Origin of the sequence: Pseudomonas sp. JAI111, assembly GCF_024809425.1 — a bacterium.
In the GTDB taxonomy this organism is placed as follows: domain Bacteria; phylum Pseudomonadota; class Gammaproteobacteria; order Pseudomonadales; family Pseudomonadaceae; genus Aquipseudomonas.
Window position 1 is genome coordinate 1 of sequence record NZ_JANUCB010000008.1, and the last position, 115,343, is coordinate 115,343.

The 115,343-nt window shown below is 58.7% G+C and carries 101 protein-coding genes and 4 tRNA genes (1 of these 105 running past the window's edge); 51 read left to right on the forward strand and 54 right to left on the reverse strand.

Features of this window, described 5'->3' with window-relative positions; genetic code table 11:
- Window positions 1-214: 214 nt before the first annotated feature.
- From msrQ to HNR03_RS22310, 6 genes are all read right to left on the reverse strand, one after another.
- The gene (gene msrQ / locus HNR03_RS22285) at window positions 215-835 is read right to left on the reverse strand and encodes a protein-methionine-sulfoxide reductase heme-binding subunit MsrQ (protein ID WP_259155770.1); all 621 of its coding nucleotides are present in this window, start codon (window positions 833-835) and stop codon (window positions 215-217) included.
- The gene (msrP, locus tag HNR03_RS22290) at window positions 835-1,848 is read right to left on the reverse strand and encodes a protein-methionine-sulfoxide reductase catalytic subunit MsrP (protein WP_259155772.1); all 1,014 of its coding nucleotides are present in this window, start codon (window positions 1,846-1,848) and stop codon (window positions 835-837) included. Before msrP ends, msrQ begins: the two co-directional genes overlap by 1 nt.
- Window positions 1,849-1,911: 63 nt before the next feature.
- Window positions 1,912-2,769 carry a CDP-diacylglycerol--serine O-phosphatidyltransferase gene (gene pssA / locus HNR03_RS22295; RefSeq protein ID WP_222588460.1) on the reverse strand — a complete coding sequence of 286 codons (858 nt, stop codon included), beginning with the start codon at window positions 2,767-2,769 and terminating at the stop codon, window positions 1,912-1,914.
- 144 nt (window positions 2,770-2,913) lie between these two features.
- Window positions 2,914-3,930, reverse strand: a complete 1,017-nt coding sequence (gene ilvC / locus HNR03_RS22300; protein ID WP_003212125.1) for a ketol-acid reductoisomerase — start codon at window positions 3,928-3,930, stop codon at window positions 2,914-2,916.
- 48 nt (window positions 3,931-3,978) lie between these two features.
- Window positions 3,979-4,470, reverse strand: coding sequence for an acetolactate synthase small subunit (ilvN, locus tag HNR03_RS22305; protein WP_003176102.1), 492 nt, complete (start codon window positions 4,468-4,470; stop codon window positions 3,979-3,981).
- A gap of 2 nt (window positions 4,471-4,472) precedes the next feature.
- Entirely contained in the window at window positions 4,473-6,197 is a 1,725-nt protein-coding gene (locus HNR03_RS22310) for an acetolactate synthase 3 large subunit (RefSeq protein ID WP_222588461.1), read from the reverse strand.
- Window positions 6,198-6,595: 398 nt separating this feature from the next.
- Between HNR03_RS22310 and HNR03_RS22315 the strand changes: the two genes are divergently transcribed.
- Window positions 6,596-7,009 carry a DUF4124 domain-containing protein gene (locus HNR03_RS22315; protein WP_222588462.1) on the forward strand — a complete coding sequence of 138 codons (414 nt, stop codon included), beginning with the start codon at window positions 6,596-6,598 and terminating at the stop codon, window positions 7,007-7,009.
- A 119-nt stretch (window positions 7,010-7,128) separates the two neighbouring features.
- Here HNR03_RS22315 and HNR03_RS22320 read toward each other — a convergent pair whose 3' ends face one another.
- Genes HNR03_RS22320 through mrcB form a run of 3 tightly spaced genes read right to left on the reverse strand, consistent with a single transcriptional unit; the run spans window position 7,129 to window position 10,542 of the window.
- Window positions 7,129-7,464 carry a YqcC family protein gene (locus HNR03_RS22320; RefSeq protein WP_149418325.1) on the reverse strand — a complete coding sequence of 112 codons (336 nt, stop codon included), beginning with the start codon at window positions 7,462-7,464 and terminating at the stop codon, window positions 7,129-7,131.
- Complete coding sequence (locus tag HNR03_RS22325; RefSeq protein ID WP_259155790.1) at window positions 7,464-8,201, reverse strand: M48 family metallopeptidase; 738 nt, start codon at window positions 8,199-8,201, stop codon at window positions 7,464-7,466. Before HNR03_RS22325 ends, HNR03_RS22320 begins: the two co-directional genes overlap by 1 nt.
- Before the next feature lie 16 nt (window positions 8,202-8,217).
- On the reverse strand, window positions 8,218-10,542 hold the full coding sequence (gene mrcB / locus HNR03_RS22330) for a penicillin-binding protein 1B (RefSeq protein ID WP_222588464.1): 2,325 nt from the start codon (window positions 10,540-10,542) through the stop codon (window positions 8,218-8,220).
- Window positions 10,543-10,660: 118 nt separating this feature from the next.
- Here mrcB and HNR03_RS22335 point away from each other — a divergent pair, with 118 nt between their 5' ends.
- The 3 genes from HNR03_RS22335 to HNR03_RS22345 all read left to right on the forward strand — a co-directional run bounded on the left by HNR03_RS22335 (window position 10,661) and on the right by HNR03_RS22345 (window position 13,168).
- On the forward strand, window positions 10,661-12,217 hold the full coding sequence (locus tag HNR03_RS22335) for a bifunctional aminoglycoside phosphotransferase/ATP-binding protein (protein WP_259155791.1): 1,557 nt from the start codon (window positions 10,661-10,663) through the stop codon (window positions 12,215-12,217).
- A 90-nt stretch (window positions 12,218-12,307) separates the two neighbouring features.
- The gene (locus HNR03_RS22340) at window positions 12,308-12,652 is read left to right on the forward strand and encodes a pentapeptide repeat-containing protein (RefSeq protein WP_222588466.1); all 345 of its coding nucleotides are present in this window, start codon (window positions 12,308-12,310) and stop codon (window positions 12,650-12,652) included.
- 243 nt (window positions 12,653-12,895) lie between these two features.
- Window positions 12,896-13,168: a TfoX/Sxy family protein gene (locus tag HNR03_RS22345; RefSeq protein WP_003228231.1), complete on the forward strand. Its 273-nt coding sequence runs from the start codon at window positions 12,896-12,898 to the stop codon at window positions 13,166-13,168.
- Between the two features lie 259 nt (window positions 13,169-13,427).
- Here HNR03_RS22345 and HNR03_RS22350 read toward each other — a convergent pair whose 3' ends face one another.
- The 3 genes from HNR03_RS22350 to HNR03_RS22360 are packed head-to-tail and all read right to left on the reverse strand — an operon-like array spanning window position 13,428 to window position 16,051.
- On the reverse strand, window positions 13,428-14,279 hold the full coding sequence (locus tag HNR03_RS22350; protein ID WP_259155792.1) for a ChaN family lipoprotein: 852 nt from the start codon (window positions 14,277-14,279) through the stop codon (window positions 13,428-13,430).
- 21 nt (window positions 14,280-14,300) lie between these two features.
- Window positions 14,301-15,068, reverse strand: a complete 768-nt coding sequence (locus HNR03_RS22355; protein WP_259155793.1) for a heme ABC transporter ATP-binding protein — start codon at window positions 15,066-15,068, stop codon at window positions 14,301-14,303.
- Window positions 15,068-16,051, reverse strand: coding sequence for an iron ABC transporter permease (locus HNR03_RS22360; RefSeq protein WP_259156204.1), 984 nt, complete (start codon window positions 16,049-16,051; stop codon window positions 15,068-15,070). The genes HNR03_RS22355 and HNR03_RS22360 overlap by 1 nt, the downstream gene beginning before the upstream one ends.
- A gap of 304 nt (window positions 16,052-16,355) precedes the next feature.
- On the opposite strand from HNR03_RS22360, the gene HNR03_RS22365 reads away from it, so the two are divergent.
- Window positions 16,356-16,673, forward strand: coding sequence for a Rieske (2Fe-2S) protein (locus tag HNR03_RS22365; RefSeq protein ID WP_259155794.1), 318 nt, complete (start codon window positions 16,356-16,358; stop codon window positions 16,671-16,673).
- Here the strand turns inward: HNR03_RS22365 and sfsA are convergent.
- Window positions 16,670-17,383, reverse strand: coding sequence for a DNA/RNA nuclease SfsA (gene sfsA / locus HNR03_RS22370; protein ID WP_259155795.1), 714 nt, complete (start codon window positions 17,381-17,383; stop codon window positions 16,670-16,672). The genes HNR03_RS22365 and sfsA overlap by 4 nt on opposite strands.
- Window positions 17,383-18,555, reverse strand: a complete 1,173-nt coding sequence (locus HNR03_RS22375; RefSeq protein WP_208671421.1) for a pyridoxal phosphate-dependent aminotransferase — start codon at window positions 18,553-18,555, stop codon at window positions 17,383-17,385. Before HNR03_RS22375 ends, sfsA begins: the two co-directional genes overlap by 1 nt.
- Before the next feature lie 332 nt (window positions 18,556-18,887).
- Between HNR03_RS22375 and dksA the strand changes: the two genes are divergently transcribed.
- The 16 genes from dksA to HNR03_RS22455 all read left to right on the forward strand — a co-directional run bounded on the left by dksA (window position 18,888) and on the right by HNR03_RS22455 (window position 39,725).
- Entirely contained in the window at window positions 18,888-19,328 is a 441-nt protein-coding gene (dksA, locus tag HNR03_RS22380; RefSeq protein ID WP_090179905.1) for an RNA polymerase-binding protein DksA, read from the forward strand.
- 201 nt (window positions 19,329-19,529) lie between these two features.
- Window positions 19,530-20,423, forward strand: a complete 894-nt coding sequence (gene gluQRS / locus HNR03_RS22385) for a tRNA glutamyl-Q(34) synthetase GluQRS (protein ID WP_259155796.1) — start codon at window positions 19,530-19,532, stop codon at window positions 20,421-20,423.
- A 77-nt stretch (window positions 20,424-20,500) separates the two neighbouring features.
- Window positions 20,501-20,677 (forward strand): hypothetical protein, encoded by a 177-nt coding sequence (locus HNR03_RS22390; RefSeq protein ID WP_003176118.1) that lies wholly within the window; start codon window positions 20,501-20,503, stop codon window positions 20,675-20,677.
- Window positions 20,661-23,615: a sensor histidine kinase gene (locus HNR03_RS22395; protein WP_167360475.1), complete on the forward strand. Its 2,955-nt coding sequence runs from the start codon at window positions 20,661-20,663 to the stop codon at window positions 23,613-23,615. The genes HNR03_RS22390 and HNR03_RS22395 overlap by 17 nt, the downstream gene beginning before the upstream one ends.
- A 22-nt stretch (window positions 23,616-23,637) precedes the next feature.
- Window positions 23,638-25,074, forward strand: coding sequence for a sigma-54 dependent transcriptional regulator (locus HNR03_RS22400; RefSeq protein ID WP_259155821.1), 1,437 nt, complete (start codon window positions 23,638-23,640; stop codon window positions 25,072-25,074).
- Between the two features lie 709 nt (window positions 25,075-25,783).
- Window positions 25,784-27,184, forward strand: coding sequence for a polynucleotide adenylyltransferase PcnB (locus HNR03_RS22405; protein ID WP_222588474.1), 1,401 nt, complete (start codon window positions 25,784-25,786; stop codon window positions 27,182-27,184).
- A gap of 3 nt (window positions 27,185-27,187) precedes the next feature.
- Window positions 27,188-27,673 carry a 2-amino-4-hydroxy-6-hydroxymethyldihydropteridine diphosphokinase gene (gene folK, locus HNR03_RS22410; RefSeq protein WP_259155825.1) on the forward strand — a complete coding sequence of 162 codons (486 nt, stop codon included), beginning with the start codon at window positions 27,188-27,190 and terminating at the stop codon, window positions 27,671-27,673.
- Window positions 27,674-28,039: 366 nt separating this feature from the next.
- Complete coding sequence (gene panB, locus HNR03_RS22415) at window positions 28,040-28,840, forward strand: 3-methyl-2-oxobutanoate hydroxymethyltransferase (RefSeq protein ID WP_208671416.1); 801 nt, start codon at window positions 28,040-28,042, stop codon at window positions 28,838-28,840.
- Window positions 28,837-29,697 (forward strand): pantoate--beta-alanine ligase, encoded by an 861-nt coding sequence (gene panC / locus HNR03_RS22420; RefSeq protein ID WP_222588476.1) that lies wholly within the window; start codon window positions 28,837-28,839, stop codon window positions 29,695-29,697. Before panB ends, panC begins: the two co-directional genes overlap by 4 nt.
- Before the next feature lie 194 nt (window positions 29,698-29,891).
- Window positions 29,892-30,272: an aspartate 1-decarboxylase gene (gene panD / locus HNR03_RS22425; protein ID WP_259155827.1), complete on the forward strand. Its 381-nt coding sequence runs from the start codon at window positions 29,892-29,894 to the stop codon at window positions 30,270-30,272.
- A gap of 231 nt (window positions 30,273-30,503) precedes the next feature.
- Window positions 30,504-32,168: a glucose-6-phosphate isomerase gene (gene pgi / locus HNR03_RS22430; RefSeq protein WP_222588478.1), complete on the forward strand. Its 1,665-nt coding sequence runs from the start codon at window positions 30,504-30,506 to the stop codon at window positions 32,166-32,168.
- A 246-nt stretch (window positions 32,169-32,414) separates the two neighbouring features.
- On the forward strand, window positions 32,415-34,352 hold the full coding sequence (gene acs, locus HNR03_RS22435; RefSeq protein ID WP_259155830.1) for an acetate--CoA ligase: 1,938 nt from the start codon (window positions 32,415-32,417) through the stop codon (window positions 34,350-34,352).
- 50 nt (window positions 34,353-34,402) lie between these two features.
- Window positions 34,403-35,275: an oxygenase MpaB family protein gene (locus HNR03_RS22440; protein ID WP_222588480.1), complete on the forward strand. Its 873-nt coding sequence runs from the start codon at window positions 34,403-34,405 to the stop codon at window positions 35,273-35,275.
- Between the two features lie 75 nt (window positions 35,276-35,350).
- Window positions 35,351-36,367 (forward strand): class I SAM-dependent rRNA methyltransferase, encoded by a 1,017-nt coding sequence (locus HNR03_RS22445; RefSeq protein ID WP_259155831.1) that lies wholly within the window; start codon window positions 35,351-35,353, stop codon window positions 36,365-36,367.
- A gap of 104 nt (window positions 36,368-36,471) precedes the next feature.
- Entirely contained in the window at window positions 36,472-39,423 is a 2,952-nt protein-coding gene (locus HNR03_RS22450) for a DUF748 domain-containing protein (RefSeq protein WP_259155832.1), read from the forward strand.
- A complete protein-coding gene (locus tag HNR03_RS22455) occupies window positions 39,423-39,725 on the forward strand; it encodes a DUF2845 domain-containing protein (protein ID WP_405046082.1) in 303 nt (100 codons plus the stop codon). Before HNR03_RS22450 ends, HNR03_RS22455 begins: the two co-directional genes overlap by 1 nt.
- A gap of 267 nt (window positions 39,726-39,992) precedes the next feature.
- Here the strand turns inward: HNR03_RS22455 and HNR03_RS22460 are convergent, their stop codons facing one another.
- On the reverse strand, window positions 39,993-40,346 hold the full coding sequence (locus HNR03_RS22460) for a BON domain-containing protein (RefSeq protein ID WP_090179867.1): 354 nt from the start codon (window positions 40,344-40,346) through the stop codon (window positions 39,993-39,995).
- A 1,266-nt stretch (window positions 40,347-41,612) separates the two neighbouring features.
- On the reverse strand, window positions 41,613-42,035 hold the full coding sequence (locus tag HNR03_RS22465; protein WP_259155833.1) for a pilin: 423 nt from the start codon (window positions 42,033-42,035) through the stop codon (window positions 41,613-41,615).
- Window positions 42,036-42,259: 224 nt separating this feature from the next.
- Here HNR03_RS22465 and pilB point away from each other — a divergent pair, with 224 nt between their 5' ends.
- Genes pilB through yacG form a run of 5 tightly spaced genes read left to right on the forward strand, consistent with a single transcriptional unit; the run spans window position 42,260 to window position 46,871 of the window.
- Entirely contained in the window at window positions 42,260-43,960 is a 1,701-nt protein-coding gene (pilB, locus tag HNR03_RS22470) for a type IV-A pilus assembly ATPase PilB (RefSeq protein WP_222588485.1), read from the forward strand.
- Between the two features lie 2 nt (window positions 43,961-43,962).
- Window positions 43,963-45,180 (forward strand): type II secretion system F family protein, encoded by a 1,218-nt coding sequence (locus tag HNR03_RS22475; RefSeq protein ID WP_259155834.1) that lies wholly within the window; start codon window positions 43,963-43,965, stop codon window positions 45,178-45,180.
- Window position 45,181: 1 nt separating this feature from the next.
- On the forward strand, window positions 45,182-46,054 hold the full coding sequence (locus HNR03_RS22480) for an A24 family peptidase (RefSeq protein ID WP_259155835.1): 873 nt from the start codon (window positions 45,182-45,184) through the stop codon (window positions 46,052-46,054).
- Complete coding sequence (coaE, locus tag HNR03_RS22485) at window positions 46,051-46,674, forward strand: dephospho-CoA kinase (RefSeq protein WP_259155836.1); 624 nt, start codon at window positions 46,051-46,053, stop codon at window positions 46,672-46,674. Before HNR03_RS22480 ends, coaE begins: the two co-directional genes overlap by 4 nt.
- Window positions 46,671-46,871, forward strand: a complete 201-nt coding sequence (gene yacG / locus HNR03_RS22490; protein WP_222588489.1) for a DNA gyrase inhibitor YacG — start codon at window positions 46,671-46,673, stop codon at window positions 46,869-46,871. Before coaE ends, yacG begins: the two co-directional genes overlap by 4 nt.
- 4 nt (window positions 46,872-46,875) lie before the next feature.
- Here the strand turns inward: yacG and HNR03_RS22495 are convergent, their stop codons facing one another.
- The 4 genes from HNR03_RS22495 to HNR03_RS22510 form a co-directional block, all read right to left on the reverse strand.
- Window positions 46,876-47,091 (reverse strand): hypothetical protein, encoded by a 216-nt coding sequence (locus HNR03_RS22495; protein WP_222588490.1) that lies wholly within the window; start codon window positions 47,089-47,091, stop codon window positions 46,876-46,878.
- Between the two features lie 63 nt (window positions 47,092-47,154).
- On the reverse strand, window positions 47,155-47,844 hold the full coding sequence (locus HNR03_RS22500; protein ID WP_259155838.1) for an energy-coupling factor ABC transporter permease: 690 nt from the start codon (window positions 47,842-47,844) through the stop codon (window positions 47,155-47,157).
- A 188-nt stretch (window positions 47,845-48,032) separates the two neighbouring features.
- Window positions 48,033-48,695, reverse strand: coding sequence for a VIT1/CCC1 transporter family protein (locus HNR03_RS22505; protein ID WP_222588492.1), 663 nt, complete (start codon window positions 48,693-48,695; stop codon window positions 48,033-48,035).
- Between the two features lie 65 nt (window positions 48,696-48,760).
- Window positions 48,761-50,395, reverse strand: coding sequence for a SulP family inorganic anion transporter (locus HNR03_RS22510; RefSeq protein WP_405046083.1), 1,635 nt, complete (start codon window positions 50,393-50,395; stop codon window positions 48,761-48,763).
- A gap of 647 nt (window positions 50,396-51,042) precedes the next feature.
- Between HNR03_RS22510 and HNR03_RS22515 the strand changes: the two genes are divergently transcribed.
- From HNR03_RS22515 to HNR03_RS22530, 4 genes are all read left to right on the forward strand, one after another.
- A complete protein-coding gene (locus HNR03_RS22515) occupies window positions 51,043-52,119 on the forward strand; it encodes an efflux RND transporter periplasmic adaptor subunit (RefSeq protein WP_405046084.1) in 1,077 nt (358 codons plus the stop codon).
- Window positions 52,116-55,325, forward strand: coding sequence for an efflux RND transporter permease subunit (locus HNR03_RS22520; protein ID WP_259155843.1), 3,210 nt, complete (start codon window positions 52,116-52,118; stop codon window positions 55,323-55,325). The genes HNR03_RS22515 and HNR03_RS22520 overlap by 4 nt, the downstream gene beginning before the upstream one ends.
- A 1-nt stretch (window position 55,326) precedes the next feature.
- Complete coding sequence (locus HNR03_RS22525) at window positions 55,327-56,751, forward strand: efflux transporter outer membrane subunit (RefSeq protein WP_259155844.1); 1,425 nt, start codon at window positions 55,327-55,329, stop codon at window positions 56,749-56,751.
- A 342-nt stretch (window positions 56,752-57,093) separates the two neighbouring features.
- A complete protein-coding gene (locus HNR03_RS22530) occupies window positions 57,094-58,266 on the forward strand; it encodes a DUF2252 domain-containing protein (RefSeq protein ID WP_310504652.1) in 1,173 nt (390 codons plus the stop codon).
- Window positions 58,267-58,304: 38 nt separating this feature from the next.
- Here the strand turns inward: HNR03_RS22530 and HNR03_RS22535 are convergent, their stop codons facing one another.
- Together HNR03_RS22535 and potE are read right to left on the reverse strand one after the other, a co-directional pair.
- Window positions 58,305-59,210: an amino acid ABC transporter substrate-binding protein gene (locus HNR03_RS22535; RefSeq protein WP_405046078.1), complete on the reverse strand. Its 906-nt coding sequence runs from the start codon at window positions 59,208-59,210 to the stop codon at window positions 58,305-58,307.
- Window positions 59,211-59,258: 48 nt separating this feature from the next.
- A complete protein-coding gene (gene potE / locus HNR03_RS22540; RefSeq protein WP_259155848.1) occupies window positions 59,259-60,599 on the reverse strand; it encodes a putrescine-ornithine antiporter in 1,341 nt (446 codons plus the stop codon).
- Window positions 60,600-61,308: 709 nt separating this feature from the next.
- Here potE and HNR03_RS22545 point away from each other — a divergent pair.
- The 5 genes from HNR03_RS22545 (at window position 61,309) to HNR03_RS22565 (ending at window position 64,761) form a co-directional block, all read left to right on the forward strand.
- Window positions 61,309-61,935 carry a DUF1780 domain-containing protein gene (locus tag HNR03_RS22545; RefSeq protein ID WP_003228301.1) on the forward strand — a complete coding sequence of 209 codons (627 nt, stop codon included), beginning with the start codon at window positions 61,309-61,311 and terminating at the stop codon, window positions 61,933-61,935.
- Window positions 61,932-62,459: an MOSC domain-containing protein gene (locus HNR03_RS22550; protein ID WP_259155849.1), complete on the forward strand. Its 528-nt coding sequence runs from the start codon at window positions 61,932-61,934 to the stop codon at window positions 62,457-62,459. Before HNR03_RS22545 ends, HNR03_RS22550 begins: the two co-directional genes overlap by 4 nt.
- Window positions 62,460-62,510: 51 nt before the next feature.
- A complete protein-coding gene (locus tag HNR03_RS22555) occupies window positions 62,511-62,684 on the forward strand; it encodes a DUF3094 family protein (RefSeq protein ID WP_090179818.1) in 174 nt (57 codons plus the stop codon).
- Between the two features lie 60 nt (window positions 62,685-62,744).
- On the forward strand, window positions 62,745-64,043 hold the full coding sequence (locus HNR03_RS22560; protein WP_222588500.1) for an NAD(P)/FAD-dependent oxidoreductase: 1,299 nt from the start codon (window positions 62,745-62,747) through the stop codon (window positions 64,041-64,043).
- 319 nt (window positions 64,044-64,362) lie between these two features.
- Window positions 64,363-64,761 carry an EF-hand domain-containing protein gene (locus HNR03_RS22565; RefSeq protein ID WP_259155850.1) on the forward strand — a complete coding sequence of 133 codons (399 nt, stop codon included), beginning with the start codon at window positions 64,363-64,365 and terminating at the stop codon, window positions 64,759-64,761.
- A gap of 60 nt (window positions 64,762-64,821) precedes the next feature.
- Here HNR03_RS22565 and HNR03_RS22570 read toward each other — a convergent pair whose 3' ends face one another.
- The 8 genes from HNR03_RS22570 to rluD all read right to left on the reverse strand — a co-directional run bounded on the left by HNR03_RS22570 (window position 64,822) and on the right by rluD (window position 71,694).
- Window positions 64,822-66,447: a methyl-accepting chemotaxis protein gene (locus HNR03_RS22570; RefSeq protein ID WP_259155851.1), complete on the reverse strand. Its 1,626-nt coding sequence runs from the start codon at window positions 66,445-66,447 to the stop codon at window positions 64,822-64,824.
- A 153-nt stretch (window positions 66,448-66,600) separates the two neighbouring features.
- Window positions 66,601-66,677, reverse strand: a tRNA-Pro gene (locus tag HNR03_RS22575).
- A 95-nt stretch (window positions 66,678-66,772) separates the two neighbouring features.
- A tRNA-Lys gene (locus HNR03_RS22580) sits at window positions 66,773-66,848 on the reverse strand.
- Window positions 66,849-66,853: 5 nt separating this feature from the next.
- Window positions 66,854-66,930 (reverse strand) — tRNA-Pro (locus tag HNR03_RS22585).
- Between the two features lie 9 nt (window positions 66,931-66,939).
- A tRNA-Asn gene (locus tag HNR03_RS22590) sits at window positions 66,940-67,015 on the reverse strand.
- A gap of 298 nt (window positions 67,016-67,313) precedes the next feature.
- Window positions 67,314-69,878 carry an ATP-dependent chaperone ClpB gene (gene clpB, locus HNR03_RS22595; RefSeq protein ID WP_222588503.1) on the reverse strand — a complete coding sequence of 855 codons (2,565 nt, stop codon included), beginning with the start codon at window positions 69,876-69,878 and terminating at the stop codon, window positions 67,314-67,316.
- A 131-nt stretch (window positions 69,879-70,009) separates the two neighbouring features.
- Entirely contained in the window at window positions 70,010-70,735 is a 726-nt protein-coding gene (gene pgeF, locus HNR03_RS22600; RefSeq protein WP_222588504.1) for a peptidoglycan editing factor PgeF, read from the reverse strand.
- The gene (gene rluD, locus HNR03_RS22605) at window positions 70,732-71,694 is read right to left on the reverse strand and encodes a 23S rRNA pseudouridine(1911/1915/1917) synthase RluD (RefSeq protein WP_007942311.1); all 963 of its coding nucleotides are present in this window, start codon (window positions 71,692-71,694) and stop codon (window positions 70,732-70,734) included. Before rluD ends, pgeF begins: the two co-directional genes overlap by 4 nt.
- 151 nt (window positions 71,695-71,845) lie before the next feature.
- Between rluD and HNR03_RS22610 the strand changes: the two genes are divergently transcribed.
- From HNR03_RS22610 to HNR03_RS22625, 4 genes are all read left to right on the forward strand, one after another.
- Window positions 71,846-72,868: an outer membrane protein assembly factor BamD gene (locus HNR03_RS22610; protein WP_222588505.1), complete on the forward strand. Its 1,023-nt coding sequence runs from the start codon at window positions 71,846-71,848 to the stop codon at window positions 72,866-72,868.
- Between the two features lie 112 nt (window positions 72,869-72,980).
- Window positions 72,981-73,214, forward strand: a complete 234-nt coding sequence (locus HNR03_RS22615; protein WP_208671394.1) for a PP0621 family protein — start codon at window positions 72,981-72,983, stop codon at window positions 73,212-73,214.
- Window positions 73,204-74,793, forward strand: coding sequence for a PAS domain-containing sensor histidine kinase (locus HNR03_RS22620; RefSeq protein WP_222588506.1), 1,590 nt, complete (start codon window positions 73,204-73,206; stop codon window positions 74,791-74,793). The genes HNR03_RS22615 and HNR03_RS22620 overlap by 11 nt, the downstream gene beginning before the upstream one ends.
- On the forward strand, window positions 74,790-76,136 hold the full coding sequence (locus HNR03_RS22625) for a sigma-54 dependent transcriptional regulator (RefSeq protein WP_259155861.1): 1,347 nt from the start codon (window positions 74,790-74,792) through the stop codon (window positions 76,134-76,136). The genes HNR03_RS22620 and HNR03_RS22625 overlap by 4 nt, the downstream gene beginning before the upstream one ends.
- A 58-nt stretch (window positions 76,137-76,194) precedes the next feature.
- Here the strand turns inward: HNR03_RS22625 and thiO are convergent, their stop codons facing one another.
- Genes thiO through HNR03_RS22660 form a run of 7 tightly spaced genes read right to left on the reverse strand, consistent with a single transcriptional unit; the run spans window position 76,195 to window position 82,952 of the window.
- Window positions 76,195-77,295 carry a glycine oxidase ThiO gene (thiO, locus tag HNR03_RS22630; RefSeq protein ID WP_259155862.1) on the reverse strand — a complete coding sequence of 367 codons (1,101 nt, stop codon included), beginning with the start codon at window positions 77,293-77,295 and terminating at the stop codon, window positions 76,195-76,197.
- A 53-nt stretch (window positions 77,296-77,348) separates the two neighbouring features.
- Complete coding sequence (locus HNR03_RS22635) at window positions 77,349-77,750, reverse strand: type IV pilin protein (RefSeq protein ID WP_259155864.1); 402 nt, start codon at window positions 77,748-77,750, stop codon at window positions 77,349-77,351.
- Between the two features lie 14 nt (window positions 77,751-77,764).
- Complete coding sequence (locus tag HNR03_RS22640) at window positions 77,765-80,857, reverse strand: pilus assembly protein (protein ID WP_259155865.1); 3,093 nt, start codon at window positions 80,855-80,857, stop codon at window positions 77,765-77,767.
- Window positions 80,844-81,308, reverse strand: coding sequence for a PilX N-terminal domain-containing pilus assembly protein (locus HNR03_RS22645; protein ID WP_259155866.1), 465 nt, complete (start codon window positions 81,306-81,308; stop codon window positions 80,844-80,846). Before HNR03_RS22645 ends, HNR03_RS22640 begins: the two co-directional genes overlap by 14 nt.
- Window positions 81,309-81,322: 14 nt before the next feature.
- Window positions 81,323-82,036 (reverse strand): PilW family protein, encoded by a 714-nt coding sequence (locus tag HNR03_RS22650; RefSeq protein WP_222588512.1) that lies wholly within the window; start codon window positions 82,034-82,036, stop codon window positions 81,323-81,325.
- Entirely contained in the window at window positions 82,033-82,482 is a 450-nt protein-coding gene (gene pilV / locus HNR03_RS22655) for a type IV pilus modification protein PilV (protein ID WP_259155867.1), read from the reverse strand. The genes HNR03_RS22650 and pilV overlap by 4 nt, the downstream gene beginning before the upstream one ends.
- Complete coding sequence (locus tag HNR03_RS22660; protein ID WP_222588514.1) at window positions 82,479-82,952, reverse strand: GspH/FimT family pseudopilin; 474 nt, start codon at window positions 82,950-82,952, stop codon at window positions 82,479-82,481. The genes pilV and HNR03_RS22660 overlap by 4 nt, the downstream gene beginning before the upstream one ends.
- Window positions 82,953-83,083: 131 nt before the next feature.
- On the opposite strand from HNR03_RS22660, the gene HNR03_RS22665 reads away from it, so the two are divergent.
- Window positions 83,084-83,599, forward strand: a complete 516-nt coding sequence (locus tag HNR03_RS22665; RefSeq protein WP_259156206.1) for a GspH/FimT family pseudopilin — start codon at window positions 83,084-83,086, stop codon at window positions 83,597-83,599.
- Window positions 83,600-83,602: 3 nt separating this feature from the next.
- Here HNR03_RS22665 and ispH read toward each other — a convergent pair whose 3' ends face one another.
- From ispH to murJ, 6 genes are all read right to left on the reverse strand, one after another.
- Window positions 83,603-84,550: a 4-hydroxy-3-methylbut-2-enyl diphosphate reductase gene (ispH, locus tag HNR03_RS22670; RefSeq protein WP_090179764.1), complete on the reverse strand. Its 948-nt coding sequence runs from the start codon at window positions 84,548-84,550 to the stop codon at window positions 83,603-83,605.
- 192 nt (window positions 84,551-84,742) lie between these two features.
- On the reverse strand, window positions 84,743-85,180 hold the full coding sequence (gene fkpB, locus HNR03_RS22675) for an FKBP-type peptidyl-prolyl cis-trans isomerase (RefSeq protein ID WP_259156207.1): 438 nt from the start codon (window positions 85,178-85,180) through the stop codon (window positions 84,743-84,745).
- A gap of 7 nt (window positions 85,181-85,187) precedes the next feature.
- Window positions 85,188-85,700 carry a signal peptidase II gene (gene lspA, locus HNR03_RS22680; protein ID WP_090179761.1) on the reverse strand — a complete coding sequence of 171 codons (513 nt, stop codon included), beginning with the start codon at window positions 85,698-85,700 and terminating at the stop codon, window positions 85,188-85,190.
- The gene (gene ileS / locus HNR03_RS22685) at window positions 85,693-88,524 is read right to left on the reverse strand and encodes an isoleucine--tRNA ligase (RefSeq protein WP_259155871.1); all 2,832 of its coding nucleotides are present in this window, start codon (window positions 88,522-88,524) and stop codon (window positions 85,693-85,695) included. The genes lspA and ileS overlap by 8 nt, the downstream gene beginning before the upstream one ends.
- Window positions 88,525-89,475 carry a bifunctional riboflavin kinase/FAD synthetase gene (gene ribF, locus HNR03_RS22690; RefSeq protein ID WP_222588517.1) on the reverse strand — a complete coding sequence of 317 codons (951 nt, stop codon included), beginning with the start codon at window positions 89,473-89,475 and terminating at the stop codon, window positions 88,525-88,527.
- Between the two features lie 129 nt (window positions 89,476-89,604).
- On the reverse strand, window positions 89,605-91,143 hold the full coding sequence (murJ, locus tag HNR03_RS22695; protein ID WP_259155872.1) for a murein biosynthesis integral membrane protein MurJ: 1,539 nt from the start codon (window positions 91,141-91,143) through the stop codon (window positions 89,605-89,607).
- Between the two features lie 252 nt (window positions 91,144-91,395).
- Here murJ and rpsT point away from each other — a divergent pair, with 252 nt between their 5' ends.
- Window positions 91,396-91,674 carry a 30S ribosomal protein S20 gene (gene rpsT, locus HNR03_RS22700; RefSeq protein WP_008154937.1) on the forward strand — a complete coding sequence of 93 codons (279 nt, stop codon included), beginning with the start codon at window positions 91,396-91,398 and terminating at the stop codon, window positions 91,672-91,674.
- Between the two features lie 185 nt (window positions 91,675-91,859).
- On the opposite strand, the gene HNR03_RS22705 is transcribed toward rpsT, so the two are convergent.
- The 5 genes from HNR03_RS22705 to rplU all read right to left on the reverse strand — a co-directional run bounded on the left by HNR03_RS22705 (window position 91,860) and on the right by rplU (window position 95,634).
- A complete protein-coding gene (locus HNR03_RS22705; protein WP_090179747.1) occupies window positions 91,860-92,324 on the reverse strand; it encodes a CreA family protein in 465 nt (154 codons plus the stop codon).
- Between the two features lie 12 nt (window positions 92,325-92,336).
- On the reverse strand, window positions 92,337-93,455 hold the full coding sequence (gene proB / locus HNR03_RS22710) for a glutamate 5-kinase (RefSeq protein WP_259156208.1): 1,119 nt from the start codon (window positions 93,453-93,455) through the stop codon (window positions 92,337-92,339).
- A gap of 137 nt (window positions 93,456-93,592) precedes the next feature.
- A complete protein-coding gene (gene cgtA, locus HNR03_RS22715) occupies window positions 93,593-94,816 on the reverse strand; it encodes an Obg family GTPase CgtA (protein ID WP_008037904.1) in 1,224 nt (407 codons plus the stop codon).
- Window positions 94,817-95,009: 193 nt separating this feature from the next.
- On the reverse strand, window positions 95,010-95,285 hold the full coding sequence (gene rpmA / locus HNR03_RS22720) for a 50S ribosomal protein L27 (RefSeq protein WP_017340859.1): 276 nt from the start codon (window positions 95,283-95,285) through the stop codon (window positions 95,010-95,012).
- A 34-nt stretch (window positions 95,286-95,319) separates the two neighbouring features.
- Window positions 95,320-95,634 carry a 50S ribosomal protein L21 gene (gene rplU / locus HNR03_RS22725; RefSeq protein ID WP_003176051.1) on the reverse strand — a complete coding sequence of 105 codons (315 nt, stop codon included), beginning with the start codon at window positions 95,632-95,634 and terminating at the stop codon, window positions 95,320-95,322.
- A gap of 240 nt (window positions 95,635-95,874) precedes the next feature.
- Between rplU and HNR03_RS22730 the strand changes: the two genes are divergently transcribed.
- The 3 genes from HNR03_RS22730 (at window position 95,875) to HNR03_RS22740 (ending at window position 97,837) form a co-directional block, all read left to right on the forward strand.
- Window positions 95,875-96,843 carry a polyprenyl synthetase family protein gene (locus HNR03_RS22730; protein WP_259155884.1) on the forward strand — a complete coding sequence of 323 codons (969 nt, stop codon included), beginning with the start codon at window positions 95,875-95,877 and terminating at the stop codon, window positions 96,841-96,843.
- A 188-nt stretch (window positions 96,844-97,031) separates the two neighbouring features.
- Window positions 97,032-97,373, forward strand: a complete 342-nt coding sequence (locus HNR03_RS22735; protein WP_222588519.1) for a zinc ribbon domain-containing protein YjdM — start codon at window positions 97,032-97,034, stop codon at window positions 97,371-97,373.
- A 206-nt stretch (window positions 97,374-97,579) separates the two neighbouring features.
- A complete protein-coding gene (locus tag HNR03_RS22740) occupies window positions 97,580-97,837 on the forward strand; it encodes a hypothetical protein (protein ID WP_222588520.1) in 258 nt (85 codons plus the stop codon).
- A 72-nt stretch (window positions 97,838-97,909) separates the two neighbouring features.
- On the opposite strand, the gene HNR03_RS22745 is transcribed toward HNR03_RS22740, so the two are convergent.
- From HNR03_RS22745 to HNR03_RS22755, 3 genes are all read right to left on the reverse strand, one after another.
- The gene (locus HNR03_RS22745; protein WP_259155885.1) at window positions 97,910-98,527 is read right to left on the reverse strand and encodes an FKBP-type peptidyl-prolyl cis-trans isomerase; all 618 of its coding nucleotides are present in this window, start codon (window positions 98,525-98,527) and stop codon (window positions 97,910-97,912) included.
- Window positions 98,528-98,647: 120 nt separating this feature from the next.
- A complete protein-coding gene (locus HNR03_RS22750; protein ID WP_259155886.1) occupies window positions 98,648-98,956 on the reverse strand; it encodes a DUF6482 family protein in 309 nt (102 codons plus the stop codon).
- Between the two features lie 134 nt (window positions 98,957-99,090).
- On the reverse strand, window positions 99,091-99,579 hold the full coding sequence (locus HNR03_RS22755) for a TIGR00645 family protein (protein WP_149418392.1): 489 nt from the start codon (window positions 99,577-99,579) through the stop codon (window positions 99,091-99,093).
- Window positions 99,580-99,749: 170 nt separating this feature from the next.
- Between HNR03_RS22755 and HNR03_RS22760 the strand changes: the two genes are divergently transcribed.
- A complete protein-coding gene (locus HNR03_RS22760) occupies window positions 99,750-101,579 on the forward strand; it encodes a hypothetical protein (RefSeq protein WP_259155890.1) in 1,830 nt (609 codons plus the stop codon).
- Window positions 101,580-101,584: 5 nt separating this feature from the next.
- On the opposite strand, the gene HNR03_RS22765 is transcribed toward HNR03_RS22760, so the two are convergent.
- Both HNR03_RS22765 and HNR03_RS22770 read right to left on the reverse strand, forming a co-directional pair.
- Window positions 101,585-101,926 carry a hypothetical protein gene (locus HNR03_RS22765; protein ID WP_259155894.1) on the reverse strand — a complete coding sequence of 114 codons (342 nt, stop codon included), beginning with the start codon at window positions 101,924-101,926 and terminating at the stop codon, window positions 101,585-101,587.
- Window positions 101,927-102,243: 317 nt separating this feature from the next.
- A complete protein-coding gene (locus HNR03_RS22770; RefSeq protein ID WP_259155896.1) occupies window positions 102,244-104,682 on the reverse strand; it encodes a Lon protease family protein in 2,439 nt (812 codons plus the stop codon).
- 277 nt (window positions 104,683-104,959) lie between these two features.
- Here HNR03_RS22770 and HNR03_RS22775 point away from each other — a divergent pair, with 277 nt between their 5' ends.
- The 4 genes from HNR03_RS22775 (at window position 104,960) to HNR03_RS22790 (ending at window position 108,538) form a co-directional block, all read left to right on the forward strand.
- Window positions 104,960-105,448 carry a DUF3015 domain-containing protein gene (locus tag HNR03_RS22775; RefSeq protein WP_222588525.1) on the forward strand — a complete coding sequence of 163 codons (489 nt, stop codon included), beginning with the start codon at window positions 104,960-104,962 and terminating at the stop codon, window positions 105,446-105,448.
- 95 nt (window positions 105,449-105,543) lie between these two features.
- Window positions 105,544-107,397 carry a DUF4105 domain-containing protein gene (locus HNR03_RS22780; RefSeq protein ID WP_259155909.1) on the forward strand — a complete coding sequence of 618 codons (1,854 nt, stop codon included), beginning with the start codon at window positions 105,544-105,546 and terminating at the stop codon, window positions 107,395-107,397.
- 219 nt (window positions 107,398-107,616) lie between these two features.
- Window positions 107,617-107,973: a hypothetical protein gene (locus HNR03_RS22785; protein WP_259155911.1), complete on the forward strand. Its 357-nt coding sequence runs from the start codon at window positions 107,617-107,619 to the stop codon at window positions 107,971-107,973.
- A 70-nt stretch (window positions 107,974-108,043) separates the two neighbouring features.
- Window positions 108,044-108,538 (forward strand): GreA/GreB family elongation factor, encoded by a 495-nt coding sequence (locus tag HNR03_RS22790; RefSeq protein WP_259155913.1) that lies wholly within the window; start codon window positions 108,044-108,046, stop codon window positions 108,536-108,538.
- A gap of 187 nt (window positions 108,539-108,725) precedes the next feature.
- Here HNR03_RS22790 and ettA read toward each other — a convergent pair whose 3' ends face one another.
- Complete coding sequence (gene ettA, locus HNR03_RS22795; RefSeq protein WP_222588529.1) at window positions 108,726-110,390, reverse strand: energy-dependent translational throttle protein EttA; 1,665 nt, start codon at window positions 110,388-110,390, stop codon at window positions 108,726-108,728.
- A gap of 282 nt (window positions 110,391-110,672) precedes the next feature.
- On the opposite strand from ettA, the gene HNR03_RS22800 reads away from it, so the two are divergent.
- Window positions 110,673-114,521 carry a bifunctional diguanylate cyclase/phosphodiesterase gene (locus tag HNR03_RS22800; protein WP_259155927.1) on the forward strand — a complete coding sequence of 1,283 codons (3,849 nt, stop codon included), beginning with the start codon at window positions 110,673-110,675 and terminating at the stop codon, window positions 114,519-114,521.
- A gap of 217 nt (window positions 114,522-114,738) precedes the next feature.
- Window positions 114,739-115,343: the start of a serine hydroxymethyltransferase gene (gene glyA / locus HNR03_RS22805; RefSeq protein WP_059402023.1), read on the forward strand. The gene runs 649 nt beyond the window's last position; 605 of the gene's 1,254 nt are visible here — the first part of the coding sequence; it begins with the start codon at window positions 114,739-114,741; its stop codon lies off the right edge, out of view.

Here is a 115,343-nt window from a genome sequence, read left to right on the forward strand (position 1 = left end):
TCAACACCTCTTTTTCTCCGCTTTCGACCGAGAAGATCGAAACGTCCATAAGGCCAAACCCACCTGCCTTACCGACTCCTTCTGGGCTTCGATGACCTGAAGCAACTCGCTGTCGAAAACTGCGTAACTCTTTGTTTACCAAGGAGTTTTCCGTTTCGACTGCGCCGGAAGTGGGGCGAATTATAGACTTCTGGAATCTGCCGTCAACACCTATTTATGCTTTTCTTGCAGAAGAGGTCTTTTTAGCTATTAAACGTGGAATTCGACGTGTCACAGCGGGGATGCGCAGCACCAATAGCGCTCCCCCTATAGCTGCATAGATGGACCACTCCTTCAGATCGGCACGCACGATCCACAACATATGCAACAGCCCAAGCCCGAGAACCACATAAACAAGCCGATGCAGTTTCTTCCAGCGCATCCCCAGTCGCCGCTGACTATAACGATTGGAAGTCACCGCCAACGCCAATAAACACAAAAAGCCCAGCGTCCCGACAATAATATACGGTCGCTTGCGCAACTCGGCGCCCAGCTGCGACCAGTCAAATCCAAGAATGAACGCCGTATAGCCGCTCAGATGCAGAACCACATAGGCGAAGCACCACAACCCGAGCTGCCTGCGGACGGCAATCCAGCCTGACCATCCGGTGAGCTTCTGTAATGGCGTCATGCTTAAAGTAATAAGAAGCAGGATAAGCGTCCCCAGCCCCAGCCGATCCACCAGCACTTTGCCAGGATCAGGCCCCAATACGTCTTCCCAGGCCTGATACAACCAAAGCAGCGGCCATACCGCAGCAGCTATAAAGACGCCAATTCGCCAAAAGGGAAAACGCATCAGTAATTCTTCCGCAGATCGAGCCCTGCGTAGAGAGAAGCGACTTCATCGGAGTAGCCATTGAACATCTGGGTATCCCGCACATTTGGCTTGAACAAGCCGCTCGGCAAACGACGCTCGCGAGCTTGCGTCCAGCGTGGGTGATCGACCGTGGGATTCACGTTCGCGTAGAAACCATATTCATCGGCGGCAATGCTCTGCCAGGTAGTTTTTGGCTGCTCGCTGACCAGACTGATCCGCACAATGGACTTGATGCTCTTGAAGCCGTACTTCCAGGGCACGACCAAACGCAGCGGCGCTCCGTTCTGATTCGGCAGTTCACGCCCATACATACCTACCGCCAGAATCGCCAGCGGGTTCATTGCCTCATCCAGTCGCAGCCCTTCTATATAGGGCCAGTCGATCAAGGCAAAGCCAGAACGCTGTCCAGGCATGCTTTTCGGATCCTGCAGCGTTTCGAATCGGATGAATTTCGCCTTCGACGTTGGCTCGACTTCCTTGAGCAATGCAGAGATGGGGAAACCAATCCAGGGAATGACCATCGACCAGGCTTCAACACAACGCAGACGATAGATCCGTTCCTCCAATTGATAAGGCTTCATAAAGTCTTCCAGCGCATACCGACCCGGCTTACCCACCTCCCCGTCCACCACCACACTCCACGGCTCGGTCTTCAGCGCGCCCGCATTGGCCGCCGGATCACCTTTATCGGTACCGAACTCATAGAAGTTGTTGTAGTGGGTTGCGTCCTTGAAGGGCGTGATCGCCTCATCCTTGACGTTGACCGCCCCCCACTTGGTAGAAGGAAGCTTTTCGGCAAACCAGGAAGGCGCCTTGCCAGGTTCGACATCGGCATAACGAGCAGCATCGTCGGCACTGGCCCAACGCGGCAGACTGCTCACAGCCAAACCGGCAACGGTTGCGCCCAGCAGGCTACGTCGGGAGAGATAGAACGATTCAGGCGTGACGTCCGACTCATGGCAGTCAGACGCTTTGGGGACTTTGATCAGCATGGCAACTCCGCAGCATTGGAGGACAGATGCACCAATAGACTGCGGAGTATGAGCGAAATTACATCACTCGGCGTTTTTGTGGCGACGAAGATGCAACAGGTACTGCACCGGGCCAGAAGCCGCGTAAGCAAGGAAAACCAGCAGCAAAATACGCGGAGGATCACTGAACACCACGGCAAACACCAGAACCACCGCCAGGATCGCGACAAAGGGAACACGCCCCTTCAAGTCCAGCTCCTTGAAGCTGTTGTACTTGATGTTGCTGACCATCAACATGCCCGCAGCCGCGACCATCAACGCAACCAGGAATGACATCTTGGAGCCCTGGATCCCGTAATCGCTGAATGCCCAGACAATCCCGGCAACGACACCTGCAGCAGCCGGACTGGCCAGACCGATGAAGTAGCGTTTATCAGCCGTGCCAACTTGCGTGTTGAACCGCGCCAGTCGTAGCGCGGCGCCAGCCACATAGATGAAGGCAACCATCCAGCCGACCTTGCCCATGTCACCCAGGGCCCAGCCAAATGCCAGCAACGCCGGCGCGACACCAAAGGCGACCATATCCGACAGCGAATCGTACTCGGCGCCGAATGCACTTTGGGTGTTGGTCATGCGGGCGACTCGACCGTCCAGGCCGTCGAGCACCATGGCGACAAAAATCGCGATCGCGGCAAAAGCGAAATACTTGCTTGCGCCTATTGAATCACCTGCACTCAGGGCGCTCTGGGCGCTCATTGAGTTGATGATGGAATAAAACCCTGCGAACAGGTTCGCAGTGGTGAACAGATTCGGCAGAAGATAGATACCACGATGCCGGACTTTACGACCTTCAGCGTCATGCCCTTCCTCGATGTGCTCATCGATGGGCAGCAGGCTTTCGGCGTCAGAAGCCTGGTTTGGCTCTTCGGGACGTTCGCTCATGGACATTACCTTGCAACGGGGTGGAAAGTTTCGACAGGTGTCTGGGACGACGGTTCGGCCGCAAACGATGCAGCTTTATACCAGAACCGACCGCCCAAACGAAAAAACGCGGCCTAAGCCGCGTTTTTTGTACAAGTGCGCGACTTAGTTTTTAGCTTTGTCGACGATCTTGTTGGCACCGATCCACGGCATCATGGAGCGCAGTTGCTCGCCGATGATCTCGATACCGTGAGCGGCGTTGTTACGACGCTTGGCGGTCATCGAAGGATAGCCGGTTGCGCCTTCGCTGATGAACATCTTGGCGTATTCGCCGTCCTGAATACGTTTCAGGGCGTTGCGCATGGCCTGACGGGACTCGGCGTTGATCACTTCCGGACCGGTCACGTACTCGCCGTATTCAGCGTTGTTGGAGATCGAGTAGTTCATGTTGGCGATACCGCCTTCGTACATGAGGTCAACGATCAACTTCAGTTCGTGCAGGCATTCGAAGTAGGCCATTTCCGGCGCGTAGCCAGCTTCAACCAGGGTTTCGAAACCGGCCTTGACCAGTTCAACGGTACCGCCGCACAGAACGGCTTGTTCGCCGAACAGGTCGGTTTCAGTCTCGTCCTTGAAGGTGGTTTCGATGATGCCGGTACGACCGCCACCGACGCCAGCGGCGTAGGACAGTGCAACGTTTTTGGCGTTGCCGGAAGCATCCTGGTAGATAGCGATCAGGTCAGGAATACCGCCGCCTTTGACGAACTCGGAACGCACGGTGTGGCCCGGGGCTTTCGGCGCGATCATGATCACGTCGAGGTCGGCGCGCGGAACAACCTGGTTGTAGTGGATCGCGAAGCCGTGGGAGAAGGCCAGAGTGGCGCCTTTCTTGATGTTCGGCTCGATTTCGTTCTTGTACAGGGCCGACTGGAATTCGTCCGGGGTCAGGATCATGACCAGGTCGGCAGCAGCAACGGCGGAAGCAACGTCGGTCACTTTCAGGCCGTGAGCTTCGGCCTTGGCAACAGTGGCCGAACCTTTACGCAGACCAACAGTAACGTCAACGCCGGAATCTTTCAGGTTGCACGCTTGAGCGTGGCCCTGGGAACCGTAACCGATGATGGCAACTTTCTTGCCCTGGATGATCGACAGGTCACAGTCTTTGTCGTAATAAACTTTCATGAAATTCCCCTATATATCCAGGCCGTTCAGGCCATTCGCTAATTTGGTTTAGATGCTGAGTACTTTGTCGCCGCGGGCAATACCGGTTACGCCGCTGCGGACGGTTTCCAGAATCGAGGCGGTACCAATGGACTGAATGAAGCTGTCGAGCTTGTCGCTGGTACCGGTCAATTGAACGGTATACACGCTAGCGCTGACATCAACGATCTGCCCACGATAAATATCGGTGGTGCGCTTGATCTCGGCGCGCTGGGCGCCGGTGGCCTTGACCTTGACCAGCATCAGTTCGCGCTCGATGTGAGCACTCTCCGACAGGTCGACCAGTTTGACCACTTCGATCAACTTGTTCAGGTTCTTGGTGATCTGCTCGATGACTTCATCGTGACCCACCGTGGTTAACGTCAGACGCGACAGGGTCGGGTCTTCGGTGGGTGCCACGGTCAGGCTTTCGATGTTGTAGTTGCGCTGCGAGAACAGGCCGACTACACGAGACAGAGCGCCAGGTTCGTTTTCCAGAAGCAAGGAAATAATGTGCCGCATGATTAAGTACGCTCCGTCTTGCTCAGCCACATATCGCGCATGGAGCCGTCTTTGATCTGCATCGGGTAGACGTGCTCGCCAGCGTCGACCTTGATGTCGATGAACACCAGGCGATCCTTCATGGCGAACGCTTGCTCCATCATCGGCTTCAGATCTTTCAAATCCGTGATGCGCATGCCGACGTGACCGTAGGCTTCAGCCAGCTTGACGAAGTCGGGCAACGATTCCATGTAGGAGTGCGAGTGACGCGCGCCGTAGCTCATGTCCTGCCACTGACGAACCATGCCGAGTACGCCGTTGTTAAGCAGAACGATCTTCACCGGCAGGTCATGCTGCAAGCAGGTCGACAGCTCCTGGATGTTCATCTGGATGCTGCCTTCACCGGTCACACACGCCACATCAGCGTCCGGGAAGTTCAGTTTCACGCCCATCGCGGCCGGAAAACCGAAGCCCATCGTGCCCAGGCCACCCGAGTTGATCCAGCGGTTTGGCTTGTTGAAGCGGTAGTACTGCGCCGCGAACATTTGATGTTGACCCACGTCCGAAGTGATATAGGCATCGCCCTTGGTCACTTCGTGGAGGGTTTCAATCACGGTCTGCGGCTTGATGATGCTGCCGTCACCCTTGTTGTAAGGGAACATGTCGCGATCACCGCGCCACTCTTCAACTTGCTTCCACCACGCAGCAACCGACTCCTTGTTAGGTGTCTCGCCGATTTCCTTGAAGGTAGCGACCATTTCAGTCAGCACACTTTCCACAGGGCCTACGATCGGAACGTCGGCCTTGATAGTCTTGGAGATCGAAGCCGGGTCGATGTCGATGTGGATGATCTTGGCGCTCGGGCAGAACTTCGACGCACCGTTGATAACACGGTCATCGAAACGCGCGCCGACAGCCAGGATCACGTCCGCATGGTGCATCGCCAGGTTGGCGGTATAGCTGCCGTGCATGCCGAGCATGCCGAGGAACTGACGGTCGCTGCCCGGATAGGCGCCGAGGCCCATCAAGGTATTGGTAACCGGTGCGTTCAGCAGCTGCGCCAACTCGGTCAACGGCGCGGAGCCGTTACCCAGGATGACGCCGCCGCCGGCATAGATGATCGGCCGCTTGGCCGCCAACAGCATTTCCACGGCTTTGCGGATCTGGCCCGAATGGCCACGAACCGCCGGGCTGTAGGAACGCAGCTTGGCTTTTTTCGGGAAAATGTATTCGAACTTCTCGGCCGGGTTGGTCATGTCTTTCGGAATGTCGACAACGACAGGACCAGGACGACCGGATTGCGCCAGGTAGAAGGCCTTCTTCATGACTTCAGGGATTTCCGAAGCATGCTTGATCATGAAACTGTGTTTCACGATTGGCCGGGAGATACCGATCATGTCGGTTTCCTGGAACGCATCGGTACCGACCATCATGCTAGGTACCTGGGCGGTCAGGATCACCATCGGGATGGAGTCCATGTACGCCGTGGCAATACCGGTAATGACGTTGGTCGCGCCAGGACCCGAAGTCACCAGAACGACGCCAGCCTTGCCGGTAGCACGCGCATAGCCGTCGGCCATGTGAGTGGCAGCCTGCTCATGACGAACGAGAATATGTTGAACAGCTGGTTCTTTGAACAGCGCATCATAGATATGCAATGCGGCACCACCCGGGTACCCATAGATATACTTGACGCCTTCGTCACGCAAAAAGCGGACGATCATCTCACCGCCAGATAAAAGCTCCACGTTGTCCACCTCTAAAACGCCAGAATACCGCCCACATAAGAAGGGACGGGTCTAATAGGTTTACTTCTCAGCAGAGCATGAGCGACGGTGGTCGCCGACTACGTCAGCACTGACTGAGCAAGTATTGGGATCGTCCCAAGTGTTGCGGGCCGTTCCCACCCAGCGCGAGGTAACGCGTTGCGGGTGTAACAGGTCGGCGCGGATGTGCGCCTCATGATCTGCTGAGTGGGTCTGCTTCTGGCAGTCCCTCTACAGCGGACTTTGGATTCTTCTGTTTCGTCCCCTGCAAGTCAAGTCGTCTATGTGCTTTATTGAAGTAAGCACATGAGAAAGCAAGAAAAAACCGCTAAACAGCAACTGTGTTAGCTTCAATTGCGCAACTCTGGCAAGGAAATGGCATGCGAACGTTCATTATGGTCAGTCTGCTGATCAGCCCTTTGTGTATGGCAGGACAGATCTACAAATGGGTCGACGCCCAGGGCGTTACTCACTTTGATGCACAACCGCCCCAAGGACAGGAGGCCACCACCGTGGTGACGCCCTCCTCGCCTGCCGGCAAATCGGTCACGCCGTCGCGCAGCACCGCAATCGGCGATCAACAGGCCATCGACAAGACAGTAAAAAAACAAGTCGCCGAGCAGCAAGCCCAGCTAAAGGTATTCTGCAATCAGGCGCGAACGAACCTGGCTCAATTGCAGAACAACCCGCGGGTGCGTGAAGAAGTTGACGGCGAGATGCGTCGCCTCAATGACGAGCAGCGTCAGGAACGAATTTCCGAGGCACAAAAACAGATCGAGAAAAACTGCCAGTAAATCCCTGTAGGAGCTGTCGAGTGAAACGAGGCTGCGATCTTTTGATCTTGTCTTTTAAAAAACAAAGTCAAAAGATCGCAGCCTCGTTTCTCTCGCCAGTTCCTACAAAGGATCGGGCATCAGCGGGAGGCGGTAATCAGCAGATCGAACTCTTTGAGCAAGACCTGCAACTGCCGATCCTTGCCTTGGACATTGCGTGCGGCGAAGACCATTTCAGCCATCTCCTGAATCCCCGATGCGTTGGGCAACGGCAGATCCTGCTCAAGGATGGCCTTCATGCGCGGCAGGAAGATCCATTGCAGCCACTGCTCGAAATCCAGCGTATCGACCGAAAACGGCTCGACACTGGACAACGCTTCAGCGGAGGGCGAAACCTCGTCCCACCATCCCTGAATTCGCAGTTCACGCTCGATCAGCAATAGCTGCTCGGCAATCTTCGGGAAGCGTGCATCCATCACGACGTAACCTTGGCCTTCTGACGGGCCTGTGCCGCACCTGCGGAATCACCCTGCTTCTCACGCGCCTGGGCGATCAATTCCCACAGGCTAGCCTGAAGCGCAGGACGACCATTGGCGAACGTCAGACCACGACGGGCGAATTGTTCAGCCTGCGGCGCATCGCCTTGAGCCATGCGCACCTGAGCCAGGCGATAAAGCACTTGCGGCTCGCGCGGCGCGACACGCTGGGCGCGCTCAAGGCTGGACGAAGCACCGTTGAGGTCACCGCTGGCCTGTTGCTGTTGAGCGGTGGTCAACAATGCCAGTACTGGACCGTCCAGTTGTTCATCGGCAGACAAGCCACCGCCGGTACTGGCCGAAGGAATTCCGCTCGGCGTCGACGGCATGCTGTAGCTGCCCTGATTGATTGGCGCCGACTGCACCGGCGAGGTATCAATCGGGCCGGGAGTAATCGGACCCGGCGTGATCGGCGCTGTGCTGATCGGTGCCGACGTCACCGCGCCACCTCCAGGAACCATCACCACCACACCGGTATCGCCTTGCGGAATTGCCTGAGGCTGGGCTTGCACAGGACGCTTCACTGTCGTTTGGCGGAAGCCGCCATTCGCCTGAATCCGCTCGCTATTCGAAACAGCGCTGCCGGAATCCACAACCGGAATCGAACCGCGCTGTACGGTGGAGCAACCGCTGAGCAAAGCCACGGCGGTAACCGCTGGAATCAACCACTTGTTCACTTGAAATCCTCTTTGCTTAGTTCATCCAGCCCTTGACCCAATCCATCACCGTCTCGCCGGAAGCAGGGCTTTCGCCACCGCAAGCGGCGCCGGGAGGCGGTTCACTGCCGCGAATATACGGCATCTGCACCGCACCTGGGCAGTTGGCATCGGAGCCTTGCCCTGTACGCGAATCGACCCAGGCCTGAACAACGTTGTCCGGTTGCGGCATGTCCAGCGGCAATGGATCGGCCTTGCGCATGAAACTGGTCCAGACCTGCAAAGCACCGGTGGCACCGGTGAACGGCGTCTTGCCATTGTCATCGCGACCCAGCCAGACCACCGCCAGCAAGTCCTGACTGAAACCTGCAAACCAGCTGTCTCGCGAGTCATTACTGGTACCGGTCTTGCCGGCCAGGGTCAGGGTTTTCGGCAAGACGTTATAAACCGAGCTGCCAGTGCCTTCACGCATGACCCGTTGCATGGCGTTCTGAATCAGGAAGATGGAGCCCGGATCGAAACGCTGTTCAATCTGGAACGGATAGCGCTTGAGCGGTTCGCCTTCGGCAGTCAGAACGCTACGAATCCCGCGCATCGGTGTATTGAAGCCACCGTTGGCCAGCGTCTGGTACATGGTTGCCACTTCCATCGGCGTCAGACCGCCAGCCCCCAGCAACATCGAAGGGAACGCCGGGAACTCGCGACTCACCCCAAGACGCGCCAGGGTCTTGAGGACATTCGGTACGCCCATCGCCAACCCGAGACGCGCGGTCGACAGGTTGTAGGAATGCGCCAGACCTTGATAGAGGAACACAGTCCCGTGGGAGCGGCGATCGTAGTTCTGGGGTTTCCAGACCTGGCCGTCCGCGCCTTTGACCGAGAAGGAGTCGTCCGACAGCCAACTGGTCAACGTGTACTGGCTCGGCTTTTCCAGGGCAGTCAGATAAACCGCAGGCTTGATCAAGGAACCGATCGGCCGCACCGCATCCAGCGCTCGGTTGAAGCCGGCAAAACTGGCCTGACGACTGCCGATCATGGCCTGGACTTCACCGGTTTCCGGGTTGGTCACGACCATCGCCGCTTCGACGTCATCCGAGCCTTTGCGCCCAGCCAGGCGCTTAAAAGTGTCATTGACCGAGGCTTCGGCTTTCATCTGCAGGATCGGATCGAAACTGGTGAAAATCCGCATGCCTTCTCCGGTCAAGTCTTCGTCGCGATAGTCTTCGCGCAGCTGACGCTTGACCAGATCGAGGAAACCCGGGAAAGAGCTGTCCGCCAGTTTGCCGCGAGTCGTCACGCCCAGTGGCATGTTCTTCGCAGCGGCGACTTGCTCGGCAGTGGCGACGCCTTGTTGCTCAAGGACATCAAGCACCAGATTGCGCCGCTCCAGCGCCCGCTCCGGATTGCGACGCGGGTTGTAATAGGACGGCCCCTTGACCATCCCCACCAGCAATGCGACTTGATGCAGTTTCAGCTCGGACAATGGCTGGCCGAAGAAGAACTGGCTGGCCAAACCAAAACCGTGCACCGCACGCTGACCGTCTTGACCGACGAACACTTCGTTGAGGTACGCCTCGAGAATTTCCTTTTTGTCGTAATGTAACTCAAGCAGCATCGCCATCATGGCTTCGGTGAGTTTACGGGTCAGGCTGCGCTCGCTGGTGAGGTAGAAGTTCTTCACCAACTGTTGCGTCAGGGTACTGCCGCCCTGGGTCATCTTGCCGCCAGAGGTATTGACCCAGACTGCCCGGGCAATCGACTTCGGCGACACGCCCCAGTGGCTATAGAAATCCCGGTCTTCCACGGCCACCAGGGTTTCCAGCAGATACGGCGGGACCTGATCGATTTTGATCAGAATGCGATCTTCGAGGTTTTTTGGGTAAATCCCACCGATCAGCAGCGGCTCCAGGCGCACCACGGACAGCTTCGAACCGTTGGTCGCCGAAAGTTCGGCTACATAATCGCCGGAGAACCGCACACGCACCGGCTGAGGCTTCTCAAGGCCTTCATAAAACTGGAAACCACGGGTATTCAAGTCGACGGTATTGCCGTTGACCGCCGCAGCGCCGGGGCCATTGCTGACGCTTTCACGTCGATAGCCCAATGCATCGAGCTCGGTGAGAAAGTCATCCTTGCTCAGCTTTTGGCCGGTGAACAGTTCAAGCGGGCGCGCATACACCTTGGCCGGAATGGTCCACCGTTTGCCGGAGAACTTCTCCTGGACCACGGCATCGAGGTAAACCGCGAACCCGGCGAGCACAACGAGGCCGACCAGGCTGAGTTTAAGGGCCCAGCCCAGCCAGGGGCTCAAGCCCTTGGAAGGTGGTTTTTTTGGGGTGCGGGGGGATCGAGTACGAGTCATGGCGGCGGATTATACGCACTTTATTCATACTCAACAGGAGCCCGCCGAGGTTTGCGTCAGGCGGACTTGTGGCCATAATGGCGGCCGTGAATTTTTCCCAGACTCTGAAGGATCGCCTGTGAGCCAGTCCCTGATCGCCGCCCTGCAAAACCCGGCCCTCTACCCGCATCCGGTAGACGGGTTCCAGGTCATCGAGACCCATATCTCCTGGGTCATTTTGACAGGCCCTTTTGCTTATAAAGTGAAGAAGCCGGTGAATTTCGGCTTCCTTGACTTCACCAGCCTTGATGCTCGCAAGCATTTCTGCGGTGAAGAGTTGCGCCTTAACCAGCGCCTGACCAAGGATTTGTATCTGGAAGTGTTGCCGATCACCGGCACCGCCGAAGCACCGCAACTGGGTGGTGAGGGTCCGGTTGTCGATTACGCGCTGAAAATGCGCCAGTTCCCACAAAGCCAGTTGCTCAGCACCCTGCAAGCCAACGGCGAACTGACCACTGCGCACATTGACGAGATGGCTGAGCAGATTGCCCAGTTTCACCTCAGCGCACCGAAAGTCCCGGCCGAACACGAAGCCGGCACCCCGGACAGCGTCATGGCGCCGGTGCGTCAGAACTTCGACCAGATCCGCCCGTTCCTCAGCGACAAGGCTGACCTGCAGCAACTTGACGCGCTGCAAGCCTGGGCCGAAAGCAGCTTCGAACGCCTCAAGCCGCTGTTCGCTCAGCGCAAGGCCGGCGGATTCATCCGCGAATGCCATGGCGACATCCATTTGGGTAATGCCACCGTGATCGATGGCAAGGTCGTGATCTTCGACTGCATCGAGTTCAACGAACCGTTCCGCTTCACCGATGTTTATGCCGACACCGGTTTCCTGGCAATGGACCTGGAAGACCGTGGCCTCAAGAGCCTGGCGCGTCGTTTCATCAGTCAGTACCTGGAATTGACCGGCGACTATCAGGGCCTTGAGCTGCTGAACTTCTATAAAGCCTATCGCGCGCTGGTTCGCGCCAAGGTCAGCCTGTTCAGCATGCCGGCCGAGGCCGACCCGGTGCAGCGCGCCACCACCCTGCGCCAATACCGCAACTACGCCAACCTGGCAGAAAGCTACAGCACCATTCCTTCGCGCTTCCTGGCCATTACTCACGGTGTGTCGGCCGTTGGCAAAAGCCGCGTAGCCATGCGACTGGTAGAAGCGCTTGGCGCCATTCGCCTGCGTTCGGATGTCGAGCGCAAACGTCTGTTCGGCGAGCAAACCGTACCGAACGATCCACAGGCCGGCATTTATAGTGCCGACGCCAGCGTCGCGACTTACAACCGTTTGCATGAGATTGCCGCCGTTATCCTGCGTGCCGGCTTTCCGGTCGTTATCGATGCAACGTACCTCAAGCGCGACCAGCGCGACGGCGCGGCGAAAATTGCCGAGGCTACCGGTGCTCCGTTCCTGATCCTCGACTGCAATGCGCCACAAGCGGTCATCGAGGGCTGGCTGGCGTTGCGTCAGGCCGACAACAAGGACCCGTCCGACGCCAACCTGGCCGTCATCGAAGCCCAGCAGGCGAATCGTGAGCCACTGACGCCAGCAGAAATCCTGTGCAGCAAACGCATCCAGACCAATGAAAGCGGGACCTTGGACACCGTCGTTGCGCAAATCCGTCAGCGCATGCCAGGGCTGTAAAAACTATTTCAGCCGTGAAGCCTTTGCCGGCTTCACGGCTGTCAAATAGTGGCACTATACTGGCGTCATAAAACCATCAGGTGATGCGACATGAGCCAGCCAAAACTTCTCGACACCCCGCTTTATGCCTTGCTGCACAAAGACGACATCACCGGCTTCAATGCCGAACGTGCCAGCCACGCCTCTGTCGACATGGTCGGCGGTGATTTTCGCGGTCTGGACCTGCGCGAGCTGAATGCCGACGGCGTCGATTTTACCGATGCCTATTTCCGCTCAGCCGATCTGCGCGGCATCGACTTCCGCAACTCTTGCCTGGAAGGCGCCAGCCTGGCCCACGCACAGATCTCCGGGGCTTATTTCCCGGCAGAACTGAGTGCTGACGAGATCCTGATGTCGATGAATTTCGGTACACGCCTGCGTTACCGCACCCGCTAAAAACGACGTTCCCGCCCGAAAGTCCAGCGCCCCCGCTTTGCGCTGGACGCTGTGTATTTTGCCGTAACAGACAACTCCCGCGCCCCTTCTCCTACTGCAACCGCAGACATTCCCCCAACGCATCGCGCCTTTCTCTTAGAAGCTTTTGCGTCGAAACCGACCAAACAATCACGCTTTTCCTACTGATGGCTACACTCCTGAGAAGCTCGCCCACGCACCGTTCGGCCGTCGCAAGGAGGCTTGATGAATGATGAACTGCAACACCTGAAGAATCTTGGCAAGACGTCGGCGCAGTGGCTGCATGCCGTGGGCATCCACAGTGCATCGGACTTGCGTCGCCTGGGGGCGGTGGATGCTTATCGGGCCGTGCGCACGCGCGGGTTTCGAGCGTCCAAGGTGTTGTTGTATGCGATCGAAGGCGCATTGATGGACGTGCACTGGAACGACATTCCAGCCGAACGCAAAGACGCCTTGAACAAACAACTGGAAGCCATCTCGTCACGTCACAAGAATTGAACCGGTAAATTTCTGACGAGGGAAAACCCTCGTCATTACAGGCCTTTAGTAGTGAGAAAAACGACAGACTGATAGAAATCAAAAAACAGCGATTGACACGCAAATGAGAATCGCTATGATTATCACAACTGGTCGCGAGACTGGTCGATATTTGAAAAGCCCTTGGTTCGGACTCTCAGATATCTCCTCATCAGGCTAATCACGGTTATTTGACCCGGCGCTTGCCGGGTCTTTTTTTGCCTGCAGAAAAGTCGCCGGACTACTGGCTGAACTGCTTACGCATTTGTGCACAGTAATCCTGGGCCGGTGTGGCGGGTGTGTACCACACGTAATCGGCCATGGCCGATGTCACCTCGGCGCCCTGCTCTGCCAGCAACAAAACCGTCGGCATTTGCGCCTCTCCCAGATCCTGCACATGAATCGGCACGCCGACATCCTTGCGCGCGTGATAGGCGCCGGCCAACAGCATTGAAGGCGTCGCAGCCGCAAGCAAGCGCTCGGCCATTCGCCGGTCACGTTGTTGCTGGACCGCCAGCATCGCCGGCATTTGCGAGGCAGGCAGCAGTCCGCAATGGGAATCGCTGATCTGTGCCAGCAACTCGGTCTTGACCGACGCTGCATTGGAGCGCGCACCGTTAAGAATCGGCGGGTTGGCGTAGACGGCGCGGACGTCGAGATTGTCCAGATTTGCCGCCAACAATGGGTAGGGCTGAGTCAGCGCAAAACGCACAATGGGCCCATACAGATTCCAGTCCCATCCCGGCTGCCAGGCTAGCGCACCGGGCAGATCCGCCGGCAACGTCGAAGCGTGGTGCACATCATCGACACGCAACTGTTGATCCGGCGTGAGCATTTCCAGCAGCAGACTGCCTTGCGGACGCCGCTCGCCCAGGGCATGCAACAACCACAATTGCAGTTGATGATGATCACGATTGTCATGCTGCTCGCCAACGATCAGCCGCGAAGATCCGGCCAGCCGTGCAATCAGTTCAGGGGCCGTCAGGACCTGGCCACTGTTCAGGTCGCGAATCTCACCGGCGACCGGTGGTGGGTTCGTCAGATGCTGGCACCCACTCAAGGCCAGCAACGCCAGTAGCAAAATCACACGCATGTGCTCACCTTGATGAAATGTTCAGCGGGCGATGATCAGCGGATGCCCACGCTCCGGGTGTTGCTGCACCAAGACCTCCAGACCGAATACGGCTTTAAGCGGTTCGGGTCGCAACACCTGCTGCGGCGTATCGAGCGCCACCGGCCGCCCGCCTTCGAGCAGTAACAAGCGATCACAATAACGCGCCGCCAGGTTCAGATCATGCAGGATCACCAGCACCGCAGCGCCGTGATCGGCAAACTCACGTACCGCTTGCAACGTGGTGTGCTGATGCAGCGGGTCGAGCATCGAGGTCGGCTCATCGAGCAGCAGCGTCTGCCCGGCTTCACCTGGCCACAACTGCGCCAGCACCCGAGCCAGATGCACCCGCTGACGCTCGCCGCCGGACAAGGCCAGATAACTTCGACCCCTCAGGTGCGCCGCATCGGCAGCCTGCAGCGCGGCGGCGACGATTTCGTCATCCCGGACTTGCCCGCTTTGATGAGGCAAACGCCCCATGCCGACCACTTCTTCGACACGAAAGGCAAAGTCCAGGGTCGACACCTGCGGCAACACGGCCAATCGCCGGGCACGCTGCGCCCCGCCCCAGTGACTCAACTCCCGCTCATCGAGCCAGACGCTGCCGAGGTCGGCCTTCAACTCGCCACACAAGGCACCGAGCAAGGTGCTTTTGCCGGCGCCGTTTGGCCCGAGCACGCCAAGGACCTCGCCCGGCATGAGCTCAAGCGTAATGTCTGTCAGAACGATTTTGCCGCCCCGACGGATTTGCAGACTCTGCGTTCGCAACATCAGGCGCGTCCCCTCAGCAGTAAATACAGAAAGAACGGCGCACCGATAAAGGCCGTGACAATTCCGATCGGCAGTTCCGCCGGCGCCAGTGCAAGTCGTGCGACCAGATCGGCAAACAAGAGAAGACTGGCACCCGCCAGCACTGAGGCCGGCAACAACACGCGATGATCAGGACCGGCCAGCAGGCGCACCAGATGCGGAACCACCAGACCGACGAACCCGACCATGCCCGCAGCCGCCACCGCCGCGCCGACGCCCAGCGCGGTGCAGAACACCAACTCGCGCTTGAGCCCTTCGACGTCGATGCCCAGGTGACCAGCCTCCGACTCGCCCAACAGCAAAGCATTTAATGCGCTGGCCCGCCGCGGCAGCCAAAGTGCCACCCCGACAGTCACCAACAGCAATGGCCAAAGCCGCGAATAACTGGCGCCGTTGAGGCTGCCCAGATTCCAGAACGTCAACGTACGCAAGGTCGCGTCGTCGGCCAGATAGGTAAACAGTCCGACCGCCGAGCCGGCCAGGGCAGTCAACGCGATACCCGCCAACAGCATGGTGGCGACATTCGTCTGGCCATTGCGGCGACCCAGTCGATACACCAGCGCCGTCACACCCAACCCGCCGAGAAACGCAGACACCGACAGCACATAAGGACCGAAGGACTCCGGCAGGCCGCCGAACATCGAACCACCGACAATCGCGATGGCCGCGCCCAATGCTGCGCCACTGGACACACCGACCAGCCCCGGATCGGCCAGAGGATTTCGAAACAATCCCTGCATCGCTACGCCGGACAGCGCCAGCACGCCCCCCACCACCAGTCCCAGCAAGGTCCGCGGCAGGCGAATTTGCCCAAGAATCAATTCGGCCTGTTCCAGGCCGTCCGGCGCGATCGGCAGGCCGATTATGCGCAACGCCGCGCGCAAGGTGTCGAACAACGGCAGGCTCACCGGGCCCAGCGCCAGCGACAACCAGATCGCCAGCAAACACAGCAGGCTCAAACCAACGAACAAGGCACGGGGTTTAACCAGAAGGGTCATTGGGCCGCCACACACGTCGGGGCAAGTTCAAGAACGTTCCCCACGTTGGCCGTGCAGGTCGCAGACAGGACCGGGTTCAGGTGCATAGACAGCTTCCTTTAAAGTTTTCCCAGGCACCGGGATGACAGGCCAAGTATCCTCGACATCCGGCGCCTGCACCCGAGGGGCGAAGCGCAATTTTGATTACTGAATGCAATTGAACATCAAGCCCGGACATTCCTGCTCACGGGCCGGCGATTTGAGGATAGACATGAAGTTTCTTTGTACCGGCGCGCAATTGCCCGACAACAGCAGTCGCGGTTTCGACATCGATAGCCAGAAGCTGTTTGCCGTGCGCCGGGGCGGACAAGTGTATGTCTACATCAATCGCTGTCCACACCGGGGCGTCGGGCTGGAATGGAAAGCCGACCAGTTCCTGGACCCCAGCAACAGCCTGATCCAGTGCGCGACCCACGGCGCACTGTTTCTGATCGAAGACGGCGAATGCGTCGCCGGCCCGTGCGCCGGACAATCCCTGACCTCCGTTGCCTGCCGCGAAGACGCGCAAGGGATCTGGATCAGCCTTTAGTCGCCGAGCAATACGTCCAGCCGGCGATCGACCACCATCTCTTCGTGAGTCAAACGCACGCCGTAAGCGAGCACCTCGACACCGCAGGCCACCGCCTCGCGCAATGCCGCCGAGTAGGCAGAGTCGATCTCCTCTGCCGGACGCACGGCGTCGATTCCCGTCAGGTTCACACAATACAACTGCACCGCACGAATCCCGTCCCGAGCCAGATGCGCGAGTTCGCGCAAATGTTTCGCACCACGCTGTGTAACCGCATCGGGAAACGCCGCCACCAATGAACCGTCGAAGCCCAACGTGACACTTTTGACTTCCACGTACGCCGGGCCGCTCGGGTACTCGAGGCGGAAATCAATGCGGCTGCTTTCCTGTCCGTAGGCCACTTCGCGCTTGAGCCCGGTAAAACCGTTCAACTCGGTAATGACGCCCGCGCGCAACGCCTCTTCGATCAAACCGTTGGCGCGCCCGGTGTTCACACAAAACAGCCGGCCTTGCGGAGTTTCGCCAACTTCCCAGGTACCGGGCAGTTTGCGCTTCGGGTCATTGGAACGACTGAACCAGACCTGCCCGCCTTCGACCTGACAATTGAGCATCGAGCCGGTATTTGGGCAATGAATGGTCAACAACTCGCCTTCAATGGTTTCGATATCGGCGAGGAAGCGCTTGTAACGGCGGATCAGGCGACCTTCTTCAAGGGGAGGATGAAAACGCATCAGCCTTGCCAGCTCTTCAAGCCGCGCGCGATCCGTTCAACCGCTTCCTGCAGGCGTGGCAAGCTTTGGGTATAGGCAAATCGCACATGATGCCCTGCCTGGTAACGTCCGAAATCCAGACCCGGGGTAAATGCCACGTGCTCGGTTTCTAGGAAATGCCGGCAGAACGCGAAGGCATCGCCGCCGAACTTGCTGATATCAGCATACAAATAGAACGCACCTTCCGGTTCCACGGCGATCCCAAAACCCAGCTCTCGCAGGGCGGGCAGCAGGAAATCGCGACGACGACCGAATTCGGCGCGACGCTCTTCCAGAATACTTATGGTCGCCGGTTCAAAGCACGCCAGTGCCGCGTGCTGGGCCATGCTCGGGGCACTGATGTAGAGATTCTGCGCCAGTTTTTCCAGCTCGCCGACTGCTGCTTCCGGCGCAACCAGCCATCCCAGGCGCCATCCGGTCATGCCGAAGTATTTAGAAAAACTATTGAGAACGAAGGCGCTGTCATCGACTTCCAGCACGCTGGCGGCATCGGTGCCATAAGTCAGGCCGTGGTATATCTCGTCCACCACCAGATGGCCGTGACGCTCCTTGATCGCCGTCGACAATCGCGCCAACTCATCGCGGGTCAGGATCGTCCCCGTTGGGTTGGCCGGCGATGCCACCAGGGCGCCGACGCTGTCCTGGTCCCAGTGGCGGGCCACCAGGTCCGGCGTCAACTGATAGCGCACGTCCGGTCCTACCGGCACCAGTTGCGCAGCGCCTTCGACCAATCGCAGGAAATGCCGGTTGCAGGGATAACCCGGATCCGCCAGCAACCAGTGTTTGCCCGGATCCACCAACAAAGCGCTGGCCAGCAGCAAGGCGCCAGAACCGCCCGGAGTAATGAGGATTCGCTGCGGATCGATGTTCAGCCCGTAACGTTGCTGATAAAAGCCCGAAATGGCTTCACGCAACTCGGGGATGCCGCGCGCGGCGGTGTAACGGGTCTTGCCCGCCGTCAACGCGGCCTGGCCGGCCTGGATGATCGGCTCGGCGGTGGTGAAGTCCGGCTCGCCGATTTCCAGGTGGATAACATCGCGACCAGCAGCTTGCAGTTCATTGGCCCGCGCCAGCAGCGCCATGACATGGAAAGGTTCGATTGCGCGACTGCGGGCACTGTAGGACTGAGCCATTAGCCTTCCTCAACGGGGAAAAGAATCGATTCTACCCAAGCGCAGGAACGAGCGAGAACCTAAAGCGGTCTGAGCGCTTATACCCCTGGCCGTAAACGACTCAAGCGTGTACCCCAGGTTTGACTAAAATCAATAATTGATCAGGCCTCCAACGCCGCCAGACAAGGCTTTGCAATCATTTGCAAGCCCCTGGGGCCATTACCTCGACATCCGGGAGTAGCGCGCCCCGATTTGATCTGGTAAGTTCGCCCGCTTGCAGCCGCAGGGCCGGCAGGTGTCGGTGATGGAGCAATCCTGCGCAATGGATTACAAGAGTAGAGGCGGTCTATTTCATGTCCACCCAAGCAAAGCAACAAAATCAGTCGATCAGCGGCTTCGAACCCTACAAAGAAGTGAAGGGCGAGGAGTATATGGGCAAGCCCATGCGCGCTCACTTCACCAAGATCCTGAACAAGTGGAAACAGGACTTGATGCAGGAAGTCGACCGCACGGTTGATCACATGAAAGACGAAGCGGCCAACTTCCCGGACCCGGCAGACCGTGCCAGCCAGGAAGAAGAGTTCAGCCTTGAGCTGCGCGCCCGCGACCGTGAGCGCAAGCTGATCAAGAAGATCGACAAGACGCTTCAGTTGATCGAAGACGAAGAATATGGCTGGTGCGAGTCCTGTGGCGTCGAAATCGGCGTCAAGCGACTGGAAGCCCGCCCTACCGCCGACATGTGCGTTGACTGCAAGACCCTGGCGGAAATCAAGGAAAAGCAGGTCGGCAAGTAACATCGACTTGAACGAAAAACGGAGCGTGCGAACGCTCCGTTTTTGTTTCTGATATTTGCCCCGACAGCTCCCCCCTGTGGGAGCGGGCTTGCTCGCGAATGCGATCTGACATTCAACATGGTTGTTGACGGACCCCCCGCTTTCGCGAGCAAGCCCGCTCCCACAGGGGGTTCGTGCTAGCCCCAACAAGTAGCATCTCCCATGACTGCCACCGACTCTACTTACATCGGCCGCTTCGCCCCCACGCCCAGTGGACACCTGCATTTCGGTTCGCTGGTCGCAGCGCTGGCTTCGTACCTCGACGCTCGCTCGGTCGGAGGTCGCTGGCTGATGCGCATGGAAGACCTCGATCCACCACGGGAAGAACCCGGTGCTCAGGCCGCTATCCTCAAAGCCCTGGAAAGCTACGGGTTCGAGTGGGATGGCGAGATGGTCCGCCAGAGTGACCGGCACGAGGCCTATGCCGACGTCCTCAATCGCCTGTTCAATCAGGGCCTGGCGTACGCCTGCACGTGCTCGCGCAAACAATTGGAGCCGTATCACGGCATTTATCCGGGGTTTTGTCGCAATGCCGGGCATGGCACCGAAGACGCCGCGATTCGCTTGCGCGTACCTGAACTGGAATACCACTTCATCGATCGGGTGCAAGGCGAATTCCGCCAGCACCTGGGCCGGGACGTCGGCGATTTCGTGATCCGTCGCCGCGACGGCCTCTACGCCTATCAACTGGCGGTGGTGCTCGACGACGCCTGGCAAGGCATTACCGACATCGTGCGTGGTGCCGACTTGCTCGACTCGACCCCGCGCCAGCTTTACCTGCAAGAACTGCTCGGCCTGCCGCAACCGCGTTACCTGCATATCCCGTTGATCACTCAACCCGACGGCAACAAACTCGGCAAGTCCTACCGCTCGCCGCCATTGACCGAGGATCAGGCCACGCCGCTGCTCCTGCGGGCACTGCGGGCGCTGGGCCAGAAGCCGGGCACTGAACTGGAATATGCCACGCCACGGGAAGTGCTGAATTGGGGCATCGCCCACTGGGATGCGCGGTCAATCCCGCGCACACTGGCGCTGCCCGAGGCGCAATTGCAGTGATCGCGCTTGCAGTGGCGCACCCATCCGTTACCATCGCCGCACGTTTTCGGGCACGCGCCTAAAAAAGAGAGGCCGGGATGTACATCTATCGCTTGGTCCTGCTCCTGGTAGTGGGGATTTATCTGTTCTCCCCGGCCATCATGGATTGGTGGATCGACGCCACTGGCGCCTGGTATCGCCCCTATCTGCTCTGGCTGATTCTGATCGTCGTGACCTTCATCCTGCAGAGCCAAAAAGATGCCGATGAGCTTTAGCCTGACCCAGATGATCCTGATCAGCGCCGCGTACCTGGCGGTGCTGTTCGGCGTCGCCTGGATCAGCGAACGGGGCATGATCCCCCGGGCGATCATTCGCCACCCGCTGACGTACACCTTGTCGCTGGGCGTTTACGCAAGCGCCTGGGCATTTTATGGCACGGTGGGCCTGGCCTATCAGTACGGCTACGGCTTTCTGTCCAGCTACCTGGGTGTCTCCGGTGCATTTTTGCTCGCGCCAGTGTTGCTGTACCCGATTCTGAAAATCACCCGCACCTATCAACTGTCGTCGCTGGCCGACCTGTTCGCGTTCCGCTTCCGCAGCACGTGGGCCGGGGCGCTGACCACGATCTTCATGCTGATCGGGGTACTGCCGTTGCTGGCATTGCAGATTCAGGCAGTGGCCGACTCGATTGGCATCCTGACTCGGGAACCGGTGCAGCATCGCGTGGCTCTGAGCTTTTGCGCACTGATTACGCTGTTCACGATTTTCTTCGGCTCCCGCCACATTGCCACGCGCGAGAAGCATGAAGGCCTGGTGTTCGCGATCGCTTTCGAGTCGGTGATCAAGCTGATCGCCATTGGTGGTGTCGGTCTGTATGCCCTTTATGGGGTGTTCGATGGCCCGCAACAGCTTGAGTTGTGGCTGCTGCAAAACCAGACCGCCCTCGCTGCGTTGCACACACCCTTGCAAGAAGGTCCGTGGCGCACGCTGCTGCTGGTGTTCTTCGCTTCGGCGATCGTAATGCCGCACATGTACCACATGACGTTTACTGAAAACCTCAATCCGCGCTCGCTGGTCAGTGCGAGCTGGGGCTTGCCGCTGTTCCTGCTGCTGATGAGCCTGGCGGTGCCGCTGATCCTATGGGCCGGCCTGAAACTCGGCGCCACCACCAATCCCGAATACTTCACGCTGGGCATCGGCATCGCCGCCAACAGCAAAGCCCTGGCGCTATTGGCTTATGTCGGCGGGTTGTCGGCGGCCAGTGGTTTGATCATCGTCACTACACTGGCGCTGTCCGGGATGGCACTGAACCACCTGGTGCTGCCGCTCTATCAGCCGCCGGCGGAAGGCAACATCTATCGCTGGCTGAAGTGGACCCGCCGGGCGTTGATCGTCGCGATCATCATGGCCGGTTACGGGTTCTACCTGCTGCTGGGCGCCGAACAGGATCTGGCGAACCTGGGCATCGTCGCGTTTGTGGCGACGTTGCAGTTCTTGCCCGGCGTGCTGTCCGTCCTCTACTGGCCGACCGCCAATCGCCGCGGCTTCATTGCCGGTTTGCTGGCGGGGATTCTGGTGTGGGTGGTGACCATGCTGTTGCCGCTGGTCGGCAACCTGCAGGGCTTCTACATTCCGCTGCTGAACATGATCTACGTGCTGGACGATACCAGTTGGCACATGGCGGCGATCGCATCGCTGGCTGCCAACGTGCTGATGTTCACCCTGATCTCGCTGTTCACCAATGCCAGCCCCGAAGAGGCCAGTGCCGCCGAAGCCTGCGCCGTGGACAACGTACGTCGCCCGCAACGCCGCGAACTGCACGCCGCATCGCCTCAGGAATTCGCGACGCAACTGGCCAAACCACTGGGCGCTAAAGCCGCACAGAAAGAAGTCGAACAGGCGCTGCGCGACCTTTATCTACCGTTCGACGAGCGTCGGCCGTACGCCTTGCGCCGTTTGCGTGACCGTATCGAAGCCAACCTTTCCGGCCTGATGGGCCCAAGTGTCGCGCAAGACATGGTCGAAACCTTCCTGCCCTATAAGGCCGGCGGCGAAAACTACGTCACCGAAGACATTCACTTCATCGAAAGCCGCCTCGAGGATTACCACTCGCGCCTGACGGGACTTGCCGCCGAACTTGACGCCCTGCGCCGCTATCACCGCCAGACCTTGCAGGAATTGCCGATGGGCGTCTGCTCGCTGGCCAAGGATCAGGAAATCCTCATGTGGAACAAAGCCATGGAGGAGCTGACCGGGATTGCCGCGCAGCGTGTGGTCGGTTCGCGCTTGAGCACCATCGCCGATCCGTGGAAGGAGCTGTTGCAAGGCTTCATCAATCTGCCGGACGAGCACTTGCACAAACAGCACCTGGCTCTCGATGGCCAGACGCGCTGGCTGAACCTGCACAAAGCGGCGATCGATGAACCACTCGCTCCGGGCAACAGTGGCCTGGTGCTGCTGGTGGAAGACCTGACCGAAACCCAGATGCTCGAAGATAAACTGGTGCATTCCGAGCGTCTGGCCAGCATCGGTCGACTCGCCGCCGGCGTAGCCCATGAAATCGGTAACCCGATCACCGGCATTGCGTGCCTGGCGCAGAACCTGCGCGAAGAACGCGAAGACGATAGCGAGCTGAAGGAAATCAGCGGGCAGATTCTCGAGCAGACCAAACGTGTCTCGCGCATCGTCCAGTCATTGATGAGCTTCGCTCACGCAGGCAGTCATCAGCACAGCGACGAGCCCGTCTGTCTGGCCGAAGTGGCGCAGGATGCCATCGGTTTGCTGGCCCTGAACCGGCGCAATTTCGAAGTGCAGTTCTATAATCTCTGCGACCCGGATCACTGGGTCGAGGGTGATCCGCAGCGACTTGCCCAGGTCCTGATCAATCTGCTCTCAAACGCCCGTGACGCCTCGCCTCCCGGCAGTGCGGTGCGGGTCAAGAGTGAAGCCGGCGAACACACGGTCGACTTGATCGTGGAAGACGAAGGCAGCGGTATTCCGAAGAACATCATGGACCGATTGTTCGAACCTTTCTTCACCACCAAGGATCCTGGCGAAGGCACCGGTCTGGGCCTTGCACTGGTCTATTCCATCGTTGAAGAGCATTATGGACAAATCACCATCGACAGCCCGGCTGATGTTCAAAGCCAACGCGGCACCCGTATCCGGGTGACCTTGCCGCGTCATGTCGAAGCGACGTCCGCTGTGAACTGAGACCGTCGAGAGAATCGAATCAATGCCGCACATTTTGATCGTCGAAGACGAAACAATTATCCGCTCCGCCTTGCGCCGCCTGCTGGAACGTAACCAGTACCAGGTCAGCGAAGCCGGTTCAGTGCAGGAAGCACAAGAACGCTTCACCATTCCCACGTTCGACCTGATCGTCAGTGACCTGCGCCTGCCTGGCGCCCCGGGCACCGAGTTGATCAAACTTGGCCAGGGCACTCCGGTGCTGATCATGACCAGCTACGCCAGCCTGCGTTCGGCTGTTGACTCGATGAAGATGGGCGCGGTGGATTACATCGCCAAGCCTTTCGATCACGACGAAATGCTCCAGGCCGTCGCCCGGATCCTGCGCGACCGTCAATCGGTGCAAGCCAGCGTTGAACCTGCCACCGGCAAAGCCGGCAATGGCGCCGCGAAACCGGGTATCGATAACAGCAACGGCGAAATCGGCATCATCGGCTCCTGCCCGCCGATGCAAGACCTGTACAGCAAAATTCGCAAAGTCGCGCCGACCGATTCCAATGTCCTGATCCAGGGCGAATCCGGCACCGGTAAAGAACTGGTGGCGCGCGCGCTGCACAACCTGTCCAAGCGCGCCAAGGCACCGATGATTTCGGTGAACTGCGCAGCCATCCCGGAAAGCCTGATCGAGTCCGAACTGTTCGGCCACGAAAAAGGCGCGTTCACCGGTGCCAGCGCCGGGCGTGCCGGCTTGGTCGAAGCTGCGGATGGCGGCACCCTGTTCCTCGATGAAATCGGCGAACTGCCGCTGGAAGCCCAGGCCCGCCTGTTGCGCGTGTTGCAGGAAGGCGAGATTCGCCGGGTCGGCTCGGTCCAGTCGCAGAAGGTCGATGTGCGCCTGATCGCAGCAACTCACCGCGACCTCAAGAGCCTGGCGAAAATCGGCCAGTTCCGTGAGGACTTGTACTACCGCCTCCACGTGATCGCCCTGAAATTGCCGGCCCTGCGCGAGCGCGGTGCCGACGTCAACGAAATCGCCAACGCCTTCCTGGCCAGACAGAGCGCACGGGTCAACCGCACCGATCTGAAGTTTGCTCCGGATGCTGAACAAGCGATTCGTCATTACACTTGGCCGGGCAACGTTCGCGAGCTGGAAAATGCGGTCGAGCGTGCTGTCATCCTGTGTGAAAGCCCGGAAATTTCCGCCGAGCTGCTGGGCATCGATATCGAGCTGAGCGATCTGGAAGACGACGACTTCATGGGCCTGGCGCCGCAACAGGGCAACAATGCCAGCAACAACAGCCATGAGCCGACCGAAGACCTGTCACTGGAAGACTACTTCCAGCACTTCGTCCTCGAGCATCAGGATCACATGACCGAAACCGAGCTGGCCCGCAAACTCGGGGTCAGTCGCAAGTGTCTGTGGGAACGCCGTCAGCGCCTGGGTATCCCGCGGCGCAAGACAGGGGTCGCCAGCGAGAGCTGAACCACAGCTGTCTGATGTGCGGGTAACACGTGACTTTGCGAAGAAACTGTTACCCCACCAATTGCGCGTAACAGAAGCCGGGGCTTACGGTAACGAAGCCCCGGTTTTTTTGGGCCTTGAAAAAGCCCGCCAGCCGGCCTAACCCCTTGTTTTACTGGCCCTCGCAAAAGTTGGCACGCCCCCTGCTATATGTTTGGTACAAGAACAATAACAAGCAATGCACAAGACAATAAAAATAAGACGAATCGACTCACGCACAATAAAAACAAGACGGCGAGAGGCGCAGCTAACTGATTCTTTTGGAGAGGCGTTGTATTTGGGGCTTGCCCCACGACCAGGCCGAGAATAATAAAAAACTGTCCTAAGACAGTGCCTGAACTGGTTGGATCGCGAGATCACTGCAGCACAGCGACCAAAGCAATCCGTTTGCTCTTGGCTCCCGATTGGGAGGGTCATGAAGGAAAACTTCATGGCGAGGGCACTTAACAAAAACAAAAAGCCCGAAACCAATAATAAAAATAGAGCATGCAACTACTTCTTGGGGAGCTTCGGCTCCCCTTGTGGTTTCTGGCGTTTGGCCCCGTACGCGACATCCCCTGCACACGCTTGCGCAGCTTCCTACACCATCCCCCGACTAAATGCTAGAATCCCCGCCCATCATGCGGTCATTCCTCGTTATGGCCGAACATTCCTTCAAACAGTGCATCCCATGCTGAAGAAGTTGTTCCAGTCATTCCGTTCTCCCAAGCGTCATACGCAACACATTCGCACCACGCCTGAAGTCCTCAACAGCGGCCAACACTCGCTGCAAAAGGCCCAATTCAGCCGTTATGCGGTGAATATCGTCGAACGCCTGCAGAACGCCGGTTACCAAGCCTACCTGGTCGGCGGCTGTGTGCGTGACATGCTGCTCGGCATCACGCCTAAAGATTTTGACGTCGCCACCAGCGCCACGCCTGAACAGGTGCGTGCCGAATTCCGCAACGCGCGGATCATCGGTCGCCGTTTCAAACTCGTGCATATCCACTTTGGTCGCGAAATCATTGAAGTCGCGACCTTCCGCGCCAATCACCCGCAAAATGACGAGGAAGAAGACAGCAACCAGTCTTCCCGTAACGAAAGCGGGCGCATCTTGCGCGATAACGTCTACGGCACGCTGGAAGAAGACGCGCAACGCCGCGACTTCACCATCAACGCCCTGTATTACGATCCGGTCAGTGAGCGCATTCTCGACTACGCCAACGGCGTACACGACATCCGCAATCACCTGATCCGTTTGATCGGCGACCCCAAGCAGCGCTATCAGGAAGACCCGGTGCGGATGCTGCGGGCCGTACGGTTCGCCGCCAAGCTGAATTTCGGTATCGAAAAACACAGCGCCCTGCCGATTCGCGAGCTGGCGCCGATGCTGCGCGAGATTCCCTCCGCCCGCCTGTTCGAAGAAGTGCTCAAGCTGTTCCTCTCCGGCCATGCCGCAGACACCTTCGAGATGCTCGTCGACTTGCAGCTGTTCGATCCGCTGTTCCCGGCCAGTGCCGAAGCGCTCGAATACAACCCGACCTACACCCATACCCTGATCAGCGAAGCGTTGATCAACACGGACCTGCGGATCAAGCAGAACAAACCGGTCACCCCGGCGTTCCTGTTTGCGGCCCTGCTGTGGCCTGCCCTGCCGGCACGCGTATTGCGCCTGCAAGAACGCGGCATGCCGCCGATTCCGGCGATGCAGGAAGCGGCGCACGAGCTGATTGCCGAACAGTGTCAGCGAATCGCGATTCCAAAACGCTTCACCATGCCGATCCGCGAGATCTGGGACATGCAGGAGCGCCTGCCACGGCGCAGCGGCAAACGTGCCGACCTGCTGCTGGACAACCCGCGGTTCCGCGCCGGCTACGACTTCCTGCTGCTGCGCGAAAGCGCTGGCGAGCAAACCGATGGCCTGGGCGAATGGTGGACGGACTATCAGGACGCCAACGACAGCGAACGTCGCGAAATGATTCGCGACCTCAGCGGCAAGGATGAAGGCACCGGCGCTCCACGCAAACGTCGTCGCAGCGGTGGCGCCAAGCGCAAACGCACAGCCGGCGCACCGAGTGCCACGGGCGAGTAATCCATGGAACGCATCTACATCGGCATGGGCAGCAATCTGGCTGACCCCGCTGAACAGTTGCGCAGCGCCGTCAACGCGCTCGCGCATTTGCCCCAGACCGAACTGGTCGGGGTATCCGCGTTTTATCAAAGCGACTCGCTGCTGCCCGGCCAACCGCGTTACACCAACGCGGTGGCGGCGCTGCATAGCACTCTCGCGCCGCTGGACCTGCTCGATGCACTGCAAGCCATCGAGAACGAACAGGGCCGCGAGCGCCTTGAACGCTGGGGGCCGCGCACGCTGGATCTCGACATCGTGCTGTTTGGCGATCGGCTGATCGATGAACCGCGCCTCAAGGTGCCGCACTACCATTTGCAGGAGCGAGCGTTCGTGCTGTATCCGCTGGCTGAGCTTGCGCCCGCAGATTTGCGCCTCGCCGATGGCCGCACGCTGAGCGACTTGCTCACTGCCTGCCCGTTCGTCGGTCTGGAACGCCTCCCTCAAAATTGACAAAAATCCCTGTGGGAGCGGGCTCGCTCGCTAATGCGGTGTGACAGTAAACATTGATGCTGAATGACACACCGCATTCGCGAGCAAGCCCGCTCCCACACTGGTTTTTGTGTCGAACGCGAGATTGCAGTTGCTGAAACGCATCAGTTACAGCGGTAACACCCGCCTCGTAACAACGCGGTAACACATCCAATTGACTTCCCGAGTTCTCCTCACGACTATAGGCGTCCCGCTGCCGCCAACACGGCGTTAAAGGGCGCAATCCAGGCCTTAAAAGCACGACAACAGACCGTGCGCCTGTATTTAACGAAGAATCACGCGCGTTACTCGCAGTAGTTTCCACAGCGCCTGAATGAGGAACTTTTCATGCCAGCCATCACCCTGACCACGCTGCAAGGTCTCAAGCAAAAAGGTGAGAAAATCACCATGCTGACCTGCTATGACGCAACCTTCGCCCACGCCTGTAATGAGGCTGGCGTCGAAGTGCTGCTGGTGGGCGACTCCCTCGGCATGGTTTTGCAAGGTCATGACAGCACCCTGCCCGTGACCACCGCTGAAATGGCTTACCACGTGGCGGCCGTCAAACGCGGCAACACTGATGCGCTGATTCTCGCCGACCTGCCCTTCATGGCTTACGCCACCACCGAACAAGCCATGACCAACAGCGCGCTGTTGATGCAGGCCGGTGCGCACATGGTCAAGGTTGAAGGGGCCTTGTGGCTCGCCGATTCGATCCGCCTGCTCGCCGAACGCGGCATCCCGGTTTGCGCACACATGGGCCTGACACCGCAATCGGTGAACATTCTGGGCGGCTACAAAGTCCAGGGCCGCAACGAGAACCAGGCGCGGCAGATGCGCGCCGATGCGATTTCCCTTGAGCAGGCTGGCGCGGCGATGTTGCTGCTCGAATGCGTGCCGAGCGAATTGGCCGAAGAAATCACCCAGGCTGTGAAGATCCCGGTGATCGGCATCGGCGCTGGCAGTGGCACCGACGGCCAGGTATTGGTGCTGCACGACATGCTGGGTCTGTCCATCACCGGTCGTGTGCCAAAATTCGTCAAGAACTTCATGAATGGCCAAGCCAGTATCCACGCGGCACTGAGCGCCTACGTCACTGAAGTCAAAGAAGCGACTTTCCCTGGGATCGAACACGGATTCTCTGCATGAACACCGTCAAAACCGTACGCGAACTGCGGGCCGCCGTGGCCCGCGCCCGCAATGAAGGCAAGCGCATCGGCTTCGTGCCAACCATGGGCAACCTGCACAGCGGCCATGTGGCGCTCATCACCAAAGCCTCCCAACGGGCGGATTTCGTAGTCGCGAGCATTTTCGTCAACCCGCTGCAATTCGGCGCTGGCGAAGACCTCGACAAGTACCCGCGCACCCTTGCCGCCGACCAGGAAAAACTGCTCCAGGCCGGTTGCCATTTGCTGTTCGCGCCATCCGTTGAAGAAATGTACCCGGATGGCATGACCGGCCAGACCCGCGTCAGCGTGCCGCAACTCTCCGAAGGCCTGTGTGGCGCCAGCCGTCCCGGGCATTTCGAAGGTGTGGCGACGGTGGTCAGCAAGCTGTTCAACATGGTCCAGCCGGATCTGGCGATTTTCGGCCAGAAAGACTTCCAGCAACTGGCGGTCATTCGCGCGCTGGTGCACGACTTGAACATGCCGATCCAGATCATTGGCGAACCGACCGTTCGGGCGGCCGATGGCCTGGCGCTGTCGTCGCGCAATGGTTTCCTCAGCGAAGAACAGCGCGCTGTGGCACCGGTGGTATATCGCGGTTTGTGTCAGATCGCAGAGTCGATCAAACAGGGTGAGCGCGATTTCCCGGCATTGATCGACGCGCAGATCAAGCAGCTTGAAGCGGCAGGATTGCGTCCTGATTACCTGGAAATTCGCCATGCCCTGACCCTGCGTCCGGCCACCGCTCAGGATCGCGACCTGGTGATTCTGGTCGCAGCGTTCCTGGGGACCACGCGGTTGATCGACAACCTGCACCTGAACCTCGACGCGCTCGCATAAACACCACCAAACCCTGTGGGAGCGAGCTTGCTCGCGATAGCGGATCGTCATTCAACATCGATGTTGGCTGATCCACCGCAATCGCGAGCAAGCTCGCTCCCACAAGGGTTAAGCAGTGGCCACACATCGTATTGCCGCCCCTCAAGCCTTCGGGCAAACTGCCCGCCGTTCGATTCCGACCTGGGGAAACACTCATGCACGCCATCATGCTCAAAGCCAAGCTGCATCGCGCCGAAGTCACCCACGCTGTCCTCGATTACGAAGGCTCCTGCGCCATCGACGGTGAGTGGTTGGACTTGTCAGGTATCCGTGAATACGAACAGATCCAGATTTATAACGTCGACAATGGCGAACGCTTCACCACTTACGCGATTCGTGGCGAAGCAGGCTCGCGCATGATTTCCGTCAACGGTGCTGCCGCGCACAAGGCCAAGGTCGGTGATCGTGTGATCATCTGCGCCTACGCTTATTACAGCGACGCCGAACTGCTCAACTTCAAGCCGCGGATGCTCTACATGGCGCCGGGCAACGAACTGAGCCACACCAGCAACGCTATCCCGGTTCAGGTCGCCTGATCGAACCGACGCCCTCTCTCTTGCCCGTTTGTCGGCTGGTGCATGACCTCGGTGTTAAAAAAGTACCGAAAACGGGTCAGACAAAGGCAAGACAGATCACTGCGCGGGGTTTACTGTATTCGCCCTGCGCCATGAAATCGTCTCGACGCAGTTGACTGGAGCGCCCGCCCGCAGCGTTCCGGGATTTTTCGTGTTCAAAAAGCCGTTCAAGTAAAAAGGAAACCCGCAGCGATGGCGTACTACCGCACTCCTCATGACGTGACCGCTCTGCCCGCCTGGCAAGCGTTGAAAGACCACCGCCAAGCCATGCAGGATTTCAGCATGCGCGAAGCCTTTAATGCCGACCCGCAGCGCTTTACTCAATTCACCCTCAGCAGCTGCGGCCTGTTTCTCGATTACTCCAAGAACCTGATCAACGCCGAGACCCGCAATCTGCTGGTGGGCCTGGCCAACGAAGTCGACCTCAAGGGCGCGATCAAGTCGCTGTTCGACGGCGAAATCGTCAACTCATCCGAAGGCCGCCCGGCCCTGCACACCGCTCTGCGCCGCCCGGTTGGCGACAAGTTGTCGGTGAACGGCGTCAACGTGATGCCTGAAGTGCACAAAGTACTCAACCAGATCACTGATCTTGTGGGCCGTATCCATGATGGTCTGTGGCGCGGTTACACCGAGAAGCCGATCACCGACGTGGTGAACATCGGTATCGGTGGCTCGTTCCTCGGTCCAGAGCTGGTGTCCGAAGCGCTGTTGTCCTACGCCCAGAAAGGCGTGCGTTGCCATTACCTGGCGAACATCGACGGCAGTGAATTCCACGAACTGACCATGAAGCTGCGCGCCGAGACCACGCTGTTCATCGTCTCGTCGAAATCCTTCAACACCCTCGAAACCCTGAAGAATGCCCAGGCTGCACGCGCCTGGTACCTGGCCCAGGGCGGTTCGGAAGCCGAGCTGTATCGCCACTTCATCGCCGTGTCGAGCAACAACGCAGCAGCCGTGGCCTTCGGCATCCGCGAAGAAAACATCTTCCCGATGTGGGACTGGGTCGGCGGTCGTTATTCGCTGTGGTCGGCCATCGGTTTGCCGATCGCCCTGGCCATCGGCATGTCGAACTTCAAGGAGCTGCTGTCCGGTGCCTACACCATGGACCAGCATTTCCAGAGCGCGCCATTCGAACAGAACATGCCGGTGCTGCTGGCGTTGCTCGGCGTCTGGTACGGCAATTTCTGGGGCGCGCAAAGCCACGCGATCCTGCCGTACGACCACTACCTGCGTAACATCACCAAGCACTTGCAACAGCTGGACATGGAATCCAACGGCAAGAGCGTCCGTCAGGATGGCACACCAGTGTCCACCGACACCGGCCCGGTCATCTGGGGCGGCGTGGGTTGCAACGGTCAACACGCTTACCACCAGTTGCTGCACCAGGGCACCCAACTGATCCCGGCTGACTTCATTGTGCCGATCGTCAGCTTCAACCCGGTGTCCGACCACCACCAGTGGCTGTACGCCAACTGCCTGTCGCAAAGCCAGGCATTGATGCTCGGCAAGACCCTTGCCGAAGCTGAAAACGAGCTGCGCGACAAAGGCATGAGTGAAGAAGACGTGCATAAACTTGCACCACACAAGGTGATTCCGGGCAACCGTCCGAGCAATACCCTGGTGGTCGAGCGCATCAGCCCGCGTCGTCTCGGCGCACTGGTGGCGATGTACGAACACAAAGTCTTCGTGCAAAGCGTGGTGTGGGGCATCAACGCCTTCGACCAGTGGGGCGTGGAGCTGGGCAAGGAGCTGGGCAAAGGCGTCTACAACCGCCTGGTCGGCAGCGAAGAAACCCCGGCTGACGATGCATCCACTCAAGGCCTGATCAACTACTTCCGCGGCCGTCACCGCGGTTGATCTGACGCCCCGCCCACAGGGTTTGTGCCAGGCATACATTCTGTGGGCAACACCAATACTGTGGGAGTGAGCCTGCTCGCGATAACGGTTTGTCATTCAACATCGATGTTGACTGATCCACCGCTATCGCGAGCAGGCTCACTCCCACAGTTGTTTTGGTTTACCCATTCCCAAGGCGTTCGGCTTGAACCCTTTCATTACTCGGCGCATCTTTATTACTTGTCGCAACAAGAATAAGGAACCGTCATGTTCGATATCAGCACGTTCCCCAAAGCCGATGCCGTGCGCAGGGCTGCGCACTTGAGTCAAGACGACTATAAGCGCCTCTACCGCCAATCCATCGAACACCCCACCGAGTTCTGGGCTGAACAGGCCACAAGGTTTCTCGACTGGAGTAAACCCTGGGACACCGTCCAGCGTTACAACCTGAAAACCGGCGAGGCCAGCTGGTTTGCCGGGGGCAAGTTGAATGTCAGTTACAACTGCATCGACCGCCATCTGGAAAAACGCGGCGACCAGACCGCCATTCTCTGGGAAGGCGACGACCCCGCTGAATCGGCGCAGATCACCTACAAAAAACTCCATCACAACGTCTGCCGCCTGGCCAACGTGCTCAAAAGCCGTGGCGTGAAAAAAGGCGACCGCGTGTGCATCTACATGCCGATGATTCCCGAAGCCGCCTACGCCATGCTCGCCTGCACGCGGATTGGCGCGGTGCATTCGGTCATATTCGGTGGCTTCTCTTCTGACTCTGTACGCGACCGCATTCTCGATGCCGATTGCTGCACAGTGATCACCGCCGATGAAGGCGTGCGTGGCGGTAAATTCGTGCCGCTCAAGCAAAAGGTCGACGAGGCGCTGAAAAGCTGCCCGAACGTCAGCACGGTCATTGTCGTTGAGCGCACCCAAGGCGAGGTGGACTGGGTCGAGGGCCGTGACCTCTGGTATCACCAGGCGCTGCGCGACGTCAGCGACGATTGCCCGCCGGAACCGATGGACGCCGAAGACCCGCTGTTCATCCTCTACACCTCCGGCAGCACCGGCAAACCCAAAGGCGTGCTGCACACCACCGGCGGCTATCTGCTGCAAGCGGCGATGACCTTCAAATACGTGCTCGACTACCGCGACGACGAAGTCTTCTGGTGCACCGCCGACGTCGGCTGGGTCACCGGCCACAGCTATATCGTCTACGGCCCGCTGGCCAACGGCGCGACCACGCTGATCTTCGAAGGGGTGCCAAGCTACCCGAGCAGTTCGCGCTTCTGGCAGGTCATCGATAAACATCACGTCAACATCTTCTACACCGCTCCGACTGCGTTGCGCTCTCTGATGCGTGAAGGCCCGGAACCGTTGAAGGAAACTTCGCGCGCGAGCCTGAGATTACTCGGCAGCGTCGGTGAGCCAATCAACCCGGAAGCGTGGGATTGGTACTTCAATGCCGTCGGCGAACAACGTTGCCCGATTGTCGACACCTGGTGGCAGACCGAAACCGGCGGCATCATGCTCAGCCCGCTGGTCAGCGCACAAAGGATCAAACCCGGCTGCGCCACACAACCGATGTTCGGCGTGCAACCGGTGTTGCTGGATGAGACGGGCAAGGAAATCAAAGGCGCCGGCAGTGGCGTGTTGGCGATCAAGTCCAGTTGGCCGGCACAGATTCGCAGTGTCTACGGCGATCCACAACGGATGGTCGATACCTACTTCAAGCCCTACCCCGGCTATTACTTCACCGGTGACGGCGCGCGGCGCGACGAGGATGGCGATTACTGGATCACCGGGCGCATCGATGACGTGATCAACGTGTCCGGGCACCGTATCGGCACCGCGGAAGTGGAAAGCGCGCTGGTGCTGCACGACAGCATCGCCGAGGCCGCCGTGGTCGGTTACCCCCATGACATCAAGGGCCAGGGCATCTACGCCTTCGTCACCCCCATGAACGGCACCGAACCTACTGACGAACTGAAGAAAGAACTGCTGGCTCACGTCAGCAAGGAAATCGGCAGCTTCGCCAAGCCGGACTTGATCCAGTGGGCGCCGGCCTTGCCGAAAACCCGCTCAGGCAAGATCATGCGGCGCATTCTGCGCAAGATCGCCTGCAACGAACTGGACAGCCTCGGTGATACCTCGACGCTGGCTGACCCAAGCGTGGTGCAAGGCCTGATCGACAAGCGTCTGAACCAGTAAGCCTCGCGCGGCCAGCAATGGCCGCGTTTTCTTTCTACAACTGAGTCGCCATGGAATTTATCCGCAGCCGCATCGAAACCCAGCTCATGAGCCTGACCGGTCTGTCCCTGGGCAAGCTCGACCTGGAAAATCCCAAGGGTGATCCCGGGCTGTTCGGTCCCGATTCGGTGAGCTGGCAAGTGCATGGCGACTTCAGCAGCATGCTGATCGGTGGCATCAGTGCATTGATGCTCCAGGCCTTGCATCCCTTGGCATTGGCTGGGGTCTGGGATCATTCGAATTTTCGCGAAGACATGATCGGTCGCCTGCGCCGCACCAGTCAGTTCATCTCCGGAACGACGTTCGGTTCGCGCAAGGACGCCGACTGGCTGATCGAGAAGGTCCGCACCATTCACTTGCAGGTGGTCGGCACCGCGCCGGATGGCCGGCCCTACGCTGCCAGCGATCCCGACCTGCTGACGTGGGTGCACGTGGCGGAGGTCAGCAACTTCCTGGCCGCGCATCTGCGGTATCGCAATCCGCACCTGTCCCCGCTTGATCAGGATCGTTACTACGGCGAAATCGCGATGATTGCCGAACGCCTGGGCGCCCGCGATGTGCCGCGCAACCGCAAGGAAATCGCGGATTACCTTGAACGGATCCGCCCGCAACTGCTGTGCGACGAACGCAGTCGCGAAGTGTTGCGACTGCTGCTGAACGCACCCGCCCCCAGTCGCCTGGCCAAACCGTTCGGCGGCTTGATGATGCAGGCCGGGATCGACCTGTTGCCAGACTGGGCCAGTGACATGCTCGACGTGCGCCAGAACCCGCTGCAACGCCAACTGATCCGTGCCAGCGTCAAGCGCAGCGCACCGATGCTGCGTTGGGCGATGCGAAATGGTTCGGTGCAGCGGGCCAAGCGGCGCATGGGGCTACTCAGCTAAAGCTTCAAGCTTGCGGCTTGCAGTTCAGTAACTGTTAAACTCCCGCGCCAAATTCCCTCCTGCAAGGCGCCCAGCATGTCTTCCTTGAATCAGGCGCTGCGCGCCGCCCTCGATCATCGCCAGGACCTGCTTGCCGAGCTGCATCAGCAAGGCACCGATTGTTATCGCCTGTTCCACGGCAGCCAGGAAGGTGCCGGTGGCCTGACCATTGATCGCTACGGCCCGCAATTGTTGGTGCAAAGCTTTCACCAGGCGCTGGAACGTGACGCGCTGCTGCAGCTGCACGAAGCGATTAATCAACACCTGGGCCTGGAAACGCTGTTGGTCTACAACGACCGCTCCCGGGGCAACTCGCGCATCGACCGCGAAGACACCGTCTACCGCGCCGACGATGCCGCGCTGCAGGATCTGGTCGGCCACGAATGGGGGCTCAATTACCGGGTCCGCGGACGTCATGCCGGCCAGGATCCCTTGCTGTTCCTGGATCTGCGCAACACCCGCGGCTGGGTCAAGCAAAACAGTCAGAACAAAAGCGTGCTCAACCTGTTCGCCTACACCTGCGGCGTGGGTTTGAGCGCTGCGGCCGGTGGCGCTCGCGAAGTGTGCAATCTGGATTTCGCCGAGGGCAACCTGGCGGTCGGTCGTGAAAACGGCCTGCTCAATCCGCAGTTGCCGGCCATGCAATTCATCCAGTCCGATTACTTCCCGGCGATCCGCCAACTGGCCGGGCTGCCCATCAGCCAACGGCGCGGGCAGAAACTGCCGAGTTACCTGCGTCTTGAGCAGCGTCAATACGACCTCGTACTGCTCGACCCGCCTGCCTGGGCCAAGAGTGCATTTGGCACCGTCGACCTGTTGCGTGACTATCAGAGCCTGCTCAAACCCGCCCTGCTGACGACCGCCGACAATGGCGTGCTGATCTGCTGCAACAACCTGGCAAAGGTCAGCATGGACGATTGGCGCGAACAGGTTTTGCGCTGCGCGGAAAAGGCTGGCCGGCCCGTACGTGAGTGGACAGTGATGAAGCCCGGCGGCGATTTCCCGTCGATGGATCAACAACCGCCGCTGAAAACCCTGATCCTGCAATTCTGAGAATCAGCAAAAAATCAGCTTAATCCTGGAAAGCAGGATGGCTTCGGAACCGGAAACGCGTGCCATACTCCAACGCACTCCGATTCAGACAGACGAAGCCACACATGCCCAAAGGATTGATTCGCGCTATCGGCGCTTTGTTGACTGCTCTGGCCCTTTATAGCCTGCTGGGGTTTCTGATTTTACCGGGCATCGCGCTGCGGATTGCCAATCAGCAACTGGCTCACTACGCCACGACGCCCGCCACGATTTCGCGGATCGAACTCAACCCCTTCAGCCTGGAAGTCACCCTTTGGGGCCTGGTCATCGGTGAGCCGGGCAAGGAACAGGTCGGCTTCGAACGCCTGTACGCCAATCTGCAGATCGACAGCCTGTGGACCAAGGCGCTGCACCTGTCCGATATCGAAATAGACAAGCCCAAGACCGAAATCCTCTTTGGCAAGGACGGCAAACTCAATCTGCTGGGCCTGTTCAAAATACCCGCCAGCGAACCGACCCCGGCAGACCCGAACGCCAAGCCGTTTCCGCTGCGCATCGAGCGCATCAAACTGGCAGGCGGCAATGTGCATTTTCAGGATTCACGCCCCAGTGAACCCATTGAATTTCTTTACGACAAGCTCGACTTCGAACTGAAGAACCTCAGCACCCTGCCCGAAGACAGTGCCAACATGACGTTGGTGGCCAACGGCCCCGGAGGTGGGCAGCTCGACTGGACCGGCAATTTCAGCCTGATCCCGATCACCTCCGAAGGTAAGCTGAAAATCACCGACGGCAAGATGAAATCCTTTTGGCCCTATGTCCGTGACGCTTTGCCGCTGGTGCTGGAAAACGGCGTCCTCAACCTGAGTACCGACTACAAACTCAACCTGTCCAAAGAAACCCACCTGCTGCTGAGCAACGTTGCCGTCAGCGTCGCGCCCTTCGCCATCAAGGCCCCGGACGGTCGGCCGCTGGCGAGACTGGAGCGCCTGGACATCAGTGACACCACCGTCGACCTGGCCAAGCAACAAGTGGTGGTCGGCAAGATCCGCAGCAATAAACTGGAAACCTGGGCCGCGCTCGATGCCGATGGCCAACTTGACTGGCAAAAACTGTTCGCCAGCCAACCGTCCAAAGCGGCGGTGAAAGCCAACGCAGAACCGAAGAAAACGCCGGCGGCAGCCGATTCGCCAAAAGCCGAACCCGCGGCACCCGCCGCGCCAGGCAAACCATGGCAAGTGCTGCTCAAAGACGTGCAACTGCGCAATTACCAGGTGCATCTGGCCGACCGCAAGGCACAACCTGCCGTGGCATTGGACGTCGGTCCGCTGAACCTGGACCTGCAAAATTTCGACAGCCTTAACGGCTCGCCTTTCAACCTCAAGCTGGACACCGGCGTGGGCAAGCAAGGCAAACTCACGGCCGACGGCGTGGTCAATCTGGCGCCGGTCAGCGCCAAGCTGAAGGTGCAGACCAAAGACATCGATCTGCGGGTCGCGCAGTCCTACATCAACCCGTTCATCCGCCTCGAACTGCGCAGCGGCATGCTCGGCAGTGACCTGGCTGTCGACCTCAAGAGCACCGAGCCGCTGGCGTTCAACGTCACCGGCCGCGCTCAGGTCGATCAACTGCATACCCTCGACACCCTGAAAACCCGCGATTTCCTCAAGTGGCAACAACTGGTGCTCGAAGGCTTGAACTATCAACACGGCGACAGTTTGTCGATCGACAAGGTCAACCTGTACCAGCCGTATGCGCGCTTCATGATCAACGATGACCGTACGACAAACATCGATGACCTGCTGATCCCGCAACCGGCCGACTCAGGTGTTGCCAAGACAGCAGCAGCCAAACCCGTCAGCAAAGATAAACCTCTGGGCATCCATATCGGCGGCGTGGCCATCAATGACGGTTCGGCAAACTTCGCCGACTTCAGCCTGACCCCCAACTTCGCCACTGCCGTGCAACAACTCAACGGGCAGATCGGCACCATCGACAGCCGCCAGGCCAAACCGGCCAGTGTCGATATCAATGGCAAGGTCGACCGCTATGCCCCCGTGACCATCAAGGGCTCGGTCAACCCGTTCGACCCGATGGCCAGCCTCGACATCGCCACCAGTTTCAAACGCGTGGAACTGACCACGTTGACGCCCTACTCCGGCAAGTTCGCCGGTTACCGCATCCGCAAGGGCCGGCTCAATCTCGACCTGCATTACATGATTACCAAAGGCCAGCTCAAAGCCGAAAACAAAGTGGTGGTCGAGCAGCTGCAACTGGGTGAAAAAGTCGACAGTCCGGACGCCGTCAGCCTGCCGTTGAAACTGGCAATTGCCTTGCTCAAGGATGTCGACGGCAAGATTTCCATTGAGCTGCCGGTGACCGGCGACCTGAACAACCCGCAGTTCAGCATCATGCCGATTGTCTGGCAGACCTTGCGCAACCTGATCGTCAAGGCCGCCGCCGCACCGTTCAAAATGATCGGCGGGCTGGTCAGTGGCGGCAGTTCCGAAGATCTGGGCAGTGTGTCGTTCGCTCCAGGTTCAAGCGATCTGAGCAAGGAGGCCGAAGCGGCACTGGTCAAACTGTCGCAAGCCTTGAAGGAACGTCCGGCCCTGCGCCTGGAAATTGAAGGCACTGCCGCTGCCAGCAGCGACGGTCCGCTGATTGCCGAGCAACGGCTTGAGCGCGAATACCAATACAACTACTACAAAATGCTCCAGCGTCGCGGCGACAAGGTTCCGGCCCAGGCGTCGTTGGTCGAAGTGCCGGATAGCGAGAAAGGCCCGTTGCTGGAAGGGATATACCGCATACGCCTGAAGACCCAGCCGCCGGCCGAATGGAAGGACCTGGGCAAGGAAGAACGCACCGCCAAAATGCGCGCCGAGGTGATCAAGTTCTGGAGTACCAACGATGTGCTGCTGCGACAACTCGGTCAGGAACGCGCCAGCAGCATCAAGGATTTCCTGGTGGACAAGACGCAGATGGCCGATGACCGTGTCTACTTCGTCGACGCCAACCTTGGCGAGGCGCAAAGTGATGGTCGTGTGGTGACGCCGATGCACCTGGATGCCGAATGATGATCAGACGAGTGCTGATGGGCCTGAGCGTAACCTTGGCACTGGCGGCCAGCCAGGCCTGGGCGACTGACACGTTGCGCTGCGGCAGTCAGTTGGTCAGCGTGGGGGACAGGTCCAGCGAAGTGCTGCAAAAGTGCGGTGAGCCCATTGCCCGCGACTTGCTGGGCTACAAGCGCAGCGCCAACCGGCGCGAAGAGTTCCAGGTCGAGGAATGGACCTACGGACCCAACAGCGGGATGTATCAATACCTGCGGTTTGAAGGCAACCGGCTGAAACAGATCACCAGCAAACGCGGAAACTGAAGACACCACAACCCATGTGGGAGCGGGCTTGCTCGCAAAAGCGGTGTGTCAGCCAACATAAATACTGAATGACATACCGCCTTCGCGAGCAAGCCCGCTCCCACACTAGTTTTGCGGCGCCCACAATAGAACAGGCCCCCGACACGAATGTCGGAGGCCTGTAATGACCACATCCTTGTGGCCTTCGCATGAACTCTTCAGATGCAACAGGCGTATTACTCAGCCCACCTGCTGCGCCTTCTCCCGGTTCAGGCGAGAAGTCGTGCCTTACTCGGCTTTCAGGCCGTCAGCGGAGACCGCTTTGACGCCTTTGATTTTCTTGGTGATCGCTACAGCGGTAGCTTTTTGAGCGTCAGTCACTGCAACGGTGGAGGACAGCGATACAACACCTTTGTTGGTTTCAACTTTGATGTCGGTGCCAGGAATGCCTTTTTCGGTTACCAGGTCGCTTTTGACTTTGGTGGTGATCCAGGTATCGGAAGTAGCTTCCTTGGCCTTGGTCACTTCACCCGCCGCCAGAGTCATCGGGGCTTGGGTGGTAGTGGTTTGTGCAAATGCTGCGTTGGCCATGGTCAGGGTCAGCGCGGTTGCAGCAGCGGCAGCGATAGCGAACTTCTTCATACGAGTAACTCCTGTTTTTCTATAAAGTCTGCTGTGTGTCTTATTCAGCAGGGTTGCTGTGTATGTTGCGAACGGTGTGCCAACTTTGAGACAGCCAATAAATCTATATAAATCAGCCACTTAATAAATCACTCGATTTTCGGATTCATGCAAAATGCATGACTTGGTGATTCTCTACATGCAAGTTGCGGGTTTTGCGTTGGGCCTAAGGCCATGAATTGTCGGGGATTTTTTTGTTTTAGGAATTCGCGGGCGCTGTTCCAGCAGAAAGCCCCGCTTTTCAGGGCTAATGCGGTTCACTTAAGAAAGTTTTGGGGTTGGGGTTGGGGTTGGGGTTGGGGACATATCCGTTTTTTTGGTGACGGCGGCTATTGGTTCCGCCCTGACGGCGGGTTACTTGGAAGAGCGCCAAGTAACCAAGCGCTTGCGCCCCTGACGTACGGTGCCTCGCCTAGGCTCGGCATTCCCTCACTCCGGTCCTGCTCCGTGGGCCCGCCGCCATCGGCCATCCATGGCCGGGGGCGGCTAACCCGGCATCCATGCCGGGTTGCCCACTACGCAGAACCTGCGTTCGGCCTTCCGACGGAGCAGATCAAGATCAAGATCAAAAGCGGAAGGCGAGCTAACGCTCGACCTGATGAGTGGTGAGGAGCAAAAGCACTGCGCCGGTCTGCTCTGCTTTATGTGGGAGTGAGCCTGCTCGCGATGCCTTTGCTGTTGATCGTTCCCACGCTCCGCGTGGGAATGCCGCCGGGGACGCTCTGCGTTCCGCTGTCGACACCAAGCTTGAGTCTTGCGCAAGGGTGACGCGGAGCGTCACGGGATGCATTCCCACGCGGAGCGTGGGAACGATCAGGGTCAGGATCAGGACGCGCAAGCGTTGAAGAATCAGGTCGGCCCGTAGGCCGCCTCGCTTTGCTTTGGCGGTGCACGCCCCCTCGTGAGGCCGAGCGCAGGTTCTGCGCAGTGGGCAACCCGGCATGGATGCCGGGTTAGCCGCCCCCGGCCATGGATGGCCGATGGCGGCGGGCCCACGGAGCAGGACCGGAGCGAGGGTATGCCGAGCCCTAGCGAGGCACCGAACGTCAGGGGCAAGAGCCCTTGGTTACTTGGGGCTTTTCCAAGTGACCCGCCGTCAGGGCGGAACCCTAAGCCGCCGTTACCGCAGCAATGGATATGTCCCCACCCCAACCCCAAAACTTACTTAAGTGAACAGCATTAATCTTTCCGGGGCAGGGCTTTGGCTTTCAAGCGAATGACCGAGCGTTATGTTGCAGAACCGGTGCAATTTTTAGGCAAGAAGTCTTGTTGCGCGGTGCTGGTGCAAACCCAGCCAGTGGTTGGATCACGAGTCAACGTGATTGTCTTGCTTACCACTGGAGCCGGGGCATTCACCAGCGTGCAGACGATGGTACCTATGCCTGTTGCAGCCACACCCGTCACTGTCAAAGTACAGTTAGACGTAGCGGAGGCACCCGCCGGTGCCACGTTGGTGGTGGTTGGCGCAGTCCCCTGATTGATCACCTCTTCATACGGCACCTTCATCGCCGAAATCTCGGCCAGACCCGCCGTTACCTTGGCCTTCGCCTGATACTTGGAATACATCGGCAACGCAAACGTCGCCAGAATCCCGATGATCGCCACCACGATCAGCAGCTCGATCAGGGTAAAACCTTTTTGAGTATTCATAGACAAGCTCCACGCATGAGTCGAAATCTCATGACCTGAATTAGCCCCAGCACAGCCCGTGCCAAGCACCACGCCCCATGCCAGCAGGGCGCACGCGCCATAAACAGCCCTTCCCTACCCCCAGTAACCGCACTATCTGACACTTTTTGTCACCTGATGCCCGCCGTTTGGCTCAGCTCGTTGACTAGGCTATAAGTCATGAACTGTCTGCGTCCGGTATCCCCATGAATGACATCGCCCTTAGCGGTCTGGCCAAGCAATTGGTCCTGGCCGAGCTGCTCACTGAACAAAGCGCGCAACAGGCGTATCAGCAAGCTCAACGCAGCAAAATCTCACTGGTCAATTACCTGGTGCAGAACAAACTGGTGAAGAGCCAGCAGATTGCCGAAATCGCCTGCGAGCACTTTGGCATGGCGCTGCTCGACCTCAACTACCTGGACAAGGAAACCCAGCCACGAGGGCTGGTGAGCGAAAAGCTGGTTCGTCAGCACCACGTCCTGCCTCTTTGGCGACGCGGCAACAAATTGTTTGTCGGCGTTTCCGACCCGACCAACCATCAAGCCATCAACGACATCCAGTTCAGTACCGGGTTAACCACCGAAGCCATCCTGGTGGAGGACGACAAGCTCGTCGACGCCATCGAAAAATTCTTCGACAGCCATTCCACCGGCCTTGAGGACATGGCAGATGTCGACCTTGATGGTGTGGACACCGAGTCAGTCGATGACAACAGAAGGGACGCCATCGCAGGTCAGGATGCCGATGACGCTCCGGTGGTGCGCTTCGTTCACAAGATGCTGCTCGACGCGATCAAAAGCGGCTCTTCCGATTTGCATTTCGAGCCCTACGAAAAATCCTACCGTGTGCGGATGCGCACCGACGGCATGCTGCGTGAAGTCGCCAAGCCGCCGATTCAATTGGCCAATCGTATTGCGGCGCGGTTGAAAGTCATGGCCAGCCTCGACATCTCCGAGCGGCGCAAACCTCAGGACGGGCGGATCAAGATGCGCTTGTCCAAGACCAAGTCCATCGACTTCCGGGTCAACACCCTGCCGACCTTGTGGGGCGAGAAGGTGGTGATCCGGATCCTCGACCCGTCCAGCGCACAAATGGGCATCGACGCCCTCGGCTATGAACCCGAGCAGAAAGACCTGTACATGGCCGCGCTGAAACAGCCACAAGGGATGATCCTGGTCACCGGCCCCACCGGTTCGGGCAAAACGGTATCGCTCTACACCGGCTTGAATATCCTGAACACCGTGGACATCAACATTTCCACCGCCGAAGACCCGGTAGAGATCAACATGGAGGGCATCAACCAGGTCAACGTCAATCCGAAACAGGGACTGGATTTTGCCCAGGCCCTGCGTTCGTTTCTGCGTCAGGACCCGGACGTCATCATGGTCGGCGAGATCCGCGACCTCGAAACGGCTGAAATCGCCATCAAGGCCGCCCAGACCGGGCACATGGTGCTTTCCACCCTGCACACCAACAGCGCCGCCGAAACCCTGACCCGCTTGCACAACATGGGCATTCAGGGTTTCAACATCGCCACCTCGGTCACCCTGATCATTGCTCAGCGACTGGCGCGCAAACTGTGCAGCCATTGCAAGAAACCCATCGAGATTCCCCGTGAGGCGTTACTCAAGGAAGGTTTCCCCGAGGAACGCATCGGCTCGTTCACGATCTATGAGCCGGTCGGTTGCGACCAGTGCAACGGCGGCTACAAAGGTCGGGTGGGGATTTACGAAGTGGTGAAGAACACCCCGGATCTGCAACGCCTGATCATGGCCGAAGGCAACTCGCTGGAAATCGATATCCAGATGCGCAAGGACGGTTTCAACGACCTGCGCACTTCCGGCCTGATCAAGGCCATGCAAGGCGTCACCAGTCTTGAAGAAATCAATCGGGTCACCAAGGACTGAACATGGCGGTCAAAGCAGCAAAAATCAGCGTCTACGCCTGGGAGGGCACGGACAGGAAAGGCACCCGGATGACCGGCGAGTTAAGCGGTCAGAACCCCGCATTGATCAAGGCCCAGTTGCGCAAGCAGGGCATCAATCCGGGAAAGGTGCGCAAGAAATCAGCCTCGATCTTCAGTTTTGGCAACCGTATCAAGGCTCAGGAAATCGCCCTGTTTACCCGGCAGATGGCGACCATGATGAAAGCCGGTGTGCCGCTGTTGCAGTCGTTCGACATCATTGGTGAAGGTTTCGATAACCCGGCCATGCGCAAACTGGTGGACGAGGTGAAACAGGAAGTCGCAGCCGGTAACAGCTTCGCGGCATCGTTGCGTAAAAAACCGCAGTATTTCGACGAACTCTACTGCAACCTGGTCGACGCCGGAGAGCAGGCGGGCGCCCTGGACACCCTGCTGGAGCGGGTGGCGACCTATAAGGAAAAGAGCGAAAGCCTCAAGGCCAAGATCAAGAAAGCCATGACCTATCCACTGGCGGTGGTGTTTGTGGCGATCATCGTCACCGGCATTCTGCTGGTCAAGGTGGTGCCGCAGTTCGAATCCGTGTTCAAAGGTTTTGGCGCCGAACTGCCGGCCTTCACGGTCATGGTCATCAGGCTGTCGGAGTTCATGCAAGCGTGGTGGTGGGCGATGCTCGGCGTGCTGATCGCGACCGTGTTCGGTGTGCGCCGCGCCTTCAAGACGTCCGAGGCCTTTCGGGACAAAATGGACACCTGGTTGCTGAAGCTGCCATTGATTGGCACGCTCATGTACAAGTCTGCCGTGGCCCGCTACGCCCGCACGCTGTCGACCACCTTCGCCGCTGGCGTGCCGCTGGTCGAGGCTCTGGAATCAGTAGCTGGCGCCACCGGCAACATCGTGTTCAAGCGAGCGGTCCTGCGGATCAAACAGGACGTGTCGACCGGCATGCAGCTGAATTTTTCCATGCGCACCTCCGGTATTTTTCCCAGCATGGCCATTCAGCTGACAGCGATTGGCGAAGAATCCGGTGCACTCGACGACATGCTGGACAAGGTCGCGAGCTTCTATGAGGACGAAGTGGACAACATGGTCGACAACCTGACCAGCCTGATGGAACCGTTCATCATGGTGGTGCTGGGTGTGGTCGTCGGTGGCCTGGTCGTCGCGATGTACCTGCCCATCTTCCAACTCGGCGCGGCGATCTGACATGCCCTTGAACGACATTCTGACCTTCTACCCGCTGGTGTTCGTGGTGATCGCATTGGCAGTTGGCCTGCTGGTGGGCAGCTTCCTCAATGTGCTGGTCTGGCGCCTGCCGAAAATGCTCGACCGCGAATGGCGGTTGCAAGCCCGTGATGTGCTGGGCGTGCCGCAGGAAGCCCCCGGCCCGACCTACAACCTTATGCTGCCGCATTCCCAATGCCCGCATTGCAACCACCGCATTCGCGCGTGGGAAAACATTCCGCTGCTCAGTTATGTTTTTTTGCGGGGGCGATGCTCAAGCTGTGCCGCTCCGATCAGCAAGCGCTATCCGCTGACCGAACTGGCCTGCGGCCTGCTTTCGGCGTTTATCGCCTGGCATTTCGGTTTCGGCTGGCAAGCCTGCCTGCTGATGGTGCTGACCTGGGGCTTGCTGGCGATGAGCCTGATCGATGCCGAGCACCAACTGCTGCCGGATGTGCTGGTGCTGCCGCTGCTGTGGCTGGGATTGATCGTCAACAGCTTCGGGCTCTTCGTGTCCTTGCATGAAGCTTTGTGGGGCGCGGTGGCCGGTTACCTGACGTTGTGGTCGGTGTTCTGGCTGTTCAAACTGATCACCGGCAAGGACGGCATCGGCCAAGGCGATTTCAAGTTACTGGCGATGCTCGGTGCCTGGGGCGGCTGGCAGATGTTGCCGTTGACGCTCCTGCTGTCATCGCTGGTGGGGGCCGTTATCGGGGTGATTCTGCTGCGTTTGCGCCAGGCGAAAACCTCGACACCGATACCCTTCGGCCCCTTTCTGGCGATTGCCGGCTGGATTGCCTTGCTCTGGGGTGGTCAAATAACCGACTTCTATTGGCAGTTTGTCGGTTTGAAATGAATACCCCTGTGGAAAAACCCTGGATTCTTGGCTTGACCGGCGGCATCGGCAGCGGCAAAAGCGCGGCGGCCCAACATTTCATCGACCTGGGTGTGCACGTTGTCGATGCCGACCACGCGGCACGCTGGGTGGTGGAACCGGGTCGCCCGGCGTTGGCCAGCATCGCTGAACATTTCGGCCCCGGCGTGTTGCAAGCCGACGGACAACTGGATCGTGCAGCGCTGCGCAAACTGATCTTCGAGGTGCCCGAGGAACGCCGTTGGCTTGAGGCGTTGCTGCATCCGCTGATCGCCAAGGAAATCGCCGATCATCTGGCCAAGGCACAATCGCCTTACGCGATTCTGGTTTCGCCGTTGCTGATCGAGTCCGGGCAGGCCGCCATGACCCAACGGGTGCTGGTGATCGATGCACCGGAACAGCTACAGATCGAACGCACCCTGCAGCGCGACCAAACGAACGAGCAACAGGTCCAGGCGATCCTCAAGGCCCAGTCCAGCCGCCAGGACCGCGTGAGCCATGCCGACGATGTGGTGGTCAACGACCGCGACCTCGCCTGGCTGCACAGCGAGGTCGAACGCCTGCATCACTTTTACCTTACTTTGCGTGGAGGCCAGTCATGAGCCAGACCCCAACCGTCAATTGCCCAACCTGTGGCGCACCTGTTGAATGGGTTGCCAGCAACGTCAATCGGCCATTCTGCTCGGATCGCTGCAAGCTGATCGACCTCGGCGCCTGGGCGTCGGAAGAACACAAGATTCCGGTCGCCCCGGATGCCGAGGATGAAATGTTTTCCGGGGATTTCGACCCGCGTCACTGATGACTCAAGGTCGCATAAATCCGTACTCCTGGCTGTCATCGAGGTTTTCTGCCAGAAAACTCAACTCATCGGCCAGGTCTTCCAGACTGCGCACTGCCTTGCTCTGCTGCACCACCGCACTGAGCAAGGCGCGCAGGCTCAGCCCCGGATCGAACCCCACTTCCTGCGCCGCATCCAGACTTTGACGCACCTCTTGCCTTGCCCATTCGTAGACGCTCATTTCAATACTCCTGACGGTTTTGCAGAGCATGAAAGCAGCAGCGTTTAATGGATTTGATATGGGTCAAGACTTGGGATCGTCGTCTTTCCAGGGCGCCGAGAGGTAGCGGGTGCGATTGAACGTTTCCAGCCATTCCGGACTGAACACCACCAGCGCGCTGACGATCATTCCGTTGATAAACGCTTCCGGAAAAATAAGCAGCCACAGATAGCCGACAAAATCTTCGAGCCAGTAAGGCATGGCAAAACGTTCGTCAAACCATAGCAACGTGAGCGCCAGCAGAAGACACAGCAGCGCCGATAACGCTGCCGCAAAGAAACCGGAAACGAAGATATACACAAAGGGATTTCGCGGCTGCGCTCGCTCCACGAGAATCGCACAGCACTCAGTGACCAGAACCGGCAGCAATATGAACAGAGCGCCATTGATCCCTAAAGCCGCGAGGTCCTGACGCCCGAGCATCACCAGCCCGGTTTGCGCAACCAAACCACCGATGATCGCCAGCGGCCAATCCAGCAGCAAGGTCACCGCGGTCATGCCGATGAAGTGGTAAGACACGCCCGTGTCGAAATCACGGCGTACCAGCCACAGCATAAACAGGGCGAACACCGTACCGAACAGCAAATGCTGACGGCGACTGTCACTGAACAGCTCAACCCAGGGCGCACGGCAGATGGCCCAGAGCAGCACGGGCACATATATCAACCAGCCGACCGTCAGGCTTTGCGGTGACAGCAGCTCGGCACCGATCATGGCCGCGCCTTCTCCAGCGCCTGGGCCCACAAAGGCAGACGACTGAACAGCAACACAGGCCAATAGTTCACGTTCATCCCCTTGTTGAATCGTGTGCTTTATGGCCCTCAGTCTACACCGCCCTCTCTGGCTGCCCAGTCACGCCCTTTATCGGTAAACGCTTTATGCTTTTCGCAGGATCATCGCGCTCATCCGCCGAGCGCAATGATCGCGGTGATTAAAATGGCCCCGGTGACCGCCATTGCCACACCACCTTGCCACGGTGTTGCGCCGGCGTACTTGGCGAGTATCCAGCCGGCGATGAACAGCACCGCAAGGCCGACGAGATTAGACACGCGCACGGCGAGCGCAGTCTCCTCAAGCAGGAGAAACGGCACCACCAGCGGAAATGTCGCGAGCACTACCAACAGGAAAACGCCGACAGCGCCCTTGAAATCATCCAGGCCGAGGCGCGGCGGCAAGGGCATGGCTGAATGGTTGACCATACTGCAGCGCAGTGACTCCAGCTCATCGGTGCCGACCACCGACGCGAAACGCGGTGGCAATGCCTCAGCAATCAGCGCTTGCCCGGCGGCGGCGTCGGCCGCGCCATATAGACGTGTGAGTAACGTAAGGTTGCGTGTGCGCTCGATCAGCGTTCGCAATAAATACATCACGGCGTCCGCAAGTCCCCAGGCGAGGTTACAACCCAGCGCGGCGATCATCATCGTACGTTCCGCCTCCTCGCCAGCCGTCGCCACGCTGATTGTTCCAGTGAAGGTCATTGCCATGAGCAGGCCGAAGATGACTTCCGTGACTCGATCGACCGGATCAAGTACACGAGCTCGCTTTGGCTTTCCAGTGCTTTGCATGCACTCATCCTCCCCCTGGCTGCGTCAGGGATGCCTGTTGCCTAAATCACGAATCCCAGGACCGGTTAAGCCTGGTAACTCGCAACCACTTGCTCAAGGTTTAAAAACATTCGTGTCTGGCTTAGCTCTGCCAAGGGCGAATGCATCATCATGGCCGATACAGTGGGGTTCATGCCGACCAGCAACAGTGTCACGCCTTGATCGTACATTCGGCGCTCAGCTTCTATGAGCATTTTGAGCGCGGTGTATTCCAGATCGAATACACCCGTGAAATCGATAGCCACGACGCGTGGTTTCGCCTCGACGATCAATGCCTGCAACTTTTGTCCGACTCTCTCGGCATTGGCGAAGAAAATCCGGCCTTCGGGGCGCAGTAAAAGCAAATCGCAGAATTGCTCATCGAGGGGATTAGCGTCGCTCCTGGGGCGAAAGATGTTGGTTCCTGGCTTGCGAACCATGACATAGACCGGCGGGTCGGAACCCTGATGAGCCAAGGCCAGAAGTGACACGATTATTGCGACGACGATGCCTTGCAATGTTCCAAGGATCATGACTCCTAACGTTGCGACAACTGCCCAAATAAACTCTGTACGGCGGACCTTGAGAATCTCTTGAAACTCGGAAGGCTGAATAAGCCCGACTGAATAGACGATGACCACGGCAGCCAACGTGGCATTGGGCATCAAGCCGATATACGGGGCCAACAACAGGCAGGTACCGAATGCCAAAATGGCTGTTATCAATCCCGCCAATTGAGTGTTGGCCCCGGCCAGCCGATTGACCGCCGTCTGCGTCGTTCCCCCTCCGGTGGTCATGGCGCCGAGGAAAGCTCCCCCGATGTTGGCCATGCCGGTCACGATCAATTCCCGGTTTGCTTGAGGCGAAGGTTCATCATTGCGACTGAAGGCACGCCCCGCAGCAATGGTTTCGGTAAAACTCATCAGCGCGATGCCCGCCGCAGAAGGCCAGAGCTGTGTCACTAACCCCCACGCGGGCAACGTCACGGCGGGTAAACCTGTTGGAACATGACCGACAACCGAAACACCATGGTGATCCAGACCCAATAAGCTCACCCCGGCAATCCCAATGGCTACCGCTGCCAATGGCGCAGGTATGGCAGGAGTAAAGCGCTTCATGCTGATCAGGATAAGCACCATGAGCGCTCCGACGGCGACAGTCGGTAACGACGCATCAGGGATGCCCTGCAACGTGACCAACACGTTATGGAAGAAGCCGCCCTTCTCGATATGAATGCCGATGAGTTTGGGAATCTGATCGAGCACTATGACGACGCCGATTCCTGCCTTGAATCCAACCAGTACGGGCTCGGAGATAAAGCTGGCGACAAAGCCCATGCGCAAGATCCCCGCCAGGATGAGGAATCCCCCTACCAGCAGGGTCAATGTGGCTGATGCCGTCATCAAGTCTGCGCCGGAGGCCCCAACCTGCGCGAGTGCCGAGCCAGCAAGGATGGCGAGTGTCGTAGTCGTACTGAAACTGAGCGGCCGCGACGATCCGAGCAGGGCATAAATCAGCGTCGGCACCATGACTGTATACAGCCCGACCTGCACCGGCAGACCCGCAATGGTGGCGTACGCCAACGCTTTGGGTATGACCACCGCCGCAGCGGTCAGACCTGCAACCGTATCGCCTTTGAGCCAAGCCTGCCGATAGTTGCCCATCCACTCCGGTACTGGCATACGCGAGCGGCTGTCCGAATGCGCAAGCGCAACTTGAGACGGGTCAATCCGTTGGGGTTCATTCGGTCCAGAGGGGCGCTGGCTCATTGAATACTCCCGAGCGAAATTGCATTCAGCAACTCATCCCTGCGAAGTCAGTATGGAAATGCGGCGGACGTCGTGATTTGCGTTAAATCAACTATTCTTCGCGCGGGTAGTTCCCGAGCCGTTTTACATCAAGTATCTGGCTATAAGCATTGATCAATTTGAATCCGATTCGAAATATCGCCTGTGTATCAGCCAGATGATTTCACTTCGTTTTCGAAACCCACCTCCTCATCGATTCGTCTTGTCCGCGCTGTGGCAAGTAATGTTTTTCGCTGTAACGGGTTGCCCGGCTGTCCCGTTGCGTACAGTTGATATTTGTCAGAAATGCCACCTTCTACGGGTGTTAGCTTTTTAATAAGAAATGGCTACTTTATAAGAAATGCCTACGTATCCATTCATATAACCTAAACGGGCATGGGAGGGGCGCAGGCGTGAATATCAAGAATGCCAGACAGCCTGCCGGCTTTTCATTTGCCCTTGTCTTGGGGGCTTTGAGCTTGCTTTACGGCTGCGGCAAAGAACCGGCTTCACCGGCACGCAAGCCGCCCGAAGTGACGGTCATGACGGTCACCGCCAGCAACACGCCAGTAACCTTCGAATTCGTCGCCCAGACCCAGAGCTCCCGCGAGGTGGAAATCCGTGCTCGCGTGGCCGGATTCCTGGATAAGCGGCTGTATACCGAAGGCGATCTGGTGAAGGCCGGGCAGACGCTGTTCCAGATGGACCGTAAACCCTTTGAGGCCGCGTTGGTATCGGCCCAGGGGCAACTGGCGCAGCAACAGGCCCGTTGGGAAGTGGCCAAGTCGACGCTGGCTCGAGTCCGCCCACTGGCGGCGCAGAATGCGGTCAGCAAGATGGACCTGGACAATGCCGTCGGCAACGAGCGTGAGACCCGTGCCGCCGTATTGGCCGCAGAGGGTAATGTACGCACCGAGCAATTGAACCTCAGTTACACCACCATCACCTCTCCCCTCACCGGGCTTTCAAGCTATGCCAAAAAACAGGAAGGCAGTTATGTGACGCCAGGTGAGTCGGGACTGCTGACGTCCGTGTCACAGATGGACCCGATGTACGTCAACTTCAGCCTCTCGGAAAACGAAACCCTGAAGTACCGCGACGAGATCGCTGCCGGTCATCTTGTTTTCCCGCCACGCAGTGAGTTTGTCGTTGAAGTGGTCCTGGCCGACGGCACCGTGGTGCCCAACACCGGCAAGGTGAATTTCCTCGCGCCTTCCTACAGCCAGGGCACCGGCACCTTCCTGGTTCGGGCAGTGCTCGCCAACCCGAATGGCCAGCTCCGTCCCGGTCAGTTTGTACGGGCCCTGGCCAAAGGCGCTTCCCGGCCCAACGCTATTCTTGTGCCGCAAAAGGCCGTGCTGGAAGGTGCCAAGAGCCACTTCGTCTGGGTCCTCAATGCCGAAGGCAAACCCGAGCAACGGGTGGTCGAAGTGGGCGACTGGCAAGGCGACAACTGGTTCATCAACAAAGGCCTGCGGGCGGGCGAGCGCATCGTCGTCGATGGCGCGATCAGGGTCACACCGGGCGGGCCATTGAATATCGTCGATACCCCTGGCGCCGCCCCCGCGAGCGCAGCCAATGGGCAACCAGTAAAAGCCAATGGCGGGGAACGCCAATGAGCATTTCCCACTATTGCATCGACCGGCCGATCTTCGCTTCGGTGATCTCCATCATCATCACCCTGGCCGGTGCAGTGGCCATGCTCAAACTCCCCGTTGCGCAATACCCGGACATCACCCCGCCGCAGATTACGGTGGCCGCGACGTACCCCGGCGCCGATGCACAGGTCGTGGCCAATAACGTCGCCGCGCCCATCGAGCAGCAGGTCAACGGCGCCGACAACATGATCTACATGAACTCGTCGAGTTCGGCGACGGGCAACATGACCCTCAACGTTTTCTTCGAGATCGGCACCGATCCGTCGCTGGCCCAGGTCGACGTTCAGAACCGGGTCAATCTGGCCTTGCCGCAATTGCCCTCCGCCGTGCAGAGCCAAGGCATCCAGGTGCAGAAGAAATCCTCGGCGTTCATGATGGTGCTTGCCGTGTATTCCGCTGGCGAGCGCTACGACAGCACCTACGTCGCCAACTACGCCAACCTGTATATCCTCGATGCGATCAAACGGATTCCGGGGGCGAACCAGGCCAGCATCTTCGGCACGCCCGACTATGCCATGCGGATCTGGCTCAAGCCTGACCGCATGGCCCAACTGGGCATCACCGCCGCCGACGTACAGAGATCCGTAGCCAATCAGAACCAGCAGTTCGCCGTGGGCCGGGTCGGTCAGTCGCCAACGGGGCAACCTGTCGAGCAGTCTTTTGCGGTGACGACCAAGGGACGTCTGACCGAACCTTCGGAATTCGAGAACATTATCTTGCGCGCCAGCAACGACGGCGCCGCCATCGTTCGACTCAAGGACGTCGGACGCGCCGAGCTGGGGCAAAAAGACTATTCCCTGCGCAGCACCTATCAGGGCCGGCCGGCGACATTGATTGCCGTGTATCAGCAACCCGGCGCCAACGCCCTCGACGTTTCTGCGGCGGTGACCAAGACCTTGTCCGATATGAAGGCCACGTTTCCCGAGGGCATCGAATACAAGATCGTGATGGACACCACGGCCTTTACCCGCGCTTCGATTTCCGAGGTGATCCACACCTTCTTCGAAGCGTTGGTGCTGGTGGTCATCGTGGTTTACATCTTCCTGCAAAGCCTGCGTGCCACGCTCATTCCGGTGCTGGCGGTGCCGGTATCGATTGTCGGCACGTTCATCGGCATGTCCGCCCTCGGATTTTCGGTGAATATGCTGACGCTGTTCGGCATGGTGCTGGCGATCGGTATCGTGGTGGACGATGCGATCGTGGTGATCGAAAACGTCGAACGCAACATGCATGTGCACAAGATGACGCCCAAGGACGCGGCGAAACGGGCGATGGATGAAGTGGCAGGTCCCGTGGTGGCCATCGTGCTGGTGCTGTGCGCGGTGTTCATTCCGGTGGCCTTCATGGGCGGTATCACCGGTCAGCTGTACAAACAGTTCGCGATCACCATCGCCATTTCCGTGGTGATTTCCGGCCTGGTCGCCTTGACCCTCTCCCCCGCCCTGGCCGCCTTGCTACTCAAACCTCAGCACGGCGACAAGAACGCATTTTTCCGCTGGTTCGAACGCAACTTCGAGCGCATGACCGAGGGCTACTCACGCTCGGTGGCCTTCATGATCAAGCGCTTCGTGCTGGCGTTGCTGCTCTTTGCCGGGATGATCGTGCTGATCCTGTTGATTGGGCAGCGCATTCCCAGTGCGTTCCTGCCACCGGAAGATCAGGGCTACTTGCTTGGCGCGGTGATCATGCCCGACGCCGCCAGCCTCGATCGCACCGGTGAGGTGGGCAAAGTAGCCAGTGACTTCTTCATGAACGACGAAGCCGTCGAAGGCGTCGCGATCGTTAACGGCTACAGCCTGCTCGACGGACAGAACAAGAACAATGCCGGTGCGTTTTTCGTCGGTTTCAAGGATTTCGAAGGACGCTACAAAGACTCCGATACCATCAAGGCACAAAGCGCCCCGGCGGTGATTCAGAAAGCCGCGCGGGCGTTTTCCACGGTTCAGGGCGGGATCATTCTGCCGGTCAACCCACCTTCGATTCCTGGCCTCGGTACGACCGGCGGGATGGAGGTCTGGGTTCAGAGCAAGGGTGACGCCAGCATCGATCAACTGGCGGAAATGGTCGCTAATCTGGTGGCGAAGGCCAAGGAGCGGCCGGAACTGGGCGCTATCACCTCCACCTTCAACGTGTTTTCCCGCCAGCTGATGGTGGACGTCGACCGGGAAAAAGCGGAAACCCTGGGGGTGCCGGTCGAAGATGTCTACAGCGCCATGCAGACCATGTTCGGCTCGCTGTACGTTTCGCAATTCAACAAGTTCAGTCGGCTGTGGCAGGTGATTTTGCAGGCCGAACCGGCGTATCGCTTGAAGGCCGAGGACCTGCGCGAGATCTACGTGCGCAGCAAAAACCATGACATGGTGCCGCTCAAAGCCCTGCTGACCACCCGTTACGTTACCGGCCCCGACCTGCTGACCCGTTTCAATAACTTCCCGGCGGTCAAACTCACGGCGAACCCGGCGCCCGGCTACAGCTCCGGCCAGGCGCTCAATGCCCTGGAAGAAATCAGCGCGCAAATCATGACCAACGACTACGCGCTGGCCTTGAGCGGCGAGGCGTTCGAAGAGAAAAAGAGCGGCGGTGCCTCCTCCCAGGTGTTCATTTTTGGCCTGGTGATGGTGTTCCTGATTCTCGCGGCGCAATACGAAAAATGGTCGCTGCCGGTGGGTGTGCTGCTGGCGGTGCCATTTGCATTGTTCGGCGCGCTGCTCGCCGTCCTGATTCGAGGCTTGAGCAACGACGTCTACTTCCAGATCGGCTTGACCATGCTGGTGGCGCTGGCGGCGAAGAACGCCATTTTGATTTTCGAGTTTGCGGTGCTCAACCGGGAAACCGGCATGTCGGCCTACGATGCCGCCATGACTGCCGCAAGGGAACGGCTGCGCCCTATCGTGATGACGTCCCTGGCGTTCATCCTCGGCTGCGTTCCGTTGGCCATTGCTGTGGGTGCTTCGGAGAACAGTCGTCACTCCATCGGGACCGGGGTGATTGGCGGCATGTTGGCGGCGACGGTGATTGCGATCTTCTTCATCCCTCTCTTCTATTACCTGATTGAAAGAATGTTCGGGGAAAAGGACGCCGAGCAAAAGACTGTCAGGCCGGCTGCACCGCCGCAGGCTGCGCAGATTCCCGATGGTGCGGCGCAAAACAGACATGAGGGGGATTGAGATGCGCAAGCCCACCGTCCCTCTGCTGCTGTATTTGTGCCTCGCGGGTTGCATGGTGGGGCCTGACTATCAGCCCCCGAAAATCGACACCCCCGCGGCGTACCGTTACGCGGACAAGGAAGCAAAGAATCTGTCGAACACCTTGTGGTGGGAGCAATTCCAGGACCCTGTCCTGAATGACCTGATCCGCATCGCGTTGCAAGAAAACAAAGACATCAAGATTGCCGCCGCGCGGGTCGAAGAATTCCAGGGCCGGTACGGTCAAACCCGTTCCCTGTTGTTCCCGCAAGTCGGGCTGGGTACCCAGGCGCAACGAAACCGTTCGCAGCGGGACAACGGCCCGGTGCCGCTGGACCCAACGGTGGATCCGGTGTTCAACAACTACCAGGCCATTCTCAGCGTGAACTGGGAACTGGATATCTGGGGCCGTTTGCGCCGCCTCGACGAATCCGCCCGTGCCGATCTGCTCGCTTCGGAAGAAGGTCGTCGAAGCGTCATATTGAGCCTGGTGGCGTCGGTAGCATCGAGTTACGTGACGCTGCGCGATCTCGACCGGGAGCTGGAGATCGCCCGCACGACCGCCAAGGTGCGCGGCGACTCTTATGAAATATTCAAACTACGCTTTGGTGCCGGCACCATTTCTGAAATGGAATTGGCACAAAACCAATCCGAGTACGAGCGAACCCGGGCGTCTGTTGCGCAATTCGAACCCTTGGTCGCGCAACAGGAAAACGCCCTGGCCGTGCTACTGGGGCGCAACCCGGGGCCGATCATTCGAGGGCGCGACCTGAGCCAACTGAATCTGCCAACGGTGCCTGCCGGCTTACCGTCTGACTTGCTTGAGCGGCGACCCGATTTGCGTCAGGCGGAGCTGAATCTTATCTCGGCAAATGCGCAGATTGGCGCGGCCAAGGCCCAGTATTTCCCGACTATCTCCCTGACCGGGCTGTTAGGGTCTGCCAGCAACCAACTGTCGAACCTGTTCACCGGGCCCGCCTCCACCTGGTCATACGGCGTTGCGGCAAGCATGCCAATCTTCACTGGCGGCGGCATCGCCGGGCAGGTGCAACAAGCTGAAGCCTTCCAGAAACAAGCGCTGTTGACGTACCAACAGGCAATTCAATCGGCGTTCAGGGACGTTGAAAATGCCTTGGTGGCGTCGAGCAAATCCAAAGAGCAGATGAATTACCAGGCAAGGCAAGTCGACGCACTGCGCACATACGCCCATTTCGCACGGCAGCGTTACGAAAACGGCTACACCAGCTACATCGAAGTGCTGGACGCCGAGCGCAGCCTGTTTGACGCCGAGTTGAATTACACCCGCACCCGGGGCTCGGTGTTCACCAACATGATTGATCTGTACAAGGCAACCGGCGGAGGCTGGGTGAGTCAGGCGGACAGTCTGACGGCAACCGCCGCGCAATAGAAACCGTGATCAGGCAACAGGCCAACTGCTCAACGAGCTTATTGAAACCATGGCCTGCCCCAAACGCATTCGACTTCGTTGAGTAAAGGAGCGGATATGTCTCACAACCAAATGGGTTCTGCCAAAGGTGCGGTGGAGAACGTCAAGGGAATGTGGGACGACGAGGTGTTTTTTCGCTCGCGCAAGGAGCGCCTTGAAGCGGGTGAGCGTTTATCCAGGACCTGTCCACATGCGCTTCACGCCGTCTGGAAGCCGACACGCAAACACCGCGACCCCATTGATATTCTGGAAACGTCGAACCGATATCGATTGCCCAGCCTGATTCCTGTGCGCTTCGGGCGCATGCTACGCAGCCCATTCACCTTTCTGCGCGGCTCTGCGGGGGTCATGGCGTATGACCTGGCGACGACTCCGACCACAGGCGTTCGGGTACAAGCCTGCGGAGATTGCCATCTCTTGAACTTTGGACTGTTCGCAACTCCCGAACGTAATCTGATTTTTGATATCAACGATTTCGACGAAACGCTTCCTGCGCCTTGGGAGTGGGATATCAAACGCTTGGCGATCAGTTTTGCCGTGGCTGCCCGCGATCTCCAGATCAGTGACAAAGATGCCCAGGCGATCGCGGTCGAGTGTGTCAGTGCTTACCGCAGGCGCCTGCGCAAACTGTCGAAGATGAGTCCGCTGGAGGTCTGGTATGACCGCCTCGATGCTCAAATGATCATCGACATGGCCCCCAACGCCAAAATCAAAAAAAATAGAGAACAGGTGATCGCCAAAGCAAAAGTACGCATCGGCGATTACCTTTATCCGACCATCAGCAACGAAGTGGCAGGGCGTCGGCGGTTGGTCGATCAGCCACCGATACTGTTTCATGTGTATGAACATGACTTCGAACAGCGTGTGCGGCTGACGCTGCAGGACTATCGATTATCGCTACCCCTCGAACGACGTGTGCTGCTGGATCGTTACCGACTCGAAGACTTTGTCGTCAAGGCCGTCGGGATCGGCAGCGTCGGTACCCATTGTTTCGTGGGCCTGTTTTTTTCCGCGGAAAACCACCCGCTGCTTCTGCAATTCAAGGAAGCCAGTCCTTCGGTACTGGCACCCTTTGCCGGCAAGAGCGAATTCGAGAATCAAGGTCAGCGTGTTGTTACCGGGCAACGGCTAATGCAGTCCGCCAGCGATATTTTCCTGGGCTGGGCGCAGGGAAAAAGTGGCCGGCATTTTTTCGTGCGCCAGTTGAGGGACATGAAAATGTCGGCCCCTATCGAGGGCGCATCGGTTGAACAAATGAAGTTATACGCCGAGTTGTGCGGCCTCACCCTGGCCCGTGCCCATGCAAAATCCGGTGATTCAGCACTCATTAGCGGCTATTTGGGAAAATCGGACACCTTCGATCTGGCCATTGGCAAGTTTGCCATGAGCTATGCGGATCAAAATGCGAAAGATCATGCGTCACTGATAGCCGCCGAAAAATCGGGGCGCATCAAAGCGCTTAGAGAAGAAGACTAATGACGCCGATCCAATCACCGCGCCCGCTAATTAAACGACTACGGAAGCGCATAAACCTTGAACAGCTTCTTGCCCAGATTGCTGATGCCACCCAAGTATTTGTCATAGGCCTGTTCGATTTCACCCGAGCGGTACATTTCACTCAGCGCAGTGTCGACCAGCAAGCGGAAGTTCTCATCGTTGCGATCCACCGCCATTGCCGTCGGCGCGTATTCGAAAATGCGATCCAGCAAGATCAGATTCGCGGCTGCGTAATGCGTGGAGAGAAGATTTTTGATCATCATGCGTTCAGCAAAGAACGCATCGGCTTTACCCTCGGCGACCAACTTGATTCCTGCATCAACGTTCGGAACCGTGACGAGCGTTGCCACAACACCCAGCAACTGCATTTTCTGGCGAATCCACGCTTCAGTGACTCCGCCCGCTATAGTCGCGTAGGTTTGGTTGGACAGCCCATGATTGACCGTTGCGCGCCAGGTCGGCCCGGTATGAGCGACTTTGCCGTTGAGCGCATTCAGCAACGGCTCCGATGCATCCTCGCGCACCACGGCAGAGAGGCCGGCGGTGTAGACGGGCACCGAGAAGCTTACGATTTTGCGCTCTTGCAGGGTGGGCGGCGTCGGTGTGCAAAGGATGTCAACTTTGCCTGAACTGACGGCACTCATCTTCTCTGAGTCAGTGACAGCCTGATAACGCACTTGCATCCCCTGCAAACCCAAATCGGCCTTGACCTTATCGGCGATTTTCAAACAAAGATCGATGGCATAACCCGTAGCTTTATCGCCTGCCTGGTCGCTGAAAGGTGCGAAGTCCGGCAAGTAACCGAGGGTGAAGGTATTGCTCGCCCGCACCCGTTCAAGGGTATTGGCACCGGCCATCAACGACATCAGCCCAAGCAAGCCGACGAAGAAGAGGTGGATGGTTTTTATCAATTTTACGTTCATGTCCCGGTTACCCGAATTCAGATGTCTTTGCATGACTGAACACAACGACTAAGGATTGTCGATTCTGGCTTGAACGGTTGAAGGCGCCTCGACAGAGCGCTTGGCGAGGAAGCCGTAGAGCAAGTACCCGAAAACAAGGACCAGAGCACCGCCGAATACCGCGTCTCTACCGCAGGAAAACAGGGCGTACAGAGAATAGGCCACGGCGATCAGCAAAAGCGTGGTGTTGCGCATGAAGACCCCCGCGCTGACGCGGGCCTTGTACATCATGACCAGCAAGCCGGTAGCCGCCGTAACGTAGGGGATCAGGTTGGTCACCGCCGCCAGGCTGACGAGTTTTCCGAACTGGGCACTGGCATTGGGCGAGATGGTCGACAACGCCATCAGCGTTTGAAGCACACCGCAGACGAGCATGCCGACGATGGGTGCATCGAGTGAGGTCACTTTGCTGAAGAGTTTGGGGAACATGCCTTGGTCAGCCGTCATTTTGGCTGTTTGTGCCAAGGTGAACTGCCACCCCAGCAACGACCCCACACAGGCCATCACCGCCAGCGCCATGATGATGTGACCGACCGCCGGATTGAACATGTGTGCATAGACAAGCGCAAACGGTGCCGTCGAGTTGGCCAGCTCGGCGTTTGGAATGACACCCTGAATAACCGTCGTCGACAGCACATAGATGACTGCCGCACCCAGCGTGCCGAACAGACAGGCCAGCGGCACGGTGCGTTTGGGATCTTCCACTGCATCAGACGCTTGCGCCGCCGACTCCATGCCAAGGAATGCCCACAGGGTCAGGGGAATTGCCTTGCCGATGGCTTCGGAGATGGGCAGGTTGTTCGGGTTCCAGGCGGCAATCAGCAGTTCGGGCTTGAACCAGAACCAGCCGATGATGCTCAACCCGGCCACCGGGATGATCACACCCCACACGGTAATCGCACCAATCTTGCCGGTGATGCCAGGGCCGCCAAAATTCGCCACGGTGGTCAGCCAAAGCAGGCCGACCGTACCGATGAACAACGGGATGGCACCGCTACCCAACCAGGGCACGAACGATGTCATGTACCCGACCGCGGAGATAGCAACTGCGACGTTGGCGATGGCGAGCGAGAGAAAGTACAGGTACGAGCAAAGGAAGAACCCCGATTTGGCATGGGCTTCTTCGGTGTAGGCTGACAACCCGCCGGAGCGCGGACAGTAGATTCCGCACTGGGAAAAACAGTAGGCGATGGCCATGGAACCGATGGCGGTAACGATCCACGACAGAAGCGAAACGGCCCCGAGCTGGGCCATGCTCGTTGGCAACATGATGATGCCCGAGCCCATCATGTTCACCGTCACCAGCGTGGTAAGCCCCATGAGGCTCATTTTTTTGCTTGAGTCGGCCATCGGAAACTCCTTGATCTGCTCAACGGGTTGACCCTCGCGTCCGGCGGTACGCTAAGGAAAGTTAACAAGCTGGCCGTCTCAAAACCCTGAATCGATTAACTGACAACAATAGCTATAGACATAACTAGGGCAGCGCGTTTCTTTTCTTCACTCCCTCGAGAAGAATTGAGTATCACGCGTGAGAGCATTGCTTAAGGGGTGGAGTACATCGTGTTGATTCAGCGCTGGACTGTTTCAGATCTTTCTTTGGTAACAGAGAATAATCTCCAATCATATAGAGGGCATGCGGCGCATTGATTCGCGAATTCAATCGTTCGACAAAAGATTCAGCGCCATCAAGACTGCGAAAACTTACGACCCACACATCCATGTGAACCCACCAGCGATTTAGTACGGGGTCCTTTTCAATAAAAATATTCATTGAAGATGCTCCGAAAATACAAAAATGATGAGCCGGGTCATCCTTGGCTTTTTGAATTAGCTGCAGGTGAGCAAACTATTAAATTGCATCATTGCTTAGTGGGAATCGTGTCCTCAGTCATGCGCAAATCCATTGATAAAAATCAACAATTCCAGCGTAGCGACTCACAGCGCACCGCATAGCGAATGGCAAGCGTTCGCGCAGAGGCACGCGAAATCCCGGCAGACTTTTTTCTTTCGCGACAGACTTTATTCCTTAGGGTCACATTTGAACGCTAAGCTTGGGCCTATGGATGACTCAGATTATTTACGCCTGCTGACCATCGCGGCCGAGCAAGCCAACGCATTTCTGTCCAATGCCCGCAAATGGGAGCGTGAGCGTTGGGTCTGCCAGCGCCTGTTGCAAGGCTTGAACATTCCCTATCGCGCCGACGAATTCGCACCCGCCGGGGAACCGCCGGACGTGCTGTTTCGCGACGCCAATTTTGAGGTGTTCTTCGTACTCGATGAAGGCCGGCGCCTCAACGATGAATGGCGCGACGAGCTGCAACGTCGACGCAGCGCGTTTTCCCTCAGTCAGTTGGTCCGCCGCGAAGCCAAGCCCCGGCGCATTCCAGCCAATGAATTCTTGCTAAGACTGGCGCCGACCTTGCGTAAAAAAGCGCACAACTACAAAGAGCGCGGCATGGACCTCGGGGAACTGGACATCATCGCGTTCGCCAGCCTCAAGCGCGAAGTGCTGGACTTGAACAGCCATTTCCCGCCGCCCACCGAATACCTGCGCCAAGGCTGGCGTTCGTTGTCGCTGGTCGGCCCGACGTTCGCCCGGGTGCTCTTCGCCCATCCGGACGCTCCGGATTTCCTGCGCAGCAACCTCGGGCGCAGCATTGTTTTCGATGTCGGGATCAGCCTGTGAGCCCATTGCAGGAACTGATCGCGCAAGTCCCGCAAGTCGGCCGCGTACGCTGGATCGGCGTGCGCCCGGAACCTCACGTGCCGATGATCGAACTCGAAGCCGTGGAAGCGCGACTTGAAGCCGGCCTGACCGGTGATCGCGCACGGCCCGGCGTACGCAATGCACGGCAGGTGACGTTGATTCAGTGGGAGCATCTGGCGGTGATCAGTTCGCTGATGGGCCGCCCGGACGATCAACCGGTGTTACCGAGTGATCTGCGGCGCAACCTGGTTATCAGCGGTATCAACCTGTTCAGCCTCAAGGGCCGTCGCTTCAAGATCGGCCAGGCGATTTTCGAAACCACCGGTTGGTGCCAGCCTTGCGCACGCCTGCAAAACAACCTCGGGCCGGGGACGTTTCAGGCGGTTCGCGGACATGGCGGAATCACCGCCCGGGTGTTACAAAGTGGAATCATTCGCCTGGACGACACGGTGAGCGTCGAGCCGGTTCCGGACACCGGCTATGCTCCGTTCAACGTTCGTTAAATCAGCCTGTAGCTTCCACACATTCAGCAACGTCTACCTGACGAGGCCTTTATGACCAGCCGCCTGAACCCCGACGACCAGAAGCATGTCGAAGAGTACCTGCACCTGTCCCAGCACCGAGTCGAGCGCCGGCCTTTCCGGCCGTGGATGCTCCTGGTGCTGGTGCTCGCAGTGACCATTGGTTTGGGCCTGTTGAGCCGACTTATCGGTTACCTGGCGCTATGAGCCGCATTGCGCTCGCGAGGGTAACCGCACCTATTTCCTTTAGCCTTGCGAGATATCCCCATGACTCATCGTATTGTCATCGTTGGCGGCGGCGCCGGCGGTCTGGAGTTGGCTACCCGTCTGGGTAAGACTCTGGGCAAGCGTGGCACGGCCAGTGTGATGCTGGTCGACGCGAACCTGACGCACATCTGGAAGCCGCTGTTGCACGAAGTGGCGGCCGGGTCGCTGAACTCTTCCGAAGACGAACTCAACTATGTTGCCCAAGCCAAATGGAACCACTTCGAGTTTCAGCTGGGGCGCATGAGCGGGCTTGATCGCGAACAGAAGAAAATCCAGTTGGCCGCCACCTACGACGAAGCCGGCGTGGAGCTGGTCCCGGCCCGTGAATTGGGCTACGACTCGCTGGTGATCGCCGTCGGCAGCACCACCAATGATTTCGGGACACAGGGCGCGGCGCAACATTGTCTGTTCCTCGACACCCGCAAACAGGCCGAGCGCTTCCACCAGCAACTCCTCAACCACTATCTGCGTGCCCATGCCGGGCAAACCGACAAGGTCGAGCAGATCAGCGTCGCCATCGTCGGCGCAGGTGCCACCGGCGTCGAACTGGCCGCCGAGCTGCACAACGCCGCGCATGAGCTGGCCGCTTACGGGCTCGACCGGATCAAACCGGAAAACATGCACATCACCCTGATCGAAGCCGGACCTCGGGTATTGCCAGCCCTGCCGGAACGCATCGGTGGGCCTGTGCATAAAACCCTGGAGAAACTCGGGGTCAACGTCATGACCAATGCCGCGGTCAGCGAAGTCACGGCCGACAGCCTGATCACCGCCGATGGCAAAGTGATCAACGCCAGCCTGAAGGTGTGGGCTGCCGGGATTCGCGCACCGGGTTTCCTCAAGGACATCGATGGCCTGGAAACCAACCGCATCAATCAACTGCAAGTGCTGCTGACCCTGCAAACCACCCGGGACGAGAACATCTTCGCCTTCGGTGACTGCGCGGCCTGCCCGCAACCAGGCAGTGATCGCAACGTGCCGCCCCGTGCCCAGGCGGCGCATCAGCAGGCGTCGTTGCTGGCCAAATCGCTGAAACTGCGGATCGAAGGCAAGGCATTGCCGGAATACAAATACACCGACTACGGCTCGCTGATCTCGCTGTCGCGGTTTTCGGCTGTGGGTAACTTGATGGGTAACCTGACCGGCAGCGTGATGCTGGAAGGCTGGCTGGCGCGGATGTTCTACGTGTCGCTGTACCGCATGCACCAGATGGCGCTGTATGGCGCGTTTCGTACGGCGATGCTGATGCTGGGCAGCAAGATCGGGCGCGGGACAGAGCCGCGATTGAAGCTGCACTAACTCGGTCCAGTGTGGGAGCGGGCTTGCTCGCGAAAGCGTCATAACATTCAACATCTCTGTTGACTGTGACACCGCTTTCGCGAGCAAGCCCGCTCCCACATGTCTTACTCACCCGCCTGTTGATCTGTGTCTCACTGTATCTCCCCCCGCGATTTCGCCCCTTCGCTTACAAACTCCCCCCTTGCGCGACACAGTAGCGATACACCTCACCCGTTAAATGACCCCATCCGAGCAAGGCAACCCAGCCAGCTACGGTTATCGCCGCCTGACGTGGCGTCCTTTATCGAACGGTTGTGTCGTGCAACCCAGGAGAGTTGAAATGTCCCGTACCACTACAAACACTATTGGTCTGCTCGGCGCTGTCTTGGCCGGCGGCATGATGTTGTCCGGTTCCGTATTCGCTTCGCAGCCTCTGACCCAGGGCTACCTGCTGGCCTCGGCCGAACAGGTGGTGAAAACCCCTGAAGGCAAATGTGGTGAAGGCAAGTGTGGCGATGCGTCGATGGCCAAGACCGACACCGATGGCGACGGCAAAGTCTCCCGCGCCGAATTCCAGGCTGTCGCGCCGAAGGCCAACTTCGACAAGATCGACACTAACCATGACGGTTTCATCGACGAGCAAGAGGCTTACAACAACGTGAAAGCCAACTTCGAAGCCAACGGCAAGAAAATGCCAAAAGGTCTGTTCGAGCACCTGAAAGACCAAGACGGCGCCTAAACGCCCGAAACCAGGCCGCGCTTCTCCACCGAGAAGCGCGGCTTTTTTTGTCTGGCGGATTTACACCTGGAAGCGTTGCACCATCGTGCGCAACGAGTTGGCCAACTGTGAAAGTTCATGGCTTGAAGCGTTGGTCTGGTCTGCCCCGGCGGCGGATCGCACCGACAGGTCACGGATGTTCACCAGATTGCGATCGACTTCACGCGCCACTTGCGCCTGTTCTTCTGCGGCACTGGCGATCACCAGGTTGCGTTCGTGAATCTGGTGCACCGAAGCAGTGATCGTCTGCAACGCCTCCCCCGCTCGCTCGGCCAGAGCCAGCGTTGCGGCTGCGCGCGAGGAACTGGCCTGCATCGAATTCAGCGCCTGGGTTGAACCGCTGCGCATACCCTGGACCATTTGCTCGATTTCCTGGGTCGACTGCTGTGTGCGATAAGCCAGGGCGCGAACTTCGTCGGCGACCACCGCAAAACCCCGACCGCTTTCTCCGGCCCGCGCCGCTTCGATTGCCGCGTTGAGCGCCAGCAAATTGGTTTGCTCGGCAATCGCCCGAATCACATCCAGTACCTTGCCAATATCCTGGGATTGATTGGCAAGGGACTGAACCAACCCGCCGGTAACTTGCACATCACTGGCGAGGGCGCCGATGGCCGTCACCGTTTCGCTGACGCGCTCCTGGCCCGCATGCGCAGACTCGCTTGACTGGCGCGTGGCATCGGAAGTCGACACGGCATTGCGCGCGACCTCCTCCACCGCCGTGGTCATTTCATTGACGGCGGTGGCGGCTTGTTCGATCTCGTTGTTCTGCTGCTGCAGGTTTTGCGTGCTGTCGAGGGTGACCGCGTTCAACTCGTCGGCCGCCGTGGCCAATTGCGCTGCCGAGCCGCTGATACTTTGCAAGGTTTCACGCAGATTCTGTTGCATGGTCGCCAGAGCCTTGAGCAAGCGGCTCACTTCGTCATTGCCGTGGGTTTCGATGGGGCGAGTCAGATCGCCTCGGGCGACGTTCTCCGCGGCATTCAACGCATCGCCCAAAGGCTTGACGATGCTGCGCGTCAGCAGCATTGCCAGGCCAACGGTGGCCAAGGCTGCGAGGGCGATGAACAGACTGACGATCATTCGCGAAGTGTCGTAGTGCGCTGCGGAGTTCTGACTTTCGGCGGCGACCTGTTTGGCAAACAGGTCTGCCAGGTCATTAAGCTGTTTGCCGGAGCCATCGACCACGGTTTTCATGTCCACCAACAACAATTTGGTCAGCTCGTCACGGCGCCCTTGTTCGGCCAGGGAGAATGATTGGGCGATACCGGCACGGTAAGCCGCGAACGTGGTTTTGAACTGGTCATACAGAGCCTTGCCTTCGGCAGTGTTGACCAACTGATCATAGGCGGCGATTTTTTCGCTCAGCTCCTTGTCCCGGGTATCCATCTGGCTGCGGTATTGAGCAATGTTCTTCGGGTCCTGATCCAGCGCCATTCGCAGGGAGATCGTGCGGATGCGCAGCATGATTTCGCGAATCTCGTCGCCACCGCGAATACTCGGCAGCCATTGCTTCTCCACCGCCACCTCGCTGCTGCGGATGCTCGACATCTGCCCCAGGGCGAAAACGCCGAGCAAGGCCACCAGCACGGCGATCAAGGCAAACCCCAAGGCTGCCCGAGGAGCAATATTCAACTGACGAAGCAACATGACGAACGCCCTTTTCTTGTAGTGGTCAGGATTGGGGGCGTCATTTGGCAGTACCCCGCAGCCTCGTTATCGGCAGGTTGTACGACGACTGAAGTGTTGTTTTTTCGAAGACAAAAAAAATCCCCGTATCTTTCGATACGAGGATTTTTAATATGGTCGGGGTAAGGGGATTCGAACTCCTGACATCCTGCTCCCAAAGCAGGCGCGCTACCGGACTGCGCTATACCCCGGTAAAAAAAAGGCACCTTTTAAAGGCGCCTTCTGCGAACAGAGCTTTTGGCGTCTGATCTTAAGATCTGATCCCAGCGTTAACTGGTTTCAAAAATGGTGGGTCGTGTGGGATTCGAACCTACGACCAATTGGTTAAAAGCCAACTGCTCTACCAACTGAGCTAACGACCCAAAAATGGTCGGGGTAAGGGGATTCGAACTCCTGACATCCTGCTCCCAAAGCAGGCGCGCTACCGGACTGCGCTATACCCCGGTTTGAAATTGGCTCCGTGACCAGGACTCGAACCTGGGACCCAATGATTAACAGTCATTTGCTCTACCGACTGAGCTATCACGGAACTACATATTTCAATTTACAACGGTGAAGCTAATTGCATCTCTTCGACTCGTTCGCATCGCTGCGTTCGTGTGTCTGAGGCGCGCTATTCTACAATCTTAAGCACCTCTGTCAACCCCCTAAATTGCATTCAAGTTAATGATTTGCAACTTATTTCAGATTCCTGCTTGGGGAGCAGAAACCCTTCCGGGTGACTTACTGCGGGGCGCACTTTACAAGCCTTTTCCTTTGAGTTCAACAACCTGACGAAAAAAAGGCCTCGCAATGCGAGGCCTCTCCACTTTTGCTGCCCACAAGGATCAGGCAAAGACGATTTCGTCGTTTTCCACTACACCTTTGGCAGTGTCGCCAGGCATGTACCGACCGGACAGAATCAGTTGTGCCAACGGGTTCTCGATCCAGCGCTGGATCGCACGTTTTAGCGGCCGTGCGCCATACACCGGGTCGTAACCCACCGCGATCAACTTATCCATCGCTTCTGGGCTGAGTTCCAGTTTCAGCTCACGCTCAGTCAGACGACTGCGCAGACGACCCAGCTGGATCTCGGTGATGCCCGCAATCTGATCCCGTGCCAATGGCTCGAAGATCACCACTTCGTCGACCCGGTTGATGAACTCCGGCCGGAAGTGTGTGGAGATGGCATCCATCACCGCCGCACGCTGCGCCTCGCGATCACCCACCAGTTCCTGGATCTGCACCGAGCCCAGGTTGGAGGTCATGACGATCACGGTGTTTTTGAAATCCACCGTGCGACCATGACTGTCGGTCAGACGGCCATCTTCAAGCACTTGCAGCAGGATGTTGAAGACGTCCGGATGGGCCTTCTCGACCTCGTCCAGCAGGATCACCGAATAAGGCTTGCGACGCACCGCCTCGGTCAGGTAACCGCCCTCTTCATAGCCCACGTAGCCTGGTGGCGCACCGATCAGTCGAGCCACGGAATGTTTCTCCATGAACTCGGACATGTCGATCCGCACCATCGCCTCTTCAGTATCAAAGAGGAATTCGGCCAGCGCCTTGCACAGCTCGGTTTTACCGACACCGGTCGGGCCGAGGAACATGAACGAACCACTCGGACGATTCGGGTCGGACAACCCGGCTCGCGAACGTCGCACCGCGTTGGAAACCGCGATCACCGCTTCGTCCTGACCGATCACACGCTGGTGCAACAGGCTTTCCATCTTCATCAACTTGTCGCGCTCGCCTTCGAGCATTTTCGACACTGGAATACCGGTCCACTTCGACACGACTTCGGCGATTTCTTCCTCGGTCACCTTGCTGCGCAGCAACTGATTTTCGCTTTTGCCATGCTGGTCGACCATTTGCAGGCTGCGCTCCAGGTCCGGGATCACCCCGTATTGCAGCTCGGCCATGCGGTTAAGGTCGCCTTTGCGGCGGGCAGTTTCCAGTTCCTGACGGGACTGTTCGATTTTCTGCTGGATCTGCGCAGAGCCCTGGACTTCAGCTTTTTCCGCGTTCCAGATTTCTTCGAGGTCCGAATACTCACGTTCATGACGAACGATTTCTTCCTGCAGTTTCTCCAGGCGTTTCTTCGCCGCGTCGTCGCTTTCTTTCTTCAGCGCCTGGGATTCGACCTTCAGCTGAATCAGGCGACGCTCAAGACGATCCAGCACTTCCGGCTTGGAGTCGATCTCCATGCGAATGCGGCTGGCAGCCTCGTCGATCAGGTCAATGGCCTTGTCCGGCAACTGACGGTCGGTGATGTAACGGTGGCTGAGCTTGGCCGCGGCGATGATCGCGCCATCGGTGATCGCCACTTTATGGTGAACCTCATAACGCTCTTTCAGGCCACGCAGAATGGCGATGGTGTCTTCTTCGCTCGGCTCGTCCACCAACACTTTCTGGAAGCGCCGCTCAAGGGCCGCATCCTTCTCTATATATTGGCGGTACTCGTTGAGCGTGGTCGCGCCGACGCAGTGCAACTCACCGCGAGCCAGTGCCGGCTTGAGCATGTTGCCGGCGTCCATCGAGCCTTCGCCTTTACCGGCGCCGACCATGGTGTGCAGTTCGTCGATGAACAGAATGATCTGCCCTTCCTGCTTCGACAGCTCATTGAGCAACGACTTCAGGCGTTCTTCGAACTCGCCGCGGTACTTGGCGCCCGCGATCAGCGACCCCATGTCCAGGGACAGCAAGCGCTTGCCTTTAAGGCCGTCCGGCACTTCACCATTGATGATGCGCTGGGCCAGGCCTTCGGCGATGGCAGTTTTACCCACGCCAGGCTCACCGATCAGCACCGGGTTGTTCTTGGTGCGGCGTTGCAGAACCTGAATGGTCCGGCGAATTTCGTCGTCGCGGCCGATCACCGGATCAAGCTTGCCTTCTTCGGCACGCTTGGTCAGGTCGACGGTGTATTTATCCAGCGCCTGGCGCGACTCTTCGTGGTTGGCGTCATTAACCGCTTCGCCGCCACGCAGATTGGTAATCGCATTTTCGAGGGCTTTTTTACTGACGCCCTGACCGAGGAGCAATTTGCCGAGCTTGCTGTTCTCGTCCATTGCAGCGAGCAACACCAGCTCGCTGGAAATGAACTGATCGCCCTTCTGCTGGGCCAGCCGATCGGCCTGGTTGAGCAGGCGCGCCAGATCCTGCGACATGTTCACGTCACCGGTCGGATTCTGGATTTTCGGTAGTTGGTCGAGCTCTTTGGTCAGCTCTTTACGCAAGCTGTTGACGTCGAAACCAACCTGCATCAGCAGAGGTTTGATCGAACCGCCCTGCTGTTCAAGCATGGCTTGCATCAAGTGCGCCGGCTCGATGCCGGGATGGTCGAGGCCGACAGCCAGGGATTGGGCGTCGGAGAGGGCTAATTGCAACTTGCTGGTTAAACGGTCGATACGCATGGGTCACCTTCCTTTTGAGCAGGCCGGACCTAAGAAACCATCCTGAATGAAGAAACCTGCCAGATACCTCACTAGATGTGGTCGATTCTGGGAGATTCAAGCGGGGTGATGTTGATGCAGGTCAGCTAAGTCTAGCGGTCAAGCCAGATAAGGGAGGCAAACCGACCAGTGCGAGGACTGCGGCGGTAAGAAAAGAAGCGTGGGTCGGTCACGGTACAGAAACCGCCACCATAGACAGCGGTAACGCCGCGAGCGGCCAGGCGAAGACGCGCCAGCTCATAGATGTCAGCCATGAATTTGCCAGCATTCTGGCTCGGCACGAAAGCCTTGGCGGCTTCGGGCAGTTGCTCGATGAAGGTTTCGCGAACTTCCGGACCGACCTCAAAGGCTTGCGGGCCGATGGCCGGGCCCAGCCAGACCAGCACTTCATCTGACGGTACCGCCAGACTGTCGAGGGTCGCTTCCAGAATACCCGCCGCCAACCCGCGCCAACCGGCGTGGGCTGCTGCCACGCGAGTCCCGGCTCGGTCGCAAAACAGTGCCGGAAGGCAATCGGCGGTCATTGCCGTGCAGGCAATGCCGGGCGTTGCTGTCCAGCTGGCGTCAGCGGTCACCACCCGGCCTGGGTCAGCAGGTGCCACGACAACGCCGTGAACCTGTTGCAACCAGGCCGGTTGAATAGAGAAATGATCGGTGAGGCGACGGCGGTTTTCGGCGACAGCTTCGGGATTGTCGTCGACGTGATCGCCGAGGTTGAGGCTGTCGAACGGCGCCAGACTGACGCCGCCCGCACGGGTGGTCACACAGGCTTTCACCCCGGCAGGCGCAGGCCAGTCGGGAATCAGCCAGTCACTCATCCGATGAACGCCTCGCGGTCTTGCTTGAGCAGTGTCAGCAACCAGACGAAATCGTCCGGCAACGGCGATTCCCAGCTCATGCGTTTACCGGTGGTCGGATGATCCAGCTCCAGGAACCGCGCATGCAGTGCCTGACGCGGGAACGCCTTCAACGATTCGACCATGGTCACACTGGCTGCCGGCGGAATGCGGAAGCGACCGCCATAGGCAGGGTCTCCGACCAACGGGTAGTTGATGTGTGCCATGTGCACGCGAATCTGGTGCGTACGACCGGTTTCCAGCTTCACCCGCACATGCGTGTGGGAGCGGAAACGCTCGAGCACGCGGTAGTGGCTGACGGCTTGCTTGCCGCCTTCCATCACCGCCATGCGTTGGCGTTGCTGGCCGTGACGACCGATCGGCGCGTTGATCTTGCCACCTGCGGTCACCACACCGATCACGATGCATTCGTAGATCCGGCTTACGCTGCGGCTCTGCAATTGCGTGACAAGCTGTGTCTGCGCCTGAATGGTCTTGGCTACCACCATCAGACCCGTGGTGTCCTTGTCCAGGCGATGCACGATACCGGCGCGGGGCACATTGATAATGTCCGGCACGTGGTGCAGCAAAGCGTTGAGCAAAGTGCCATCAGCGTGACCGGCAGCCGGATGCACCACCAGGCCCGCAGGCTTGTTGATCACCAGGATGTCGTCGTCTTCATAGACGATGTCCAGCTCGATGTCCTGAGCGATCCATTCGCCCTGAGCTTCCTGCTCGGCAGTCAGTTCAAGAATGGCGCCACCGTGAACGATGTCTCGCGGGCGGATTACCGCCCCATCCACAGTCAGGCGGCCGTCTTTGATCCAGGCGGAAAGGCGCGAGCGCGAGTGCTCAGCGAATAATTGTGCGGCGACTTGATCGAGGCGTTGGCCGCCCAATTCGGACGGCACCTCTGCGCGAAGTTCAATTTTATCGGACATGCTCAGACTAGGCGTCGGCACAGCCTTTGGTTTCGGCTGCGCGCTTGTGGTTAAATACGGCGTCTTTTGCCCCGAGGCTATTCAACGGGGCGCTCATCATAACAGGACGGCCCCGCCCAAGACAGCGGCCGTCATAGGGACGCAAGCCGCCATGCAAGTGAAACACCTGCTGCTGATCGCCATCCTCGCATTGACCGCTGCTTGCTCATCGAAGGAAGTCGTAGACGAAAACCTGAGCGAGGTCGAGCTGTACCAGCAGGCTCAGCACGATCTGGACAACAACAGCTACACCGCCGCCACAGCCAAGCTGAAGGCGCTGGAGTCGCGTTATCCATTTGGTCGCTACGCCGATCAGGCTCAACTCGAGCTCATTTACGCCAACTACAAGAACACCGAGCCTGAAGCGGCGAAGTCTGCTGCCGAGCGATTCATTCGTCTGCACCCACAGCATCCGAACGTGGATTACGCCTACTACCTCAAGGGCCTGACTTCCTTTGATCAGGACGTCGGCCTGCTGGCGCGCTTCCTGCCACTGGACATGACCAAGCGTGACCCGGGTGCCGCTCGCGACTCCTACAACGAGTTCGCCCAGCTCACCAGCCGCTTCCCGAACAGCCGCTACTCGCCGGATGCCAAGCAGCGCATGATCTACCTGCGCAACCTGCTGGCCTCCTACGAAATTCACGTTGCCGACTACTACCTGACCCGTCAGGCCTACGTCGCCGCCGCGAACCGTGGTCGTTACGTGGTGGAAAACTTTCAGGAAACCCCTTCGGTCGGTGACGGCCTGGCGGTCATGACTGAAGCCTACCAGCGTCTGCACCTGGACGACCTGGCAGCCACCAGCCTGCAAACCCTGAAGCTCAACTACCCGAACCACCCAAGCCTGGTGGACGGTGAGTTCAAGCCGTCGGTCGCAGAAGCCGACAACCGGTCCTGGCTGAGCAAGGCCACTTTGGGCCTGATCGACTCCCGTCCGCCGCTGCCGCCGGGCGAAACCCGCGCCAACCAGGACGTGCAGAAGCAATTCCAGGATGCCAAGGACGCGATTCCGAGCGAGCTCAAGCCTAAAAATGAAAAAGGCGACGTGATCGAAGAAGAGGAACACGACTCCGAAGCCAACAACAGCGACCGCTCGTGGTTCAGCTACATGACCTTCGGCGTGTTCGACTGACACATCGGGTTGTGAAAAAAGGGAGACTCTTGAGTCTCCCTTTTTTATTACGCTGTGCGGCTGCGATGTCCTTGGCTAAACTGGCTAATCACTCGCCATAAAGCAGCTCGCCATGCTTCGTTTATTGTTCTGGATCGCCCTGATTGCCGCCGCGGTATGGTTCTGGCGCAAGTTCAAGGGAACGACCTCCGCCCCCAGGTCCTCCGCCGAGCTGGAAGCCGCACCCATGGTCCGCTGTGCGCATTGCGGCGTGCACCTGCCCCGTGATCGGGCACTGAGCCTTCAACAACAGTGGTATTGCAGCCAGGCTCACCTTGAGCAAGGCCCGGGCCCCAGTGCTCGCTGAGACGTCCAGTCCCGGCAGCAAACAGGCCCAGCGACTGCTGCGCCTTTACCATCTCTACCGATTAAGCGTCGGCATCACCTTGGTGTTGCTGATTTCCAGCAACATGGACAACCAGTTGCTGGCCTTCGCCAAGGACGACTTGCTGCGCAGCGGCAGCTGGTTGTACCTGGTGCTGAATATCTTGCTGGTGGTGTTCTGGGAGAACACCCGGCGGCCGGCACAGCTTTTCACCCTGGCATGGGTCGATGTCCTGCTGCTGTGCGGATTGTTCTATGCCGCCGGCGGTGTCGGCAGCGCCATCGGCAACCTGCTGATTGTGTCGGTGGCCATCAGCAATACGCTGCTGCGCGGGCGTATCGGGCTGTTGATAGCCGCCGTCGCGGCCCTTGGCATCGTCGGTTTCAGTTTTCTCCTGAGCTTCAGTCAACCGACCAGCCCTGGCGATTACTTGCAAGTGGGCACGCTCGGTGCGTTGTGTTTTGCCGCGGCGCTGTTGGTCCAAGGCCTGACGCGGCGCCTGGAAGTCAGCGAAAACCTCGCCCAGCAGCGAGCCAGTGAAGTGGTTGGCCTCGAAGCGCTCAACGCATTGATCCTGCAACGCATGCGTACCGGCATTCTGGTGCTGGACGACCAACGGCGGGTACAGCTGGCCAATCACAGCGCCTTGACCTTGCTGGGGCAGAAAAACCTCGACGGACAACTGATCGACGACTACTCGCCAGCATTGGTCGAGCGCCTTCAGCTATGGCTCAACAATCCGACGTTGCGACCGCAAAGCCTGAAGATTGCCGACAGCGGCCTTGAGCTGCAACCCAGTTTCATTGCCCTGGACCAAAGCCCGAACCATCGAACCCTGGTGTTTCTCGAAGACCTCGCCCAGATCTCGCAACAGGCACAGCAACTGAAACTCGCGGCCCTAGGCCGTCTGACCGCCGGTATCGCCCATGAAATCCGTAACCCGCTCGGTGCCATTAGTCATGCCGCGCAATTGCTGCGCGAGTCTGAGGAACTGAACAGCGCGGACCGGCGTCTGACGCAAATCATCCAAGACCACTCTCAGCGAATGAATCGGGTTATCGAAAACGTCCTGCAATTGTCCCGCCGCCAGCAAGCCGTGCCACAAAGGCTCGATCTGAAGCCGTGGCTGGAGCATTTCGTCGCCGAAACCCGCGAAAGAGCCAACGAGCGCCAGCACATCCATCTGCACATCGGCGCGGGCGACTTCAATACCTTGATGGACCCCAATCAACTGACCCAGATTCTCGACAATCTGTTGCGCAATGCCTGGCGCCACAGCGCCATGAATCATGACCAGGCGCAGGTCTGGCTTGAGTTGTTCGTCGACGCCGAGAGCCAGCTACCCGTGCTCGAAGTCGTGGACGACGGCCCCGGCGTGGCGCCGGATCAACAGACGCATTTGTTCGAACCGTTCTTCACCACCAGTAGCCAGGGTACTGGCCTGGGGCTTTATCTGTCCCGTGAGCTGTGCGAAAGCAACCAGGCCCGCCTAGACTTCAAACCACGCCAAGGCGGCGGCTGCTTTCGCATCACTTTTGCTCACGGACGGAAACAAAGTTGAATATCAGCCCACGGCCGAAAGTCCTGATCGTCGACGACGAACCGGATATCCGCGAACTCCTGGAAATCACCCTGGGACGGATGAAACTCGACACCTTCAGTGCCCGTAACCTTGGCGAAGCCCAAGCCTTGCTGGGCCGGGAAGCATTCGATCTGTGCCTGACCGACATGCGCCTGCCCGATGGCACCGGCCTTGAGCTGGTGCATTTCATCCAGCAGCGTTATCCGCACGTACCGGTGGCGATGATCACCGCCTATGGCAGCCTGGAAACGGCGATCAACGCGCTCAAGGCCGGTGCGTTCGACTTTCTGACCAAGCCGGTCGACCTCACCCGCCTGCGCGAACTGGTCAGCAGTGCCTTGCGATTGTCAGCGGCGGGCGGCGTCAGCACAGCCATCGATCGCCGACTCTTGGGTGATTCATTGCCCATGCGCAACCTGCGCAAACAAATCGACAAACTCGCTCGCAGCCAGGCCCCCGTGTACATCAGCGGTGAATCCGGCAGCGGCAAGGAACTGGTCGCACGGCTGATTCATGAACAAGGCCCGCGAGCCAATCAGCCGTTCGTTGCGGTGAACTGCGGGGCCATTCCTTCGGAGCTGATGGAAAGCGAATTCTTCGGCCATCGCAAAGGCAGCTTCAGCGGCGCTATCGAGGACAAACCCGGGTTATTTCAGGCCGCCAATAGCGGCACTCTGTTCCTTGATGAAGTGGCTGATTTGCCGTTGGCCATGCAGGTCAAACTGCTTCGAGCCATACAGGAAAAAGCCGTTCGCAGCGTCGGCGGGCAACAGGAAACCGTCGTCGATGTGCGCATCCTGTGCGCCACCCACAAAGACCTCGATGCCGAAGTCGCCGCTGAACGCTTTCGCCAGGACTTGTACTACCGGTTGAACGTGATCGAGCTACGCGTACCGCCTTTGCGTGAACGCCGTGACGATATCGAACTGTTGGCCAGCCATGTGCTCAAGCGTCTGGCCGCCGGCAGCGGTCAACCTGCCGTAAAACTCCACTCGCTCGCCCTCGACGCGCTGAAAGGCTACCGTTTTCCGGGCAACGTGCGAGAGTTGGAGAACGTGCTGGAGCGGGCTCACACCCTGTGCGAGAACCAGCAGATCGAAGCCAGCGACCTGCGCCTGGCCGACGGTAATTGCACCGCAGAGAGCGGTGTGCCGGACCTGACCCAGATCGATAACCTGGAAGACTATCTGGAAAATGTCGAACGTAAACTCATCCTCCAGGCGCTGGAGGAAACCCGCTGGAACCGCACGGCGGCGGCTCAGCGGTTGAATTTGTCATTCCGGTCGATGCGTTACCGACTGAAAAAACTGGGCCTGGATTGAGGGCCCTGCTCCGGGCGGCGATCCGACGAACGCTATCTGACAGGCGAAGATTCAGCGACTAGATCCGACCCGCGGGAGCATACGACGCCGGATCTATGATCGGCGCCCTGCCCAGCATCACATCGGCAAACAACTGACACGATGCCGGTGCCAGCACCAACCCGTTACGGTAATGCCCGCAATTGAGCCACAGCCCGTCGAACCCTGGCACTCGGCCAATGTACGGAATGCCCTCCGGCGAACCCGGCCGCAACCCGGCCCAGTGCCCCACCACTTCGGCCTGCGCCAGCGCGGGAATCAACTCCACCGCCGATGCCTTCAGGCTTTCCAGCGCAACGTCGGTCGGGGTCTTGTCGAAGCCTTCATGCTCCAGCGTACTGCCAATCAAAATGTGCCCATCACGCCGCGGAATCGCATAACGGCCCTTGGCCAGGACCATACTTGGCAGGAAATCCGCCGCGCATTTGTACAGAATCATCTGCCCTTTTACCGGTTCAACCGGAAGCTCCAGGCCCAGTTTCTTGAGCAAGTCACCGCTCCAGGCTCCGGCGGTCAGAACCACCTCGTCGCCATGAACAGCCCCCGCCGAGGTCTGCACGCCAACGACTTTATCGCCTTCACGAATGAACCCGCTGACTTCGCACTGCTCATGAATGGTCACGTTCGGCAGCGCCAGCAAGGCGGCCTTCAGCGACTTCACCAACCGGGGATTGCGCACGTTGGCCACGTCGGCCATGTAGATCGCCCGAGAAAAACCGGGGCCCAATACCGGCACGGCATCATGGGCTGCCGAGATATCCACAGCCCGCAGCGGACGGTTTTCCCGCTGGGCCCAGGCCAGCGCCTCGGCCTCGTCATCCAGATCCAGCCAGTACAGGCCGGTGGTATGGACTTCAGGATCAACCCCGGTCGCTGCAAACAACCGCTCACCGAGCTGTGGATAAAAATCCTGCGACCAATGCGCCAGCGCGGTGACTGCCGGGCTGTAGCGCCATGGATAGAGTGGCGAAACAATTCCGCCACCGGCCCATGAAGACTCTTGCCCCACGTTCGAACGATCCAGCAGCACGACATGTTGCACTTCGGACGCGAGATTGAACGCCGTCAGCAGCCCGATCACACCGCCGCCGACAATCACCACTTGCTGTTGCCTGCTCATGTTCTGATCCAACCATTAAAAAGACAGAGGGCGCAAAAGACGCCCTGAAAAACTCAGCGGCCCCAGCAATCCTTGGTGGTCAGCCCTGCAGTTGCATTGACCATGCTTCTGACGCCGGTGTTGGTGAGAGTGAAATCCCCACATTTGTCGGTCGCCATTGCAGTGCCCGTCTTGCGCGCAGCCGTCAGCAGGAAGGTCTGATCGGTCAGCGTCGGGGTGACGGTGTAGAAGTCATTGCCGGTACTCAGCCCGGTGATACCGGTGTAGACATTGTTCTTCGAGTAGAAACGCTCAAGGATCTGCGCCTGTTCGGAAAGCAAACCGGCCACTTCGGTGCGGCGGCCTTTTTTCACGTACTCGGTGAGGCTCGGGGCGGCAATGGTCATGACGATACCGATGATCGCAATCACGATCATGATTTCGATCAAGGTGAAACCTCGGTTGGATCTGCGCATTCCTCAACTCTCACTTACTGTATTTGTCGCCACATGATGCGACGGCTGCCGCCGCCGGATTTTTCCACCAGCGTGTCAACACCGCCACCGGAATTGCTCACGACCTTGCGGGTCCCGCCATTGACGACGGCGTTCAGGGTCGGATTACCACTGTTGATAATCACCCCGCTGGATACTATGTCGTTGCTGTCGACCGTCAAATCGTTATTGGTGTCGAGCACCGCGTAGTTGAGCATCTTACCGCTGAACGCATCCAGTTCGATCAGTTTGCCGGTGCCGAAGCTGGCACACGGATCGGTGGTGTCGACACTGGCCGTGGTAAAGACGATCCGCCCCAACACCAGATTGGCCTGATTGATCACCCGCTCCCCCGTCAGCACGTTGTTGTACACCAGTGGCAAGTACCAGCCCTTTTCGGCCGGATAGGTCACGTCGTTCTGGCTGGTGGTGATGAACTGCCCTGAGCTGCCCGAGAAAACGCCCGTCACGGCTTGAGCCTGCAAACTGGACACGGTGATTTGACCAGACCCGCCTTCCGCGTCCCACACGGCGTAGAACGCCTGTAGATCCTTGTTGGTCTTGTCGGCAGTCTCATTGAATTTACCGGTGCCGAAAAACACTTCCTTGCCGCCCAATGAATTGTCCGCCAGCAGAGGTTGCACGGTAATCGGCTGGGTCGCGCCGCCAGCTGTGGTGAACAGCGGCTTGCCGGAAAATGCCACGCCCCAGGTGTCAGGTGCCGTCGCGCTCAGGTCGAATTTCCATAACCGCCCTTTCAAGTCGCCGCCATAGGCCGCCTGCACTACATTCTGCGAATTGACCCTGAGCTTCACCGACGACAGGCCATCGTTTGTATCCGCGCTGTCGACCACGATTTTCTTGATCAATGAGCCGTCACGAACATCAACTACGTACAACGCAGCCACCCCGGTGTTGCTGCCATAGCCGTTGGAGATGAATGCCGCCCATCGACCGTCGGCCAAGCGTGCCACTTCCGGTCGTGCGTAGGCATAACCCAGGTCATTGAATACGTTCGCGGGAGTGGCAGTAGCAGGCGCACTGATCTCCCACAGCGCCTTGAACACGTTCCCTACTGAGGCGTCGAACAGCTGCAACGCATAGAAGGTCCTGCCGCCCGCCCCGGTTCCGCCAATGGCCAGGGTTTTCCAGGCGCTGCTGAATTGAGCATCGAACACACCGACCTGACCATCGACCAAAAACTTGTGGCTCACACCATTGATGTAGGTCGGGTCGGCGATATAGCGCAACGATGGCAACACGCTGGACGGCATATAGGCATAACGCCGGACACCATTAGTCGAGTTGATGACATTCACAAAGCCGTCGTTGGCGTTCACCACCAGACTGGCGCTCATGTTGGTGGATTTGGTGGACAGGTAAGTGCTGTAGGTGCTGTCGCCCACCAGGTCAGACGCTGTTTTGTCCGTGGGTGAAGCCAGCACAAGGGGGGAATTGACGATGTCGCCAAGCAGCACGCTGCGTACCTTGAGCCCGGTTTTATTGGTGCCCTTGCTCCATTCCACCAGATCGCTGCCGGTGATGCCGGTGGGCAGTCCTTGGCTGAGGGAGGTCTGCTGTGCCGGAGAGAAACTGGTGTAGGCCAGCGTGACAGGCGCGTTGGTCAAGGTGTTCCAGGACTGGTAGGTGGGCGCGGTGGCACCGGGAACGATCGTGGTATCAGTGGTCCATTGCGTTGCGGCGGTATTTACCGTACCGGTCGAGGTGAAGCCGAAGGATTTGATCGTTCCGCGCCAGTCCTTGGGGTCGTAACTGGTCTGGAAGTAACTCGAATTGCTGGCCAGGGTGGCGCCGCTGGCGACGCCACCGCCTCCGGAGCCGGCCTTGGACGTAATGTCGCTCAACGCCGAGGACAATGCGCTGTTGAGCCCCGCGCTGTCGGTCGCCTGGTAATACTTTCCCTGCCCGTAGTTCGCCGCGTCCGACAACATCTGGTTCGCAGCGGTAAAGCCGACGGTGTAGGTGTTCATGTTCTGTTTCGGGAAATCCACCGCATTCCAGCTTTTACCCGCCGCGTCAGTGCCGGTGGAGCGCATGTCGATGTCGAAGGCGAACTTGGCGATATCGTCCAGATACAACGTATCGCCTTCACCGTCACCGTTGAGGTTGTTGCCGTCATTGTTCACACCGTCCCAGTTCGGCAGTCGGTTGAGCCCCAGCGGATCATTGCTGGGAAAAGTCCGGTCATACGTCGGCAAGCCATCAGTGATGACCACCCCGTAGTTCTTCTGGCAACGGTATTGAATCGGGCTGGTGTAAGTCGCCGGTGTCGAGTTGTAATAAGGCGTCATCCCACGAAAGTACCGGGTGATTTCGTAGTAGGTTTCCGCCAGTGGCGTGTTGGCCACCGCACTCAATCCGTTAATGGAGGAGAGCAGGTTGGTGTAGTTTGTATCGGCCTGCGACTGGGTAACGCTGCCGCTCACCGGCGACAGGTCGGTGATTGATCTGGCGATGAAGCCGCCATTGCCGGGGTTATTGCTGGTGGCCGGATTGAAGGTTGCAAGGCCTATGCGCAGTGCGCGATTACTGCTGACCAATGTCGTGGACACGTTTCGCGCCACGTTCATGCGGTAGTCGTTGGGGATCGAGCCATTGGTGAAATCCCGATTGCTGCCGTTGGCAAGGCCCACCAGGTACGACAGATAATCGTCGGTATAGCGGGTATTTTCATTGCCGACCGGGTCCGGGAGCTTCAGGCACAAAGGCGCAGGGCCGTTGTTGTAAAACGCGTAGGCGCCCCCGGAACACCCGGACTGCGGCAGGCTGGAAAGGAAGATCGTATCCCCGACGATGTCGCTTCCGCCATAACACAGTCCAAAGAAGTAATTGCATTGTCTGGCGGGCGTTCGCCCGGTGACCGTCGGATCGAACCCGGCGGCATAAATGATGCTGTTCATGCTGCCCGAATCGTCGATCAGCAACATCACGTTGGGTACCACCGCCGCCGCACTTAACAGCGGTGAATCAGAAGGCGTGAACGCGTACGCCGGAGCCGACAGGTACAGCCCCAGCACCGCGCCGCAAAACAGCTGCCACAGCCCTCCGCGCCTTTTAATACTTCGCATAAATACTCTCCACGACGCTGCGTGAGCTGCCCGCGATGCCGACAGCGGTCACCCGGTAAAGCGTCGCCGAGGTATTGCTCGGCACATTGACGGCGGTGAGAGTGGTGCCAATGTTCTGCACGCCATAAAAGCCCTGGCCGTAAGCAATCCATGTCACCCCGGAAGTGGAATTGAGCCCTGCCGCGGAAACCGTAGTCGACTCGGCCGGGGGGGCGCATTGGGTGGTGCCACTGCAAATCGGCAAAGAGTAAGTGTCCAGTTGCACCGCGCTCTCCCCGACCCGCAAGGCTGCTTCAGCTCCCTGGAATGACTGGTTGCGCAGACTCACGCTGCCGGCCATTTTTTCCTGCAGCGTCGCGTTTTGCATCGACGAAAGCCCTATCAATGTCAGCAACAGCAGAAACACCAGGCTGACCAGCAGCGCCATGCCGCGTTGTGTGTGAGAAGTCATGCCGGTGGTCACCCTCATGGCAACCTGTTGCGCAAGGCGGCAACCACGTTGAATGTCTGGTCGTGCACCCGGTTGTTGGGGTCGGTGAGGGTCAGGCTCAGGCGTACGCTGCGAATTCGTGCGGGATCGGCCGGGTTGCTGCTGTAACTGGAGGCGGCCACATCCGTGGCTGAACTGGCGAGGCCGAAGCTCACGCTGAAGGCACTGACATTGTCTACCAACACGAACTGCGTCGGCGTGCCCGCGCCGGAGCCCAGCATTATTTTGTTGTTGCTGAAGCTGTAGATCAGACGCCGAACCGGAAACGCCAGAAAACCCGACGCCGGCACGCGCAGCCCGGTGTAGGCCGTTGCCGTGTTTCGACAGTCGGAGATCACCGTCCAGGTTGGTATCCCGCCGTTAGCGCCGACATCGGCTGTTACCAGGGTCAGCTTGAGGTTGGCGTTGTCCCAACTAATCGGCGCGAGCTGACTGGCATTGAAGTCACCGGCGGTACTTGAGTCTGTGATCCCCCCCAGGCAGCCAAACATGCCCACCATGCGGATTTCCTGGGTCAGCTTGCTCAGCACGAACCGCGCGTCTTCCTGCATGGCGGCGGCGGTGTTCTGGCTGACGTAGGTGTTCTTGGCGGCGATGAAAATCTGTGCCACGCCCAACACCACGATCAGGCTCAATGCGAGGGCGATCAACAACTCGATCAGTCCAAAACCTCGGCTGGAGCGGCTCATGGTGTCGCCACCGGATCGACAGTGGCACGACTGGTCAGGACAAAGCTGCGACGCGAATTGGCGATATTTGCCGCCCGCGAGTCATCCCACGTGATGGTGATGGTGTACACGCGTTTATCCAATGCAATTGTGCCGGTGGCGGTGGCACCGCCGAAATTAACGATGTTGGTGGTGAAATCGTAAAGGTCCTGGTCCCGGGCGACGCTCAGGTTGCCCGACGTCGGTGGCGTCACGGTGTAATCGGCGCCGGAGTTGGCACGGATACGATCCATGATGTCGTAGGCGATAAAGCTCGCCTGGCTGGTCATCCGTGAGCTGTCGGTGTACTTCAGCGCGTTGAGCTGAATCGCCGCCGCACCTAACAACCCCACGGTCAGAATCACCAACGCGACCAAGACTTCGATCAGCGTCATGCCTCCCTGTGCATGCTGGCTCCGCTCCCTCATCCGCAACTTCCACCCAATAGAATTCGTCCGTTCAAACACACATTCAGCGTCCTGCTTTGCGCCCCCAGCACATAGCTGATCACCACGGGTGTGGATGGCGCTGATAAACCGCCCAGATTGTTGAAATCGATAGCGGTCACTCCTGAGGTTAGCGTCAGAGTCGCGCCGCTGCTCATCGCTGGAACAACCCGCAATACATTGGCCGGCGTGCCAGTACCGTCGTAGACCGTCAACTCGCCGGTCCAGATGCTGCCACCGGCCGTGGGGCGCAAACGGGTGGTGATGCCCCGGTCGATAGCTTCAAGCCGTGCGAAATTGAGTCCGCGTTGCAGATCACCGACTTCAGTGTCGGCCCTGCTGTTTTGCACCGACCGGGTAAACATCGGCACGGCGAGGGTGATCAGGATCAGAAAAACCGCGAGCGAGACCAGCAGCTCGATCAGCGTGAAACCTTTTGTACGAAGATCCATCAGTGCCCTCCGTTGCCGTCGGCTATACCTGCTTCTACACGCTAGAACATTCGATCGGCAGGCGTACGGTTGATTTGCCATTACTCGCGCAGGGAATGCGCGGGCCGCCGCACTCCATGGAGGGAGATAACATGCATCAGCGAGGCTTCAGCCTGATCGAACTGCTTATGGGACTGACGATTGTCGGGATTGTTCTGTTATTGGTCAGTCCGGCGTTTGCAGCGCTTACGCAAGCGAACCAACGCGAGGAGGCGGCGAAGTCTCTCGCCAGTGGTATTCGCAACGCCAGAAGCGCAGCGATCACGCGTAATCAGACCGTCATCATCCACGGAATAAACGACGACTGGGGTCAGGGTTGGCGGATCATTGTGGATGTTAGCGGCAGAGGCCAGGAGGACAGCAGCAATCCGCTGTTGGTTGAGCACCAGGGCAGCACTCAGGTATCGATTTTTGGCAATCAGCATGTCCAGACTTCCGTACGCTTCAGTCATCTGGGAGAACCGCTGTACGGTGGATTTCAATCGGGAACGCTGCACGTTTGTGCAGCCCGCGAACCGGTGAGTCAGTACCAGGTAGTGCTGGCCTCGAGTGGTCGCGTCAGCCTGCGCAGCAAACAGGCTGCACAGGCATTATGCGAACGAGGATAAAACTCAGAGAAGCGAGCGGACCCGTAGCTCTTTAGGCATGGAGAACGTGATGTTCTCCTCGCGACCCGCCAGCTCATCGGCACCGGTTGCACCCCAGGCCTGCAGCTGCTGGATCACACCACGCACCAGAACTTCTGGCGCAGAGGCGCCAGCCGTAATGCCGATGCGTTCGACACCTTCGAACCAGCTCTTTTGCAAGTCTTCGGCACCGTCGATCAGATAGGCCGGGGTGGCCATGCGCTCGGCGAGTTCACGCAAGCGGTTGGAGTTGGAGCTGTTCGGGCTGCCGACCACCAGTACCACGTCGCACTCGTCGGCCAGTTGCTTGACCGCATCCTGACGGTTTTGCGTGGCGTAGCAGATGTCGTCCTTGCGCGGGCCACCGATCGCAGGGAAACGTGTACGCAGCGCGTCGATCACGCGGCTGGTGTCGTCCATGGACAGGGTGGTCTGAGTCACGAACGCCAGTTTTTCAGGGTTGTTGACTTGCAATGAGGCGACGTCTTTCTCGTCTTCGACCAGATAGATCGCACCACCATTGCTGCCATCGTACTGGCCCATGGTGCCTTCGACTTCCGGATGCCCGGCATGACCGATGAGAATGCATTCACGACCGTCGCGGCTGTAGCGCGCAACTTCGATGTGCACCTTGGTCACCAATGGACAGGTCGCGTCGAATACTTTCAAGCCACGGCCGGCAGCTTCGGTACGTACGGCCTGGGAAACGCCGTGGGCACTGAAGATAACGATGACATCGTCGGGCACCTGATCCAGCTCTTCGACGAAGATCGCCCCGCGCGCACGCAGGTCTTCGACGACGAATTTGTTGTGAACCACTTCATGGCGCACATAGATCGGCGGCCCGAAGACTTCCAGGGCGCGATTGACGATTTCGATCGCGCGGTCCACGCCGGCGCAGAAGCCACGGGGGTTGGCGAGTTTGATTTGCATGCTGTGCCTCGTGTCTTGCGCGCAAGAAATAGTAGTGCCACCTGTCATACGAACACCAGGTTCGAAAACAGTGAAAATCTTAATGTGGGAGCGGGCTTGCTCGCGAAGGTTGCTTCACATTCAACAAAAATGTTGACTGATACACCGCTTCGCGAGCAAGCCCGCTCCCACAATGAGACCGCATTCGGTCAGTTACAGCGATTTTACGCTGATGATCTCGACGTCAAAGGTCAAGGTTTTACCGGCCAGCGGATGGTTGAAGTCGATGGTCACTTGCTCGTCATCGAATTCCTTCACCACACCGGGCAGTTCGGTATTCGCTGCATCGTTGAAGATCACCAGCAAACCGGACGACAGTTCCATGTCCTTGAACTGCGAACGGGGAATGATCTGCACGTTCTGCGGGTTGGGCTGGCCGAACGCATTTTCCGGCTGAATCGTCAGAGTACGCTTGTCGCCTGCCTTGAAGCCGAACAGCGCTGCTTCGAAACCTGGCAACAGGTTGCCGTCACCGACCTTGAAGGTCGCCGGGGCTTTGTCGAAAGTGCTGTCGACCGTGTCGCCGTTCTCCAGGCGCAGTGCAAAGTGCAAGGTGACTTCCGTGTTCTGGCGGATGCGTTGCTCAGCCAATACCTGTTCAGTCATGAACGGCTTCTCCGGTTTTCTTACTTTTGAACATATCCAGTGCCAGCATCACGGCACCGACAGTAATTGCACTGTCGGCAAAGTTGAACGCCGGGAAATACCAGCGGTTCTGCCAATGCACCAGAATGAAGTCGATCACATGGCCCAGGGCAATGCGGTCGTACAGGTTGCCCAGCGCGCCACCGAGTACCAGGGCCAGCGCAATCGCCAGCCAGGTTTCGTTGCGCCCCAGGCGCTTGAGCCACACCACCAGCACCGCACTGACCACGACGGCAATCAGGGCGAACAACCAGCGCTGCCAGCCGGAGCTGTCAGCCAGGAAGCTGAACGCCGCGCCGGTGTTGTAGGCAAGGGTCCAGCTGAACAAATCGGGGATCACCACGATTTGCTGATACATCTCGAGCTTGCCTTCGAAGTAGAACTTGCTGGCCTGGTCGATGACCAGGACCAGCAAACTCAACCAGAGCCAGCTCAGCCGTCCGAAACGGCCAGCCGCATTAGGCATAGTGACGAACCTCGCCAGCGCCGCTGATGTTGTCGACGCAACGACCGCAGATTTCCGGATGTTCCGGGTTCACGCCGACGTCTTCACGGCAGTGCCAGCAACGGGCGCACTTGGCGTGGCTCGACTTGACCACTTGCAGTTTCAAACCGCTGACTTCAGTGACCACGGCATCGGCCGGCGCCTGCACGAACGGTGCAACAGTGGCGGTCGAGGTGATCAGCACGAAGCGCAGTTCGTTGCTCAGCTTGGCCAGGTCGGCGCTCAGCGCCTCTTCAGCGAACAGCGTCACTTCGGCTTGCAGGTTGCCACCGACAGCCTTGGCCGCGCGCTGGATTTCCATTTCCTTGTTGACCGCTACCTTGACTTCCATGATCCGCTCCCAATAGGCGCGGCCCAGTTCGACGTCTGCGGGCAGTTCGGTCAGGCCTTCGTACCAGGTGTTGAGCATCACCGATTCGTTACGCTCGCCCGGCAGGTATTCCCACAGTTCGTCGGCGGTGAACGCAAGGATCGGAGCGATCCAGCGCACCAGCGCTTCAGAGATGTGGTACAGCGCGGTTTGCGCCGAACGGCGAGCCTTGCTGTTGGCGCCAGTGGTGTACTGACGGTCCTTGATGATGTCGAGGTAGAAACCACCCAGCTCCTGCACGCAGAAGTTGTGGATCTTGGAGTAGACGTTCCAGAAGCGGTACTCGCCGTAGTGCTCTTGCAACTCGCGTTGCAGCAGCAGGGTACGGTCCACGGCCCAACGGTCCAGCGCCAGCATTTCCTCGGCGGGCAGGATGTCGGTGGCCGGGTTGAAACCGGTCAGGTTCGAAAGCAGGAAGCGTGCGGTGTTACGGATCCGCCGGTAGGCGTCCGCGCTGCGCTGCAGGATTTGCTCGGAAACTGCCATTTCGCCCGAGTAATCGGTCGATGCAACCCACAGACGCATGATGTCGGCGCCCAGGGTGTCGTTGACCTTTTGCGGCGCGATCACGTTGCCCAGGGACTTGGACATTTTGCGGCCGGACTCATCGACGGTGAAGCCGTGGGTCAGCAGCTCGCGGTACGGCGCGTGGTTGTCGATGGCGCAACCGGTCAGCAGCGACGAATGGAACCAGCCGCGGTGTTGATCCGAGCCTTCCAGGTAAAGGTCGGCACGTGGACCGGTCTCGTGGCCCATCGGATGCGAACCGCGCAGGACGTGCCAGTGCGTGGTGCCCGAATCGAACCAGACGTCGAGGGTGTCGCTGATCTTGTCGTATTGCGGCGCTTCATCACCGAGCAACTCGGCGGCGTCCATCTTGAACCAGGCTTCGATGCCTTCGACTTCGACGCGCTTGGCCACTTCTTCCATCAGTTCAGCGGTACGCGGGTGCAGCTCGCCGCTTTCCTTGTTCAGGAAGAACGGGATCGGCACGCCCCAATTGCGCTGACGGGAGATGCACCAGTCGGGACGATTGGCGATCATCGAGTGCAGGCGCGCCTGGCCCCAGGCCGGAACGAACTTGGTCTCTTCGATGGCTTTGATCGCCCGCTTGCGCAGGGTGTCGCCGGTTACAGGCTCTTTGTCCATGCCGATGAACCACTGCGCGGTGGCGCGGTAGATCAGCGGAGTCTTGTGACGCCAGCAGTGCATGTAGCTGTGTTCGATGATGCTGGTGTGCAGCAACGCACCGACTTCGGTCAGTTTTTCGACGATGGCCGGGTTGGCTTTCCAGATGAACTGGCCGCCGAAGAACTCCAGCGACGGCACGTAAACGCCGTTGCTTTGCACCGGATTAATGATGTCGTCGTTGACCATGCCGTACTTCTTGCAGGTCACGAAGTCGTCCACGCCGTAGGCTGGCGAGGAGTGAACCACGCCAGTACCGGCGCCCAGTTCAACGTACTCGGCCAGGTAAACCGGCGACAGGCGATCGTAGAACGGGTGGCGGAAGTTGATCAGCTCCAGCGCTTTACCGGTGGTGGTCGCGATGACCGAGCCTTCCAGGCTGTAACGGGCCAGGCACGACTCGACCAGCTCTTCAGCCAGTATCAGCAGCTTGTCGCCGACATCGACCAGGGCGTAGTTGAATTCAGGGTGAACGTTCAGTGCCTGGTTGGCCGGAATGGTCCACGGGGTGGTGGTCCAGATCACGATCGAAGCCGGTTTGGCCAACGACGCCAGACCAAAAGCGGCAGCCAGTTCGGCTTCATCAGCAATCGGGAACGCTACGTCGATGGTCGAGGACTTTTTGTTTTCGTACTCGACTTCCGCTTCAGCCAGGGCCGAACCGCAGTCGAAACACCAGTTCACAGGCTTGAGGCCCTTGAACACGAAACCGCCCTTGACGATTTCAGCCAGGGCACGGATTTCGCCGGCCTCGTTTTTGAAGTCCATGGTCTTGTACGGGTTGGCGAAGTCGCCCAACACGCCCAGACGGATGAATTCGGATTTCTGGCCTTCGATCTGCTCGGTGGCGTAGGCACGGCACAGTTCGCGGGTCTTGTCCGCGCCCAGGTTTTTACCGTGGGTCACTTCGACTTTGTGTTCGATCGGCAGGCCGTGGCAGTCCCAGCCCGGAACATAAGGCGCGTCGAAACCCGACAGGGTTTTCGAGCGGATGATCATGTCCTTGAGAATCTTGTTCAGCGCATGACCGATGTGAATCGTGCCGTTGGCGTACGGAGGACCGTCGTGCAGTACGAACTTCGGACGATCCTTGCCAATCTCGCGCAACTTACCGTACAGGCCAATGCTGTCCCAGCGCTGCAGAATCTGCGGTTCGCGCTGAGGCAGGCCGGCCTTCATTGGGAAGGCGGTGTCCGGAAGGTTTAGCGTGGCTTTATAGTCGGTCATTTAAGGCTCTTCATTAGCGATTGGCGCTAGGTGCGACAGGGCACGGGCGGCGGCAACATCCGCATTGATCGCCGTCTTAAGCGCCTCCAGAGAGGCGAAACGCTGCTCTTCACGCAGCTTGTGGTGGAAAACCACCGTCAAACGCCGGTCATACAGATCGCCGGCAAAATCTAAAAGATGCACTTCAAGGTGGGCTTTGCCATCACCTTGAACAGTTGGCCGCACGCCAATATTGGCAACACCTGGCCAGGTCTTGCCGTCGATGTCGACATTGACCAGGTAAACCCCGGTCAGCGGCACGCGACGACGCTTGAGTTGAATGTTGGCAGTCGGCGTACCCAACTGACGCGCCAGCTTCTGGCCATGCAACACGCGCCCGGCAATCCGGAACGGACGCCCGAGCAGGCGCTCGGCCAAGGCAAAATCAGCCGCGGCCAGGGCATTGCGAACCTGGGTGCTGCTGACGCGAATACCGTCCAGCTCGACGGTCTGCGCCGCTTCGACGGTAAAGCCCTGAAGAACACCGGCGTGCTGCAGGAAATCGAAATCCCCGACCCGATCACAACCGAACCGGAAGTCGTCACCGACCTCCAGGTGCTGCACGCCCAGGCCGTCGACCAGAATCGTATCGACGAATTCATTGGCGCTGAGCTTGCTCAGGCGCTGATTGAAGGCCAGGCACAGGACGCGGTCGACGCCTTCCTCGGCCAGCAGCTGCAGTTTGTCCCGCAGCCGGGCCAGACGGGCCGGAGCCGTATCCGGGGCAAAGAATTCCCGTGGCTGCGGCTCGAAAATCACCACGCAGCTGGGCACGCCCAACTCGATGGCGCGTTCACGCAGGCGCGCCAGGATAGCCTGGTGGCCACGGTGAACACCGTCAAAGTTGCCAATAGTGGCGACACAGCCCCGATGCTGGGGGCGCAGATTGTGGAGGCCTCGAACCAGCTGCATAACGCGCTTCTTGCTCATAAAGTGGTCGATTATAACCACACCCGGCGGCCGACGACAGGCAACACCGTAACCCAAAGTAATCGAGCCGACAAAACTGCCGGTTCGCCCATGTCTATCGAGGCAAAAGCCTCAGCTCAGCGCCTTGCGATTGAAGTCGCGCAAACGGAAGCCCATCAACAGCAACATGCCAAAATAACTGACGACACCGGCCGCGACCAATGCGCCCAGGCGCAGGAACCGTTGCAGCATCTGCCCCTGATCCCAGGCGGGCATAAAGTGCATCCCGACCAGTAGCACCGCGGACATGACCAATACGGCAATCACCAGTTTAAGACCAAACTTCGCCCAGCCCGGTTGCGGCTGATACATCTGCTGCTTACGCAATTGATAGAACAATAGCCCGGCATTGATGCAGGCACCGGCGCTGATCGCCAGGGCCAGACCGGCGTGAGCCAGCGGGCCGATCAGCACCAGGTTGAACAACTGGGTAACGACCAGGGTGAAAATCGCGATTTTTACCGGAGTCCGGATGTTTTGTTGCGCATAAAAGCCCGGCGCCAACACTTTGATCACAATAATCCCGAGCAGACCGACAGAATAGGCAATCAACGCCCGCTGGGTCATGGACGCGTCAAATGCACTGAACTGGCCGTACTGGAACAACGAAACCGTCAGCGGCTCGGCCAGAATCCCCAGCGCCAGCGAACATGGCAACACCAGCACGAAGCACAGGCGCAGACCCCAATCGAGAATGCGTGAGTACTCATGGCGATCCTTGCTGGCGTAGGTCTTGGCCAGGGTCGGCAGCAGAATCGTTCCGAGCGCGACCCCCAGTACACCGGAGGGCAATTCCATCAAGCGGTCGGCGTAATACATCCACGACACGGAGCCGGCCACCAGGAACGAGGCAAAAATCGTGTTGATGATCAGCGAAATCTGGCTCACGGAGACGCCGAGAATCGCTGGCAACATCTGCTTCATGACGCGCCAGACACCAGTATCACGCAGGTTCAGGCGCGGAAGCACGAGCATGCCGATCTTTTTCAGGTGTGGCAGCTGATAGAGCAATTGCGCCAGCCCACCTACCAGCACCGCCCAGCCCAGCGCCATCACCGGCGGATTGAAATACGGCGTCAGGAACACCGAAAAGACAATCATGCTGACGTTGAGCAGGGTCGGCACGAAGGCCGGCACGGAAAAGCGGTTGTACGTATTGAGGATCGCGCCCGCCAATGAGGACAGGGAAATCAGCAATATATAAGGGAAGGTCACCCGCAACAGGCTGGAGGTCAGCTCGAATTTTTCCGGGGTATCGGTGAAACCCGGCGCCGTAGCCCAGATTACCCACGGCGCGGCGAGTATGCCCAGCGCGGTGACCAGGGCCAGCACCAATGTCAGCAGGCCGCTGACGTAAGCAATGAAGGTTCGCGTCGCCTCTTCGCCCTTCTGGCTTTTGTATTCGGCAAGAATCGGCACAAACGCCTGGGAAAATGCCCCTTCGGCAAAGATTCGCCGCAGCAGATTGGGCAGTTTGAAGGCGATGAAGAAGGCGTCAGTCGCCATTCCGGCGCCAAATGTGCGCGCGATGAGAGTGTCACGAACGAACCCCAGAACCCGGGAAAGCATCGTGATAGAGCTGACGGCGGCCAACGATTTGAGCAGATTCATTGAAAGAGTTTGTGCCTGTCGATAAACAGCAGGCGAACAAAGCGCCTACTTATGCGATACTCCGCGCCGCAGCAGCACAGAGCCAAAGCTCGCGAGTTTACAGGTCAAGCGCCGGAAATAAATATCCCGCCTCTTTATACCTACCACTTAGCGGAACGTCTCAACCGCCCTTGACAAGACATCAACTCATCGGCATGATTCGCGGCCTATTTTGTTTGCTATTTCCTAAAAAGTCTTTCGAGGAGCTCGACGGTGGCCAACACACCTTCCGCCAAAAAACGTGCAAAACAGGCTGAGAAGCGTCGCAGCCACAACGCCAGCCTGCGTTCCATGGTTCGTACCTACATCAAGAATGTAGTTAAAGCCATCGACGCAAAAGACGCTGAAAAAGCTCAAGCAGCTTACGTTCTGGCTGTGCCAGTTATCGACCGTATGGCCGATAAAGGCATCATCCACAAGAACAAGGCAGCTCGTCATAAGAGCCGCCTGAACGGTCACGTCAAGGCTCTGAACCTTGCTGTTGCCGCATAAGCGATAAGCTTGTTAAAAAACCGACCTCAGGGTCGGTTTTTTATTGCCTGCGATTTAGCAAAAGCACCACAAAAAAATGTGGGAGTGAGCTTGCTCGCGATGACGGCATAACAGTCGACATGGATGCTGAATGTTAAGCAGCCATCGCGAGCAAGCCCGCTCCCACAATCTGGATCTTCTTTAGATTACTGGGCGTGTGTCCACGGCAGGATCGGGATGGCCGTCACCGCATTCTGCGGACTGCCTTCAATCAGGCGATCGCTATAAACCAGGTACACCAGCGTATTGCGCTTCTTGTCGAGGAACCGCACCACCTGCATGGTCTTGAACACCAGTGATGTGCGCTCCTTGAACACCTCATCTCCGTCCTTGAGCTCGCCCTTGAAGCTGATCGGACCGACCTGACGACACGCGATAGACGCCTCTGCACGATCTTCCGCCAACCCCAGACCGCCCTTCACGCCGCCCGTCTTGGCTCGCGACAGGTAGCAGGTCACGCCCTCTACCTTGGGATCATCAAAGGCCTCGACGACGATACGGTCGTTCGGGCCGACGAATTTGAACACCGTCGACACCTGGCCAATTTCCTCGGCCGAGGCCAGCAGCGGCATCGCCAACAGCAGACCCAATAATCCTTTTGCCATGCGCATTCAGGTATTCCTTCAGACCAGAATCAGGTTATCGCGGTGAACCAGCTCCGGTTCAGCCATGTAACCCAACAGACCGACAATCGCCTCAGACGACTGACCGATGATTTTTTGTGCTTCAAGCGCGCTGTAGTTGGCCAGGCCGCGAGCAATCTCACGACCATCGGGAGCCACGCAAACGACCATTTCGCCACGCCGAAAACTGCCCTGGACCAGCTTGACGCCTACCGGCAGCAGACTTTTGTTGCCCTCGGACAACGCCGTCACCGCACCCGCATCCAGCACCAGGGTGCCACGAGTCTGTAGATGCCCTGCCAGCCATTGCTTGCGCGCCGCCAGCATGCCGCGCTCCGGCGACAACAAGGTGCCGATGCGCTCGCCCGCCTTCAGGCGATCCAGCACGCGATCAATGCGCCCACCCACAATGACGGTATGCGCACCGGAACGCGCCGCCAGACGCGCAGCACGCAATTTGGTCTGCATGCCGCCACGACCCAATGCACCACCAGTGCCGCCCGCGACAGCATCCAGCGCCGGATCATCGGCGCGCGCTTCGTAAATCAGGTTTGCGTCGGGGTTATTGCGAGGGTCGGCGTCGAACATGCCATCGCGATCGGTGAGAATGACCAGCAGATCAGCCTCAACCAGGTTCGCCACCAGCGCCGCCAAGGTGTCGTTGTCGCCGAAACGGATCTCGTCGGTGACCACAGTGTCGTTTTCGTTGATGACCGGGATCACTTTCAGCTCGACCAACGCTCGCAGCGTACTGCGCGCATTCAGGTAGCGCTTGCGGTCGGACAAGTCATCGTGCGTCAGGAGAATCTGCGCGGTGTGCCGGCCATGCTCGGCGAAGCTCGACTCCCAGGCCTGCACCAACCCCATCTGACCGATGGCAGCAGCGGCCTGCAGCTCGTGCATCGCACTGGGTCGTACCGTCCAGCCCAAGCGGCTCATCCCCGCCGCTACGGCCCCGGAGGACACCAGCACCAGCTCGACGCCAGCTTCATGCAGAGCCACCATCTGCTCGACCCAGACACCCATTGCCGCGCGATCCAGGCCCTTGCCGTCCGCCGTCAGCAAAGCGCTGCCGATTTTCACGACCCAACGCCGCGCACCTGTCACCTTGCTCCGCATCATCTTCAACCTTAGCTTGAGGACAGCGCGACGTAGCACTGCCCGTAACGTTATTCGTGGTTATTTGTGACCAACAATCGATTTCCAGATACTAAAACGCCGCTCTAGTAAGCGGCGTTTAAGTTTATCGCAACGAATCAGTCACGCACGTAAATGATTTCCGGACCGTCTTCATCATCCACATCTTCTTCGTCCCAATCATCGTCGCCGATGTCGTGGACCGACTTCACGCCGCTGCGACGCAGGGCACGCTGGTCATCCAGCGCCTGCAGCTGAGCACGGGCTTCGTCTTCGATGCGCTGATCGAGCTCGGCCAGCTCTTCCTTGTAGGCCGGGTCGTTAGCCAGACGATCGGCACGGTCTTCCATGTAACGCATGATGTCGTGACACAGACGCTCGGTACCAAGCTTGGAGATGGCCGAAATCACGTAAACAGGACCGGTCCATTCCAGACGATCGACGATTTCCTTGACGCGAGCGTCGTGCTCTTCTTCAAGGATCTGATCGCATTTGTTCAGCACCAGCCAGCGATCACGCTCCGCCAGGGACGGGCTGAACTTGGTCAGCTCACTGACGATCACTTCAGCAGCGTCCGGAGCACTGGTGTCATCCAGCGGCGCCATGTCCACGAGGTGCAGCAGCAAACGGGTACGCGACAAGTGCTTGAGGAAACGAATCCCCAGGCCTGCACCGTCGGAAGCCCCTTCGATCAGCCCCGGAATGTCCGCGACCACGAAGCTTTTCCAGCGATCGACACTGACCACACCCAGGTTTGGCACCAGCGTGGTGAACGGGTAGTCGGCGACTTTCGGCTTGGCGGCCGATACCGAACGAATGAAGGTACTTTTGCCAGCATTGGGCAAGCCCAACAGACCAACGTCAGCCAACACTTTCATTTCCAGCTTGAGATCACGCGCCTCACCCGGCTTGCCCGGAGTGGTCTGACGCGGAGCCCGGTTGGTACTGGATTTGAAACGCGTGTTGCCTAGGCCGTGCCAGCCACCGTGAGCTACCAACAATTTCTGGCCGGCCTTGGTCAGGTCGCCAATGACTTCCTGGGTGGCAGCATCGATAACCGTGGTGCCGACCGGCACGCGCAGCACCAACTCCTCACCTTTCTTGCCGGTGCAGTCAGTGCTGCCGCCGTTGGAACCGCGCTCGGCATCGAAGTGCCGGGTGTAACGGTAGTCCACCAGGGTGTTGAGGTTTTCGTCGGCGATCATGTAGACCGAGCCGCCATCACCACCATCACCGCCGTTCGGGCCGCCGTTTTCGATAAACTTTTCGCGACGGAAGCTCATGCAACCGTTGCCGCCGTCACCGGCCTTTACTCGAATCGATACTTCATCAACAAACTTCATAACAAAACGCCTCTCGCCATACGGACGAGCCGAAAAAATCTAGACATAAGACTCTTGCAAAAATGAGCGCAGCGACCTCAATCAACGACCGCAAATCCAGCGCTGGAGCCCATTACAAACAGCTTTGCAAGAGACTCACCCCACAAACGAAAAAGCCCCGTCGCAAGACAGGGCTTTTCCAGCAACCACGTAATTATGCCGCGACGACTTCAGTCTTCGGGACAATGCTTACGTAACGACGACCGAAGGCGCCTTTTACTTCGAACTTGATCACGCCGTCGATTTTAGCGAACAGAGTGTGATCTTTACCCATGCCAACACCGTAACCGGCGTGGAATTGGGTGCCGCGCTGACGCACGATGATGTTGCCCGGAATGATAACCTGGCCGCCATACATCTTCACGCCAAGGCGTTTGGCTTCTGAGTCGCGACCGTTACGGGTACTACCACCAGCTTTTTTGTGTGCCATGAGTCAATTCTCCTAGTGAGGAATTAGGCTGAAATTAAGCCTGAATACCGGTGATTTTGATCTCGGTGTACCACTGGCGGTGGCCCATACGCTTCATGTGGTGCTTACGACGACGGAACTTGATGATGCGGACTTTATCGTGACGACCTTGGGAGATCACTTCAGCCACAACGGTAGCGCCGGCAACAACTGGAGCGCCGATGTTCACGTCATCGCCATTGGCGACCAACAGAACGCGATCAAAAGTAACGGATTCGCCAGTAGCGATTTCCAGTTTTTCGATCTTCAGGTATTCACCTGGGGCGACCTTGTATTGCTTGCCACCAGTAACAATTACTGCGTACGACATGGTATTTCTCCGATAATCCTGCTCACCCAGCTCTTTATAAGAAGAGGTATTGGCTGGCATGGCTGCATAAGGCTGGAAGGCCTGTTTGCAATTGCGTAAGGCAGGTGCTGCCCAGGAAGTTCAGGGTGCGCGATTGTACGCAAGCTGCCAAGACGATGCAAGAGGCCGTCCATCGCGCCTTGACACCCGCCGACGTGGGTCCTAGCATGCCGCGCAACCCTTCTGGAGCGACTGTCGCTGATGCAACCCCAAGCTTTCTACCGCGCGGTGGCGGACGATTTTAGCGCCGTCGACGGCATAATCAAGAAGCAGCTGACTTCACGCGTGCCGCTGGTATCGAAAATCGGCGATTACATTACCTCGGCCGGCGGTAAACGCCTGCGCCCTTTATTAGTGTTGTTGTGTGGCAAGGCCCTGGGTCGCGAAGGCGATGACTTGCGCCTGCTGGCCGCAACCATCGAATTTCTGCACACCGCCACGCTGCTGCATGACGACGTGGTCGACATGTCGGGCATGCGCCGTGGCCGTTCGACCGCCAACGCCATGTGGGGCAACGCTCCCAGCGTACTGGTCGGCGACTTCCTGTACTCGCGCTCCTTCGAAATGATGGTCGAGCTGGGCTCCATGCCAGTGATGAAGATTCTTTCGCAAGCCACGCGCATCATCGCTGAAGGCGAAGTGTTGCAACTGTCGAAGGTTCGTGACGCCAGCACCACGGAAGAAACCTACATGGAAGTCATCCGCGGCAAGACCGCGATGCTCTTCGAGGCGTCGACCCACAGCGCCGCAGCCTTGTGCGAAGCCACGGAGGAACAGGCCGAAGCGCTGCGTACGTTCGGCGATCATCTGGGCGTGGCTTTCCAACTGGTCGACGACTTGCTGGACTACAAAGGCGACGCAGAAACCCTGGGCAAGAACGTCGGTGACGATCTGGCCGAAGGGAAACCGACTTTACCGCTGATCTACACCATGCGCGAAGGCACGCCGGAGCAGGCTGCACTGGTGCGCAAGGCTATCCAGAAAGGCGGGATCGAAGACCTGGAAAGCATCCGCGAGGCCGTTGAAGCGTCCGGCTCGCTGGAATACACCGCAACACTGGCCCGTGATTACGTGGCCCGCGCGATCAAGTGCCTCGACGCCCTGCCTGCCAGCGAATACCGCGATGCGCTGGTTGAGTTGAGCGAATTTGCGGTCGCCCGTACGCACTAACTGCACCGCAATACCCTGTGGGAGCGAGCCTGCTCGCGATTGCAATCCGCCAGTCGACATGGTTGCCGGCGGACACACCGCAATCGCGAGCGGGCTCGCTCCCACAGGTTTATCAGGGCCCAGCCCGCTCCTGCCTAAAACCCTATATAATGTGCGACTTTTAGCGATCCTCAATCCAAGGAGCCTTAGTGAGCACGTTGCCACCCTGCCCGAAATGCAATTCCGAATACACCTATGAAGACGGTGCGCAGTTGATCTGCCCGGAGTGCGCCCACGAATGGTCCGCCAACGGAGAAGCCGAAGCGGCGTCCGATGACTCGGTTAAAAAAGATTCGGTCGGTAATGTTCTGCAAGACGGCGATACCATCACCGTGATCAAGGACCTCAAGGTCAAGGGCACATCGCTGGTGGTCAAGGTCGGCACCAAGGTCAAGAACATCCGCCTGTGCGACGGCGATCACGACATCGACTGCAAGATCGACGGCATTGGCCCGATGAAGCTCAAATCCGAGTTCGTCAGAAAAGTCTGATATTGCTGTCTTCCATCCCGCGCCCTGCGTGGGATGGCGATTCACCCTCCCCCGCCTCGCCCAGCCATTCCTCGCAGTAGCCAAACGCCAGCCGCTTTGACCTTACGCAATCTTCATCCGTAAAAAATCACAAATCGCCAATAGCCCCTTGCTATTCGACGAATAAGAATTATTCTCATTGAAACCCATTAAAGGAGATGAGACCCATGACTTATTTGATCGATGCCTGGCTGGACCGCCCACACCCTTACCTCAGGATCCTGCATCGGGAAACCGGAGAAGTCTGTGCGGTGCTTGAAGAGGAAGCCTTGAACGAATTGCAGGACCAGGGAGACCTGGACGTCAACAGCTTGAGCTCCAGCGAGCCGGTGGTGCTCAAGGAACTGGTGCGTAATCTGTTTTTGTTCTGCTATGCCCGGGCGTTGCGTCCGGCCAGCGATGTGAACCATAAGATCGAACTATGAGAAGCCGTAAAACACTGCGGGAGCGACAGTGTGTCGCCCCCACATCTGCCCGACGTTAGATCGGGCCAGGTCTTACAGAACGTCGAGCAGCTCGACGTCGAATACCAGAACGCTGTGCGGTGGAATGCCGCCAACGCCTTGAGCGCCGTAAGCCAGTTCGCTCGGCACGTACAGACGCCATTTGCTACCGGCGTTCATCAGTTGCAGGGCTTCGGTCCAGCCAGGGATCACGCCGCCAACCGGGAATTCTGCTGGCTGACCACGATCGTAGGAGCTGTCGAACACAGTGCCGTCGATCAGGGTGCCGTGGTAGTGGGTGCGCACTTGATCTTCACGGGTTGGCTTGGCGCCTTCACCTTGAGTCAGCACTTCAAATTGCAGGCCGGAAGCCAGGGTGGTGATGCCTTCGCGCTTGGCATTTTCAGCCAGGAACGCCAGGCCTTCGCCAGCAGCCGCTTCAGCTTTTGCAGCTGCTTCGGCCTGCATGATTTCGCGGATCACCTTGAAGCTTGCGGACATTTCTTCCTGGCCCACACGGCTAGGCTTGCCGGCGAACGCGTCGGTCAGACCCGCCAGGATCGCGTCCAGGCTAACGCCCGGTGGCGGGTTGTCGCGCAGTTGGTCGCCCAGCTGACGGCCAATACCGTAGCTGACGCGGGTTTCGTCGGTGGACAGATTTACTTCGGACATGACACTGCTCCGCTGTTCGGGCGGCCTGGAACTTGCCGTGCTTGCACAGCGCATCCCGGAGCGCCCGGAATCAAAAGGGCAAGCAGACTAGCACAGATGTCGCCCTGCTGATGAGCGCCGTCAGTGCGCCCAGAACGAACGGAAAGCGATGGGCAACTTAAGGCTTTCTTCCGCCGCGCTCAATCCGCACATTTCGTCATGAACAGAGGTGTGCACAAGATTGAATGGCAAGGCCGGGAAGGACTTGATCAGATCACGTGCATGCTCGACCGAGCGCAAATGGAACATATGCCCGCGAGTATCGCTCAAGGGATACGCCGCACCGTGCATCCGTGCCTCCAGCAGATAGATCCCGCCCTCCATGGAAATCAGGTTCAGCTCATCGATTTTTCCGGCGATGGCATACGCACGCAACTCTTCAACATTCATGGAGGCACCTCACGCAGTGGCGAGTCAATATCAATACATGGATAGGCCTCGGCACCTCAAAGCACAAGTCAAAAACGGCACCGCCCGTCTGTTTCGCAACAGACGGGCGGCTTGAGCCTGCAAAAAGACAGCAATCAGTGCTTGGTCAGCTTGTCCAGGTACCCCATGGCAAACGCCGATACCACAAACGTCATGTGGATGATCACGTACCACTTCAAATGCTCGGGATCGACGTTCTTGGCGTCCATGAAAATCCGCAGCAAGTGGATGGAGGAAATCGCCACGATGGAAGCCGCCACTTTCATCTTCAAAGAAGACGAATCCATGGTGCCCAGCCAGTTGAGCTTTTCCTTGTCGTCGTCGATGTCCAGTTGGGAGACGAAGTTCTCGTAACCGGAAATCATCACCATCACCAGCAGACCGCCCACCAGGGCCATGTCGATCAACGACAGCAGCACCAGGATCAGATCCGACTCGGCCATCGAGAACACATTGGGGATGACGTGGAAGACTTCCTGGAAGAATTTCAGCGCCAGTGCCAGCAGCCCCAGGGACAGACCGAAGTAGATCGGCGCCAGCAGCCAGCGGGATGCGTACATCGCATTTTCGATAAAGCGTTCCATTGAATCTCGCACGTAGGGTTGAAAATGGCCGCGAGTATACCAGCCACCTGTCTGTCCCCAGAAGCAACCGGAAACCGTTGGGAAATCCTTTACCTGCGCGTGTGTTACAAAGTTTTTCTGCTAGTGTCCAGACTATCGAAAGCTTAGCGACATCGGACAGGAAACTGGAAATGGATGTGCGATTGCCTCTAAAGAGTGCCGGCATTTGCCTGGCTTTGCTGTTGAGTGCCTGCTCGCCAAGTGACGAGAAACGCCAGGTCAGCCTCGAGGAAAAGACCGCGCAGTTCGAAAAGTCTCTGGATGCCATTCAGGATCCCAAGCTCAAGGATGCCGTGGCCGAACTGGGCGGCTCACTGTTGCTGCTCGAACGTGCGCAGGTGAAACTCGACAGCAAGCCGGTCGAAACCGAGTACGGCGAAGACGTCCTCGCCGCGCTCAAGCATTACCCCACGCCACAGGCACTGGTCGATACCTACATCAACGGTCTGTTCGTGCTGCACAAGGATTCCAGCTCCGATTACCTGACCGACTTGCAACCGGTGTTCCCCTTCAATTTCAGCATCCCGGCATCATTCCTCTTTCCCCATGGCCTGGAATGGCAATCGGTGACCCTGAGCAACAAGCGCGTCATCGCGTTTCAGCCGGAATGGTCGGAAACCGATCCTGGCATTCAGCTGAGCCCTTCGAGTTCCAACCTGAACAACCCCGATGATTTGACGGTGACCTATCCATTCATCGAAGGCCTGGACGTGGACATCAAGCACCAGCCTCAACCGGTAAGCCTGCAGGGCAAGGTGGAAGTGATTGCGCCACGCCGCCTCTACACTTTTGAATTGACGAAAAAAGACGTGGGCCAGACCCGCACCGATGACAATCTCAGCGTCACCTTGCTGCGCCTTGCCAACAACTACGCTGAAATCGAATTCAACAACAGCGCACCACCGGCCGCCGAAGTCGGCGATACGCCATTGAACCCTTTGATTGTCCAGGCCAGGGATACCACCGGGCAGTTCCTGTCGCGCTCAGGCTCAATCAATGAAACCGCCGCGCAAATTGCCTTCTATCAAAAACAGCTGGCGAAGATGCAACAACAGAAGGCCTGGAGCGAGGCGTTCGAAAAGCAGATCGATGAGGAACAGCGCAACTTCGAGAAGCAGCAGAATCATCATTACACCAAGGTGTATTTCAACGGTTCGATCGACACCCTCGACATCAGCGTATTGGACTTTTCAGCCGTCACGGTGACACGCAAAGACCTCAACCTGCCGGTGCGCCGCTTCGATTCGCACACCACGGCAAAAACCATCCAGCCACTGAGCTTGCCCGTCGTGGTGTATGACGATCAGGCCCCGCGCTGGCTCAAGGGCGCGACACTCGGCGAGGAACAATTGAAGAAGAGCGTCACCGTCACCCAATCGGTGGACGACCCGAGTGCCGCACGCATTGAATTCGATCACCCCCGAAGCTTCAACGATGAACTGCTCGGCACCTCGTTCAGTCCCGGCGATAGCCCGGTCACTTTTTTTACCGCGGACAGAAATGGCAAACGCGATGGCCCCATCGAACTGCCATCGGAGGCTTACCAGGTCGACCCGCTTCACGGCACCATCTCCTATGACCTGAACCTGTTTCCGGAGACGCCGGCCTATGCAGTGGGCTCGATGCCGCTGTTTTTGGCGATAGTCGACAAACAGACGCTCAACGCCCACCCGTTGCCCAAAGGCCTGGAACTCAAAGGCAATGCGTTGGTGGTTGATCTGAAGCTGTTTCCAGCTCAGGACTGGCGTTTTTTTGCCCAGGACGACACTGGAAACTACCTCAAAGAGATTCTTTCGGTGACTCACGACGCGAGCACGGAAGGCCCGGCGCTATTTGCCGTGCATTACTTCTACGGCCAGCCAACACGTCTGGAAACTTACCAACGAACCGACCTCACCACCGTGCAATACGGCTTCGAAGTCAAACTGGCCCAAGCGGACTTGACGCACCTTGAGCAGTAGTCGGCTCAGCGATCAGGGCGGAACTCGAAGCCACCGAGATTGCGGCACCGGCCACCGTTGATTTCCCGAAGCTGGGCTTGCAGGTGCAGGCACCAGATCTGCGGGTCATCGGCCAGCTCGTAGCCATGCAAGGTCAAACTCTCAACAATCGTGTCGAGAATTGATTCAGCCACGAAAGGGCCGTGGAACGGGCCCTGTGCCTTGATGGCTGAAGGTTGTTCGCCGGCCATTCCGGCGGCAAAGAGCAAGGTCCACATGCCCGTATCCCCCGCCAATGGGCGGATGGCACATTCGATACGGGTCACAAGGCCCAAACATTGACGGGTAAGGCAGAGGTTGCGCGACATGGCGGCGACCCTCGATAGATCCGGTATTCAGCCCCCACGGGAAGGCTGTCTCGATCCAGTGATTACTGTCGATATCCTTGAGCTGAGAATAGAAGAAAAGTCTGACCAGTACGTCAAGCGAAACCAGAAGGCGCCGAATGGTCATTGCGTGAATATTGGCGCCAGAGTGATGGCACTTTTTCGGTGTTTACCCAATACAAATGTGGGAGCGAACCTGCTCGCGATAACAGACTGTCAGTCAGCCAATAGGCTGAATGTTAATCCGTCATCGCGAGCAGGCTCGCTCCCACAATGGATCGTTGTGATCCTCGGATGGGTCAGGCCGGCTTGGCTTCGACCAACGCCTCCAGCGCCGCCTCTTTCTCGGCTTCCTTGAGGTCGTCTTCGCTGATCATTTCGGCGATCACCCGCAAGCGCTCCACCACCCGCGCATTCACGCTGCCCTCGGGAAACGCGCCATTCTCGTCCGGCGCACCGGCCGGCTCGCCCACCAGCAGACTCAGCGCCTCATCGGCCTGGCGCACCGCATAGACGTGGAACAGGCCCGCACGCACCGCCGACAACACCTTCTCATCGAGCATCAACGTGGCAACGTTGGCGTGTGGAATGATCGCCCCCTGCTCACCGGTCAAACCGCGGGCTTCGCAGAGCCGGAAGAAGCCTTCGATTTTCTCGTTGACCCCGCCCACGGCCTGCACTTCACCAAACTGGTTGATCGACCCCGTGATCGCAAAGCATTGCTTGAGCGGTGTTCTCGACAAGGCCGAGATCAGCGTGCATGCCTCGCCCAGCGACGCACTATCGCCGTCGACGTAACCGTAGGACTGCTCCAGCGCGATACTGGCCGAGATCGCCAGCGGGAATTCCTGGGCGTAACGGCTGCCCAGATACCCGGTAAGAATCATCACGCCTTTGGAGTGAATCGGCTGGCCAAGGTTGACCTCGCGCTCGATGTCGACAATGCCGCTGCCACCCGGATACACCGTGGCGGAAATCCGCGCGGGCACGCCGAAGGCCGAGTCACCGACTTCCAGCACCGTCAGACCATTGCATTTGCCCACCGCCGCGCCATCGGTATCGATCAGGATGATCCCGGCGAGCATGTCATCGAGAATCCGTGCCGAGACGCGCCCGGTACGGGTCGCCTTGGCCTTCAGTGCTCGCTCGATGTGGCCGGCATCGGTCATTTCGTCGCTCGCCAGGTTGCGAATGAAATCCGCCTCGCTGACCAGCTGGAACAGATCACCGATGCGCGCCGACAAACGTCCCTGATGCTCGGCCAGGCGTGCACTGTAGGTCGCCAGGCGCGCCACCGCATCGGCGGTCAGCGGTGCCATGCCTTCTTCCGAAGTACGGGTCTTGAGCAACTGGGCGAACTGCTCCAGGCTTTCGTCGACCATCGGGATGTCTTCATCGAAGTCCACCAGGACGCGGAACATTTCCTGGAAGTCCGGATCGAGGTCTTGCAGCGTGTAATACAACTGTCGCGCACCAATGATGACGACCTTGACCTGCAATGGAATGTTTTGCGGCGTCAGGGTTACCGTGGCCAGACGGCCCAGCTCACCGAGTGGCGATTCCATTTTCAGCTTGCGCGATTGCAGGGCGCGTTTCAGCGCGTCCCACACGAACGGCTCGCTGAGCATTTTTTCCGCTTCAAGGATCAGGAATCCGCCGTTGGCGCGGTGCAATGCACCCGGGCGCAGCTGCCGATAGGTCGTGTACATCGCCCCTTGGTCGGTGCTGTATTCGATGCGGCCAAACAGATTTTCGTAAGTCGGGTGCGGCTCGAACACCACCGGCGCACCGCCGCTGGCGGAATGACCGACCACCAGGCTCGGCGCGTATTGTTCTTCCAGCATCTTGCGGGCTACCGCATCGACTTTACTGTCGTCGACCAATTGCTCAACCACGGTTTTGAGCAGGTAAACCTGTACCGCTTGCAGATAACCGCACACCGCAGCGTTTTCGGCGTACTTCTCCGAGAGCGGAGACAGCAGCGGCTGCAAGGCCAGGGTGATGGTTTCTTCGTTGAGGTGGCGCAGCTGATTGCTCGACTCGCGCTTCCATTGCGGCAGGCTCGCGAGTTCTTCGTTGAGGCGTTCTTCCAGCCACGAGATATCGTCGTGGAAACGGTCGCGATCGGCTTCCGGCAACTGGGAAAACTCAGCCTCGTCCAGCGCCTTTCCCTCGGCCATCGGAGTGAACGCGATATTGCTGGCATCGCGGTACAGCGCGACCTCTTTCTCCAGTGCCAGGCGCTCGATCACATCCAGGGCCTTGTCGTAGCGCTGGTTGAAGGCACGGTCGATGGCGCTTTTCTTCTGCTGGTAGGACGGGTGCTCGAAGACCGCCGGAAAGGTTGCCAGCAGGTTGTCGATCAGGCCGTTGATGTCTGCAATGAAGGCACCGGCCGTGCCCGAGGGCAGCTCCAGCGCGCGAGGCTCGCGAGGCTCGTCGAAATTGTTGACGTAAACCCAGTCCGCCGGGGTCTGCAGGCGTTTGCCTTCGGCTTTCAGGTAGCGTTTGACGAACGAAAACCGGCCGGTGCCGGGCTCACCCATGACGAATACGTTGTAACCGGGGCGTGGCATGGCCACGCCAAACTGCAAGGCTTCGACCGCACGTTCCTGGCCAAGCACACCGCGGAAGGGCTCCAGATCATTGGTTGTAGAGAAGCTGAACTGTTCAGCGGAAAACGGACGGGTCAGCGCTTCAGGCGCTAGACGCAAGCTGGCAGCAACAGGATCAGGCATCGGGCTTCCTTACATCAGGCGGGGCAGATAGCGGCATTCTGGCGCTGCCCCTACCTCACTTGCAAGGCGCGCCTCTTGCCAAAGCATAGACAAGCCGTCATCCCCGGGTGCGGCGGGGCCAAATCAATGTTTAGTGCGAATGTTTCGTAAAAAAAGACGGAACCCTTGGAACGTGCCTAAACTCCAAACTGCGCGGCTGGAACTAATAACCGGCCCACTGGCGCCAGATCGGGCCAGACCCCTTGTCTATTGGTATGCACACAAAGAGAACATAGCTATGAAACGGATTCTTCTCGGTACTCTCTTCACCGTTGTATCCCTCAACGCCATGGCACAGGCGCCAGGCGGCCCGGATTGCGGTTGGGGCAACATGCTGTTCGAAGGTCAGCGTGGCACTCCGGCTCACTTCCTGGCATCCACCACTAACGGCACGTCCGGCAACGCAACATTTGGTATGACTTCCGGTACCAACGGTTGCTCGACTAACGCGTCGCTGACCTATGGCGGCAAATCCTGGCTTGCCATGAATGGCATGATGAACGAGTTGTCCGAAGACATGGCTAAAGGCAATGGCGAAGCGCTGACGACCTATGCCGTGGTACTGGGCGTGGCGCCGGAAGACCGTGCGCACTTCGCCACTGTGACTCACGAGCACTTCCAGCAGATCTTCAGCAAGGCTGACGTGACCGCTGAAGACGTGCATACCAACACCCTCGCTATCCTGAAGTCCGATCCACGTCTGGCCAAGTACGCTACTCAAGCTTAAGCTCGGCTCTGCCCGCTCCTCTCGAGGCGCGGGTTTTATTTTTTGGACCCGTCCCTCTTTGGGTCTTCGTTTTTTTTCGAATTAAGTTGCCCACTATGCTCAAACGCCTTGCCTGGCTGGCGCTCTGTGTCTGCGCCCCGCTGTCCGCCGCGCCACACATTGACGATCAACGTTTGCAGCAACTGGCCAATGACCCTTTCTGGATTTCCCTGGGCCATTACGAAACCGGCAAGCTCGGCGGCTGGCGCAGCTATGTCAGCGACAAGAAGTTCTTTCTGGCGCCCGACGGCAATGAACATCCCGACCGCGAAATGGCCGCCACCGTGCAGGCGCTGTACGCACCGGCCAGCGCTGGCGAACGGCATGCCCAATGCGTCTACCCGGCCCGTACCCGCTGGCTGAAGGCACAGCTCAACCTGACGGATCTTCCGGCACTCGATTGTGCTGAATTCAAGCAGTGGTTCAAGGATGTCTCGCCCCACAGCGCGGTGATGATTTTCCCGGCGGCTTATCTGAACAGCCCTTCATCAATGTTCGGCCATACCTTGCTGCGCATCGACCAGGCCGATGTAGAGAGCGACAAGACCTCACTGCTCAGTTACGCGATTAACTTCGGCGCCTATATCGAAGGTTCGGACAACAGCATCCTTTACGCCTGGAAAGGCTTGATGGGCGGTTATCCGGGGCTGTTCGCACTGGTGCCCTATCAGGAAAAACTCTCGGAATACCGCAGCCTCGAAAATCGTGATCTGTGGGAGTACCGGCTGAACCTGACGCAGGCCGAAACCGAGCGCATGGTCGAGCACGTCTGGGAGTTGAAGCAGATCCAGTTCGACTATTTCTTCTTCGACGAAAACTGCTCTTATCGCCTGCTGGAGTTGCTGCAAGTGGCGCGGCCGAGTCTGCGCCTGACCGAACAATTCCCGCTCACGGCGATTCCGACCGACACCGTCAAGGCCGTGAAAGAAGCCGGGTTGGTGCAGTCCATCCAATATCGTCCATCACGCGAGCGGGAGCTGTTGAGCCGCGCGCAGCCGTTGAACGATGAAGAACAGCAGTGGGTGCTGAAAGTCAGCGCCGACCAGAAGCAGCTGCAGGCACCGGCGTTCAAGGCGCAACCACGCGACCGTCAGGCGCTGATCATCGATGCGGCTTACCGACTTGAACGTTATCGCGCCAATGGTCAGGAACGCGATCCGGAACGGGCGCAACGCAGTTTCGAACTGCTGCGGGCGATCAACCAGAACCCGCCGCCAGAGCTGGACATCCCGCGCCCCGGCCTGCCCGAGGACGGTCATGAATCGCGCACCTGGCAGGCCGGCATCGGCACCCGGGGCGACAAGGCCTTTGGCGAATATGGCCTGCGCATGGCTTATCACGACCTCAACGATAACGCCGAGAGCTTCCCGCTTGGCGCACAGATCGAAATCCTGCAGATGAAACTGCGCCAATACGAAGGCAATCACTGGCAGTTGCAGCAACTCGACCTGGCGACCATCCGCTCCCTGACGCCACGCAATGAGCTGTTGCAACCGTTGTCGTGGCAAGTCACTGGCGGCCTGGAGCGAGTGCCGGGCAAACATGACGACGAAACATTGGTCAGCCATGTCAACGGTGGTGCCGGCGGCACCTGGCAACTGGGCGAAGACATGCTCGGCTTTGCGCTGGGCACGGTGCGCATCGAACACAACAACGACTTCGCCGGGTTCGTGGCCCCGGCGGCCGGCTTCAACAGTGGCCTGCTGTGGAAAAACCCGCTGGGCAACTTCAGCCTGGAAGCCAAGGGCGATTTCTTCACCAATGGCGAAGTGCGCCGCAGCATGAGCCTGAACCAGCAGTGGGAATTGTCGCGCAACCTTGGGCTGCGCCTGAGCGCCCAACGCGAATTCAGCCACCTCTCCACTCCCGAGAACGAAGTGATGCTTGAGGTGAAGTGGTATCACTATTGACCCAGAAATGCCGCGATTTCCCTGTGGGAGCGGGCTTGCTCGCGAAGGCGGAGTGTCAGTCGCCATCAATGTTGGCTGACACTCCGCCTTCGCGAGCAAGCCCGCTCCCACAAGGGATTTGCGTGGTCAAACGGATTAATCACAGGCCTTTCACATACGCCTGACGCATTCACTCCTAGACTTCCCTTGTAGGCCGTTGAAACGGTCCGGGAGTCAGAGATGTGGCGTTACGCAATGATGCTGGGGTTGTTGATGTTGATTGCGGGTTGCCAGACGACCCACGAAGATCTGATCGCCAAAGGCTATCCACCGGCCTTCGCCGATGGTTTCGATGATGGTTGCAGCAGTGGCCGGCAGGCCGCCGGGGCCATCACCGGCGAGTTTCGCAAGAACGTCCCGCGCTACCTCAAGGACAAGCAATACGCCGAAGGCTGGAGCGACGGTTTCCGCCAGTGCCAGGCCATGCGCGAAAGTGAAGATCGCGCGGACTATCACAGCCGCCATTGGGACGATCGGGACAAAGCCTGGCAGCAACAAAAAGACCAGGGTGCTGCCCGGGCCTATCGCTCGCCATGAGTCGCTGACAGACATCCGTCGAAACTAAAAGACTGCAACCATGGCCCAAACCCTATAACGGGAGAAAACCATGAGTCGCGCCTTCGTCAATGAAGATAACGCCGCCGCGCAAGCCGATCAGCCAGTCGAACGGCAAGTCAGCGCGCAGCCCAATTACGTCACGCCCGCCGGACTTGCGCAGCTTCAGGCGAAAGTTGCCGAGGTGCAAAACCTGCTCAATGAACAGAGCGCGAAAGGAGACCTGGCCGACAAACAGCGCCAGGCCGACCTCGAGCGTGACTGGCGATATTTCAACCAACGGCTGCAAAGCGCCCAGTTAGTCGTACCGGCCTCCTCGACCGAGAAGGTACAGATGGGCGCCTGGGTGACGTTTGCCGATGAACAGGGCAACGAACAGCGTGTGCAGTTGGTCGGCGAGGATCAGGCGGATGCCACCAGCGGACTGATCAATTGGGGTTCGCCACTGGGGCGGGCGCTGTTGGGTGCGCAGGTTGGGGATGAGGTGGTGTGGAAGCGGCCGGTGGGGGATTTGGTGATTGAGGTTCTGGGCATAGAGGTTAAGTGACCTTAAGGCCGCCATCGCGAGCAAGCTCGCTCCCACAGTGGGTTAGCAGTGGGCTTCAGATTTGAAGCCAACCCGAATCCCTGTGGGAGCGAGCCTGCTCGCGATAGTCGCGCCGCGATTTACCTGAATGACACCCACAAAAAAACGGAGCCTCGAAGGCTCCGTTTTTCATGCAACCGACCTGATATCAGGCCAGTTTCTTGTGCCGTACACGATGCGGCTGGGAAGCCGCTTCGCCGAGGCGTTTCTTGCGATCAGCTTCGTACTCGGTGTAGTTACCTTCGAAGAACACCGCTTGCGAATCGTCTTCGTACGCCAGGATGTGTGTCGCGACGCGGTCAAGGAACCACCGATCGTGAGAGATCACAATCGCAGCGCCCGGGAAGTCCAGCAGGGCTTCTTCCAGGGAACGCAGGGTTTCAACGTCGAGGTCGTTGGACGGTTCGTCGAGCAGCAGCACGTTGCCGCCCTCTTTCAAGGTCAGGGCCAGGTGCAAGCGACCACGCTCACCACCGGACAGGTCCTTGACGAACTTCTGTTGATCGCCGCCCTTGAAGTTGAAGCGACCGACGTAGGTACGCGACGGAATCTCATAGTTGCCGATGCGGATCTGGTCCGAACCGTCGGAGATTTGCTGGAACACAGTCTTGCTGCCGTCCAGGTCTTCGCGGCTCTGATCCACACACGCAAGTTGCACGGTTTCGCCGACTTCGATGGTGCCCGAATCCGGTTGTTCCTTGCCCATCAACATGCGGAACAGGGTCGATTTACCGGCACCGTTACCGCCGATCACGCCAACGATGGCGCCTTTAGGCATGGAGAACGACAGGTTGTCGATCAACACGCGATCGCCATAACCCTTGGAAACGTTCTTGAACTCGATGACCTTGTCGCCCAGGCGCGGACCGGCCGGGATGTAGATCTCGTTGGTTTCGCTGCGCTTCTGGAATTCCTGCGATTGCATTTCTTCGAAGCGTTGCAGACGAGCCTTGGATTTGGACTGGCGGGCCTTGGCGCCTTTGCGCACCCACTCCAGTTCTTCCTTCATGGCTTTTTCGTGGGCCGACTGTTGCTTGGATTCAGCGGCCAGACGATCGGACTTCGCTTCGAGCCAACCCGAATAGTTGCCCTCGTAAGGGATACCGGCGCCACGGTCGAGCTCGAGGATCCAGCCGGCAACGTTGTCCAGGAAGTAACGGTCGTGCGTGATCGCAACCACGGTGCCCGGGAAATCGTGCAGGAAATGCTCCAGCCAGGCGACGGAATCGGCGTCCAGGTGGTTGGTCGGTTCGTCGAGCAGCAGCATGTCAGGGGCGGACAGCAGCAGACGGCACAGGGCCACACGACGCTTTTCACCACCGGACAGGAATTCGATCTTGGCATCCCACGCCGGCAGACGCAGCGCATCGGCGGCGACTTCCAGCTGGCGATCCAGGTTGTGACCGTCGCTCGCTTGCAGGATGGCTTCGAGCTTGGCCTGTTCAGCGGCCAGTTTGTCGAAGTCGGCATCCTCATCCGCGTAAGCGGCGTAGACCTCGTCCAGGCGAGCCTGGGCGTTCTTGATCACGCTGACGGCTTCCTCGACCACTTCACGCACGGTCTTGGTCGGGTCCAGGATCGGTTCTTGCGGCAGGTAGCCGATGTTCAGCTCCGGCATCGGGCGGGCTTCGCCTTCGAACTCGGTGTCGACGCCGGCCATGATTTTCAGCAGCGTGGACTTACCCGAACCGTTGAGGCCGAGTACGCCGATCTTGGCGCCGGGGAAAAATGACAGCGAAATGTTTTTCAGGATTTCCCGCTTCGGCGGAACAACTTTGCCCAGCCGATGCATGGTGAATACATATTGAGCCATGGAGAACCTTGGGTCAGTGACAGATGATTTGGAGCGCAGGCGTTGCCCGGCCAGACCGTGCGCGTCGTCCGCTTGACGGGTATCAATGCGTGCGCGCTGAAAAAGTCTGAGTTTAGGAGCTGGAACGCTCCCGCGTAACCGGCAAAGCTACCTGAATGACAGATGGCAGTCCAGCCAGTAGGGGCTGGCACTTCGCCACAACACAAGGCATGCTAGCCGCCCTTCGGGCGTCCGGCTTATAGTGCACGTCGCGCCAGTCCAGCCAAACCGCAGGATTACAGTTTGTCTAACGTCTCTCCGCCATCGTCCGTGAGCGCACCGCAGCCTGCGCCCGGCTCGCCCCTGCGCGGATCCTTGAAGGGTGCGTTGGCGACACTCGTGCTGTTGCTGCTCGCGCTGCTGTTCTGGCAGTTGCTGGATCAACTTCGCGAAACCCAGAAAAACCAGCGCCAGTACACCATCGACTACACCGCCGACCTGGCCTCGCAAGTCAGCCTGAACATGGCGCTCAACGCGCAGATCGCCCTGAATCTGCTACCGATCGTCGAACAACCGCAGAGTGGCGACGAACAGCAGGCGCTGCTGCGCAAGCTGCAGCAGTCGTTGCCTGGGCTGCGCAGCCTGGCGTTGCTCAGCCCTTCCGGAAAAGTGCTCAGCGACAGTGCCGTCGAAAGCGACGACGCCGATTACCTGAGCGACCTGGTGAGGCGCAGCCGAGCCCAGGCCCACTATTTCAGCAATGCCGACGACGGTTCGGTGGTGCATCTGCTGTTGCATCAAGCCAGCGGCAGCACCCGGGGCTATTGGGCGCTACGCCTGACACCGGGCTTTTTTTCCTCACTGACCCAACAGAATGAGGCTGGTATCCGCCCGTTGTGGCTGGTGGAAAACCGCGTCAATCACCAAATTATCAGCCGTGATGAAGCGTCGCCTTCAACCCGTCAGGGCATGTTGTCTCCGGACGATCTGACCAACAGTGTGCTGACGGTGCCGCTGAGCAACAGCGACTGGCAATTGCGCGGACTGTTCGACCGTCAGCAAGTGCTCGAGCAATTGTTGCCGGCATTCATTGGCAAATGCCTGTTAGGCCTGGCGTTTTCCTTGCTGCCGTTCATCGCGCTGCTGAACATGCGCCGCCGACAACGCCAACTGCATGAAGGCCGCCGACGCTATCACGATATTTTCGAAGGCACCGGCGTGGCCCTTTGTGTGCTGGACGTCTCCGGCCTCAAGAGCTTCTTTGACAAGGCCCAACTGCACAGCAGCGAACAACTCGCTACATGGCTCAAGAACCCGGAGCAACGCCAGCAACTGCTGTCGGAGCTGCGTGTTACAGAGGTCAATCAGGTCGCCCTGCAACTGCTGAACGTCAATTCCTGCGCCCAAGCCTGGAAACTGCTGATTGACGGCTGTCCGCTGGACGGCACCGCCATCGGCCATCAAGTGCTTGAAACGGTCCTCAACCAGCAGAAACAGCTTGAGCTGGAAATCAAGCTTCAGGATGCCAACGGCCGCGACCAGCATCTGTGGCTGGTGCTGCGCCTGCCGGTAAACCAGGAGGACTATAAAGCGGTCATCCTGAGCATCACCGACATCACCAGCCGCAAACTGATCGAGCTGTCGCTGCTGGAGCGCGAAGGGTTCTGGTCCGACGTGGTGCGCACCGTACCGGATCACTTGTATGTGCAGGACGTGATCAGCCAACGGATGATCTTCAGTAACCATCACCTGGGGCAGACGCTCGGCTACAACCGCACCGAGCTGCACCAGATGGGCGAGTATTTCTGGGAAATCCTCCTGCACCCCGAAGACGCCGATGAGTACCACCGCTCGCGCCAGACCCAGCGCCAAGGGGGGTACACCCAGCTGCTGCAATGCCAGCTGCGTTTCCGTCATCGCGACGGCAAATGGCGACGTTTCGATATTCGCGAACAAGCTCTGGCGCGGGATAAACACGATCAAGTCACACGAATCATTGGCGTGGCCAAGGACATCACCGATCAGATCGAAGCCAGTGAATCCCTGCGTGACAGTGAACAGCGTTACCGGATGCTCGCTGAAAGCATCAGCGACGTGATTTTCTCCACCGACAGCAAGCTGGCGCTCAACTACGTCAGCCCTTCGGTGCAGGCGGTGCTGGGTTTCGACGCCGACTGGATCTTCCAGAACGGCTGGCAGTCCACCATCGCCAACCCGCAACAACTGACTGGCATCTACAGCCTGATGGACCGGGTCAGCAAAGCGCTGAACAAACCCGACCAACTGGCATTGCTGCGCAGTCAGGTGCAGACCCAACTGTTCCTGTTCGATTGCCTGCGGGCTGACGGTCGCAAGATCCCGATCGAACTGCGGCTGGTGCTGGTCTGGGACGAACACGGCGCCTTCGAAGGCGTGCTGGGCGTTGGTCGCGACATTAGCCAGCAACGCCGCGCGGAGAAAGACCTGCGCATGGCGGCCACGGTATTCGAACACTCCACATCGGCGATCCTGATCACCGACCCGGCCGGCTACATTGTCCAGGCCAACGAAGCGTTCAGCCGCGTCAGCGGTTATGCCGTGGAGCAGGTGCTGGACCAGTTGCCGAACATGCTGACCGTCGACGAACAGCAGGATGCCCACCTGCGCTACGTGCTCAAGCAACTGCACCAGAACAGCACCTGGGAAGGCGAAGTCTGGCTCAAGCGGCGCAATGGCGAACACTATCCGGCCTGGGTCGGCATCACCGCCGTGCTCGACGATGAAGGCGATCTGGCCAGCTACGTGTGCTTCTTCAGCGACATCAGTGAGCGCAAGGCCAGCGAGCAGCGAATCCACCGCCTCGCCTATTACGACGCCCTGACCCACCTGCCCAACCGCACGCTGTTCCAGGACCGTCTGCACACGGCGCTGCAATCGGCCGAAAGGCAGAAGTCGTGGGTGGTGCTGATGTTCCTCGACCTCGACCGCTTCAAGCCGATCAACGACTCCCTCGGCCACGCCGCCGGCGACCGCATGCTCAAGGAAATGGCCACGCGCCTGCTCGGTTGCGTCGATGACGACGACACCGTGGCGCGCATGGGCGGTGACGAGTTCACCCTGCTGCTGCAACCGCGGGCCAACCGTGAAGTGGCGCTGAACCGGGCGATTCATGTCGCCGAACAGATCCTCGCCAGCCTGGTGAAACCGTTCGTCCTCGAAGGCCGCGAGTTTTTCGTCACCGCCAGTATCGGCATCGCGCTGAGCCCGCAGGATGGCAACGAACTCAGTCAGCTGATGAAGAACGCCGACACCGCGATGTACCACGCCAAGGAGCGCGGCAAGAACAACTTCCAGTTCTATCAGGCGGACATGAACGCCAGCGCCCTGGAGCGCCTGGAACTGGAAAGCGACTTGCGCCATGCCCTGGAACAAGACGAATTCGTTCTGTACTACCAGCCGCAGTTCAGTGGCGACGGCAAACGCCTGACCGGCGCCGAGGCATTGCTGCGTTGGCGTCATCCGCGCCGTGGCCTGGTGCCACCGGGGGATTTCATTCCAGTGCTCGAAGAGCTCGGGTTGGTGGTAGATGTCGGCGACTGGGTGATCAGCGAAGCCTGCCGCCAGCTCAAGACCTGGCATCAGGCCAAGGTGCGGGTGCCGAAGGTCTCGGTGAATATTTCGGCCCGGCAATTCTCCGACGGCCAGCTCGGCACGCGGATCGCCACCATTCTCAAGGAAACCGGCCTGCCGCCGGCGTGCCTGGAGCTGGAGCTGACCGAAAGTATCCTGATGCGCGAAGTCAGCGAGGCGATGCAGATACTCGCCGGGCTTAAAAACCTCGGCCTGAGCATTGCGGTCGACGACTTCGGCACCGGTTATTCATCGCTCAACTACCTCAAGCAATTCCCGATCGATGTGCTGAAAATCGACCGCACCTTCGTCGATGGGCTGCCGTCGGGCGAACAGGATGCACAGATTGCCCGGGCGATCATCGCCATGGCCCACAGCCTGAACCTGGCGGTGATCGCCGAAGGCGTGGAAACCCATGAGCAACTCGACTTCCTGCGCGAGCATGGGTGCGATGAGGTTCAGGGGTATCTGTTCGGACGACCGATGCCGGCCAACCGGTTCGAGGCGCAGTTCAGCAATGATGCGCTCTTCATGTTTGATTGATTGGAGCCAACAGCTCCAATCAATCAAACATGAAGAAAGTTGGAAGCTTCAAGTGGCAAGCTTCAAGCAGTGGCCGGTCCGCTTTTGAGTTACCGCTTGAGGCTTGCAGATGGAAGCTGAATTCCTTTCGTCTGCGACATGATGTCCTTTCATATGCCATCTAAAAGCGGTTGGGTTAGAATGCCCCCCTTTTCTGCCCCGATCCTTGAGGACCGCCATGTTCAGCCGTGATTTGACTATTGCCAAGTACGACGCCGATCTTTTTGCCGCCATGGAGCAAGAAGCTCAGCGCCAGGAAGAACACATCGAGCTGATCGCTTCGGAAAACTACACCAGCCCAGCGGTGATGGAAGCTCAAGGCTCGGTACTGACCAACAAATACGCCGAAGGCTATCCGGGCAAGCGCTACTACGGTGGTTGCGAGTTCGTCGACGTGGTTGAGCAACTGGCCATCGACCGTGCAAAAGAACTGTTCGGCGCCGATTACGCCAACGTTCAGCCACACGCCGGTTCCCAAGCCAACAGCGCCGTCTACCTGGCCCTGCTGCAAGCGGGCGACACCATCCTGGGCATGAGCCTGGCCCACGGTGGTCACTTGACCCACGGTGCCAGCGTTTCCTCCTCCGGCAAGCTGTACAACGCCGTTCAGTACGGTATCGATGCCAATGGCCTGATCGACTACGACGAAGTCGAGCGCCTGGCCGTTGAGCACAAGCCAAAAATGATCGTGGCCGGTTTCTCTGCCTACTCGCAGATCCTCGACTTCCCACGCTTCCGCGAAATCGCTGACAAGGTCGGCGCCTACCTGTTCGTCGACATGGC

Coding starts and splice junctions, on each gene's coding strand:
- dksA (WP_090179905.1), top strand. CDS start 18,888: ATGTCCACCCAAGCAAAGCAACAAAATCAGTCGATCAGCGGCTTCGAA.
- HNR03_RS22635 (WP_259155864.1), bottom strand. CDS start 77,750: ATGCGCAGATCCAACCGAGGTTTCACCTTGATCGAAATCATGATCGTG.
- HNR03_RS22545 (WP_003228301.1), top strand. CDS start 61,309: ATGGATGACTCAGATTATTTACGCCTGCTGACCATCGCGGCCGAGCAA.
- acs (WP_259155830.1), top strand. CDS start 32,415: ATGTTCGATATCAGCACGTTCCCCAAAGCCGATGCCGTGCGCAGGGCT.
- HNR03_RS22460 (WP_090179867.1), bottom strand. CDS start 40,346: ATGAAGAAGTTCGCTATCGCTGCCGCTGCTGCAACCGCGCTGACCCTG.
- clpB (WP_222588503.1), bottom strand. CDS start 69,878: ATGCGTATCGACCGTTTAACCAGCAAGTTGCAATTAGCCCTCTCCGAC.
- proB (WP_259156208.1), bottom strand. CDS start 93,455: ATGCGGAGCAAGGTGACAGGTGCGCGGCGTTGGGTCGTGAAAATCGGC.
- HNR03_RS22780 (WP_259155909.1), top strand. CDS start 105,544: ATGCTCAAACGCCTTGCCTGGCTGGCGCTCTGTGTCTGCGCCCCGCTG.
- ilvN (WP_003176102.1), bottom strand. CDS start 4,470: ATGCGGCACATTATTTCCTTGCTTCTGGAAAACGAACCTGGCGCTCTG.
- HNR03_RS22640 (WP_259155865.1), bottom strand. CDS start 80,857: ATGCGAAGTATTAAAAGGCGCGGAGGGCTGTGGCAGCTGTTTTGCGGC.
- HNR03_RS22390 (WP_003176118.1), top strand. CDS start 20,501: ATGTACATCTATCGCTTGGTCCTGCTCCTGGTAGTGGGGATTTATCTG.
- lspA (WP_090179761.1), bottom strand. CDS start 85,700: ATGCCTAATGCGGCTGGCCGTTTCGGACGGCTGAGCTGGCTCTGGTTG.
- HNR03_RS22500 (WP_259155838.1), bottom strand. CDS start 47,844: ATGATCGGTGCCGAGCTGCTGTCACCGCAAAGCCTGACGGTCGGCTGG.
- HNR03_RS22535 (WP_405046078.1), bottom strand. CDS start 59,210: ATGAACGTAAAATTGATAAAAACCATCCACCTCTTCTTCGTCGGCTTG.
- murJ (WP_259155872.1), bottom strand. CDS start 91,143: ATGAATCTGCTCAAATCGTTGGCCGCCGTCAGCTCTATCACGATGCTT.
- ilvC (WP_003212125.1), bottom strand. CDS start 3,930: ATGAAAGTTTATTACGACAAAGACTGTGACCTGTCGATCATCCAGGGC.
- HNR03_RS22650 (WP_222588512.1), bottom strand. CDS start 82,036: ATGAGCCGCTCCAGCCGAGGTTTTGGACTGATCGAGTTGTTGATCGCC.
- HNR03_RS22755 (WP_149418392.1), bottom strand. CDS start 99,579: ATGGAACGCTTTATCGAAAATGCGATGTACGCATCCCGCTGGCTGCTG.
- sfsA (WP_259155795.1), bottom strand. CDS start 17,383: ATGCGTTTTCATCCTCCCCTTGAAGAAGGTCGCCTGATCCGCCGTTAC.
- HNR03_RS22445 (WP_259155831.1), top strand. CDS start 35,351: ATGTCTTCCTTGAATCAGGCGCTGCGCGCCGCCCTCGATCATCGCCAG.
- HNR03_RS22320 (WP_149418325.1), bottom strand. CDS start 7,464: ATGGATGCACGCTTCCCGAAGATTGCCGAGCAGCTATTGCTGATCGAG.
- HNR03_RS22570 (WP_259155851.1), bottom strand. CDS start 66,447: ATGTTGCTTCGTCAGTTGAATATTGCTCCTCGGGCAGCCTTGGGGTTT.
- ispH (WP_090179764.1), bottom strand. CDS start 84,550: ATGCAAATCAAACTCGCCAACCCCCGTGGCTTCTGCGCCGGCGTGGAC.
- HNR03_RS22475 (WP_259155834.1), top strand. CDS start 43,963: ATGGCGGTCAAAGCAGCAAAAATCAGCGTCTACGCCTGGGAGGGCACG.
- HNR03_RS22515 (WP_405046084.1), top strand. CDS start 51,043: ATGACGGTCACCGCCAGCAACACGCCAGTAACCTTCGAATTCGTCGCC.
- ettA (WP_222588529.1), bottom strand. CDS start 110,390: ATGGCTCAATATGTATTCACCATGCATCGGCTGGGCAAAGTTGTTCCG.
- rpmA (WP_017340859.1), bottom strand. CDS start 95,285: ATGGCACACAAAAAAGCTGGTGGTAGTACCCGTAACGGTCGCGACTCA.
- HNR03_RS22510 (WP_405046083.1), bottom strand. CDS start 50,395: ATGCCAGTACCGGAGTGGATGGGCAACTATCGGCAGGCTTGGCTCAAA.
- ileS (WP_259155871.1), bottom strand. CDS start 88,524: ATGACCGACTATAAAGCCACGCTAAACCTTCCGGACACCGCCTTCCCA.
- HNR03_RS22440 (WP_222588480.1), top strand. CDS start 34,403: ATGGAATTTATCCGCAGCCGCATCGAAACCCAGCTCATGAGCCTGACC.
- HNR03_RS22505 (WP_222588492.1), bottom strand. CDS start 48,695: ATGCAAAGCACTGGAAAGCCAAAGCGAGCTCGTGTACTTGATCCGGTC.
- HNR03_RS22375 (WP_208671421.1), bottom strand. CDS start 18,555: ATGGCTCAGTCCTACAGTGCCCGCAGTCGCGCAATCGAACCTTTCCAT.
- pgeF (WP_222588504.1), bottom strand. CDS start 70,735: ATGAGTGACTGGCTGATTCCCGACTGGCCTGCGCCTGCCGGGGTGAAA.
- ribF (WP_222588517.1), bottom strand. CDS start 89,475: ATGCAGCTGGTTCGAGGCCTCCACAATCTGCGCCCCCAGCATCGGGGC.
- potE (WP_259155848.1), bottom strand. CDS start 60,599: ATGGCCGACTCAAGCAAAAAAATGAGCCTCATGGGGCTTACCACGCTG.
- HNR03_RS22665 (WP_259156206.1), top strand. CDS start 83,084: ATGCATCAGCGAGGCTTCAGCCTGATCGAACTGCTTATGGGACTGACG.
- HNR03_RS22455 (WP_405046082.1), top strand. CDS start 39,423: ATGATCAGACGAGTGCTGATGGGCCTGAGCGTAACCTTGGCACTGGCG.
- HNR03_RS22530 (WP_310504652.1), top strand. CDS start 57,094: ATGCTACGCAGCCCATTCACCTTTCTGCGCGGCTCTGCGGGGGTCATG.
- HNR03_RS22785 (WP_259155911.1), top strand. CDS start 107,617: ATGTGGCGTTACGCAATGATGCTGGGGTTGTTGATGTTGATTGCGGGT.
- HNR03_RS22555 (WP_090179818.1), top strand. CDS start 62,511: ATGACCAGCCGCCTGAACCCCGACGACCAGAAGCATGTCGAAGAGTAC.
- HNR03_RS22395 (WP_167360475.1), top strand. CDS start 20,661: ATGCCGATGAGCTTTAGCCTGACCCAGATGATCCTGATCAGCGCCGCG.
- HNR03_RS22565 (WP_259155850.1), top strand. CDS start 64,363: ATGTCCCGTACCACTACAAACACTATTGGTCTGCTCGGCGCTGTCTTG.
- HNR03_RS22480 (WP_259155835.1), top strand. CDS start 45,182: ATGCCCTTGAACGACATTCTGACCTTCTACCCGCTGGTGTTCGTGGTG.
- HNR03_RS22610 (WP_222588505.1), top strand. CDS start 71,846: ATGCAAGTGAAACACCTGCTGCTGATCGCCATCCTCGCATTGACCGCT.
- msrP (WP_259155772.1), bottom strand. CDS start 1,848: ATGCTGATCAAAGTCCCCAAAGCGTCTGACTGCCATGAGTCGGACGTC.
- folK (WP_259155825.1), top strand. CDS start 27,188: ATGGAACGCATCTACATCGGCATGGGCAGCAATCTGGCTGACCCCGCT.
- HNR03_RS22520 (WP_259155843.1), top strand. CDS start 52,116: ATGAGCATTTCCCACTATTGCATCGACCGGCCGATCTTCGCTTCGGTG.
- HNR03_RS22790 (WP_259155913.1), top strand. CDS start 108,044: ATGAGTCGCGCCTTCGTCAATGAAGATAACGCCGCCGCGCAAGCCGAT.
- mrcB (WP_222588464.1), bottom strand. CDS start 10,542: ATGACTCGTACTCGATCCCCCCGCACCCCAAAAAAACCACCTTCCAAG.
- pilB (WP_222588485.1), top strand. CDS start 42,260: ATGAATGACATCGCCCTTAGCGGTCTGGCCAAGCAATTGGTCCTGGCC.
- rplU (WP_003176051.1), bottom strand. CDS start 95,634: ATGTCGTACGCAGTAATTGTTACTGGTGGCAAGCAATACAAGGTCGCC.
- HNR03_RS22400 (WP_259155821.1), top strand. CDS start 23,638: ATGCCGCACATTTTGATCGTCGAAGACGAAACAATTATCCGCTCCGCC.
- pssA (WP_222588460.1), bottom strand. CDS start 2,769: ATGAGCGAACGTCCCGAAGAGCCAAACCAGGCTTCTGACGCCGAAAGC.
- HNR03_RS22765 (WP_259155894.1), bottom strand. CDS start 101,926: ATGTCGCGCAACCTCTGCCTTACCCGTCAATGTTTGGGCCTTGTGACC.
- HNR03_RS22745 (WP_259155885.1), bottom strand. CDS start 98,527: ATGTCCGAAGTAAATCTGTCCACCGACGAAACCCGCGTCAGCTACGGT.
- msrQ (WP_259155770.1), bottom strand. CDS start 835: ATGCGTTTTCCCTTTTGGCGAATTGGCGTCTTTATAGCTGCTGCGGTA.
- HNR03_RS22705 (WP_090179747.1), bottom strand. CDS start 92,324: ATGCGCATGGCAAAAGGATTATTGGGTCTGCTGTTGGCGATGCCGCTG.
- HNR03_RS22405 (WP_222588474.1), top strand. CDS start 25,784: ATGCTGAAGAAGTTGTTCCAGTCATTCCGTTCTCCCAAGCGTCATACG.
- HNR03_RS22340 (WP_222588466.1), top strand. CDS start 12,308: ATGAGCCAGCCAAAACTTCTCGACACCCCGCTTTATGCCTTGCTGCAC.
- HNR03_RS22465 (WP_259155833.1), bottom strand. CDS start 42,035: ATGAATACTCAAAAAGGTTTTACCCTGATCGAGCTGCTGATCGTGGTG.
- HNR03_RS22740 (WP_222588520.1), top strand. CDS start 97,580: ATGACTTATTTGATCGATGCCTGGCTGGACCGCCCACACCCTTACCTC.
- HNR03_RS22770 (WP_259155896.1), bottom strand. CDS start 104,682: ATGCCTGATCCTGTTGCTGCCAGCTTGCGTCTAGCGCCTGAAGCGCTG.
- HNR03_RS22660 (WP_222588514.1), bottom strand. CDS start 82,952: ATGGATCTTCGTACAAAAGGTTTCACGCTGATCGAGCTGCTGGTCTCG.
- HNR03_RS22315 (WP_222588462.1), top strand. CDS start 6,596: ATGCGAACGTTCATTATGGTCAGTCTGCTGATCAGCCCTTTGTGTATG.
- pilV (WP_259155867.1), bottom strand. CDS start 82,482: ATGAGGGAGCGGAGCCAGCATGCACAGGGAGGCATGACGCTGATCGAA.
- HNR03_RS22730 (WP_259155884.1), top strand. CDS start 95,875: ATGCAACCCCAAGCTTTCTACCGCGCGGTGGCGGACGATTTTAGCGCC.
- HNR03_RS22495 (WP_222588490.1), bottom strand. CDS start 47,091: ATGAGCGTCTACGAATGGGCAAGGCAAGAGGTGCGTCAAAGTCTGGAT.
- HNR03_RS22450 (WP_259155832.1), top strand. CDS start 36,472: ATGCCCAAAGGATTGATTCGCGCTATCGGCGCTTTGTTGACTGCTCTG.
- thiO (WP_259155862.1), bottom strand. CDS start 77,295: ATGAGCAGGCAACAGCAAGTGGTGATTGTCGGCGGCGGTGTGATCGGG.
- panC (WP_222588476.1), top strand. CDS start 28,837: ATGAACACCGTCAAAACCGTACGCGAACTGCGGGCCGCCGTGGCCCGC.
- pgi (WP_222588478.1), top strand. CDS start 30,504: ATGGCGTACTACCGCACTCCTCATGACGTGACCGCTCTGCCCGCCTGG.
- HNR03_RS22365 (WP_259155794.1), top strand. CDS start 16,356: ATGAAGTTTCTTTGTACCGGCGCGCAATTGCCCGACAACAGCAGTCGC.
- HNR03_RS22345 (WP_003228231.1), top strand. CDS start 12,896: ATGAATGATGAACTGCAACACCTGAAGAATCTTGGCAAGACGTCGGCG.
- HNR03_RS22615 (WP_208671394.1), top strand. CDS start 72,981: ATGCTTCGTTTATTGTTCTGGATCGCCCTGATTGCCGCCGCGGTATGG.
- yacG (WP_222588489.1), top strand. CDS start 46,671: ATGAGCCAGACCCCAACCGTCAATTGCCCAACCTGTGGCGCACCTGTT.
- HNR03_RS22525 (WP_259155844.1), top strand. CDS start 55,327: ATGCGCAAGCCCACCGTCCCTCTGCTGCTGTATTTGTGCCTCGCGGGT.
- HNR03_RS22760 (WP_259155890.1), top strand. CDS start 99,750: ATGGATGTGCGATTGCCTCTAAAGAGTGCCGGCATTTGCCTGGCTTTG.
- panD (WP_259155827.1), top strand. CDS start 29,892: ATGCACGCCATCATGCTCAAAGCCAAGCTGCATCGCGCCGAAGTCACC.
- HNR03_RS22560 (WP_222588500.1), top strand. CDS start 62,745: ATGACTCATCGTATTGTCATCGTTGGCGGCGGCGCCGGCGGTCTGGAG.
- HNR03_RS22645 (WP_259155866.1), bottom strand. CDS start 81,308: ATGACTTCTCACACACAACGCGGCATGGCGCTGCTGGTCAGCCTGGTG.
- gluQRS (WP_259155796.1), top strand. CDS start 19,530: ATGACTGCCACCGACTCTACTTACATCGGCCGCTTCGCCCCCACGCCC.
- HNR03_RS22350 (WP_259155792.1), bottom strand. CDS start 14,279: ATGCGTGTGATTTTGCTACTGGCGTTGCTGGCCTTGAGTGGGTGCCAG.
- rluD (WP_007942311.1), bottom strand. CDS start 71,694: ATGTCCGATAAAATTGAACTTCGCGCAGAGGTGCCGTCCGAATTGGGC.
- HNR03_RS22775 (WP_222588525.1), top strand. CDS start 104,960: ATGAAACGGATTCTTCTCGGTACTCTCTTCACCGTTGTATCCCTCAAC.
- coaE (WP_259155836.1), top strand. CDS start 46,051: ATGAATACCCCTGTGGAAAAACCCTGGATTCTTGGCTTGACCGGCGGC.
- cgtA (WP_008037904.1), bottom strand. CDS start 94,816: ATGAAGTTTGTTGATGAAGTATCGATTCGAGTAAAGGCCGGTGACGGC.
- HNR03_RS22355 (WP_259155793.1), bottom strand. CDS start 15,068: ATGTTGCGAACGCAGAGTCTGCAAATCCGTCGGGGCGGCAAAATCGTT.
- panB (WP_208671416.1), top strand. CDS start 28,040: ATGCCAGCCATCACCCTGACCACGCTGCAAGGTCTCAAGCAAAAAGGT.
- HNR03_RS22750 (WP_259155886.1), bottom strand. CDS start 98,956: ATGAATGTTGAAGAGTTGCGTGCGTATGCCATCGCCGGAAAAATCGAT.